The 115,343-nt window shown below is 49.6% G+C and carries 113 protein-coding genes, 2 tRNA genes, 3 pseudogenes and 1 riboswitch (2 of these 119 running past the window's edge); of the genes and pseudogenes, 69 read left to right on the top strand and 49 right to left on the bottom strand.

Annotation, left to right across the window (positions count from 1 at the left end; genetic code table 11):
• On the top strand, nt 1-182 hold the final stretch of the coding sequence (locus DPQ25_RS01410; protein WP_112331391.1) for a histidinol-phosphatase HisJ family protein. It extends 640 nt beyond the left edge of the window; 182 of the gene's 822 nt are visible here — the last part of the coding sequence; its start codon lies beyond the left edge, outside the window; the stop codon is at nt 180-182.
• Between the two features lie 133 nt (nt 183-315).
• Here DPQ25_RS01410 and DPQ25_RS01405 read toward each other — a convergent pair whose 3' ends face one another.
• The 4 genes from DPQ25_RS01405 to DPQ25_RS01390 form a co-directional block, all read right to left on the bottom strand.
• Nucleotides 316-2,157 carry an ABC transporter ATP-binding protein gene (locus DPQ25_RS01405; protein WP_112331390.1) on the bottom strand — a complete coding sequence of 614 codons (1,842 nt, stop codon included), beginning with the start codon at nt 2,155-2,157 and terminating at the stop codon, nt 316-318.
• Nucleotides 2,147-3,967 (bottom strand): ABC transporter ATP-binding protein, encoded by a 1,821-nt coding sequence (locus tag DPQ25_RS01400; protein WP_112331389.1) that lies wholly within the window; start codon nt 3,965-3,967, stop codon nt 2,147-2,149. The genes DPQ25_RS01405 and DPQ25_RS01400 overlap by 11 nt, the downstream gene beginning before the upstream one ends.
• A gap of 103 nt (nt 3,968-4,070) precedes the next feature.
• Nucleotides 4,071-4,745 carry a sensor histidine kinase gene (locus DPQ25_RS01395; protein ID WP_112331388.1) on the bottom strand — a complete coding sequence of 225 codons (675 nt, stop codon included), beginning with the start codon at nt 4,743-4,745 and terminating at the stop codon, nt 4,071-4,073.
• Nucleotides 4,745-5,458: a LytR/AlgR family response regulator transcription factor gene (locus tag DPQ25_RS01390; RefSeq protein WP_112331387.1), complete on the bottom strand. Its 714-nt coding sequence runs from the start codon at nt 5,456-5,458 to the stop codon at nt 4,745-4,747. Before DPQ25_RS01390 ends, DPQ25_RS01395 begins: the two co-directional genes overlap by 1 nt.
• A 320-nt stretch (nt 5,459-5,778) precedes the next feature.
• Here DPQ25_RS01390 and DPQ25_RS01385 point away from each other — a divergent pair, with 320 nt between their 5' ends.
• Nucleotides 5,779-6,219: a PPC domain-containing DNA-binding protein gene (locus DPQ25_RS01385; RefSeq protein ID WP_112331386.1), complete on the top strand. Its 441-nt coding sequence runs from the start codon at nt 5,779-5,781 to the stop codon at nt 6,217-6,219.
• Nucleotides 6,212-6,508 carry a Dabb family protein gene (locus DPQ25_RS01380; RefSeq protein WP_112331385.1) on the top strand — a complete coding sequence of 99 codons (297 nt, stop codon included), beginning with the start codon at nt 6,212-6,214 and terminating at the stop codon, nt 6,506-6,508. The genes DPQ25_RS01385 and DPQ25_RS01380 overlap by 8 nt, the downstream gene beginning before the upstream one ends.
• 139 nt (nt 6,509-6,647) lie before the next feature.
• Here DPQ25_RS01380 and DPQ25_RS01375 read toward each other — a convergent pair whose 3' ends face one another.
• Both DPQ25_RS01375 and DPQ25_RS01370 read right to left on the bottom strand, forming a co-directional pair.
• Nucleotides 6,648-7,193: an NADH peroxidase gene (locus DPQ25_RS01375; RefSeq protein ID WP_112331384.1), complete on the bottom strand. Its 546-nt coding sequence runs from the start codon at nt 7,191-7,193 to the stop codon at nt 6,648-6,650.
• Between the two features lie 48 nt (nt 7,194-7,241).
• The gene (locus DPQ25_RS01370) at nt 7,242-7,634 is read right to left on the bottom strand and encodes a Fur family transcriptional regulator (protein ID WP_112331383.1); all 393 of its coding nucleotides are present in this window, start codon (nt 7,632-7,634) and stop codon (nt 7,242-7,244) included.
• Between the two features lie 587 nt (nt 7,635-8,221).
• On the opposite strand from DPQ25_RS01370, the gene DPQ25_RS01365 reads away from it, so the two are divergent.
• From DPQ25_RS01365 to DPQ25_RS01355, 3 genes are read left to right on the top strand one after another with little or no spacing between them, the layout of a single operon-like run.
• A complete protein-coding gene (locus tag DPQ25_RS01365) occupies nt 8,222-9,727 on the top strand; it encodes a 4Fe-4S dicluster domain-containing protein (protein ID WP_112331382.1) in 1,506 nt (501 codons plus the stop codon).
• Between the two features lie 60 nt (nt 9,728-9,787).
• Nucleotides 9,788-10,903, top strand: coding sequence for an MGDG synthase family glycosyltransferase (locus DPQ25_RS01360; protein ID WP_112331381.1), 1,116 nt, complete (start codon nt 9,788-9,790; stop codon nt 10,901-10,903).
• Between the two features lie 19 nt (nt 10,904-10,922).
• Nucleotides 10,923-11,534 carry a glycerol-3-phosphate acyltransferase gene (locus DPQ25_RS01355; protein ID WP_177576783.1) on the top strand — a complete coding sequence of 204 codons (612 nt, stop codon included), beginning with the start codon at nt 10,923-10,925 and terminating at the stop codon, nt 11,532-11,534.
• A gap of 233 nt (nt 11,535-11,767) precedes the next feature.
• Here DPQ25_RS01355 and DPQ25_RS01350 read toward each other — a convergent pair whose 3' ends face one another.
• The 4 genes and pseudogenes from DPQ25_RS01350 to DPQ25_RS01335 all read right to left on the bottom strand — a co-directional run bounded on the left by DPQ25_RS01350 (nt 11,768) and on the right by DPQ25_RS01335 (nt 16,623).
• A complete protein-coding gene (locus DPQ25_RS01350; RefSeq protein ID WP_112331379.1) occupies nt 11,768-13,129 on the bottom strand; it encodes a UDP-N-acetylmuramoyl-tripeptide--D-alanyl-D-alanine ligase in 1,362 nt (453 codons plus the stop codon).
• Nucleotides 13,130-13,152: 23 nt separating this feature from the next.
• Entirely contained in the window at nt 13,153-14,604 is a 1,452-nt protein-coding gene (locus tag DPQ25_RS01345; protein ID WP_112331378.1) for a UDP-N-acetylmuramoyl-L-alanyl-D-glutamate--2,6-diaminopimelate ligase, read from the bottom strand.
• Between the two features lie 24 nt (nt 14,605-14,628).
• Nucleotides 14,629-14,973 (bottom strand): annotated as a pseudogene (locus tag DPQ25_RS01340) (lysoplasmalogenase family protein); the annotation flags it as partial.
• 330 nt (nt 14,974-15,303) lie between these two features.
• Nucleotides 15,304-16,623: a replication-associated recombination protein A gene (locus DPQ25_RS01335; protein WP_112331376.1), complete on the bottom strand. Its 1,320-nt coding sequence runs from the start codon at nt 16,621-16,623 to the stop codon at nt 15,304-15,306.
• Nucleotides 16,624-16,778: 155 nt separating this feature from the next.
• Between DPQ25_RS01335 and DPQ25_RS01330 the strand changes: the two genes are divergently transcribed.
• The 3 genes from DPQ25_RS01330 to DPQ25_RS14505 all read left to right on the top strand — a co-directional run bounded on the left by DPQ25_RS01330 (nt 16,779) and on the right by DPQ25_RS14505 (nt 17,752).
• Nucleotides 16,779-16,961 (top strand): hypothetical protein, encoded by a 183-nt coding sequence (locus tag DPQ25_RS01330; protein ID WP_146740508.1) that lies wholly within the window; start codon nt 16,779-16,781, stop codon nt 16,959-16,961.
• Between the two features lie 89 nt (nt 16,962-17,050).
• Nucleotides 17,051-17,137, top strand: a tRNA-Leu gene (locus DPQ25_RS01325).
• Between the two features lie 369 nt (nt 17,138-17,506).
• A complete protein-coding gene (locus DPQ25_RS14505) occupies nt 17,507-17,752 on the top strand; it encodes a hypothetical protein (protein ID WP_207657286.1) in 246 nt (81 codons plus the stop codon).
• Between the two features lie 475 nt (nt 17,753-18,227).
• On the opposite strand, the gene DPQ25_RS01320 is transcribed toward DPQ25_RS14505, so the two are convergent.
• From DPQ25_RS01320 to asd, 4 genes are read right to left on the bottom strand one after another with little or no spacing between them, the layout of a single operon-like run.
• On the bottom strand, nt 18,228-18,683 hold the full coding sequence (locus tag DPQ25_RS01320; protein WP_112331374.1) for an ACT domain-containing protein: 456 nt from the start codon (nt 18,681-18,683) through the stop codon (nt 18,228-18,230).
• A gap of 14 nt (nt 18,684-18,697) precedes the next feature.
• On the bottom strand, nt 18,698-19,453 hold the full coding sequence (gene dapB, locus DPQ25_RS01315) for a 4-hydroxy-tetrahydrodipicolinate reductase (RefSeq protein ID WP_112331373.1): 756 nt from the start codon (nt 19,451-19,453) through the stop codon (nt 18,698-18,700).
• Nucleotides 19,454-19,506: 53 nt separating this feature from the next.
• The gene (dapA, locus tag DPQ25_RS01310) at nt 19,507-20,394 is read right to left on the bottom strand and encodes a 4-hydroxy-tetrahydrodipicolinate synthase (protein WP_112331372.1); all 888 of its coding nucleotides are present in this window, start codon (nt 20,392-20,394) and stop codon (nt 19,507-19,509) included.
• A 53-nt stretch (nt 20,395-20,447) separates the two neighbouring features.
• The gene (gene asd / locus DPQ25_RS01305; protein WP_112331371.1) at nt 20,448-21,527 is read right to left on the bottom strand and encodes an aspartate-semialdehyde dehydrogenase; all 1,080 of its coding nucleotides are present in this window, start codon (nt 21,525-21,527) and stop codon (nt 20,448-20,450) included.
• A 143-nt stretch (nt 21,528-21,670) separates the two neighbouring features.
• Nucleotides 21,671-21,844: riboswitch (Lysine riboswitch) on the bottom strand.
• 100 nt (nt 21,845-21,944) lie between these two features.
• Between asd and queA the strand changes: the two genes are divergently transcribed.
• A complete protein-coding gene (queA, locus tag DPQ25_RS01300; protein ID WP_112331997.1) occupies nt 21,945-22,973 on the top strand; it encodes a tRNA preQ1(34) S-adenosylmethionine ribosyltransferase-isomerase QueA in 1,029 nt (342 codons plus the stop codon).
• A 118-nt stretch (nt 22,974-23,091) separates the two neighbouring features.
• Here queA and DPQ25_RS01295 read toward each other — a convergent pair whose 3' ends face one another.
• From DPQ25_RS01295 to DPQ25_RS01285, 3 genes are read right to left on the bottom strand one after another with little or no spacing between them, the layout of a single operon-like run.
• Nucleotides 23,092-23,436 (bottom strand): phenylpyruvate tautomerase MIF-related protein, encoded by a 345-nt coding sequence (locus tag DPQ25_RS01295; RefSeq protein ID WP_112331370.1) that lies wholly within the window; start codon nt 23,434-23,436, stop codon nt 23,092-23,094.
• Between the two features lie 54 nt (nt 23,437-23,490).
• Complete coding sequence (locus DPQ25_RS01290) at nt 23,491-24,555, bottom strand: uridine kinase family protein (protein ID WP_112331369.1); 1,065 nt, start codon at nt 24,553-24,555, stop codon at nt 23,491-23,493.
• A gap of 25 nt (nt 24,556-24,580) precedes the next feature.
• Nucleotides 24,581-25,864 carry a glycoside hydrolase family 125 protein gene (locus DPQ25_RS01285; RefSeq protein WP_112331368.1) on the bottom strand — a complete coding sequence of 428 codons (1,284 nt, stop codon included), beginning with the start codon at nt 25,862-25,864 and terminating at the stop codon, nt 24,581-24,583.
• Nucleotides 25,865-26,067: 203 nt separating this feature from the next.
• Here DPQ25_RS01285 and DPQ25_RS01280 point away from each other — a divergent pair.
• The 29 genes from DPQ25_RS01280 (at nt 26,068) to DPQ25_RS14975 (ending at nt 54,117) form a co-directional block, all read left to right on the top strand.
• Nucleotides 26,068-26,154: transfer RNA gene (locus tag DPQ25_RS01280), tRNA-Leu, on the top strand.
• A gap of 495 nt (nt 26,155-26,649) precedes the next feature.
• Complete coding sequence (locus tag DPQ25_RS01275; RefSeq protein ID WP_112331367.1) at nt 26,650-27,570, top strand: ParM/StbA family protein; 921 nt, start codon at nt 26,650-26,652, stop codon at nt 27,568-27,570.
• Complete coding sequence (locus DPQ25_RS01270) at nt 27,567-27,842, top strand: plasmid segregation centromere-binding protein ParR (RefSeq protein WP_112331366.1); 276 nt, start codon at nt 27,567-27,569, stop codon at nt 27,840-27,842. Before DPQ25_RS01275 ends, DPQ25_RS01270 begins: the two co-directional genes overlap by 4 nt.
• 28 nt (nt 27,843-27,870) lie before the next feature.
• The gene (locus DPQ25_RS01265) at nt 27,871-28,419 is read left to right on the top strand and encodes a hypothetical protein (RefSeq protein ID WP_112331365.1); all 549 of its coding nucleotides are present in this window, start codon (nt 27,871-27,873) and stop codon (nt 28,417-28,419) included.
• Nucleotides 28,420-28,568: 149 nt separating this feature from the next.
• Nucleotides 28,569-29,072, top strand: a complete 504-nt coding sequence (locus DPQ25_RS01260; protein ID WP_112331364.1) for a hypothetical protein — start codon at nt 28,569-28,571, stop codon at nt 29,070-29,072.
• Nucleotides 29,073-29,214: 142 nt separating this feature from the next.
• Nucleotides 29,215-30,168 carry an amidoligase family protein gene (locus DPQ25_RS01255; RefSeq protein WP_112331363.1) on the top strand — a complete coding sequence of 318 codons (954 nt, stop codon included), beginning with the start codon at nt 29,215-29,217 and terminating at the stop codon, nt 30,166-30,168.
• A gap of 5 nt (nt 30,169-30,173) precedes the next feature.
• On the top strand, nt 30,174-30,692 hold the full coding sequence (locus DPQ25_RS01250; protein WP_112331362.1) for a gamma-glutamylcyclotransferase family protein: 519 nt from the start codon (nt 30,174-30,176) through the stop codon (nt 30,690-30,692).
• A gap of 82 nt (nt 30,693-30,774) precedes the next feature.
• Nucleotides 30,775-35,055 (top strand): SpaA isopeptide-forming pilin-related protein, encoded by a 4,281-nt coding sequence (locus DPQ25_RS01245; RefSeq protein ID WP_112331361.1) that lies wholly within the window; start codon nt 30,775-30,777, stop codon nt 35,053-35,055.
• Nucleotides 35,052-35,801 carry a class B sortase gene (locus DPQ25_RS01240; protein ID WP_112331360.1) on the top strand — a complete coding sequence of 250 codons (750 nt, stop codon included), beginning with the start codon at nt 35,052-35,054 and terminating at the stop codon, nt 35,799-35,801. The genes DPQ25_RS01245 and DPQ25_RS01240 overlap by 4 nt, the downstream gene beginning before the upstream one ends.
• A gap of 174 nt (nt 35,802-35,975) precedes the next feature.
• Nucleotides 35,976-36,221, top strand: a complete 246-nt coding sequence (locus tag DPQ25_RS01235; RefSeq protein ID WP_112331359.1) for a hypothetical protein — start codon at nt 35,976-35,978, stop codon at nt 36,219-36,221.
• Between the two features lie 4 nt (nt 36,222-36,225).
• Nucleotides 36,226-37,389, top strand: a complete 1,164-nt coding sequence (metK, locus tag DPQ25_RS01230; RefSeq protein WP_112331358.1) for a methionine adenosyltransferase — start codon at nt 36,226-36,228, stop codon at nt 37,387-37,389.
• A gap of 18 nt (nt 37,390-37,407) precedes the next feature.
• Nucleotides 37,408-38,376: a DUF3991 and TOPRIM domain-containing protein gene (locus tag DPQ25_RS01225; RefSeq protein ID WP_112331357.1), complete on the top strand. Its 969-nt coding sequence runs from the start codon at nt 37,408-37,410 to the stop codon at nt 38,374-38,376.
• A 109-nt stretch (nt 38,377-38,485) separates the two neighbouring features.
• Complete coding sequence (locus tag DPQ25_RS01220) at nt 38,486-39,145, top strand: hypothetical protein (RefSeq protein ID WP_242978183.1); 660 nt, start codon at nt 38,486-38,488, stop codon at nt 39,143-39,145.
• Nucleotides 39,142-39,774 (top strand): hypothetical protein, encoded by a 633-nt coding sequence (locus tag DPQ25_RS01215; RefSeq protein ID WP_112331355.1) that lies wholly within the window; start codon nt 39,142-39,144, stop codon nt 39,772-39,774. Before DPQ25_RS01220 ends, DPQ25_RS01215 begins: the two co-directional genes overlap by 4 nt.
• Nucleotides 39,775-39,849: 75 nt before the next feature.
• Complete coding sequence (locus tag DPQ25_RS01210; RefSeq protein ID WP_407928148.1) at nt 39,850-40,632, top strand: DNA-methyltransferase; 783 nt, start codon at nt 39,850-39,852, stop codon at nt 40,630-40,632.
• Nucleotides 40,633-40,728: 96 nt separating this feature from the next.
• On the top strand, nt 40,729-41,067 hold the full coding sequence (locus tag DPQ25_RS01205) for a DUF7768 domain-containing protein (protein ID WP_112331353.1): 339 nt from the start codon (nt 40,729-40,731) through the stop codon (nt 41,065-41,067).
• 132 nt (nt 41,068-41,199) lie between these two features.
• On the top strand, nt 41,200-42,009 hold the full coding sequence (locus DPQ25_RS01200) for a DUF6329 domain-containing protein (RefSeq protein WP_242978182.1): 810 nt from the start codon (nt 41,200-41,202) through the stop codon (nt 42,007-42,009).
• Nucleotides 42,010-42,027: 18 nt separating this feature from the next.
• Entirely contained in the window at nt 42,028-42,336 is a 309-nt protein-coding gene (locus DPQ25_RS01195; protein ID WP_112331352.1) for a plasmid mobilization protein, read from the top strand.
• 79 nt (nt 42,337-42,415) lie between these two features.
• On the top strand, nt 42,416-43,756 hold the full coding sequence (locus tag DPQ25_RS01190) for a relaxase/mobilization nuclease domain-containing protein (RefSeq protein ID WP_112331351.1): 1,341 nt from the start codon (nt 42,416-42,418) through the stop codon (nt 43,754-43,756).
• Between the two features lie 4 nt (nt 43,757-43,760).
• On the top strand, nt 43,761-44,030 hold the full coding sequence (locus DPQ25_RS01185; protein WP_112331350.1) for a DUF4314 domain-containing protein: 270 nt from the start codon (nt 43,761-43,763) through the stop codon (nt 44,028-44,030).
• 74 nt (nt 44,031-44,104) lie between these two features.
• The gene (locus DPQ25_RS01180) at nt 44,105-44,854 is read left to right on the top strand and encodes a PcfB family protein (RefSeq protein ID WP_177576782.1); all 750 of its coding nucleotides are present in this window, start codon (nt 44,105-44,107) and stop codon (nt 44,852-44,854) included.
• A gap of 21 nt (nt 44,855-44,875) precedes the next feature.
• Nucleotides 44,876-45,808 carry an ArdC family protein gene (locus DPQ25_RS01175; protein WP_242978181.1) on the top strand — a complete coding sequence of 311 codons (933 nt, stop codon included), beginning with the start codon at nt 44,876-44,878 and terminating at the stop codon, nt 45,806-45,808.
• Nucleotides 45,809-45,905: 97 nt separating this feature from the next.
• Nucleotides 45,906-46,208: a hypothetical protein gene (locus tag DPQ25_RS01170; protein WP_112331347.1), complete on the top strand. Its 303-nt coding sequence runs from the start codon at nt 45,906-45,908 to the stop codon at nt 46,206-46,208.
• A gap of 249 nt (nt 46,209-46,457) precedes the next feature.
• Nucleotides 46,458-48,122 carry a VirD4-like conjugal transfer protein, CD1115 family gene (locus DPQ25_RS01165; RefSeq protein ID WP_242978223.1) on the top strand — a complete coding sequence of 555 codons (1,665 nt, stop codon included), beginning with the start codon at nt 46,458-46,460 and terminating at the stop codon, nt 48,120-48,122.
• Between the two features lie 22 nt (nt 48,123-48,144).
• Complete coding sequence (locus DPQ25_RS01160; protein ID WP_112331345.1) at nt 48,145-48,525, top strand: glutamyl-tRNA amidotransferase; 381 nt, start codon at nt 48,145-48,147, stop codon at nt 48,523-48,525.
• Between the two features lie 81 nt (nt 48,526-48,606).
• Nucleotides 48,607-49,428, top strand: coding sequence for a hypothetical protein (locus DPQ25_RS01155; protein ID WP_407928147.1), 822 nt, complete (start codon nt 48,607-48,609; stop codon nt 49,426-49,428).
• Between the two features lie 21 nt (nt 49,429-49,449).
• On the top strand, nt 49,450-49,848 hold the full coding sequence (locus tag DPQ25_RS01150; RefSeq protein WP_112331343.1) for a PrgI family protein: 399 nt from the start codon (nt 49,450-49,452) through the stop codon (nt 49,846-49,848).
• Nucleotides 49,849-49,875: 27 nt separating this feature from the next.
• Nucleotides 49,876-52,224, top strand: coding sequence for a VirB4-like conjugal transfer ATPase, CD1110 family (locus tag DPQ25_RS01145; RefSeq protein WP_112331342.1), 2,349 nt, complete (start codon nt 49,876-49,878; stop codon nt 52,222-52,224).
• A 132-nt stretch (nt 52,225-52,356) separates the two neighbouring features.
• Nucleotides 52,357-54,117 (top strand): M23 family metallopeptidase, encoded by a 1,761-nt coding sequence (locus DPQ25_RS14975; RefSeq protein ID WP_242978180.1) that lies wholly within the window; start codon nt 52,357-52,359, stop codon nt 54,115-54,117.
• A 27-nt stretch (nt 54,118-54,144) separates the two neighbouring features.
• Here DPQ25_RS14975 and DPQ25_RS01135 read toward each other — a convergent pair whose 3' ends face one another.
• The 25 genes from DPQ25_RS01135 to DPQ25_RS01015 all read right to left on the bottom strand — a co-directional run bounded on the left by DPQ25_RS01135 (nt 54,145) and on the right by DPQ25_RS01015 (nt 73,941).
• Entirely contained in the window at nt 54,145-54,567 is a 423-nt protein-coding gene (locus tag DPQ25_RS01135) for a winged helix-turn-helix domain-containing protein (RefSeq protein ID WP_177576781.1), read from the bottom strand.
• A gap of 38 nt (nt 54,568-54,605) precedes the next feature.
• On the bottom strand, nt 54,606-55,106 hold the full coding sequence (locus tag DPQ25_RS01130) for a Gx transporter family protein (protein WP_112331340.1): 501 nt from the start codon (nt 55,104-55,106) through the stop codon (nt 54,606-54,608).
• 6 nt (nt 55,107-55,112) lie between these two features.
• On the bottom strand, nt 55,113-55,478 hold the full coding sequence (locus DPQ25_RS01125; RefSeq protein ID WP_112331339.1) for a NusG domain II-containing protein: 366 nt from the start codon (nt 55,476-55,478) through the stop codon (nt 55,113-55,115).
• The gene (locus tag DPQ25_RS01120; protein ID WP_242978179.1) at nt 55,475-56,506 is read right to left on the bottom strand and encodes an FAD:protein FMN transferase; all 1,032 of its coding nucleotides are present in this window, start codon (nt 56,504-56,506) and stop codon (nt 55,475-55,477) included. The genes DPQ25_RS01125 and DPQ25_RS01120 overlap by 4 nt, the downstream gene beginning before the upstream one ends.
• 169 nt (nt 56,507-56,675) lie before the next feature.
• Nucleotides 56,676-57,578 carry a permease gene (locus DPQ25_RS01115; RefSeq protein ID WP_112331338.1) on the bottom strand — a complete coding sequence of 301 codons (903 nt, stop codon included), beginning with the start codon at nt 57,576-57,578 and terminating at the stop codon, nt 56,676-56,678.
• 9 nt (nt 57,579-57,587) lie between these two features.
• Nucleotides 57,588-58,049: a uridine kinase family protein gene (locus tag DPQ25_RS01110; protein ID WP_146740506.1), complete on the bottom strand. Its 462-nt coding sequence runs from the start codon at nt 58,047-58,049 to the stop codon at nt 57,588-57,590.
• 123 nt (nt 58,050-58,172) lie between these two features.
• Entirely contained in the window at nt 58,173-58,739 is a 567-nt protein-coding gene (locus DPQ25_RS01105; protein ID WP_112331336.1) for an ECF transporter S component, read from the bottom strand.
• A 14-nt stretch (nt 58,740-58,753) separates the two neighbouring features.
• Nucleotides 58,754-59,818 (bottom strand): DUF362 domain-containing protein, encoded by a 1,065-nt coding sequence (locus tag DPQ25_RS01100; protein ID WP_112331335.1) that lies wholly within the window; start codon nt 59,816-59,818, stop codon nt 58,754-58,756.
• A gap of 64 nt (nt 59,819-59,882) precedes the next feature.
• Nucleotides 59,883-60,524 (bottom strand): flavodoxin, encoded by a 642-nt coding sequence (locus tag DPQ25_RS01095; RefSeq protein ID WP_112331334.1) that lies wholly within the window; start codon nt 60,522-60,524, stop codon nt 59,883-59,885.
• 13 nt (nt 60,525-60,537) lie between these two features.
• Nucleotides 60,538-60,948 (bottom strand): cupin domain-containing protein, encoded by a 411-nt coding sequence (locus tag DPQ25_RS01090; RefSeq protein WP_112331333.1) that lies wholly within the window; start codon nt 60,946-60,948, stop codon nt 60,538-60,540.
• Nucleotides 60,948-61,823 (bottom strand): DUF3737 family protein, encoded by an 876-nt coding sequence (locus tag DPQ25_RS01085; protein WP_112331332.1) that lies wholly within the window; start codon nt 61,821-61,823, stop codon nt 60,948-60,950. Before DPQ25_RS01085 ends, DPQ25_RS01090 begins: the two co-directional genes overlap by 1 nt.
• 25 nt (nt 61,824-61,848) lie before the next feature.
• A complete protein-coding gene (locus DPQ25_RS01080; RefSeq protein WP_112331331.1) occupies nt 61,849-63,021 on the bottom strand; it encodes an iron-containing alcohol dehydrogenase in 1,173 nt (390 codons plus the stop codon).
• A 27-nt stretch (nt 63,022-63,048) separates the two neighbouring features.
• Nucleotides 63,049-63,729, bottom strand: coding sequence for a carboxymuconolactone decarboxylase family protein (locus DPQ25_RS01075; RefSeq protein ID WP_112331330.1), 681 nt, complete (start codon nt 63,727-63,729; stop codon nt 63,049-63,051).
• A gap of 12 nt (nt 63,730-63,741) precedes the next feature.
• Complete coding sequence (locus DPQ25_RS01070) at nt 63,742-64,161, bottom strand: DUF1893 domain-containing protein (RefSeq protein WP_112331329.1); 420 nt, start codon at nt 64,159-64,161, stop codon at nt 63,742-63,744.
• The gene (locus DPQ25_RS01065; RefSeq protein WP_242978178.1) at nt 64,154-64,861 is read right to left on the bottom strand and encodes a DUF4405 domain-containing protein; all 708 of its coding nucleotides are present in this window, start codon (nt 64,859-64,861) and stop codon (nt 64,154-64,156) included. Before DPQ25_RS01065 ends, DPQ25_RS01070 begins: the two co-directional genes overlap by 8 nt.
• A gap of 178 nt (nt 64,862-65,039) precedes the next feature.
• Nucleotides 65,040-66,158, bottom strand: a complete 1,119-nt coding sequence (locus DPQ25_RS01060) for an aldo/keto reductase (RefSeq protein ID WP_112331327.1) — start codon at nt 66,156-66,158, stop codon at nt 65,040-65,042.
• A gap of 17 nt (nt 66,159-66,175) precedes the next feature.
• Nucleotides 66,176-67,501, bottom strand: a complete 1,326-nt coding sequence (locus DPQ25_RS01055) for an MATE family efflux transporter (RefSeq protein WP_112331326.1) — start codon at nt 67,499-67,501, stop codon at nt 66,176-66,178.
• 41 nt (nt 67,502-67,542) lie between these two features.
• Complete coding sequence (locus DPQ25_RS01050; RefSeq protein ID WP_112331325.1) at nt 67,543-68,079, bottom strand: flavodoxin family protein; 537 nt, start codon at nt 68,077-68,079, stop codon at nt 67,543-67,545.
• 14 nt (nt 68,080-68,093) lie between these two features.
• On the bottom strand, nt 68,094-68,831 hold the full coding sequence (locus tag DPQ25_RS01045; RefSeq protein WP_112331324.1) for a flavodoxin: 738 nt from the start codon (nt 68,829-68,831) through the stop codon (nt 68,094-68,096).
• Between the two features lie 160 nt (nt 68,832-68,991).
• Nucleotides 68,992-69,870 carry a DUF362 domain-containing protein gene (locus tag DPQ25_RS01040; protein ID WP_242978177.1) on the bottom strand — a complete coding sequence of 293 codons (879 nt, stop codon included), beginning with the start codon at nt 69,868-69,870 and terminating at the stop codon, nt 68,992-68,994.
• A gap of 205 nt (nt 69,871-70,075) precedes the next feature.
• Nucleotides 70,076-70,837, bottom strand: a complete 762-nt coding sequence (locus DPQ25_RS01035) for a flavodoxin (protein ID WP_112331322.1) — start codon at nt 70,835-70,837, stop codon at nt 70,076-70,078.
• Nucleotides 70,838-70,874: 37 nt separating this feature from the next.
• Nucleotides 70,875-71,990, bottom strand: a complete 1,116-nt coding sequence (locus tag DPQ25_RS01030) for a flavodoxin (protein ID WP_112331321.1) — start codon at nt 71,988-71,990, stop codon at nt 70,875-70,877.
• A gap of 4 nt (nt 71,991-71,994) precedes the next feature.
• Complete coding sequence (locus DPQ25_RS01025) at nt 71,995-72,354, bottom strand: helix-turn-helix domain-containing protein (RefSeq protein ID WP_112331320.1); 360 nt, start codon at nt 72,352-72,354, stop codon at nt 71,995-71,997.
• 173 nt (nt 72,355-72,527) lie between these two features.
• A complete protein-coding gene (locus DPQ25_RS01020; RefSeq protein WP_112331319.1) occupies nt 72,528-73,415 on the bottom strand; it encodes a LysR family transcriptional regulator in 888 nt (295 codons plus the stop codon).
• 166 nt (nt 73,416-73,581) lie between these two features.
• A complete protein-coding gene (locus DPQ25_RS01015) occupies nt 73,582-73,941 on the bottom strand; it encodes a helix-turn-helix domain-containing protein (protein WP_262510503.1) in 360 nt (119 codons plus the stop codon).
• A 334-nt stretch (nt 73,942-74,275) separates the two neighbouring features.
• Between DPQ25_RS01015 and DPQ25_RS01010 the strand changes: the two genes are divergently transcribed.
• The 12 genes from DPQ25_RS01010 to DPQ25_RS00955 all read left to right on the top strand — a co-directional run bounded on the left by DPQ25_RS01010 (nt 74,276) and on the right by DPQ25_RS00955 (nt 91,112).
• Entirely contained in the window at nt 74,276-74,626 is a 351-nt protein-coding gene (locus DPQ25_RS01010; RefSeq protein WP_112331317.1) for a winged helix-turn-helix domain-containing protein, read from the top strand.
• Nucleotides 74,627-74,986: 360 nt separating this feature from the next.
• A complete protein-coding gene (locus DPQ25_RS01005; RefSeq protein ID WP_112331316.1) occupies nt 74,987-75,412 on the top strand; it encodes a sigma-70 family RNA polymerase sigma factor in 426 nt (141 codons plus the stop codon).
• 535 nt (nt 75,413-75,947) lie between these two features.
• Nucleotides 75,948-77,903: an ATP-dependent DNA helicase gene (locus DPQ25_RS01000; protein WP_112331315.1), complete on the top strand. Its 1,956-nt coding sequence runs from the start codon at nt 75,948-75,950 to the stop codon at nt 77,901-77,903.
• A gap of 15 nt (nt 77,904-77,918) precedes the next feature.
• Nucleotides 77,919-78,353 carry a recombinase family protein gene (locus tag DPQ25_RS00995; protein ID WP_112331314.1) on the top strand — a complete coding sequence of 145 codons (435 nt, stop codon included), beginning with the start codon at nt 77,919-77,921 and terminating at the stop codon, nt 78,351-78,353.
• Complete coding sequence (locus DPQ25_RS00990) at nt 78,350-78,763, top strand: recombinase family protein (protein ID WP_112331313.1); 414 nt, start codon at nt 78,350-78,352, stop codon at nt 78,761-78,763. Before DPQ25_RS00995 ends, DPQ25_RS00990 begins: the two co-directional genes overlap by 4 nt.
• Nucleotides 78,764-78,770: 7 nt before the next feature.
• A complete protein-coding gene (locus DPQ25_RS00985) occupies nt 78,771-78,950 on the top strand; it encodes a hypothetical protein (RefSeq protein ID WP_112331312.1) in 180 nt (59 codons plus the stop codon).
• An 86-nt stretch (nt 78,951-79,036) separates the two neighbouring features.
• Nucleotides 79,037-80,575, top strand: coding sequence for a recombinase family protein (locus DPQ25_RS00980; RefSeq protein WP_112331311.1), 1,539 nt, complete (start codon nt 79,037-79,039; stop codon nt 80,573-80,575).
• Nucleotides 80,576-80,579: 4 nt separating this feature from the next.
• Nucleotides 80,580-81,410, top strand: coding sequence for a recombinase family protein (locus tag DPQ25_RS00975; RefSeq protein WP_112331310.1), 831 nt, complete (start codon nt 80,580-80,582; stop codon nt 81,408-81,410).
• 16 nt (nt 81,411-81,426) lie between these two features.
• Nucleotides 81,427-83,037 (top strand): recombinase family protein, encoded by a 1,611-nt coding sequence (locus tag DPQ25_RS00970; RefSeq protein ID WP_112331309.1) that lies wholly within the window; start codon nt 81,427-81,429, stop codon nt 83,035-83,037.
• Between the two features lie 134 nt (nt 83,038-83,171).
• Nucleotides 83,172-83,726, top strand: a complete 555-nt coding sequence (locus tag DPQ25_RS00965; protein WP_112331308.1) for a TetR-like C-terminal domain-containing protein — start codon at nt 83,172-83,174, stop codon at nt 83,724-83,726.
• A 146-nt stretch (nt 83,727-83,872) separates the two neighbouring features.
• Nucleotides 83,873-85,666 (top strand): oleate hydratase, encoded by a 1,794-nt coding sequence (locus tag DPQ25_RS00960; protein ID WP_112331307.1) that lies wholly within the window; start codon nt 83,873-83,875, stop codon nt 85,664-85,666.
• Nucleotides 85,667-86,684: 1,018 nt separating this feature from the next.
• A complete protein-coding gene (locus tag DPQ25_RS00955; protein WP_177576780.1) occupies nt 86,685-91,112 on the top strand; it encodes a DEAD/DEAH box helicase in 4,428 nt (1,475 codons plus the stop codon).
• Between the two features lie 120 nt (nt 91,113-91,232).
• Here DPQ25_RS00955 and DPQ25_RS15280 read toward each other — a convergent pair.
• Nucleotides 91,233-91,445: pseudogene (locus DPQ25_RS15280) on the bottom strand (cysteine-rich VLP protein); the annotation flags it as partial.
• Nucleotides 91,446-91,667: 222 nt separating this feature from the next.
• On the opposite strand from DPQ25_RS15280, the gene DPQ25_RS00945 reads away from it, so the two are divergent.
• A complete protein-coding gene (locus DPQ25_RS00945; protein WP_112331304.1) occupies nt 91,668-91,994 on the top strand; it encodes a dATP/dGTP pyrophosphohydrolase domain-containing protein in 327 nt (108 codons plus the stop codon).
• Between the two features lie 31 nt (nt 91,995-92,025).
• Nucleotides 92,026-92,196 (top strand): hypothetical protein, encoded by a 171-nt coding sequence (locus DPQ25_RS14560; RefSeq protein ID WP_177576779.1) that lies wholly within the window; start codon nt 92,026-92,028, stop codon nt 92,194-92,196.
• Nucleotides 92,197-92,820: 624 nt separating this feature from the next.
• Here the strand turns inward: DPQ25_RS14560 and DPQ25_RS00940 are convergent.
• Nucleotides 92,821-94,332: a collagen-like domain-containing protein gene (locus DPQ25_RS00940; RefSeq protein WP_242978176.1), complete on the bottom strand. Its 1,512-nt coding sequence runs from the start codon at nt 94,330-94,332 to the stop codon at nt 92,821-92,823.
• Between the two features lie 1,201 nt (nt 94,333-95,533).
• On the opposite strand from DPQ25_RS00940, the gene DPQ25_RS00925 reads away from it, so the two are divergent.
• Nucleotides 95,534-95,962 carry a GtrA family protein gene (locus DPQ25_RS00925; RefSeq protein ID WP_112331300.1) on the top strand — a complete coding sequence of 143 codons (429 nt, stop codon included), beginning with the start codon at nt 95,534-95,536 and terminating at the stop codon, nt 95,960-95,962.
• 75 nt (nt 95,963-96,037) lie between these two features.
• Here the strand turns inward: DPQ25_RS00925 and proS are convergent, their stop codons facing one another.
• The gene (proS, locus tag DPQ25_RS00920; RefSeq protein ID WP_407928123.1) at nt 96,038-97,450 is read right to left on the bottom strand and encodes a proline--tRNA ligase; all 1,413 of its coding nucleotides are present in this window, start codon (nt 97,448-97,450) and stop codon (nt 96,038-96,040) included.
• A 12-nt stretch (nt 97,451-97,462) separates the two neighbouring features.
• Between proS and DPQ25_RS00915 the strand changes: the two genes are divergently transcribed.
• Nucleotides 97,463-98,026 carry a sugar O-acetyltransferase gene (locus DPQ25_RS00915; protein ID WP_112331298.1) on the top strand — a complete coding sequence of 188 codons (564 nt, stop codon included), beginning with the start codon at nt 97,463-97,465 and terminating at the stop codon, nt 98,024-98,026.
• Between the two features lie 63 nt (nt 98,027-98,089).
• Nucleotides 98,090-98,227: pseudogene (locus DPQ25_RS14965) on the top strand (cysteine-rich KTR domain-containing protein); the annotation flags it as partial.
• A 187-nt stretch (nt 98,228-98,414) separates the two neighbouring features.
• On the opposite strand, the gene DPQ25_RS00905 reads toward DPQ25_RS14965, so the two are convergent.
• From DPQ25_RS00905 to DPQ25_RS00895, 3 genes are read right to left on the bottom strand one after another with little or no spacing between them, the layout of a single operon-like run.
• Nucleotides 98,415-100,154, bottom strand: a complete 1,740-nt coding sequence (locus DPQ25_RS00905) for an ABC transporter ATP-binding protein (RefSeq protein ID WP_112331296.1) — start codon at nt 100,152-100,154, stop codon at nt 98,415-98,417.
• Between the two features lies 1 nt (nt 100,155).
• The gene (locus tag DPQ25_RS00900; protein WP_112331295.1) at nt 100,156-101,880 is read right to left on the bottom strand and encodes an ABC transporter ATP-binding protein; all 1,725 of its coding nucleotides are present in this window, start codon (nt 101,878-101,880) and stop codon (nt 100,156-100,158) included.
• Nucleotides 101,881-101,896: 16 nt separating this feature from the next.
• Entirely contained in the window at nt 101,897-102,433 is a 537-nt protein-coding gene (locus DPQ25_RS00895) for a GNAT family N-acetyltransferase (protein ID WP_112331294.1), read from the bottom strand.
• 81 nt (nt 102,434-102,514) lie between these two features.
• Between DPQ25_RS00895 and DPQ25_RS00890 the strand changes: the two genes are divergently transcribed.
• The 8 genes from DPQ25_RS00890 (at nt 102,515) to DPQ25_RS00855 (ending at nt 109,601) form a co-directional block, all read left to right on the top strand.
• The gene (locus DPQ25_RS00890) at nt 102,515-103,333 is read left to right on the top strand and encodes a MerR family transcriptional regulator (RefSeq protein WP_112331293.1); all 819 of its coding nucleotides are present in this window, start codon (nt 102,515-102,517) and stop codon (nt 103,331-103,333) included.
• A gap of 413 nt (nt 103,334-103,746) precedes the next feature.
• Nucleotides 103,747-104,238, top strand: a complete 492-nt coding sequence (locus DPQ25_RS00885) for a hypothetical protein (protein ID WP_112331292.1) — start codon at nt 103,747-103,749, stop codon at nt 104,236-104,238.
• Nucleotides 104,239-104,455: 217 nt separating this feature from the next.
• On the top strand, nt 104,456-106,192 hold the full coding sequence (locus DPQ25_RS00880) for an ABC transporter ATP-binding protein/permease (protein ID WP_112331993.1): 1,737 nt from the start codon (nt 104,456-104,458) through the stop codon (nt 106,190-106,192).
• A complete protein-coding gene (gene cydC, locus DPQ25_RS00875; protein ID WP_112331291.1) occupies nt 106,189-107,847 on the top strand; it encodes a thiol reductant ABC exporter subunit CydC in 1,659 nt (552 codons plus the stop codon). Before DPQ25_RS00880 ends, cydC begins: the two co-directional genes overlap by 4 nt.
• Complete coding sequence (locus DPQ25_RS00870) at nt 107,847-108,200, top strand: nitrous oxide-stimulated promoter family protein (RefSeq protein ID WP_112331290.1); 354 nt, start codon at nt 107,847-107,849, stop codon at nt 108,198-108,200. Before cydC ends, DPQ25_RS00870 begins: the two co-directional genes overlap by 1 nt.
• Complete coding sequence (locus DPQ25_RS00865; protein WP_112331289.1) at nt 108,187-108,570, top strand: YbaN family protein; 384 nt, start codon at nt 108,187-108,189, stop codon at nt 108,568-108,570. Before DPQ25_RS00870 ends, DPQ25_RS00865 begins: the two co-directional genes overlap by 14 nt.
• 136 nt (nt 108,571-108,706) lie before the next feature.
• Entirely contained in the window at nt 108,707-109,330 is a 624-nt protein-coding gene (locus tag DPQ25_RS00860) for a class I SAM-dependent methyltransferase (protein WP_112331288.1), read from the top strand.
• 40 nt (nt 109,331-109,370) lie between these two features.
• Nucleotides 109,371-109,601 (top strand): hypothetical protein, encoded by a 231-nt coding sequence (locus DPQ25_RS00855; RefSeq protein WP_207657284.1) that lies wholly within the window; start codon nt 109,371-109,373, stop codon nt 109,599-109,601.
• Between the two features lie 75 nt (nt 109,602-109,676).
• Here the strand turns inward: DPQ25_RS00855 and DPQ25_RS00850 are convergent, their stop codons facing one another.
• Nucleotides 109,677-110,915 (bottom strand): ATP-binding protein, encoded by a 1,239-nt coding sequence (locus DPQ25_RS00850; RefSeq protein WP_112331286.1) that lies wholly within the window; start codon nt 110,913-110,915, stop codon nt 109,677-109,679.
• A gap of 213 nt (nt 110,916-111,128) precedes the next feature.
• On the opposite strand from DPQ25_RS00850, the gene DPQ25_RS00845 reads away from it, so the two are divergent.
• From DPQ25_RS00845 to DPQ25_RS00825, 5 genes are all read left to right on the top strand, one after another.
• Nucleotides 111,129-112,040 (top strand): ParM/StbA family protein, encoded by a 912-nt coding sequence (locus tag DPQ25_RS00845; RefSeq protein WP_112331285.1) that lies wholly within the window; start codon nt 111,129-111,131, stop codon nt 112,038-112,040.
• Nucleotides 112,041-112,045: 5 nt separating this feature from the next.
• The gene (locus DPQ25_RS00840) at nt 112,046-112,423 is read left to right on the top strand and encodes a hypothetical protein (RefSeq protein WP_112331284.1); all 378 of its coding nucleotides are present in this window, start codon (nt 112,046-112,048) and stop codon (nt 112,421-112,423) included.
• A 404-nt stretch (nt 112,424-112,827) separates the two neighbouring features.
• Nucleotides 112,828-113,037 (top strand): helix-turn-helix domain-containing protein, encoded by a 210-nt coding sequence (locus DPQ25_RS00835; protein WP_112331283.1) that lies wholly within the window; start codon nt 112,828-112,830, stop codon nt 113,035-113,037.
• A gap of 11 nt (nt 113,038-113,048) precedes the next feature.
• Entirely contained in the window at nt 113,049-114,488 is a 1,440-nt protein-coding gene (locus DPQ25_RS00830) for a LuxR family transcriptional regulator (RefSeq protein WP_112331282.1), read from the top strand.
• A 208-nt stretch (nt 114,489-114,696) separates the two neighbouring features.
• Nucleotides 114,697-115,343: the 5' portion of a hypothetical protein gene (locus DPQ25_RS00825; RefSeq protein WP_112331281.1), read on the top strand. 499 nt of this gene lie beyond the right edge of the window; the window shows 647 of its 1,146 coding nt (coding positions 1-647); its start codon is at nt 114,697-114,699; its stop codon lies beyond the right edge, outside the window.

Raw genomic sequence — 115,343 nt, 5'->3', positions numbered from 1 at the left:
ATCCTATTATTAAACGGTTCCGGGAGTTTGGCGGAAAATTTGTGACCCTAGGCTCAGACGCGCACCGCTGGGCGGATGTTGCCGGCGGTGTGGAGCATGGCTTGGAATTGCTGGAGCGCGCGGGTTTTTCCCACTTTACAGTTTTTGTGGAACGGGAGCCGCACCAAATGCCGATCAGATAAGGCTATTTACAAAAGGCCTTTTTATGAAAGGCGAGTTCAGTTTGTTAAAGAGGTTTAAGACCTTCTGGGCATTCCATATAAAAAAGACAGCGGAGATACTTTGCCGCTGTCTTTTTTATATGGAAGTTGTTTTTTATGTGTAATATTGAGCTTGTGCGTGCCAGAGCTCATAGTATTTCCCTTTTTCATCTGCCAACAGCACATCGTGGCTTCCGCGCTGAACGAGTTCGCCTTTGTTAAAAACAGCAATATCATCGCAGAAGCGGCAGGAGGAAAGCCGGTGAGAAATAAAAACGGCCGTTTTATCGCCGACAATTTCATTGAACCGGGTGTAAATTTCATATTCTGAGATGGGGTCTAGGGCAGCGGTGGGCTCGTCGAGCACAATGAAGGGCGCTTCTTTATAAAGAGCGCGGGCCAGTGCGATTTTTTGCGCCTCGCCGCCGGAAATCTCCACACCGTCCTCGTCAAAATCCTTATAAAGCGGGGTGTGAAGCCCTTTAGCCATAGCGGACATCCGTACCCCGAAGCCGGCTTCTTGCAGGGTGTGCTCCGCCTTGCCCTCGTCTACCTCGACGGAAGCGGCCACATTTTGTCCAAGCTCAAATGAAAACAGCTTGAAATCTTGGAAAACCACCCCAAAGATGGACAGGTATTCGCTGTAATCGTACTTCCGAATATCGATCCCGTTGAGTGTAATGCGGCCCTCGGTGGGGTCGTAGAGCCGGCAGAGCAGCTTAATCATCGTGGTTTTACCGCTGCCGTTCATGCCGACGACAGCCATTCGCTGGCCAACACGCAGCTTCAAGCTCAAATTTTTAAGCGCATAGGCATCGCTGCCGGGGTAGCGAAAGGAAACGTTGTGAAATTCAAGCTCGTATTCATTGTCATTGCGCTTTTCGACTGGCAGTGTACCCTGATATTTGACGCTGGGCATATCGGTAAACTCATAGAAGAGCCTGAGGGTGTCGGCGTTTGCGTTGAGCAGGGCCAAATTATTCATGAGGGAAGTAACGCCGGAGCCGAGTTTGGAAAGGCTGCCCACATATTGAACGATGTTGCCGACCGCGAAGCTGCCGAACAGGGCCTTGAGCGCAACAAAGGCATATATCAGGCCGGACAGTACAGTGCTGGAGACGGCGACGGCGCTGTCATACCGGGCCTGAAATTTACAGAGCTTTCCCATTGTTTTGTTGATGCCTAAAAAGGCGTTCTGGAACTCCTTCAACGAAATCTGATTGAGGGCATAGATGCGCATATCCTTGCCGGCGTTGTATTGAGAAAGGGATTGGAAATAGTACCCTGACAGGCGGCTTAAGGGGACAAACTCGGAGGAAAATGCCATGAATTTTTTAATGCTTTTTTTTGTTATGAAAGTATTCAGCATGATATTGAGGGCAATAAGCGCGATAATAAGCACGATGGACCAGGGGGAATATAGAAAGGACCAGCCGCCCGGGTCTGTCGAATAGGAAAGTGTAAAAGCGGTACTTAGGAGGGAAACCGAGAAAATAACGGATGCAGCCCCTTGAATGAGCCCCTCGGTACACCAGATTAGACGCGGCAAGCCGAGGCCGTTGGCATTGCGCAGAGTAATAATTTGCTGCTTCTTCAGGTGGATTTCAGGGTTTTCTACCAGCTCATAGTCCATTTGCTGTACCTTTTCGTTCAGCGGCTGTTCAGCAACCAGCCAGAACTTATAAAAGAAAAACGATTGGCGGCGGGATAGGCCGGAGGAGAGCAGGGAAGCGCCTACATTTAATAGAACGGTTAAAAAAATGAGAGACAGAATTTGTTGGAAGGATTGCCCCTGTGCGAGCGCGTTGATGATAAGCGCGGATAAGAAAATGTTGATGAACGGGGAGAAAGCAGCCAGCAGAGCCCTGCTGCAAATAGTAAGCATAAGACCGGGGACGAGCTCGTGAAGGGAACGATAGCCCCGCGCTGTAAGGCGGATTTTCTCTTTAAGCGTCATTTTCTGTTACTCCTTCCTTATAGTAGTGGCTTTGGACCTCGAACATTTCGCTGTATTTTCCCTTGGCGGCCATCAGCTCCTCATGGGTGCCGGATTCCGCAATCCGGCCGTTTTCGAAAAAGAAAATCCGGTCGCAGAAGCGTGTGCTGGCCAGCCGGTGGGAGATAAAGACAGCGGTGCGCCCGGCGGCCATTTTATTATATTCGGCATAAATGTTGCTTTCAGCAATGGGGTCCAGCGCAGCGGTGGGCTCATCCAGAATCAGCGCCTTACCGTTTTTGTATAAGGCGCGGGCCAGCGCCAGCTTTTGGATTTCGCCGCCGGAGAGGTCAATGGCATCCTCATATACGCTTTTGACCAGCAGGGTGTCCGCTCCCTTGGGCAGGGCGGCAATTTTATCTTCCAGGCCGGAAAGCTTCAGCGCACGCAGCACTTTTTCCCGGTCATCCAGTCCGTCGGCAGCGGCGGAGACATTGCAGGCAATGGAACGGGGGAGAAGAAAGATATCCTGAAAAACAGCGGAAAACAATGTGAAAAATTCTTCCCGATTATAGGCGTTGACCGGGTGGCCGTCGATCAGGATTTCTCCCGCAGCCGGTGTGTATAAGCCGCACATCAGCTTGACAAGCGTTGTTTTGCCGGCTCCGTTTAGGCCGACAATGGCCAGCTTCTCACCCTTATGGATGGTGAAGCTCAGGTTTTCAATTACATATTTGTCACTGCCGCTGTAACGGTAGCTGACATTTTTAAATTCAATGCGAAATGTATCCTGCGGCAAGGGAATGCCGGGGCCGTGGTTAGCCGTGTCGGGGTAGTCAAGAAATTCGCGCAGCTCGCAAAAGCCGAGGTGAAAGCGGCTTAGGCTATAGAAATCATTGATAAGCCCGTCAAGCCAGGCGGAAAATCCCCCGATGATGCCGAAATACAAAATGAACTCAGCAGCGCCCATATCTTCGGCAAACAGCAAATAGACAAGCAAACCATAGGAGACGGCATCCCGGATTAGGGACAGCAGCGCTCGCAGGCTGTCCATTTTAAAAGCGTAAAGGTTTTCCTTTTTAACCCATTTCATTCGCGAAAAAAGCGTGCTGTTGAATACATCGCGGAGCCAGCTGCCCATGCCGTATAGGCGGATATCCTTGGCCCGGGTAAAGTCTCCGGCACTGTTTCTCAGATAATCGAGCTTGCGGTCCAGGGCCTTCCAGTTATCCTTATTCCTGTAGCTCCATTTGGCGGAAAGCTGAAGCATGGCGGTGCCCAGGAGGGTGGTAACGGTCAGCGTCAGCAGAATCCAGGGGCTCAATGTGAACAATAGCGCTGCATAAGATACAATACCGAGGATATTGGAAGCGGCAGAGGATAGGGTTGAGGCAATCAGGCGTGCGCCGCTGTTGTCGCTGCCGGTATTTTCCATGGCCTTATGCGAGCGGTTGAGCCCGTCGGCGGATTCTATGTTTTCATAGTCGCAATAAACACATTTGTTCCAGATGGGGATCGTGGTGTCAATGTCGAAATCCATCATGAATTTTGACAGCGCGGCGGAGAGGTATTTTTCCGCAATCAATGCAGCCGACAGGGCCAGGCTAATAAGGCCGATGAGCAGCAGAAGCTGTTCCGGCGAGTAGCCCGCCGTTACGGCGGCGACAACCTCCTTGGAAAGATAAATTCCCAGATAAGAGGTAACCACCAGCAAAGGCGCCCTTATAAAAAGGGCGACCGTCAATTTGGGGTTGCAGGCCCAAAACCTGTGTAAAATAAATTTTAAATTGTTACCCATACTATAGGCCGGTTTTTTATTTTTTTCCTTCAATACAAAACGCCTCCTTTGCAGCTGCTTATAGAATAGCACAGGAGGCGTCGGATATGTTGATTTTTGCACGAATGGTTGAATAGATGGCACGAACGGTTTTTATTCATAGCGGCAGCATGATCTCCGTGGCAAAAACGCCCTCTTCATTCTGACGGTTGAGATAACCCGCGTATTTTTCGACAATCCGATCCACGCGCAGCAGCCCAAAGCCATGAGAGTCCGAATCCTTGGTGGAAAGGTAAAGCCTCCCGCTCTTTTTGACGGCGCCGCCGGCGGAATTAGAGATTGAAAGATAGAGCTGATCCTTTAAAAGACCGATATAAACGCGGATAAAGCGGTCCTCTGGACACTCCTGCTTCAGGCAAGCCTCCACGGCGTTGTCGAGCAGGTTGCCGATGATGACGCAAAGGTCAATTTCCGATATTTTCAACTGTGCGGGGACGGTTGCCTTGGCATTGACATGAATCCTGCGGGAAAGCGCGAGGGAGATTTTGCTGTTTAAAATCGCGTCGACCATCACGTTGCCGGTTTTCAGAACGGTATCGACGGTGGTTAAATCTTCATCTAGTTTCCCCAGGTATTCAGCCAGTTCATCGATTTGCCGGAGGGCAAGGTGGGCCTTCATGGCCTGGATGTGGTTGTGGTAGTCATGCCGCCAGCCGCGCATCTGCCTGTAGATATTTTCCACCTCATTGCAATGCTTGGTAATCAAATCATTTTGATAGGCGGAAATTCGTTTGTCAATCATCCGCCCAAAGAATAAATTGAATAATCCCATCACGATATCCCCTTAAAATAATTGATAAACGCTTGATGGACGGGGTCGTATAACCGTCTGGACAGCGGGAGTGCGGTTCCGCCATCCAAAATAACCTCATTTTTTGTAATACGGTGGATATGGCGCAGGCCCGCGATGTAAGAACGGTGGCAGCGGACAAAGGAGGGGCCAAGCTGCTGCTCCAGCTCGGTAAGGCTCTGCCGCACCTCATAGGATCCGTTTTTTGCGGTAATCGTCGTTGTGTGGCCGTAGCTTTCGCACACCAGAATATCCCCGATTGGAATACGAAGGTTTTCGCCTCCGGAGGAAATGAGTAGGGATTTTTCGGTTTTATTCAGGTTTTTCTGCGCTTTATCGAGTACGGACCATAGCTTTTCCGGCTGAATGGGTTTCATCAGATAATGAAGTGCGGATACCTCATATCCCTCTGCGATGAAATCCGGCAGCCCAGTAATAAAAACAATCTGTACATGTGTGTCTGTTTTACGGATCTCCTTTGCCAGTGTTACGCCGTCCAGACCTTTCATTTGAATATCGAGCAGAAGAATGTCGTAAGAAATATCCTCCCGATAGGCAAATAAAAACTGTTCAGCGCTTTCAAAGGCATCAATTTGGCTGTAAAGGCAGCGGCCGGCAGCCCACTGAGCGGCCAGCTGCGACAAATACTTTCTTTCAACCTGCTCGTCGTCACAGATAGCAATATGATATTGCATGAATTTCGCCTCTATCCCAAAATGATTACGCACGAATCAAATCAATTTTATCTCTATTATAGCCTAAAAGATTCTGGTTGACCAGTGAAAAATGATCCTTGTGATTTGTATTTTGGAGAAAGAAACGAGGAGGGTAATGCAATAAGCGGTGTCCTTCAATCGGCAGGCAGGTGAAGGTTATGCATGGCAAGATCTTTATTTTTGGGGATTCTTGTGCTATACTAAATCATAATTTCCTGGTAAAGCCTAAAAGGCACCAGGTAAAATGCGGCACGTAGAGAGAACGGCGAAAGCTCTATGCAGTTAAGAGGGGATTTTCAATGAAATACAAGTGTACGCAGAACATGATTGCCTGCCGGCTGGACCGTGGCGAAAGCCTACTGGCATCTATCGCTGCCGTCTGTGAGCAGGAAGGGGTCTCGGCTGCGGGACTGTCGGCTATTGGCGCGGTAAATTATGCGGAAATCGGTTTATATAAGGTAGCGCAGCAGGCGTTTCATGCAAACGTTTTAGAGGGGGAATATGAGCTGGTCTCTCTGACCGGTAACGTTTCCCGGATGGAGGGAAGGGTTTATTTGCATGTCCATGCAGCTTTTGCGGATGAATATGGGGAGCTGCGCGGCGGGCACCTTAAGGAGGCGGTTGTCAGCGCTACCTGCGAGGTTTTTATCACTCGTTTTGACATGGATTTGGACCGGCGCTTTGACCCGGAAACCGGGCTGAACATTTTGAATTTGGAAAGGAGCCGTAAACATGATTAGACACATCGTAATGTGGAAATTAACGGATGAAGCCAAAAACAGCAACTTGCAGGGCTTTGTTGCGGATCTGCAGAGCAAATTTAAGGCCCTGATCGGCTTGGTAGACGGCCTTATGGAGATAGAACTGGGCTTGACCTATGAGGCTAGCGATTACCCTTTGGTGTTATGCTGCAAATTTACTTCAAAAGAAGCTTTGGAGGGCTATCAGGTCCACCCGGCGCATCTGGCAATTAAGGATTGCATTAAAAAAAATACCAGTGCACGGATTGCTGCGGATTATGAGGCCTAAGGCCTTTGTGAGCTGCTTCTGTCAACAAAAGACGCCGGATTTTCTCTTGCTTTGAGAAAGCCCGGCGTCTTTTCAGGTCAAAAAGAGACACCTGCCAAAATGACAGGTGTCTCGAAAAGCTCAGTATTTAAGCCGTTTTTTATTTGCCGAAATATCTCTTCAGCAGGCCCTCGAACGCTCTGCCGTGGCGAGCCTCGTCGCGGGCCATTTCATGAACAGTGTCATGAATGGCGTCGAGATTAGCGGCCTTTGCACGCTTTGCCAGATCGAACTTGCCAGCGGTAGCACCATTTTCAGCCTCGACCCGCATTTCAAGGTTCTTCTTGGTGCTGTCGGTAACGACCTCGCCCAGAAGCTCTGCGAATTTAGCGGCATGCTCGGCCTCTTCGTAAGCGGCCTTTTCCCAATAGAGGCCAATTTCGGGATAACCCTCTCTATGAGCTACTCTGGCCATAGCCAGGTACATACCGACCTCGGAGCATTCGCCCTGGAAATTAGCGCGCAGGTCGGCCATGATGTCTTCGCTGGCGCCCTGAGCTACGCCGACAACATGCTCGGCAGCCCAAGACATTTCACCCTGCTGCTCAACAAATTTCTCTCTGGGGGCTTTGCACTGCGGGCAGAACTCGGGGGGCATTTCACCTTCATAAACATAACCGCAAACAGAACAAACAAATTTTTTCATGATTTTTACCTCCGATGTTTAATAAGTTTATGAAAAAGCCAAAGCTTTTTACTCGGGTTTACACTGGCGGCAAAGGCCGTAATAGGTAACCTCGCAGCGTTCCACGGTTAGAGCCGTGTGCTTTAAGGTGAAAAGAGCGTCAATGGCGGCCGTGCTTGGTCCGGGAATATCCAGAATACATCCGCATTTTTTGCAAATGAAATGGTGGTGAGGGGTAATGTCTCCATCAAAATGTTCCTGGCCATTTACGGTGCCTACGCTGACAATGATGCCGTCTTTTTTAAATTGTGCAAGGTTTCTGTAGACAGTCGCAAGACTCAAATCCGGGTAGAGCGGTTTCAATTGATGGTAAACCCATTCGGCGGACGGGTGTGTAGTAGTGTGCCGCACAGTGTTTAAAATCGCTTCCCTCTTTCGGCTGTAATTTTGTCTTTTTTCCATCGTTTGCACCTTGAAAAATAATAATGATAATAGTTATTGATTTGATGTTTTTATACTACCACCTTTTGCCTGTTTTGTAAAGAGTCTTTTTGAAATTTTTTTATTTAATATGGCATTACAATGGAGCTTTTGAGGGGAAATGGAAGAAGAGCTTCAGTGGCGGAGAACGTGCAAAAACAGGGGTAATTTTACGTTTTTGAGGGAAGAATATTTGTAGAAATTAAGAATCTGTGTTATAATGGCAACAAACACAAAGGTTTGTCGCAGGGAAGCCTCCTGGTGGCGCGGCGGGTATTTTCGAGACGGTAGTCTCCTGTGGAAATTATGTGCATGAAATAAAAGCTGGCTGTTAACCCGGGAAAAAGTGAAACTTTTGGAGCTGCGTTTTTGCCATTAACGCCGGCTACAGAGGGAAAACGGATGGTGGCTGCTTTATAAAGGGAATATGTATGGTGTAAAAGTGTAAAGTATGAGTAAAATGTATATTGGTTATGAGAATAGAGCTTGACAAAAAAGAAGAATTGTTAAATAATTATCAATAGAAAATAGATCAGATTATAACAGCATAAGCGGAAAGGATTTAGAACATGAGGGGAATTTATTCTTCTGTAACGGACATCAGACGAAAGGTTTTCACGGAGGTAGCCCGCCTGGCCTATGAGGGAGGAGATTATTCCCGGGTGGAGGAATTGCCCTATAAAATTGTACCTGGTGAAGTGGCTAAGTACCGTGATTCAATTTTTCTTGAAAGAGCCATTGTCGGCGAGCGGCTGCGTTTAGCAATGGGCCTGCCGCTCCGTCCTGTTGACGAGCACGCTCCGGTGTCCCAGGGCGTTAACGAGAGCGCTATTGCAGAAAAATACTATGATCCGCCGCTTGTCAACATCATTAAGTTTGCATGTAATGCCTGCCCGACGACACAGGTGCATGTGACGGATTGCTGCCAGGGCTGTTTGGCGCATCCTTGTAAAGAGGTGTGCCCTAAAAATGCGATTACCATTGAGCACGGGCGTTCGGTGATCGACCAGGAAAAATGTGTCAAATGCGGCAGATGTATGGATGTGTGCCCCTACGGCGCTATCATCAAGCTGGAACGGCCCTGCGCAAAGGCGTGTGGGATGGATGCCATCGGCAGCGATGATCAGGGGCGCGCTGCGATTGATTATGATAAATGCGTATCCTGCGGCATGTGCTTGGTAAATTGCCCGTTTGGCGCCATTGCGGATAAGGGGCAGATTTTCCAGCTGATTCATTCAATTAAAAAGGGTGACAAGGTCATCGCCATCGTAGCGCCGGCGTTTGTCGGGCAATTCGGCCCGGCCATGACTCCGGGAAAGCTGGAAACCGCGATGAAGGAGCTGGGGTTCCACAGTGTCGCGGAGGTTGCCATCGGCGCTGATTTGTGTACGATTGACGAGGCTAAAGACTTTATGCGGGCGGTGCCGAAGGAGCAGCCCTTTATGGCGACCTCCTGCTGCCCTTCTTGGTCGGTTATGGCAAAGAAGTTATTCCCGGATCTGGCGCCGTATATTTCAATGGCTTTAACCCCAATGGTTTTAACAGCACGCCTGATGAAGAAAAAGCATCCGGGCTGTAAGGTTGTATTTGTTGGTCCCTGCGCGGCTAAAAAGCTGGAAGCCAGCCGCAGAAGCGTCCGCAGTGACGTGGATTTTGTTTTGACTTTTGAAGAGCTGATGGGGATGTTTGAAGCTAAGAATATAGATATTGCCAAGCTGGCGGAGGGGCAGCCCTTTAGGGAGGGCACCGCGGCAGGACGCGGCTTTGCCGTCAGCGGTGGCGTTGCCCAGGCCGTTGTGGACGCTGTTAAGCGGATGGACCCGCAGCGCGAGGTCAAGGTGGTTTCGGCAGAGGGCCTGAAAGACTGCAAAAAACTGTTGCTGCTGGCCAGGGCCGGTAAATATGACGGCTACTTATTGGAGGGCATGGCCTGTCCGGGTGGCTGTGTAGCCGGTGCAGGAACCCTTCAGCCTGTTAAAAAGTCGGCGGCCCTGGTCTCAAAATACAAGAGCGAGGCAGAAAAGCAAAACGCGTTTGAATCCCAATATGAGGTTGACCTGGAGCATTTGGATTAATTGCGCAGGTCAGCCGGGTTGAATGTCGCGAAAGGACCCGTGAGTTGACGGGGGTGAAAGATGAAAGTCCTGATTTTATCCTGCAATACGGGGCAGGGGCATAACACGGCGGGGAAAGCGCTTGTTGAGTATTTTTCAGACAGAGGCTATACCTGCGAGATGCGGGATGCGCTGGAGTTTGCCAGCAAAAAAACCTCCAGGATTGTTTCCAATGCTTATATCAAGCTGGCCACTCATTCACCGGCTATTTTCGGCTTGGCTTATTATGCTGGTGGAAAAATTAGTTCAGACAAACACAAATCGGTCGTTTACGGTGCCAATATTCGCTATGCGAACCGATTGGGGCGATATATTGTCCAGCAGAAGTTTGATGCCGTAGTTATGCCGCATCTTTTTCCGGCTGAAGCAGTGACCTACCTGCGCAGAAAGCATAAATTGGAAGATGTAAGGCTATATGCGGTGGCGACGGATTATGCCTGTATCCCGTTTTGGGAGGAAACCGAACTGGACGGTTATTTTATTCCGCATGAGGATTTAACAGAGGAATTTATCCGGCGGGGTATTTCGAGAAATAAATTGATCCCGACCGGGATCCCGGTTTCAAAACGTTTTTCACTGCCGGCGGATAGGGCGCATGCCCGGACTATACTGAATTTTTCGGGGGTTCGCCGCATTTATTTGGTTATGACAGGAAGCATGGGGTTTGGAAACGTGCAGGTGCTGTCCGACGGCTTGCTCCCTTTATGCGGCGATGATGACCGGATTATTGTAATGGGCGGAAACAACACGAAATTGAAGGAAAAGCTTCGGCGCCGTTACGCAGATGAACCCCGAGTACTGGTGTTGGATTTTACCCGTGAGGTGGACCGCTATATGCAGGCCTGCGATGTGCTGTTCACTAAGCCGGGCGGGTTGACAAGCACAGAAGCGGCGGTGCGAAACGTACCGTTGATTCATACGTCCCCTATTCCCGGGTGCGAAACAATCAACGCCGATTTTTTCAGCAGCAGAGGCCTTTCTTTTTGCCTGAGGAATATGGGGGAGCTGGAAAGCCTGGTCAAAAGCCTGACGGAGGAAGAACCTGTCAGACAAAAGATGCTGGAGGCTCAGCGCAGAGAGATCAACGCATTTGCCGGCGATGGTATTTGCGATTACATCGAGGTGCACAAGCGATAAAGAAAGAAGGGAGTTTCTGTTGGATCGATATGTTTTTTTTATCATCATTGGCTTTTTGTCAGGGAGCATCCTATACAGCTGGCTCCTGCCTAAAATTTTTTGCCATGTGGATGTAACAAAGTACAGCAGGGACCATAATCCGGGAACGGCGAACGCAATGAAATATGCAGGTGTAGGCATGGGTAGCGTCTGTCTGCTGTGTGACGTTGGGAAAGGGTTTGTCCCAGTGTTTGTTGCGGCGCAGCAGCTTGAACGCACAGGGGTGCTGTTTTCTCTGCTGATTGCAGCCCCGGTGGCCGGACACGCTTTTTCGCCTTGGAAAAAGGGAAAAGGCGGAAAAGCGATTGCGACAGCTTTCGGCGTTTTGCTCGCCCTCCTGCCTTATAGCTATGTCGTGTTGATTTTAGCCGCTTCTTATTTGTTTTTCTCCTTGGTTTTAGTTATCAACCCACATCGTTTGCGAACAATCGTCTCCTTTTTTGTTTTATGTGCGGCGGCTTACCTGCTGAAAATCAATATTTTTATTGTTTATGCCTGTTTGCTGATTTCCGGCATAGTCATTATTAAAAATCTGACGCCGGAGGAGAATGAAGCAAAGCAGTGGCGGCTGTTGGGCAGAAAGCTGTTTTAAATGCCGGTATAATTACATGGATGTGAATCGAATTCTTTCATATAGTATTTGATGGTCTGTATGAATATGAGTATGCTCACCCTTTTTATACGCAAAAATTACTTGAAACAGGTAAATCCCTCTGAGCGCCGTAGGCGCTCAGAGGGATTTTATTGTAGTGCTATCAAGCTAAGTAGTAAAGCATACTAAAGGTTTTGTGCCCCTGTAAAAACTTAGCGGGAATATTTCCCGATTTATAAAAAAGCTTTCACAATCTCATCGGTTTTCATAGCGCGCGACCCCTTTACCAACATAACATCACCCGCGGTCAGGAAAGAGCGCAGAAATATGCAGGCCTCCTGATTGGACTCGAAATGCGCGACAGGCTGTTCTGGATTTGCCTGCTTAGCGCCCGCGGCATAGGCCTTGGCCCGCGGCCCGATGGCGATAAGGAGATCTATTTTTTTAGCAGCGGCATAGGCGCCGGTTTCCGTGTGAGCCTGCTGTTCCATAGCGCCTAATTCAAGCATGTCGGCGAGAACGGCGATGTGACGGCCGGGAAAGGAGGCCAGAAGGTCGAGGCTGCTTTTCATGGCGTCAGGGCTTGCATTATAAGAGTCGTCAATAATGGTAATCTGATTAGCACGATGGATTTGCTGCCGCATAGCGGGCGGCTGGTAATGAGTGAGAGCTTCCTGCGCCTTGTGCAGACTGCCGCCCAGTCCCTTGACAACGGCTAAGGCCGCTAGGGCGTTTAATACGTTGTGCGTACCGGGAACTGGGAGCTTAACATCATAACAGGTTCCACAGGCATAGAGTGTAAAGCTGGACCCGTTTTCGCCTGTTGTGATGTTTCGTGCACAAAAGTCGCACCATGGCTGGGTGCCAAAGTAGATCTTGCGTACCTGCGGCAGTTGCTCACGCAGCGCGGCAAGGTGGACGTCATCGCCATTCAGGTAAAGAATGGAGTCCTGGGTAAAGGCATCGGTAATATGTAACTTTTCCGCTAATATCCGTTCCTGGCTGCCCAGATTTTCGATATGAGAGAGCCCGATGTTTGTAATAACCGCGTGCATGGGCCGTGCAATTTTTGCTAAGTTAGCCATTTCTCCGGGGTAGCTCATACCCATTTCGATGACGGCGGCCTCGTGCTCGTGCTCCAGTTGAAATAAGGTTAGCGGAAGCCCGATCTGGCTGTTTTGGTTGCCGGAGGTTTTCATGGTGTTCCATTGTGAGGAGAGCGCAAGCGCGACCATTTCCTTAGTAGTGGTTTTTCCAACACTGCCGGTGATGCCGATAATTGGAATAGAGAAACGCTCCCGGTAATAGGAGGCGATTTCCTGTAGCGCTCTTTCGGTGCTTTCTACGGCGATCCGGGCTTGCTCATCGTCCGCAACGGCTGTGTGGTTTTGCGTCAGGGTGGCTGCGGCGCCCGCGGCAAAGACTGCGGGAATATACATGTGTGCATCGACTCGTTCCCCCCGGATTGGAACAAAAAGCGTGCCGGGTGAAATTTTCCGGCTGTCGGTGCTAACGGACGTAATCTCTGTTTGCGGGTCGCCGCTCAATAATTTACCGTTACAGGCTCGCACAATTTCTGCTATGGTTAACTTCATGCGCTTGTTTCTCCCATCTATTTTTATTCGGCAAGAATGTCCGCGACAATCTCACGTTCATCAAAATGATATTTGACCCCTTTGATTTCCTGATAGTCCTCATGGCCCTTTCCCGCCAAAACGATGATATCGCCTGGCAGAGCATGCTGAATACAGTAGCGGATGGCCTCCTTACGGTCGGGTATCACGGTATACTTACCATCGGTTTTCTTCATGCCAACCAAAATATCCTGAATAATATCCATTACATCCTCAAATCGGGAATTATCCGCGGTAATAACGGAAAGATCCGCGAGTCTTCCGCTAACCTCGCCCATTTCATAGCGCCGGGTACGGGAACGGTTTCCGCCCGCTCCGAACAGGCAGACAAGACGGGTAGGGTGATATTCCCGCAGGGTCCGCAAAATACTCTCCATGCTCACGGCGTTGTGGGCGTAATCAATCAGCAGGGTGTAGTCGCCGGGGACGGGAACGGGCTCGACCCGTCCCTTCACCTTCACATTTTTCAAGCCCTGTTGAATCGCCTCCTGGCTGCAGCCTAAAAGCCTGCACACGCTGATGGAGGCAAGCGCATTGTAAACGCTGAATTTCCCTGGAATGCCGACATCCACCCCATAGGCCTCATCCTCGCTTTCAAGGTCGAAATGAACGCCCAAATAACCCGGACGGCTGATAAGCGTTTCATTTTCGGCGCGGATCTTAGCCTCTCTGGCAAAACCGTAGGTCGTATAATTGCAGGTGTGCCCCTCCAGCACGCCTTTCCAGTTGGCATCGTCAAGGTTGACAACGCCGGTTTTGCATTGGCGGAATAAAAGGCTTTTACAGGCAAGATATTCCTTCATATCCTTATGCTCGGCCCCGCCAATATGATCTTCCGAAAAGTTGGTGAAAAGGCCAACATCAAAGGGGACTGAAGCCAGACGGTGATCGCGCAGGCCTATGGAGGAAGCCTCCAAAACAGCGGCCTTGCATCCCTGGTCAGCCATCCAACGGAGCGCCTTTTGAATTTCGTAGGATTCAGGCGTGGTATTGTTTGTTTGGAGCGTATTGTCCCCGGCGGTTATGCCGATGGTCCCGATGATGCCGGTCTTAATTCCGGCCGCTTCTAAAATGGAACGCACCATGTAGGCGCAGGTGGTTTTTCCTTTTGTACCGGTAATGCCAACCATTAGCAGCTCCCGGGTAGGGTGGCGAAACAGCGTCGCGCTCATGGCTGCCAGTGCAAGCCGGGTACTGGGGACGTAGACCACTGGAGCGCCGGCTGCCTCGATTTTATCCTCCGCAACAATCGCAGCGGCCCCCGCCTTTGCGGCTTGAGCAGCGAACGCATGGCCGTCGGTGTTGCTTCCCTTCAGGCAGACGAACACCCGCCCAGGACCTGTTTTTCGTGAGTCGTAGACAATATCGTCGATAGTGATATTCAAGCCTGCGGTGCAGGTGTAGTCAAGGCCCTTGAGCAATTCTGCCAGTTTCATAGATCAGACCTCCAATTCAAGCGTTTATGTTCCACTAATATGAAACTTATCGATAAAATACGCTAAGCGCGAGTAAGAAAATAACAGGTTCGTACCAGTTGCATAACCAGATGGCTTCGCCGTTGGGCGGTTCTTTGTAGTGAGATTGTGTGCAAGCAGCAGGCCGGAGCAGAAAAAAGGAGAGCTCCGGCGGCAAATAAGCCAGCTGCCGGTATTGTGCAGCATAAAGGGCAGCGCCAGTGAAAGCATGCCCAGCAGAATGGCCGGATAAACCATGAAGGGAAGAAATCTGTTTCCCAACTGTGGAATATATTTGCGGAAAAGGAGGATGGCGCTGCTATAGAGAACCACCCAAAGAAGCAAAATGGTCCACTGCGGCCGGGCAAGCTGAAGAAGCGCGGCTCAAAAAGGCGCCCGTAGAGAAATGCAAGCATTCCAACGACGAAGCGGCGTTCAAGAATGACATCTGCCGCTATGCATAAAAGAAGTGCGCAAAAGACGAGTCCAGCAAGGACATCCGCTTTTTGAAGACGGCCCAAAGTGAGCGCATAACGCCCACGGAGGTGCAGGCAGTCTTTAAAAATAAGGTGCTATATGAAGAAATAGTATTGTGACAGTACGGTCGTCAGGATGAAAAAGAGAGCGGCGGTAATCAGGGGCATAAAAGGAGCCTCTCTCACTTTATATCGGTTTGATGATTCAGCGGTGGCTTTTGCGCCAGGCTTCTATTTCCGCTACCCGCCTTTTCACCTTTGCCTCGGAGCCTTGTTCAGTGGGCTGGTAATACTTTCGGTCTACCAGGGCGTCAGGGAGGCATTGCATGGCCGTAATTTTATCCTCAAAATCATGTGCATATTGATAATGTTCTCCATAATGGAGCTCTTTCATCAGTTTGGTGGGCGCGTTGCGAATAACAAGAGGAACAGGCTCTGCCAGCATTTTCATGGCATCTTCCTTAGCCGCGAGATAGGCGCCCATCGCGGTGTTGGATTTTGGCGCTACAGAAAGATAGATCACCGCATGGGCAAGGTTGACATCGCATTCGGGCATGCCGTTAAAATGGCAGGCCTGGTAAGCGGCAACCGCAATTTCCAGCGCCCGGCTGTCCGCCATGCCGATGTCCTCGCTGGCAAAGCGGATCAACCGGCGGGCAACATAAAGCGGATCCTCCCCGGCCTCCAGCATCCGGGCAAGCCAGTAGACGGCGGCATCGGCATCGCTGTTGCGCATGGATTTGTGAAGGGCTGAAATCAGGTTATAATGTTCCTCGCCATGCTTATCATATAGAAGGGAACGCTTATTGATGCACTGCTCCAGCGTTTCTGCAGAGACAGAAATTCCATCCCTGCTGACATCGCCGTTGATAATCACCATTTCCAGCGTATTCAGCGCGACACGTGCATCGCCGTTGGAAAATTCGGCAATAGAAAAAAGAATATCCTCGCCGATCAGAATTTGCTGCGTACCAAAGCCCTGGGGGTTCTTTAAAGCATTATGCAGAAGCCGGACAATATCGTCGCTGGTCAGGGCCTGTAGCACGAAAACCTTACAACGTGAAAGTAGCGCCGAATTTACCTCAAAGGAAGGATTTTCTGTTGTAGCACCAATCAGAATAATGCTTCCTTTTTCGACGAAAGGAAGAAAGGCATCCTGCTGGGCCTTGTTGAAACGATGGATTTCATCGACAAAAACAATTGTTTTTTCGCCCATATAACGGCGCGCCTCGGCTTTGGCCATTACCTCCTTGATTTCTTTAATACCGCTGGTAACGGCACTGAAATTAATAAACTCCGCCTTTGTCCGTTTAGCAATAATACCGGCCAGTGTCGTTTTGCCGACACCGGGCGGGCCCCAGAAAATCATAGAAGATATTTGGTCCTTTTCAATCAGCTGGCGCAGGATCTTTCCATGGCCCAGCAGATGGTGCTGACCGCAAAAATCATCCAGAGTTTCCGGGCGAAGCCGGCTGGCAAGCGGATTGTTTTGCTTAAAATTACCGAAAAAAGATTGCTGCTCCATAAAGAATAACCCTCTTGTTCTGTTTAAAAGCTGAGCAATTACGATTGTTTCATTGTCATTATATCATTGGCAGAACCTGCTTACAAGTTCAATTTATTACCGATGATATTATGGCGGTAGGCGGGATATGCTATTAGTGAGAGGAGAGGATGATTTTGGCTGACAAGAAGGATTTTTCAAACAGGTCATCTCAGGCGCCAACGGAGAAAGCGCTGCAGGTTTCGGCAGCGCTTTCAGGGATGGACAGCTGGGAGGGAATTCTGTCCGATGTGTCAGGAAGCTACACGGGAACGCCGCTTGACGGCCTAGAGCCTGTTCAGGACGCTGACGATCTTTAAAAAGAGCTTGCATTTGCCGCCGTACCGTGCTATAATACTAACCGAATTATCTAACCGCTTCACTGCGGTTTTAAATTTAGTTGGTATTTGCTGGTGTGGCGAAATCGGCAGACGCAAGGGACTTAAAATCCCTCGGTGGAAACACCATACCGGTTCAAGTCCGGTCACCAGCACCACGTCGGAGCAAGCTGCATATCGCTTGCTCCGACTTTTTTCAAAAGTCAGAGCGTACTCATTCCGCTGCTCCTCCTTTTCCGCAAAAGGTCGCGTTCGCGTCGCCTGTTCGCTTGTAAACGCGCTCACGACGGCTTTGGCTCACTACCAACCTTTTGCGGGGACGCAGGGCAGCTGCATCTTTTTCGTAGTACCCTTCCAGTCCGAGTGTCTATATGGACACTCGGATTTTTATTTCTCCAGTTTCGTTATGAACATCGGTACCACGTCGCGGCGAATCCTTATGATAAGGTATGGTATACTCATGGGTGCCCCGAGTTTTCGTGTTGGAATATGCATGGAACATATCTTTGTATGCTAGGCACAAATGTTTGCGCAATCGATTTTTAAAAAAAGCATGGGATTTGAATCCAGAATTGACAGTTATCGAAAGACTAATTTCCTTATATGATTTACAGAATGGCAAAGGGTTTTCTACTTTGATTGACATGGAAGGCGGTTTTAGCTTATCCCCGGAAGTGATAAAAGACAAAGAAAGAATGAAGCCTATCTGCGATGAAATCGTAGCCGTGTGTAATTATTGTGATGATATACTTGAGGTATTCAAAACTATATAACAAGTTTTCAATGGGAACGTTCAAGTCTTTACTCTAATTTTTAAAGCCGATCTTTTTTATACCAGCTTTACATGTCGGAACGAGTTACGCTCGTTCCGATTTTCTATTGTTGCCTTTAAGCTTAACAAAACTCTTGGTACTACTAAGGGCAAGTAAAAAAGGCTTGGCAAATAAAACCTCCATGCTACAATCGAGACGGTTTGGCAGCCGCATTATGAAAGAGCAAGGAGGTTTTTGGCAGGATAAAAAATGAAGTAAAACACACAGCACATTTCAGTTACCGATGCGAATACCCGTGGTAGAGCCTGTACTTTCTAAGTCTTACAAGCCCTTGAATTGGTGGAAAAGTGATGATGTATTGTTAACACACTTTATATGAAGGGCATAACTGATAATTCAGTCAAAAAAGCTTCTGCGGCGGACTCCGTTTGACCGGATCCGGCAGAAGCTTTTTAAAGCTTATTTTATCTGAGTGTTAATGGTTCAGTGCGGCCTCAATTGCGGCCAAGGTCTCTTGAAAATCAGCTTGTGTAACTAAAATGGAAATATCCACATCAGAGGTGGTAATAACCCGAATATCCGTGTTCAATCCGGCTGCGGCTGTAAACACCTTTGCTGCCACACCGGGCGTATCCTTCATCTTGTCATCGTAAACATTGATCTTGCAATTTCCACTGCTGACGCTTGCCTTGATCTCGTTTTGCTCCTTCAGAGTGGAGATGATTGTCAGGATTTTTCCCATATCTTCGTCATCGATCGTAAATGATAGCTCAGACAGGTCCCCGTGCGAGGGCGCCTGTGATATCATATCGACGTTTACGCCGTTTTCGGCGATGCTGGAAAAAATTTTAGCTCCAAATACAATGGAGGAGGGACAATTTTGTAAAGTAATTAAGGTTATATCCTCAGACGATGTAACAATTGGATTCACATGGACATCCCCTTTCAGTCCTTTAATAAATCGGACATATCATAAAGCCCTGCCGGCTGAGCTGCCAGGAATACAGCGGCGTTTACGGCGCCGGAAGCAAAAACCTCCTTGGATTGCGCCGAATGCGACAGTGTAATCACCTCATGGCGCCCGGCAAAAATGACATCGTGCTCACCGACGATCGTTCCGCCGCGGATAGAATGAATACCAATTTCGTTAGGTTCGCGCTTTTTTCGTTGAGAATGACGGTCGTACATGTAGTGGTAAGGCTTGTTTGTGCCGGCATCGGCAATTTCGTCGGCCAGCATTAGGGCTGTACCGCTGGGCGCATCAATTTTTTGATTGTGGTGTTTTTCAATGATTTCAACATCAAAACTACCGCCCAATACCTGCTCGGCCTTTTTTGCTAACTCTATTAACAAATTGATGCCAAGGGACATGTTTCGGGAATAGAAAACAGGGATTTCTTTAGCGGAATCTGTTAGATCCTGCACCTGATTGGGGCTGTAGCCTGTTGTGCACAGAACCAATGGCATGCGGCGTTTTTTGCCTAGCTGAAGCAGGGGGGACAAGAGGCTGGGGTGCGAAAAATCAATCAAAACATCTGCCTCGGGCAAATCCTCGTCCGGCTTGGAAAACACCGGAAAATCCGCAGCGCCTCCTGTTATGTCAATACCGGCCACAACCTCACAATCATTACGGGCGGAAATGCATTCCGCCACAACCTTACCCATTTTACCATTGCAACCACTGATAATAACCCTTGTCATTGATACATCCAAACCTTTCGTCAGCTTCAATTTAGTTCAATATACGACTTAGATTAGAGTAATTTGTATTTTCTCAAAACGGCCGCCAGTTTATCTTTAGCAGCAGCAGACATCTCTGCCAGCGGAAGCCGGCAGGGGCCGGCCTGGTACCCCATCTGGTTCATGGCTTCCTTGATTGGAATGGGATTTACATCCATAAAAAACGCCTGCATCAATTCCAAATAATGCAGGAAGGAGGAAGAGGCTCTCGCGTAATCCCCCTTCAGGCAATCCGCACAGATGTTATGCATTTCCTGTGGAAGAACGTTGGCAAACACGGAAATAACACCCTTGCCACCCACGGACATGAATGGTACAATCTGGTCGTCGTTGCCGGAATAGACGTCAAGCGCATCCCCGCACAACGCAATGGTTTGGGCCACGGATGAAATATCCCCGTTTGCTTCCTTAACGGCAGCAATATTGGGATGCTTGGATAATTCAAGATAGGTTTCCGGCTTAATATTGCAACCCGTACGCGAGGGGACATTGTAAAGGATAATCGGAACCTGCACCCGGTCTGCGATATAAGTGAAGTGGCGGATAAGCCCTGCTTGAGAGGTTTTATTGTAATAGGGAGTTACCATAAGCAATGCATCGGCGCCCATTCGCTGTGCTTCTAAGGAGAGCTCCAGTGCATAGGCGGTGTCGTTGCTGCCGGAGCCCGCTATTACGGGCAGCCGGCCTGCGGCCTTATTAATGGTGAAACGCAGGACCTCCGTGTGCTCCTGATGATTCAGGGTAGGGGATTCGCCCGTTGTTCCGCAGGCGATAATTGCGTCGGTTCCGTTAGCAATATGAAATTCGATCAGCCTTTCAAGAACGTCATAGTTAACGGACCCGTCTTCGTGCATCGGGGTTACAATTGCCACACCCGAGCCTGTAAATATAGTCTTCTTCATTGTAAGCCTCCTAAAGAAGAAATCGAAAGGATCCTCTTAAAATTAAAATTTATTCAGTCTATATAACCCTTTGCGCAGAGAAGCTCTGCCATCAGGACGGCGCCGCCGGCAGCGCCACGCAGTGTATTGTGAGATAAACAGACAAATTTTATGTCGTATTGTGTATCTGGACGCAGACGGCCGATGGATACAGCCATTCCGTTTTCCAGATTCCTATCCAGCCTGGACTGCGGCCGGTCGTCCTCGCGGAAGTAGTGCAGGAATTGTTTGGGTGCGCTGGGTAGGCCAAGCTTCTGGGGTTCTCCTTTATAGTTTTCCCATCTTGCAATAATTTCTTCCATTTCAGCCTTCTTTTCAAACGAAGCAAAAACAGCCGCGGTGTGCCCGTCAGAAACCGGTACACGCAGGCACTGTGAAGTGATGGAGGGTGTGGAAGCGTTGACAATTTGGCCGTTTTCGATATGTCCCCAGATCTTCAGCGGTTCGTTTTCCGACTTTTCTTCTTCGCCGCCGATAAACGGGATAACGTTGTCCACCATCTCCGGCCAGGTTGCAAAAGTTTTCCCTGCGCCGGAAATCGCCTGATAGGTGCAGGCGAGCACTTTGGTAACGCCAAGCTCCATTAAGGGATGAATAGCAGGCACATAGCTTTGCAGGGAACAGTTGGACTTAACAGAAATAAAGCCCCTCTTAGTCCCCAGGCGCTTACGCTGAGCCTCAATGACCTGTGCGTGATCGCTATTGATTTCTGGGATAATCATCGGAACGTCCGGGGTGCCTCGGTTTGCGCTGTTGTTGCTCATAACCGGACATTCGGCCTTAGCATAGAGCTCCTCCAGGGCTTTTATTTCATCCTTTTTCATGTTAACGGCGCAAAAGACGAAGTCACAGCAATCCGCTACTTTTTTGACGTCTTCCTCGGCGTTTAACACTACCATATTCTCCATTTTTGCAGGCATAGGCACGGTCATCAGCCAATGGCTGCCCACGGCATCTTTATAGGTTTTACCCGCGGAACGCGCGCTGGCGGCCAAGGCGGCGACCTCAAACCAAGGGTGGTTTTCCAATATGGTGGCAAAACGTTGCCCAACCATGCCGGTTGCACCGATGATGCCTACACGATATTTTTTCATAATTCTATACCTCCGTTTAATAATTAGCTTATGCTCTAAAAGAAATATTGGTTCACAGGAGCTATTAAATAGCAAAAAACCGGTTGAAAACCGGCCGTCAATTTAATATAATAAAAGCGTTCGGTTTCCACCAACCGGTGAAGTTCCCCGATAGCGCCCCATCATAATAAAATGATGACAGTCACTGTGCTTTCGCGCCAGTGCCCAGAAAACAGCTGCCAACTGTCCTCTTCGGCGGCTTTCCCTTTTACCATGCTTCACCGGCTCCGGCAAGCCTCAACATGCTTACTCTTGAAATCCGCGCCTCTATCTATGCTATTGAATTTTCTATATTTTAGCATGTGTATATGGAAATGTCAATTGGATTATAGTACGGACATAAAACAGAAAGGCAGTAATGATACATTGAAAACATTCATGAAGAGAAGCGACTTTTTTTATCAGCTCCCGAAGGAGCTTATTGCACAAATACCGGTTGAACCCCGGGATGCTTCGCGTTTGCTCGTTCTCAATAAAAAGACTGGCAGCGTGGGCCACCGGCATTTTTATGATATTGTTGACTATCTTGAGCCGGGGGATTGTTTGGTATTGAATGATTCTCGTGTGCTGCCTGCCCGCCTTTACGGAACCCAAGAGGGTACCGGCGCGCGGGTAGAGTTTTTGCTGCTGACTCCGCGCGGGAACGATATTTGGGAAGTGCTGGCCGGCCCGGGTAAAAAAGCGCGCCCTGGCGCAACGTTTGTTTTTGGCGGCGGCCTGCTGAAGGCCGAGGTGCTTGAGGTTGTTGAAGACGGCAACCGCCTTGTTCAGTTCAGCTACAATGGAAATTTTTATGAGATTTTGGATCAGATTGGAAAAATGCCGCTTCCGCATTATATTACAGAGGAGCTCAAGGATAACGAGCGTTATCAGAATGTCTATGCACATGAGGTAGGGTCTGCGGCCGCGCCAACGGCAGGACTTCATTTTACTCCGGAGCTTTTGGAAAAAATAAAGAATAAAGGGGTACAGGTTGCCTTTGTAACGCTGCATGTCGGCTTAGGGACTTTCAGGCCTGTAAAGGTTGACAATATACAGGAGCATAAAATGCATTCCGAGCATTACGCGCTGCATCCGGATGCAGCCGAGGCGATCCGCGCGGCAAAAGCAGCTGGAAAGCGCGTAATAGCGGTAGGGACCACCAGCTGCCGTACATTAGAGTCCGTTGCTTCAGCAAATGGGGGAAAGATTCAGGCCTGCGAGGGCTGGACGGATATTTTTATTTACCCAGGATACGAGTTCAAGGTACTGGATGGATTGATCACAAACTTTCACCTTCCGGAGAGTACGCTGATCATGCTTGTTTCTGCCTTTGCTGGTTATGAGCATACGATGAACGCGTATCATGTTGCGGTAGAAGAAAAATACCGTTTTTTCAGTTTTGGCGACGCAATGCTTGTGGTGTGAGTAAAAATCCAGAACGGAAAAGAACCCGTAAAAGCCCAGATTTACCGAGCTTTTACGGGTTCGTGATCTGATTAAAAACAGCCCTTTGGGCGTTTTTGGGGGCTCCGGGGGAAAAAAGCTAGAAGTTGGCGCCGTTCCAACCCCAATGGCTGCATTCTTCGTATTTAATGTAGACATGGTCCAGTGAAATACCCAGAACCTCCTGATAAATTTTGCAGATCTCTTTTGTGAGCTGGTCATAGGAACGGTCTGTAGCTTTTCCGAAAATTTTTACCTCGACAAAGGCCATGGGTTCGTCGCTTTTTCCGCGAAAAAACATCGTACAATCTGTATGGAATGTGAGCATAAGCCATTGCTCGGATTTACCGGGGATAATAGCAATAGCTTTTCCGAGCTTTTCCCTCAGAAGCTGCTGCTGGTTTTTTTCCAAAGGAATATTCACGGTGGTTTGAATACAAGGCATAAAACGGCTCCTTTCTACGGTTTGTTCAGGAAGTCTGTAAACGGTAGAGTGAAATTAAGTAGACAAAATAATATTGCAGTGTTCCTTGATATGGTATGCATCGAAATAGCGGTTTTCCAGTGGAATCCACAGCTCTTGGAACCGCTTGGATAATTCCGGTCCGTTTCTTTCAATAATTCTCCGCGCCTGCTCCTCCGGCGAAATATCGACAAATACGCAGAGATCGTAACAAGTGTGAAGATGGGGATTCATAGCATAAACGCCTTCGATAATATTGAGAGCCTTGGGACTGACGGCCTTTTTTTCAGAATAAGCGGCAGAATGGCAGTCAAAAACGCGGTAGGTAAACGGAACGGAAGCCGCCAATGGAGCTAGAACCTCCTCCTGAAAGCGTTCGTAATGCACATTGCCCCCGGGTTCCTGGTAACGTGCCGCCGTACGCATGGAAGGAGGAAGGAAAAAATCGTCCATATGGATGACGTTGGCATCGTAGAGCTCGGCTAACCGCCCAGCAAGAGTACTTTTACCGGCGGCCGCATTACCCTCCAGTGCAATGGTAACCCGTTGCTTTTCTTTTAAGAGCCGGTTTACCTGAAAAAGTACGGGGAGCAAAATTGTATAATCTCGATGGAGAACACGGTATGCCGGATGATAGGCCTTTTTATAAACAGCACTGTGGCTAATTGCAGGAAAGCCGTCTGCTTGGTATTTTACCAAAAATTCGTCCAAAGCCCCAGGGGAAAAGGGGAGATATCCATCCGAAGCCGCCTGTCTTAAAATCTCAAGCTTTGTCGTGAGGCCCTCTTTTGTGCCGGTATGCACGGCTGAAGAGCGAATGAAAAGCTCGTTGAGGCATTCCATAGGAAGCTCGACTGGATCGGCGGCCGCCAGATAAAAGCGCTGGCGTTTGTTGCCGAGCTCCTCCAAAGCAGAAGTGGATATTTGAACGGAAGCCGCCCTTTGCTGCTCTTCCTTCAGGCGGAGCAGCGAGGCGTTAGGATTTTGAATAAAATGTCCGCCGCCAAATTCGTTTTGATAAACCAGCTTTACTGCGTCGTCAGGTTGCATGGCGGGATATTTCTTGCCGTGTTCAATAACAATTTGTAAAAGCTCATTCATAAGGCGTTCTCCTGTTCGTCTACCCCTAATTAAAAAAATGATTATCCATTAAGGTGTTGAGCAGCTGTGCAAAGAGGGTATTGGCCCAGGCGAACCACTCGCGGGTAAAGTTTTCCGGCCGGTTGGGGTCAAAGGATTCGTGCATAAAATTCGTACCTGCATGTGTTTTGGACAGCATATCCAGACAGGAAAGGATTTCTTCCCGGCTGTCGGAAGTTAGGGCCTGCATAACAATACCGATAGGCCAGACGTGGCCTGCGGGTGTATGCGGGCTGCCCACCCCCTTGGCAAGCTTGCCCTCGACATAATAGGGGTTATCAGCAGAAAGGATGAAACGGCGGGTGTTTTGATAGCGCATATCGTTTTTGCCGCAATAGCCAAGGTAAGGCATGGCCAGTAAGCTTGGCGAGTTGGCATCGTCCATGAGGTTGTAATTGCCAAAGCCGTCTGTCTCATAGGCATAAATATCGCCGTATTTTGGATGTCTGACAATTCCGTAGTCTTCAATCCCCCAATAAATTTCTTCCGCTAAATCAGCGTATTTTTGCGCCAGGTCATTGTCGCGGTAGACTATTTCTAAAATTTCACGGCCGTAACCCAATGCAACCTTAGCCATCATATTGGAGGGGATGAGGTAGCCGAATTTGCAGGTGTCGTCAGAAGGCCGGAAGCCGGACCAAGTCATGCCGGTGACATTGACGGGGCGCCCCATCCCCCGCCAGGGCAGGGTGTCTGAATGGGGGCAGCCAGTCCGGCGGAAATAATAAGAGGAGTGCTTGTGATTCTGCTCCAGCGTAAACAAGCTATGAATTTTTCGCAGCATATCATAAAAAGTCATTGAGAATATAGAGGTCTTACCGGTTGTTTTCCAGTATTCGTATGAGAGGTACAGGGGAGCGCAAAGAGAATCTACTTCATACTTGCGTTCCCAGACGCGGGTGTCTAGCAGCGTGTCGTCCTTTGCGCCAACACCGCTGGCAGATTCGTTAAAGGCGTTGGCATAGGGGTCAATACAAACACACGCTGCTTGTTTAGCAATGATGCCCTCTAAAATCTGCTGAAGCTCCGGTGAACCGTTTGCGTACTGTACATAGGGCTTTACCTGCGCGGCAGAGTCTCGCAGCCACATAGCCGGAATATCCCCTGTAATGACAAAATAGCTACCATCTTCAAGCTGCTTGACAGTCGTCTGTATGGTGTTAAGAAAACAAGGCTCCGCCAGAGAGGCGAGGGAAGGGTAATGTGCTTCATAGTAATGCTTCAGGTCGGCTGCCCGCTGTGTTAATATTTCAGGAATAGCGATGTTCATTCGCAATTGCTCCTTTCGGGGTTACATTTTGATTAAAATTGGTATTGTATATAATTTAAGTATGCCAAAAATAAAAGAATTTTACAAGGAGAATTTTGTGTCCTAAAATTATTGCGCGAATTTTACAAGAAAAATAAAAATATCTGCTTGACAATGATTCGGGCATATGCTATTATATAAAAGCTGTCACGGACAGTAAATAAGCGGGTATGGCGGAATTGGCAGACGCGTATGGTTCAGGTCCATATGAAAGCAATTTCATGGAGGTTCAAGTCCTCTTACCCGCACCATGATTGGGTGACAAAAAAGATGTCACCCAATTTTTTTCAGTATTCATGCGGGTTTGCGGGCTTTTTGGAGCAAAATCCGAAAAACGGTTTTACCGTAGATGTCCAAACAGCAAACCGCAGCAAAATCCGTCAAAGCGGGGCTTCCGCCTGAAAATTCAGGCCGGAGGCCCCGCTTTTTTGCGTTTTACACCTTTTTCCCGTTGCCAGAAGTGTAGAAGTTTCCGGCAGTTTCATAGACAGATTGACGAATCCCCAAAACGGGCCAATTTTAAGCCCTCAAGATACAAGGGGGTAGTGCGCCCTTTTTTAGAACCTCCCCGGCAGGCCGCCGGGGAGGTTTTTCGCAGCGACTCTTCGCTTTCCCCCTCTCCCACACCCTCACCCCCTAAATTACTTACCTGGCTGGGAAAGAACAGGATTCCCTCCAGCAAGCTTACTCCAAACCAGTAAACCTTCCAAGTTTTCAACAACCGTCAAGAAAGGATGCTAACAATCATGAACATCGGTATAGACCACGGCTATTACGCCATCAAAACCCGGCATTTTTCTTTCCCAGCCGGTATCTCGGAATATTCCCACGAACCCTACACCCTGCAGAACACATTGGAGTACGGCGGGAAGTTTTATGTCTGCGGAACCGGCAGACAGCCGATCCTGCGAAACAAAATGGAGAACGACAATTACTACCTGCTTACCCTTGCCGCCATCGCCAAGGAGATCAAGCAGCGGGGCGGAATGCCAGAGTGTTCCGTCAAGCTTGCCGCAGGGCTACCTCTGGCTGGCTTTGGCCGTGAGAAAAAGCCCTTCCGGGAATACCTTCTGCGTTCTTCCCAGCCGGTCAGTTATCGGTTCGAAGGAATCGCCTATAAAATCACCATCGAAGATGTGAAGCTGTTCCCGCAGGGGTATTCTGCCATCGCCATCCACCCGGAGCTCATCCAGAACGAACCTTCTGTCCTGCTTATGGACATTGGTGGCTGGACGGTGGATCTCATGCGGCTGGACAACGGCGTCCCAAACGCTTCGACCTGCCGCAGCTTGGAACTCGGCATGATCCGCTGCATTGACGAAACGAAGGAACAGATTCGCCGGGATACCGGACTGTCTGTGACCGACGCGCAGGTGGAACGAGTGCTGGCGGGAAAGCCCTGCAGCATGGACGAGGACGCCCGAAGCATCATCCAAAAGCAGGGCCGTCTCTACACCGAACGGCTTCTCTCGTCAGCCATGGAATCGGGGTTTGACCTCAAAGCCATCCCGGTAGTCATGCTGGGCGGCGGCGCGGCGGTGGTCAAGGGCAACGTGAGCGAACAGGACAGCCTGTGCCGGACTTTTGCCCTGATTGACGAACGTGTGAACGCCGAAGGATTCGAGAGGATTTTGGGGCATTTGTCGGGCAGTGTGAGCAAGGGATGAACAGGCCCCTATTCGGCTTCCGCCCCAACCTCCAGAATGAGCGCCACCGCAGGGCTTGGGAAATCCTGCAGGCTGTGCCGGACGGGCAGAAAAATGCCTTTCTGGTGCAGGCGATTCTGGAGAGCGAAGAAAAGGAAACCTTTGAAACTACCCTGCGGCGGGTGCTGCGGGAAGAACTGCAAGCTGTCCCTTCCCAGCCTGTGAAGCAGCCGGAGGAAGCCATCCCGCAGGAGATGATGGGCTTCCTCGGTTCCCTGCTGGGAGAAGATTAACTCTGTTTAAAACGAAAGGAACCGACTGATGAGAAAAGAAATCTACAAAATCAAAAACCCCAAGCACATTGTGTTTGGCGATCCCCTGTATTTCGAGGATTTCAAAGGGGCCGAGCTCAAACGCCTCACCGTGGATTACAAACCGCCCAAATCCTTCGACGCGGCCCGGCTTGTCCTGCTGGAGAAGCCGAATGAGAAATACCCCGAATACACAGACCGGACGATGACGCTTTACCTTGCCCCAAGGCAGACCATAGACGTCTATGCCGATGAGAAGATCTACGCCTCCAAAAAAATAGATGGAAAATCCATCGGCGTGGATACCGCCCGCTATTACCTCAGCATTGACGGGCGCGACGATATAATCAGGACCGGCGCGGATGGCTGGTGGGGCAGTTTTGAGGAATACTACCGGGAAAACGGAAAAAGCCGCATCTCAGACGCCGTTGTCCTGACGGTTGCAATACCGGAAGAACAGGATTTTAACCGGATGAAGCAGATGGCCGGATATTTCTTTGAGGATATGCAGCCAGTTACCCCAAAAAAGCAAAAGAAAATGGAAGGGCCAAGCCGCTGAAAACCCCCAACACGGCCTTTATTGGTTGTGACGTATGTTGCCCCTGCTTTGGCTGAAAGGTTGTTGCTCTTGGTGATAGCTTTATCCCAGCTTTTTCGATATGCTTGTGTTGCCCGAAAGGGAGAAAAATTGAAAGGGAGCGATGGAGCATGGAAACCAAGGGCGTAACCTGTAAAATCCCGCTGGATCTGCATAACCGAATTAGCGAGGAAATCCGGGAAACGGAAAGCACCATGAGCAAATTCATCGAAATGGTTATCCGGGAACATTATGAGAAAGGGGTTAACAAGACTATGGAAAAAGGAAGGACATTAGCATTTCAGGTAAGCGAGGAATTGTTCCAGAGGGTGAAGGAATACCTTGACCGCTACGAGAAAGCCTATCACCGCCGCCTCACCCAAAAGGAATTCGTCATCGGGCTGATCGAACAGGCGCTGGAGGAAGCCGAAGAAGAATTCGAAGCCGCCAGAGCCGCCGAGCATGAGGAACAGGCAGAGAACGGCTGGGAACCCGCAGAAAGCCCCGAAAACGGCGGGGACGATGAGGATGCCATGCCGGAAAGCTGGAATCAGGATGAGGATGAAGAAACCGAGCCGGATGACGATGCCATAGAAACCGACGAATCCTTTGAAACAGAAGAATCCTACGAATAAAAAGCCAACAACACCCCCGCAGGACTGAGGTACAGCCCCAGCCGCCTGCGGGGGTGTTTTCATATATATTTACATTTTAGCGAAGGAGCGTGATATTTAAAACCCATAACAATTCGAAAAAAACGGGAGGTGACCACCATCGATTGATTTAAAAGACCAATATTTTGGCTGTGAAATTGAGATGACGGGGCTGACCCGCCAGCAGGCGGCGGAAGCGGTGGCTTCCCTGTTCGGGACCACCGCTGTCCATTCCCGTTCTTCCCGCACCTATGACCCGTGGGAGGTAACCGACAATGAGGGGAAAACATGGCGGTTTGTCTACGACTCCAGCATCCATGGTTCCCACCGGATCGGGCGGCAGCTGCTTGCCATCGGTGACAGCGCCTACAAGGTGGAAATGAATTCCCCCAAACTGGAATACAGGGAAATGCCGAAGCTGCAGGAGGTTGTCCGCACCCTCCGCCATGCGGGGGCTGTGGTGAATGAAAGCTGCGGGATGCACGTCCATGTGAACGCCTCCAAACATACCCCGCAAAGTCTCAAAAACGCCCTTTCCATTATGTATTCCAAAGAGGATATCCTGTTTAAAGCCCTCAATGTCAATGAACACCGGGTGGAGCGCTGGTGCCAGAAGGTGCGGGAACCCATGCTGGAGAAAATCCGCAAGCTTCCCACCAATACCACCATGGACCGGTTAAGGCGGGAATGGTATGAGGGTTCTGACGGAAGCTATGAGCACTACAACTGGACAAGGTATTACGCCCTGAACCTTCATTCGGTGTTCTATCGCGGCACCTTGGAATGGCGCTGTTTTGAAAGCACCCTCCATGCCGGTAAGGTTCGGGCGAATATCACACTGGCGCTGGCGATTTCCGCACAGGCTATCAACCAGAGCAGGACCGTCATGCGAAAAACCGAGATCAGCGAAAACCCCGCCTTTACCTTCCGCACCTTTCTTTTGCGGCTGGGCCTCATCGGGCCGGAATACAAAAATGTGCGGGAGCACTTGCTCTCGAACCTTCCCGGCGATCGGGCGTGGCGGTATGACAAAGCCCAATACCCCAGCCTGCAGAACCGCCGAAACCAAGAACGATAGAGGTGATGAAAACCAACGAAAAACTCTATTTTGCTTATGGAAGCAATATGAACCTAAACCAGATGGCGTTTCGCTGCCCCGATGCGGAAGTGGTGGATACCGTCCGCTTGGAAGGATACCGCCTTGCCTTTTGCATGAACGGCGGCGGGAATGGCGTTGCCACCATTCTTCCGGCAGAAGGAAGCTGTGTGGATGGCGTCCTGTGGCGGATCTCCGAACAGGATGAACAGCATCTGGACCATTACGAGGGATTTCCCTATCTATATGGGAAGGAACCTGTCACCGTGACGGATCGGAATGGACGGCAGAGGGAAATCATGGCCTACACCATGAACAGCCCTTACAAGGATGTCCCTGCCATGCCCTCCAAAGCCTATCTGGAAGGAATCCTAAACGGCTGCCGACAGAATGGGATCGAAATCGCCCCTGTTTTGGAAGCAGTCTGGCTTACCCAAAGGGAATTGCCGAAGAAAGCAGTTCCGCAGAAAAAACACCATCGCCGGAAAAGCGGCGAAGAACGATAATCTGAACACTGGCCCCCGTGGACTGAGAGCTCTCTCCCAGCCTGCGGGGGCCTTTTTTTATTTTGTCTAAAAGGAGAATCGTATGAAAAAACATCTGAAACGGCTGCTGTCCATGATGATGGCGGTACTGCTCTGTTTTGGGATTTTCCCAAGCAGCGCTTTTGCCAAAGAATATGAGTATGACGGGTACATCTCCATGATCGACCACAAGAGCAGAGGATATTCCCTCAGTTCCAATCTTCCGGCCCCGTTCGGCGGGTACAACTCCGATAAGTTCACCGAACTGCGGATCAACGACCTGAAAGCCTTCCGCACCGCCTACTGCATCCAGTTCAGTGTAGGCGTACACACAGGGATCGGTTATGACCAGTCGGATGATTACGCCGCTTTTACCGCCGGGCAGAAATCCATGATTAACACCGCCCTGACCTTGGGATACAACGTGGAAACCGGAACCAAGTACGGCGGCAGTGCCATCGACGAGTACATCGCCACCCAAATTCTCATCTGGCTCATTGCCCATGGGCAGTTGGGGACCGGGTACGAAACGCAGATCGTCAATGAATTCACCGCAAACAGCCCCGCCGCGAAGCCTATCTTCTATCAGCTTCGGGAAAACGTCGTGAATTACCACACCATCCCGTCCTTTGCTACCGGCGATCCCAGCGCGGTCGGAGCATATACCCATGACCTCAAATACAACGAGAGCAATGGAAAAAACGAAACCACACTGGTGGATGAGAACAATGTGCTGGGAAATTTCGCGGTCAGCTATCCGGGCGTGGATTTTTCCGTCAGCGGGAACCAGCTTCGTATTTCCACCGATAAAAAGGAATTCGGTACCATTACCGCCGAAAAGCGGCTGCCCTCTTCTGTTCCCGGCGTGGTAACGGGCGGTACCAAATACTGGCTGCGGGACGAGTACCAGAACGTGGTCACCTTCGATGTGAAAGGTTCCGCAGAACCGGTGAAATGCTACTTCTCCCTTGAAATCAAAGCAGGTACCCTGCAGCTTGTGAAAACCTCTGAAGATGGAGAGGTTTCCGGCATTCCTTTCCACATCTCCGGCAACGGTGTTGAAAAGGATGTGGTGACGGGGCCGGATGGGACCATTCGCGTGGATAACCTCCAAGCTGGAAATTACACCGTAACCGAAAAGGCCCCGGACAAATACGTCCAGCCCGAATCCCAGCAGGTAACCATCTACCCCGGCCGGACCTCCAGCGTGAGCTTTTCCAATATCCTGAAGAAATTCACCGTGGAGATGGAGAAAGTGGACTCCGCCACCGGCGAAGCACAGGGCGATTCCACCTTGGATGGCGCTGTGTACGGGATGTTCAAGGGAGAAACCCTGCTGGATACCTACACCACGGCGAACGGGGGCAAGTTCACCACCAAGGAATACCCCTGCGGCCCGGATTACAGCATCCGTGAAATTTCCCCCAGCGAGGGGTACCTGCTGGACGAAACCGTCTACCCGGTAGGCGCGGAACCGGGCAATTTCACCTTGGAGAACAACAGCATCCCCATGACTGCCACAGAGGACGTCATCCTCGGCAGCATCGCCATCACCAAGCATACGGATCAGCCTGCCATCCCCGATCAGGAAGAACCCGCCCCACAGTCGGATGCGCCTGCTGAGGAAAGCAATCCCGCAGAGAGCGTCCCTGTTGAAGATGTCCCGGTGGAAGAACCGGCAGAAAGTAATTCTGTCGAGGAAGCGCCCACCTCCAGTTCTTCGGGGATCTCGGAATCCACCCCTGTGCCGGAAGATGCGGATGCTTCCTCCAGCCAGCCGGAAGAAAGCGCGGAATCCGGACCCACGGCAGAGTCTGCTGAAGAACCATCCCCTGAAAGCAGCCCCGCGCCGGAAAGCGAGCCGCAGCCTGCCCCAAGCGTATCATCTGTGCCGGAAATCATTCCTGCAGCTGCCAGCCTTGCCTCCAAAGCCCCTGTTCTTCCTTTGTCCGCCGCAGCCTCCAGCGACGATGTGCAGATCGAACAGCCGGAAGAAGGAGCGCAGTTCCAGATTTATCTGGCCAGCGCAGGCAGCTATGAGAACGCAAAAGAAACCGAGCGTGACCTGTTGACCACCGATTCCTATGGATTTGCCCGTTCAAAGGATCTTCCGTATGGTCTGTACATCGTGCATCAGACCAAAGGTGCGGAAGGACAGAAATTTGTCCCGGACTTTTCTGTGTTCATTTCCGAGCACGGTAAAACCTATTATTTCATTCTCAATAACCCCACCTTTACCTCCCTTATCCGTTTCGAGAAGAAAGACGCCGAATCCGGCAAAATCATTCCTCTGGCGGGAACAGCAGTCAAAATCCGCAACGCTGATACCGGCGAGTGGGTGGTACAGCATATCAACTACCCCAGTCCCATCGATATCGACACTTTCGTGACGGACGCCACAGGAACCCTCATGCTGCCGGAACCGCTTCCGTTTGGAAATTACGAGTTGTATGAACAGCAGAGTCCATGGGGATATGTTCTTGACAAAGAGCCGGTTCCCTTTGTGGTGGACGGTTCACAGGACGTGGTTACAGTAGAGAAATACAATATCCCGCAAAAGGGAACGATTACGGTTTCCAAAGAGGGCGAAGTATTCAGCCATGTTGTAGAATCCGGCGGGATGTACCAGCCTCAGTATGAGGTGCAGGGCCAGCCGGGCGCTGTTTATGAAATCACTGCACTGGAAGATGTCGTTACCCCGGACGGAACCGTCCACATGAAAGCAGGCGAACTGGCGGCTACTTTGACCACCGGAAGTGATGGAACCGCCACCTCGGAACCTTTATATCTCGGCCGCTATCAGGTGAAGGAAATCACTGCGCCGGATGGCATGGTAATCGATCCTGAACCCAAGGAAGTCGTTTTGCCCTATGCCGGTCAGGAAGTAGAGATTACCTCTGCCAGCGTTGGCTTTGTCAATGAACGCCAGAAAGTGGAGATTTCCCTTAAGAAGCTGCTGGAACAGGACGAAACCTTCTCCCTCGGCATGAATGAGGAATGGAAAAACATTACTTTCGGACTGTTCGCTGCGGAACAACTGACCGCCTCCGATGGTACCTCCATCCCGGCAGACGGGCTGATGGAAACCATCGGCATTGACGAGAATGGAAACGCCGTATTTACAACCGACATCCCCTGCGGGGCTTCCCTGTATGTGCAGGAAATCGGAACCGACGATCACTACATTTTGAGCGACCAAAAATACCCTGTGGTGTTTGAGTATGCCGGACAGGATGTGGCGAAAGTGGAAATTGAAGTGAACGATGGAGAGGCCATTGAAAATACCTTAAAGCGCGGCAAAATATCCGGCTGGAAGGTGGATCAGGATGGATTTGAACTGGCAGGCGCGAAAATCGGCCTGTTCCGTTTCGACGAAACCGAATTCACCGAAGAAACCGCGTTTTTGGTTACCGAAAGCAATGAGATCGGGTGCTTTGAATTTGACAAGGTACCGGTTGGAAATTGGCTGGTTCGGGAAATCGCGTCTCCGGCAGCCTTCGTATTGACGGAGGAAACCTTCCCGGTTGAAATTACCGAGGACGGGCAGACCATTGAAATCCGTATCGAAAACCAGATCATCAAGGGTACCGCAGAAACCACCAAGGTGGACGCCGACTACCCGGACCACAAGCTGTCGGGGGCTGTTTTTGAAGTTTACGCCGATGTAGATAACAACGGAGAATTCAATGCGGATATCGATAAGCTGGCGGGAGAAATGGTCGAAACCGAGCCGGGCCTCTATCAGATGAAGGACCTCGTGTATGGAAATTACTTCCTGCATGAAAAGGAAAGCCCGGAATTTTTCCAGAAGGACGATGGGTATTACCCTTTCTCCATCACCGAAAATGAAGCGATTGTGCGGATCGAAACCGAAGCTGGCGTTGGCTTCCTCAACAAAGCGCAGACCGGTTCCCTGAAGGTGGTAAAGACAGCCGATGACGATAAGATTGAAGGGCGCACCTTCAAAATCAGCGGCACCGACTTCATGGGCAACCCCTATGAGCAGGAGTTCCAGACCGATGAAAAGGGCGAAATCCATGCGGAACTCCGTGTAGGCGAATACACCGTATCCGAAGTGGCTGGCGAGGACGCCGAAAAGTACATCCTGCCAGATGACCAGACCATAGAAATTAAGGCGGGAGAAACCACGACCGTCAAGATGCACAACAAGCTGGTGCCGGAGGTTCCCACTGTGCCGCAGACCGGCGACCACCCGTGGACGCCCGCTGTTTTAATTGGCCTTTCCGTGCTGGCGGTTTTGTCTGCTGGCGGGCTTCTTGTCCTGCGCTTTGCAGGCAAAAAGAAAAAGGCCACAGGCGATGAGGATCAGGGCGCAGAAGAATGAAAATCTTCCTGAAAGGATTTTGCATCGGCCTTTTGTGCCTGAGTCTTTTGGGGCTTCTCTGGTTCTTGGTGCTCCAACCGGGACTGACCAACAGAGAAGCACAGAATTTGAAAGAAGAATACGCACAGCCCCTCCCCGGAGAATCCTCCGGGGAGCTACCGGCTGGGAAAGAACAGCCGGAACCGGAATCCCTTGTGGCTCTCTCCGCCCTGCAGGCCGAATACCCGGATATTCAGGGTTGGATTTCTATCCCCGGCACCTGTGTGGATTACCCGGTTTTGCAGAGCAGCGCCGATGACCCCGAATACTATTTGCGGCGCACCTACAAGGGCGAGCATCGCACTGCCGGAAGCATTTTCTTTCAGTGGGATTGTTCCCCGGAAAGCAAAAACCTTGTAGTCTACGGGCACAACATGAACGATGGGACCATGTTCGCCGTGCTCCAGAAAATGGCGGATGAAGCCTTCCGAAAAGAGCATTCCAAAATCCTCCTGCAGACCAGCGATGGGCTGCGGGAATACCGCATTGCGGCTGTGCTGAAAACCGATATTCAAAAGTTCCCCTTTAACCGCACCGAATTTGCGGACGATGGGGATTTCCTGTCTTTTCAGAAGGAACTCTTCGCACAGTCGCTCTACAAACCCGAAACCATCCCCGGCGCGGACCATCGCCTGCTGACGCTCGTCACCTGTTCCTATGAGTGGGAAAGCGCCCGCACGGTAGTCGTCGCCACAGAAGTGAGGTGAGAATCGACCTATGGAACCAAAAGCCATTATTTTGATTGTCTTATGCGCTGTCATTTTAGGCGGCCTTGTGTTCCTGCATATCCGTAACAGCAGGAAAAAATAGCGGAAGCATGAAACCGGGCGGGATGCCACAGGGTACCCCGCCCATATTTTTTGTTACACTGGAGGGATTGATTGAAGAAAAACGGACTTTTAGATGTGATAGCCAAACAGCGCCGCACCTATATCTCCAACCTGCGCCTGCAGCCGGAGCTTAAATGGGCGGCGCTTGGGGATTTATACCGCCTGCCGGACAAGGAAAAATACCCCTTAAAGGAATGGGAAGAAGCCGTGTCCTACCTCTTAGGCTGCGAGGTGCATTTTGAAAACTATGAATCAATCGGGAAAAGCCTCAAGCCTTTTTCCTTGGAGGTGAAATGAGAAAATGAACCAATTTTATACCGCCGAATCTGTGACGGAAGGGCACCCGGATAAGCTGTGCGACATCATCGCAGACAGCGTGCTGGACGAATGCCTCGCCCACGACGCCCTTTCCCGTGTGGCCTGCGAAGTGCTGGCCACCAAGGGGCAGGTTATCGTGGCTGGAGAAATCACCAGCCTGTTTGAGCCGCAAATCCCCGCCATCGCCCGTTCTGTTCTTCAAAAGGTAGGGTATGATCCGGCACGATACGCCATCCAGTGCCTCGTCCATAAGCAAAGCCCGGATATCGCCGCAGGGGTGGACTGTTCGTTAGAGCGCAGAAGAAATCCCTCTGAAGATCAGCCCGCCCTGCAGCTGGGGGCCGGAGATCAGGGCGTGATGGTGGGCTACGCCTGTTCGGAAACCCCGCAGATGATGCCTCTGCCGGTTATGCTGGCCCACCGCCTCACCAGCGCCCTTGCTGCCGCCCGGAAAACCGGGGTGATGCAGGGCCTGCGCCCGGACGGGAAAGCACAGGTCACCGTGGAATACGGCGAGGATGGCAAGCCCCTGCGGCTGGATACGGTTGTCCTTTCGGCCCAGCACAGCCCGGAGAAACCCATGGACGAACTCTGCTGGGAACTCACCGACAAGGTGCTGGCCCCGGCGCTGCAGGCCCTGCCGCCGGATGAGGATACGAAAATCCTTTTGAACCCTTCCGGGCGGTTTGTTCTGGGCGGCCCGGAAGCCGATACCGGCCTCACCGGGCGAAAGCTTATGGTGGACAGCTACGGCGTGTTCGCTCCCCACGGCGGCGGCGCTTTTTCCGGGAAAGACCCCACAAAAATGGATCGTTCCGGCGCATACATGGCCAGATATATCGCCAAAAACCTTGTAGCGGCGGGCTTGTGCGAAAAATGCCAAGTCACCCTTGCCTATGCCATCGGGAAAGCCGAGCCGGTGATGGTGGAGGTGGATACCTTCGGTACCGGCACAGTCTGCGCCGACGATTGTCTGGCGGAGGCGGCGCGCTTCGTGTTCGGCTTAACGCCTGCGGAGATCATTTCCCAGCTCAACCTTTTAACGCCAAGATACACACAGACAGCCGCCTATGGGCATTTCGGCAAGCCGGAATTTCCGTGGGAACGCACCGATCAGGCGAAAATCCTGCGGGCGGCTGTCATTTAACAGGAAAGGAGTCTCTCCATGCCCGGAGTAAGCGAAGAACAAATTGCCGCCGCCAGACAAATGACCGCCATTGAATTTTTGCAGCGGTACCGCCCCGGAGAACTGGTCAAAGCCGAAAGCCGGGGCGAATTTCAGCTGAGAGCGCACGACAGCTTCAAAATCAACGAAGAAACCAGCTTCTGGCATTGGAAAAGCCGGGATGTCGGCGGCAAGACCGCCCTCGACTATCTCATTAAGGTGGAAGGGGTAAAGTTTGTAGACGCGGTGCTGGCCCTGTGCGAAGAAAGCCCCGGCTATATTCCGCCATCTTCCCAGCCGGAGCAGAAAAAGGAGTTTGCACTTCCTCCGGCAGCGGAGAATAACCGCAGGGTGTTTGCCTACCTGATGAAGCGCGGGATCAGCCGCAAGGTCATCGAAGCCTGCGTCCGGGCGGGGATACTCTATGAAAGCGCCGATTACCACAATGCCGTGTTCGTTGGAAAAGACGAAGCCGGTACTGCCCAGTATGCGTTCCTGCGGGGTACTTACACCAAAGGAAAGCCTTTCAAGGCGGAGGTATCCGGCAGCGAAAAAGCATACTGCTTCTGCCTCCCGCCCAAAGGAAAAACCAACCGGCTGGCAGTTTATGAAGCGGCCATCGAAGCCCTTGCCCATCTGACGCTGGAAGGGACTTCGGATAAATGGCGGCTGTCCCTTGGCGGGATCTATGCCCCCAAGGAAGGACAAGAAACGCAGCCCTTTTCCTTCAAAAAGCCGCCCGCGCTGGAAGCATTCCTCAATCGGCACCCGGAAATTAAGGAAATCGAAATCTGCACCAATAGCGATTTTGCGGGACGATGGGCAGCCGGACATTTGGCAAAAGCCTATCAGGGCAAGTACCGCATCGTGGAGAACCTGCCGGGAAAAGATGGCTGCGATTATGCTGATTTAGCAAAAGAAAAACAGGAAGAACAGGCCGCCCGTCAAAGGGCGGCTTATTCTCTTTAGAAGGGAGAGATATCGAATCGGAGAAAATGAAATCACGCTGAAACTCTATTCCCCGCTGACCGGGGATTTCTACAAAAACGATGTAAACGAATATGGCTGGAACAACGGCGTGGCCGATTACCCCACGCTGTTTTCAGGCGTCGACATGGCCTACTACGAGGAAAGCATCCGGGAAGCCGTGGAACAGCGCGACAGCGATGACGGCGGGAATTTAATGCCCTACTTTGACGAGGATCGAAATCCCGGCGTCAAGAAAAAGGTACTGAGCGCCGTTCCCACGGTGGAAATCCGGGATGGGGAACTCATGGGCTGTACCACGGTAAAGCTGAAGGCGTCTCTCACAGAAGCAGAAATGCAGGATCTTCAGGATTATCTCAAGGGGCAGTTTTCCGATGGCTGGGGCGAGGGATTCGAGCAGCAGGAAATCCAGACCGGCGATGGCGTGCTGTATGTTCACTTTGCAGAAGAACCCTTTGACTTTACAGTAGAACAAGTGCAGGACACAGAAGCTTCCAAAGAACAGCCGATTCCCAAACGCCCGAAAATGAAGCTGGTGGGACAGGATGGAAATATCTTCGCTATTCTCGGCAGGGCATCCCGGCTGCTGAAAGAAAATGGACAGCCGCAACAGGCCAAAGAGATGAGCAGCCGTGTCTACCAGTCCGGGGATTATTACAAAGCGCTGAACATCATCAGCGAATATGTGGAAACGGAATTGTCGGAGAAAGTTCCTGCAAAAACCAAAAAGGAACGAGGTGAAGCAAGATGATTAGAAAGTATGAGATTACCAATATCGCCCATCCACAATACCCATGGCTGCATCGCATTCGAGCTCTTCGAGACGTCCGAGAGGACGTTCATGTTGGTGACCTTGGCGGTTTTGTGCAGTCAGAGGAGAATCTGAGTCAGGATGGGCAAAGCTGGGTTGCAGACAATGCGGTCGCAGCAGAAGAAGCATATATACATGGAGATGCCATCCTGTGGGATTATTCCTGTGCCCGTGGCTGCGCCTCCATCTCCGGCCCCAGCAGAATTGGTGGAAATGCCATTGTAGAGGACTACGCCATCATTGCTGCCGGTTATGTCCATGGCGACGTCCATATCTCGGGGAACGCCAAACTTTTTGCGAACGCTGTAACCGGCGGTATCCCCACTGTTATGGAGAAAGCTTCTGTTTATGGCGAACTTGGCGGGGAAATTGAAGTTCATGAAACTGCGGTTATCCTCCCCGGCGTTATGATTGACAACCCTACCAGCGATGTGATTCACATCGGGCCGGACAATATTGCTATTGAGCGCAAATTCAAGCGTGAATCATCCCTTCTCACTCCGCTGCCCGGTTTCCAACCCAAGCAGCGGAGTGCCATGAAAAAGCACCATCGCGGAGAAGAACGATAACCAAACAAGGAAAGGAAGATGCCTCTGAACGAAACGAAAGAACTGTCTCAAATTGTTGATGAAACCATTCTGCCCATGAAACACAGCGGCGGGGATGGCTGGAGCATCCTGCATGGGGACACCCTGCAGATCATCCGGGCATTCAAGCCGCAGGTGTTCGACGCCCTCATCACCGATCCGCCCTATGCTTCGGGCGGCTGGAAACCCTCGGAGAAAAACCGTACCACCAACCAGAAATACAGCAGCATGGACCCGAAGAACGCCCTGCCGGATTTTGACGGGGATAACCGGGATCAGAGAAGCTGGACGAGATGGATGGCGGAGTGGCTGGCCGATGCCCGGAAAGCCTGCAGGCCGGGAGCGCCGGTCTGCCTGTTCATCGACTGGCGGCAGTACCCTTCCATCACCGACGCTCTCCAATGGGCCGGATGGATCTGGCGCGGTTCGGTGGTTTGGGATAAGATGACTTCCCGCCCCCAGAAAGGCCGTTTCCGCCAGCAGAGCGAATATGTGGTGTGGGGCAGCAACGGCCCCATGCCGGTGAACCGCCCTGTGGGATGCCTTCCGGGAGTATTTCGCTATGCCAACCCGCAGAACCGTACCCATGTCACCGAGAAGCCCCTGCAGCTTATGCGGGATTTGGTGAAAATCTGCGTACCGGGCGGTCGCATCCTCGATCCCTTCTGCGGGGCCGGAACCACCGTCCTCGCCGCCAAGCTGGAGGGATACGAAGCCGTAGGCGTGGAAGTTACCGACGCCTACTACAAATTGGGTTCCGACCGGGTGCGCTTCGCTTTGGAAGCCCACACCGAAGCGGAAGAAACCGCCGAATCATCCTGTGGTTGTCCACGTGGATGACCAACAGAAAACCAAACGGCAGGCTGGACGTCCACATGGACAACCAGCCTGCCACTGCCAGTTTATCAGATATATATGAAGGAAAGGAAAATCATCATGGAAAAAGCATTCGCCTACATTTGCGCGGCTTCCGACGCCGCGCCCCGCCTATTAAAACGCTACTGCCGCAAGGTTTATGAGCTCGGATACGTCCCCATCTGCCCGAAGCTGAGTGAAGCGCAGTACCTCCAGCCGGATAATGCCGATGAAAAGAGGGATTTCCACAGCATCGCCCGTCAGAAGCTGGGCCGGTGCCGTATGCTGGTGGTGTGCGGGAATGAAATCAGCCACAGTATGTCTGCTGAAATTGGAGCCGCTGAAAAGCGAAATCTCATCTGCACCACCCTCGACGGCCTTGCCAAAATCAAGGAAGCGGATGAGAACGGCGGCCTCTAAATCAGCGGTTTCTTTCTTTTCCAGCCGGTGACTGGTTTTGCAAGCATAGCGTTTGGATATCCAAACGCATCTTGGGGAGCGCCCCAACCCCCCGCAGAACCGCACCGGCTGATTTCGTTCAAGAAATGAGAGGTGAAGATACTGAGAGAAAAGCAATACGCCGCGTTCGCGGCAAACGCCAAAACACTTAATAGCCTGCGCCGAAACGAGGTAAACTACGTCCCCGGCGTTTTTGAAGTGGCAAAGGTCATCGTCCTGAACAAAGAGGATTTTGAAAAGCTCTCGGAGGACGTCTCCCCGGAATACCCCTTCCTCAAGGATAACCGGGAAATCATGAGCGCCTCGCCGGGTGGGTTGTTTCGCTGCCTCATGGTACGGGCCGAGGGGGAAAAAGAAAATATGCTGATTGCCCAAAGGAAGGATACCCTGTATCTTGGCTACGGCAGGGATTACCGCAGCTTCGATCTGCAGGGGGTGCCGGTAGAACACATTGCCTTGGAGGAACCGAAAGCCTATCAGGAGCACGCTGTTTTTTACCACAGGCCCAGCCATATCAGCGACCTCAATGGGCAGAACCCACTGCGGCCTGTGCCGGAGCGACAAACCTGTTTTCAGGTGGAACAGGTAGTCGTTCTTTCCGACGAGCAGTTCCGGCAGTTTCAGGAAAACGGCCTCAAGGACGATCAGATTTTCCTGTTCGATTACAGCGACAAGATGTGGTTTGATCCGGGCAGCTTCTGCTGGCACTGCGTGCTGGTCAAAGGCGAAAACAGCAGAGATGGTATTCTCGTAGACGCGGAAGGATATTCCTACGCCCGGTATGCAGCCTTTGCCCCGGATTGCGACAAACTGCGCCTGCAGGATGTTCCTGTCCATTACGAATACCCTGCCAGAGCGCCGGAGCAGAAGAAAACCCGCAAAAGGAAAGAACCGGAGCGTTAAAAAGGAGCCAAAGCAGCTATGAGAAAACGAAACCACATCATCCCTCTTCATTTAAACAAAAAGGAACTGGCGCATCTGGAAGCGCAGGTGAAAACAAGCGGCCTACCCCGTGAGGAATTCCTCCGCACCCTCATCATGGGTGCGGAACTGCGGGCAAGGCCCTGCGACCACCATGCGGATCTGCTCCACAAGGTGGCTGGGCTCTGCAACAACGCAAACCAGCTTGCCAAGGTCGCCAATACCTATGGGGAAGCCAGCCAGCAGAGCGTCGAAGAAATGACCAATCTGGCCCGTCAGGTTTGGGAGGAGGTCAAAAATAATTGGTGAGAAATAAAATTGATTCGCGGGCGGCCAGCCTATTATTTTTCCGAAACAAAGGGCGCGAATTGCGTCCGGGTGCTACCCGGTGGCATATACCAGCGTGATCCCCGTGCACCGCCTCGACAACGCCATCGACTATACCCTCGATGAGAAAAAGTGTTCCCGCAGGGAAAATGAGGAATCACTGGAGGGGGAAATCGATAAAGCCCTGAACAAAGATAAAACCGAGCAGGATCTGTTCGCGTCCGCTCTCGGCTGCACCTGTGAAACGGCTTTTCAAGATATGTGCCGCGTCAAGGAAATGTGGCACAAGGAGAAAGGCGTGCAGGGTTTTCATCTGGTGCAAAGCTTTGCCGCCGGGGAGGTTTCCCCGGAACTGGCCCATCAAATCGGGCTGGAATTCTCCGAACGGCTTCTCGGCGGGCACTTTCAGGCGGTGGTCAGCACCCATCTCAATACCAAATGCATTCACAACCACATTGTATGGAATTCTGTGTCCATGAAAACCGGCAGGAAATACCACAGCAATGAAAGAACCTATGTCACTGGGGTGCGGAAAATTTCGGATGAACTGTGCGTAAAGCACCATCTTTCCGTCATCCGTACAGAGAAATCGGAACGGGTGGCCCGCCCCTATGCCCAGTGGCTGGCCGAGCAGAACGGAGCGCCTACATGGAAAACGCCCATCCAGCAGGACGTGGATGCAGCGATTGCTTCTTCTCTCACATGGAAGCAGTTCCTGCGCGCTTTGGAGCAGAAGGGCTATGCCTTTCGGTTTGACCGCAAATACCCCACGCTGATCCTGCCGGGCAGCGGGTGCACCGTCCGGTTTAAGACCTTGGGCAAGCAGTACACCCCGGAAGCCATCCAGCGCCGCATCCTCTATCCCAAGCCTCCTCACCGGGCTGGGAAAGAACAGCCTCCGGCCAACCGTTTTCTTCTCCTTCTTGGGGAAACACAGCCCCGCAGGCTTTCCGGCCTGCGGGCCCTCTACTTTTCCTATCTCTACAAGGTGGGGGCGCTGCCCAAGAAGCCCCGGTATATAAGCTGCGCTGTGCGGGAGGATATCCGCAGGCTGGACCAGCGGATCGAGCAGGCGGAATTCATCTTCCAGAACAAAATCGAGGACCGGGGCCAGCTGAATGCTATCCGTCAGAAAGCGGAAGATGAAATCGCTGTGCTGATAAAGCAGCGCTATAAGCTCTACCGCTACGAACCCGGTTCCCCGCAGATCGGCGTCCTCACAGAACAGCTCAAAAAGCTGCGCCATACCGCCAAGCTGTGCCGGAATATCGAAACCCACTCCATTGAGATGGAACAGCGCCTGCAGGCAGCACAGCGGGAAGAACAGCAGCGCAAGGAACAGCAAGCACAGGAACAAAAGAAAAAGCAATCCCGAAACCGGGAAAATCAGCAAAGGAGATGATCGATTGAACCGAATTCCTACCAAAGAACAGGTGGCATATATCCGCCAGCAATACCCTGCTGGAACCCGCATCACCCTGCGTTCCATGGACGATCCGCAGGCCCCACTGCCCGGTACAAAAGGAACGGTTTCCTATGTGGACGATATGGGGCAGATTGGAGTGAAATGGGATACCGGTTCCAGCCTGTCTCTCATTCCCGGCGAGGATTCCTTCTCTAAGGAACCTGCACTGGAAAAAACAAAACACAAACGCTCCCGTGATTTGGAGCGATGAAAGGAGAATGCTGACTGAACTACGGAAGCGATCCAGCCGACCAGATTGTCCGATTTACCCTTGAGGGCACGGAAATGGCCCTCAAGCTGTCGGGTATGGCGGCAAAAAACTTTGCGCTGTTTGTCTATGCCGTACTGAAGGATCAGAAAAAAACCCACGGCAAGACAAGGCTTGTGCGGATGCTCAAGGAACAGCGCCCATTCAAATTCTTTAATGTCCCCACCGAAAACATGAAGGAGTTTGCAAAGGAAGCCAAGGTACACGGCCTTTTGTATGTTCCCATCCGAAACAAGAAAAAGGCTGACCGCATCGAAGTGGTGGTGTTTGCGGACGACGCCTCTAAAATCCAGCGTATTTTCGACAACCTCGGCCTTGACGCGGTCAAAGCGCAGGCTGGCGAAGCCACAATTGAGAAAGTGCAGGAACAGGAAAAGCAAGCTCCCACAGGCCCCAGCAAGACGGAAACCGTCAAAACCGAGCAGGGCGAAGTGGAATTTGAAGTGGGCGGCTTTGAGGACGATTTCAATATCGGCCCCGCCCAGCAGGACGCCGCCGCAAATTTTACTTCTGGCCGGAAGAAGGAAGCCGAGGAACCAACAGCGGAAAAGAGTCCGTCCGCGCCTTCCTCGCCCAGCAAAAGCTCTTCGCCAGACTTAACAGGCCATAAAGAGCCGGAACAAAAGCCCTCGGTGAAAAAGCAGCTGCAGGAGATCCGGCAGGAACAGGCGGACAAGAAAGCAGAGAAATCCAAGCAGCAGGAGCGCCAGCACCCCACTCCCGGCCATTCCAGACAGAAGAAAAAGAAAAAACAGAAAGGCAGGTAATGCAATATCGATTTATCCAGTTTGATCGGAAAGAAACAGGAACCGCAGCCCCAGCAGGAACAGCCCCAGCTTTCCAAGGAAGAATACGCCGCCATGAAGCAGGCTGAGCGTGAGGAAGTCTGGTCGAGAGTCAATGCGCAGGCTGATTCCGTGTTCAAGGATGACGAATCCATGAAAGGCTTTCTCAACTTCATGGCGAACTGTACCCCGCAGAGCACCCGAAACCTTCTCATTCTTTACGAACAGAACCCTGAAATTACCCACCCCCGCACCTTTGACAAATGGAAGGAAGCCGGACGCTCCATCCGTTCCGGCGAGAAAGGATACACCTTCTTTGCTGAACAGGAGTATGAAAAAGACGGCATCAAGGCGAACGGCTATACCATTACCAAAGCCTATGACATCTCCCAAACCAGAGGACCCCAGCCTCTGCCCCCGCAGAAGCATCTGCCGGAGGAAATCATTGCCGCCATGGTGGAGCAAAGCCCGGTACAGCTTGCCATTTCCGACCAGCTTCCCCAAGGGGTGCAGGCGCAGTATGTTCCCAAGCAGCGCACTATTTTTGTCCGCAACGGGATGGATGAAACCGCCACCATCTGCGCCATTGCCAGAGAGCAGGCCCACGCCAGCTTCGATGCGGTGGGCAGCGGCTATTACCGGCAGGCGTATGCGGCCCAAGCCTACTGCGCGGCCTATGTAGCGGCGCAGAAATTCGGGCTTGATACCTCGGTGTTTCAGTTTGATAAGGTGTGTCACAGCTGCGCCCAGCTGACGCCGGAAGAAAAGCGCGGCTTTATAGGCGACGTCAAACGGGCGGCCTATTCCATTAACCGGGACGTCCAGAGAAGCTTCCGGGATTTGGAGCAGGCCATCCAGCCGGATGAATTCTCCGTCGCAGCGCCCAAGCCCGCCAAGGCTGCCAAAGCCAAGGCGGAGAAAGAGCCGGAACGATGAGCGCTGAGAGTTTTCCGTTTGTTTTCTTTTGTCCGGTAGCTTTCCGCCATCTGTTGTGGTATGGTGTGAATGATAACAGAGAAAGGATGGGGTTGCTATGACAAAGCAGCGGATGGTGAAGATGACCGGCGGGGACCAAAACATACTGGCCAAGGCGCTTCGCAGCGCACAGGAAGAAGCAGGGCCGGAGCTATCCGGCCAGCTGCAGCCGTTTCTTGATAGAGTCCTCCGTATGCCAAAGCACAAACTGTACCTGAACGATGAAGAATACCAGTATGCCACGCTGTCCCTAAATGGGATGCGAAACGCTTATCTGGAAGAAAACCGCAGCTGCGGCGGGATTGACCGCCTCCTCATCAAACTGATGCAGGCAAAATACAGGTGTGCGCCTGCCCGATAAATATAGCTGATCCCCCGGAACCTGTGGGAATGTTCTCCGATGGGTTCCGGGGGATTTTTTGTTTTTATGGAAAGGAAGGATCACTGAGAAAATTATAAAATATGTTGTTTCATTATCCGGCGGTAAAGAAGGGGCGGGTGTCTCTTCGACGGAATAACGGCAAGAAAAAATCCATGGTGGGTATGGCTTCTGCCATTGCCCATCGTCTGGTGGGCGGCGCTGCTGACTGCCGGGTGCTGGAACGAGGGGATGAACCTCATAGACCTGCTGGGGAAGCTTCCGGCAGCTATGAACGTCCCTTTTTCCATTCACTGGACGGAATACTCCGCCCGGTGCCTGCTGTTTTTTACTCTTGCGTATGGAATCGCCGCCCTTGTGGTAGTTTCCAGCCGGAAGAATACCCGCAGGGGCGCGGAGCATGGTTCCGCCAAATGGGGCGACGTGTTCCAGATCGCCAAGAAATACCGAGATAAGAAGCACCCCAAGGAAAACCTCATCTTAACCCAGCATTTCCAGATGGGGATGGACGGCCACAAGCACAAGCGCAACACCAATGTGCTGGTCATCGGCGGTTCCGGCGCTGGCAAAAGCCGGTCCTATGCCATTCCCAACGCTTTAAACTGCGGGGACTGTTCGCTGGTCATCTGCGATCCGAAATCTGAAATCCTGCGAAAAACAGGCGGGGCATTGAAATCCAATGGTTTTGAAGTGCGGGTATTCGATTTATTAAATCCCGACGCCTCCTTCTGTTACAATCCATTGGCTTACGTGCGGGACGACAAGGATGTGCTTCGCCTCATCGAAACTTTGATTCAGAGTACTACCCCGCCCGGAGCGCAGAGCAGCGACCCCTTCTGGCAGAAATCCGAAACCGCGCTTTTACAGGCCCTCGTCCTATACCTCAAGCATGAAGCGCCGCCGGAAGAACAGAACTTCGCCATGGTGATGGAGATGCTGTCCGCAGCGGAGGTGCGGGAAGAAGATGAGGAATACGAGTCGCCTCTGGACATCCTGTTTGCAAGGCTTGAAATGCGTGACCCGGAGAGCATTGCCGTAAAGCAGTACCATGTCTTTAAGATGGGGGCTGGAAAAACTTTAAAATCCATTTTGATTAGTGTTGGCGTCCGGCTTTCCGCTTTTAATCTGCCGCAGATTGCAAGGCTGACCTATGCCGACGATCTCCATCTGGAGGAAATGGGTGAGAAAAAGGTGGCCCTGTTCTGCTGCATCCCGGACTCCGATAAATCCCTCAATTACCTTGTGGGGATGATTTACGGGCAGCTCATCCAAACCTTGTACTTTGTAGCTGACCGGAAATACAAGGGCAGGCTGCCGGTGCCGGTCCATCTGCTCATCGACGAGGCCCCCAACATCGCCCTGCCTACGGATAACTTTTTGCCCTGGCTTTCCACCATGCGAAGCCGCAACATCTTCTGCAGCTATATCGCCCAGAACATGGCGCAGATCAAGGCGCTGTTTAAAGAGCAGTGGGAATCGCTGGTGGGCTTGTGCGACGAGTTCCTCTACCTCGGCGGCAATGAAAAGGAAACCCACAAATACGTTTCCGAGCTCATGGGCAAGGAAACGTTGGATACCAACACCTATGGCCGGAGCCGGGGACGAAGCGGCAGCTTCAGCGTAAACGACCAGCAGACGGGCCGGGAACTCTTAACCCCGGATGAAGTGCGGATGCTGGATAACCACAAGGCTATCCTTTTTGTCCGTGGGGAACGCCCCATGATGGATGACAAGTACGACCTGATGCGCCATCCCAATATCCGGCTGACCGAAGATGGCGGCGCTGCGCCCTACGATTATACGCAGGCAAAGGACGCCGCTGACGATATCGACTATTCCCCGGACCAGTACGACGATTTCGAACTGCTGGAACCGGAGGATTTTCTAAAACCATAACAATACACATTGAACTGGAGGAATGCTTCTGAAGAAAACTCTGAATCCTTTTATCTTGAAGAAAAATCCCAAAAAGAACGATAAGCCCACCACTGCCCTGCCTCTTGGCAGAAAGGGGCGCTTCGGTTTTTCCGGCTATGTCGCTGTGGTGCTGTGCGCCTGCTGCTTTTCCACCACAGCCTTTGCCGCCAGCGATCCGCTGGGTGTGGTCAACAACCTCTCCACCTTCATCTTTTCCCTGATCCGCGCCATCGGCCTGATCCTTTTGGGCTGGGGTGTGGTGCAGGTTGGTCTCTCCTTCCAGAGCCACGATCCTTCCCAGCGCTCGCAGGGGTTCCTCACCTTGGCGGGCGGCCTCGTGGTGACCTTTGCCAAGGAAATCCTTGACCTCATCACCACCTGATTCCTGTTTTCCAGTCAAGGGAGCGCCCGATGGCGGGCGCTCCCACATTTTTTAGATGGGAGGTGACCAGCCGGAAACTGGATTATCGATAACTTAAATTCGGCGCTGGGAACATGGAACGACAAGCTGGCTGAAATCTGGACTTTGCTTACACAGGACCCCGCAACCTTTAAGGGCGGCGGGATCTGGCAGGTCATGCTGGACATCAACGGGGCCTTGAAAGCCATTGGGTACGGCCTGCTGGTTTTGTTTTTCGCAGTTGGCGTCGTCAAGACCTGTTCGAGCTTTACCGACCTGAAGCGACCGGAAGCGGCCTTCAAGATGTTCATTCGTTTTGCGCTGGCAAAGGCGGCAGTAGGATACGGCCTCGACCTGATGCTGGCTGTTTTCAAAATTATTCAAGGGATGGTTTCCACCATTATTACCCAATCGGGTTTGTCAGGAAGCAGCGGCACCACGCTCCCGCAGGAGATTATCGACAAGATCAACAACGTGGGATTCTGGGACAGCATCCCTTTGTGGGCGGTCACCCTGCTGGGCGGCCTGTTCATTACGGTGCTGGCGTTTATTATGATCCTGACGGTGTATAGCCGGATGTTTAAGCTCTACATGTATACCGCTATCGCACCAATCCCCATGTCTACATTCGCCGGGGAAACCACCAGCAATGTGGGCAAAAACTTCCTGCGCTCCTATGCCGGGGTGTGCCTCGAAGGGGCCATTATTGCGCTGGCCTGCATTATCTTTTCTGTCATGGCGGCTTCTCCGCCTGCGGTTGACCCCAATGTTTCAGCGGTAACCGCCGTTTGGAGTTATGTGGGCGAGTTAATCTTTAACTTGCTTGTCTTGGTTGGAGCCGTGCGGATGAGCGACCGGATCGTCAAGGAATTATTGGGGCTGTAGGCCCAAAAGGAGTGAAGCGATATCGAAGTAAAAGTGCCAAAGGAAATCCGGGATTATCAGGAGTCCATCTTTTTTGGGCTTTCCACCCGGCAGTTTATCTGTTCCCTGCTGGCTGTAGGGGTAGCAGTCGGTCTGTATTTCGGCCTGCGCCCGCTGATTGGCAGCGAAGAAGTAGGCTGGATGTGCATTCTCGGGGCCGCGCCCTTTGCGGCCTGTGGCTTTTTCAAATACCACGGCATGACTGCCGAACAGGCAGCATGGGCGTGGTTTAAGTCGGAATTTTTGTACCCCAAAAAACTGGTGTTCAAATCCGACAGCCTCTACTTTGACGCCATGAAGGACGCCATCGCAGAGGGGGAAAAGCCTCCCCGCAAGAGGAAAAACCACAAACCCCAGCCACCAACTGGGAAAGAACGGTAACATTCAAAATCTCTCAGAAAAGGAAGGATGCCTATAATCAAAACGCTCAGTAAAGCAGCGAAAGCAGAAAAAGAGAAATTCACCATACCAAAGTCCGTTCAGGATGCCATCCCCATCCAGCGTATCTGGCCGGATGGGATTTTTCAGGTAGGAAGCAGGTTCTCCAAAACCTTCTCTTTTACCGACATCAATTATCAAATCGCCAGCAAGGAAGATAAGACGGCGATGTTTTTAGATTATTCGGAACTATTAAACGCGCTGGATTCCGGCGCTTCCGCCAAGATCACCATCAACAACCGCCGCATTGACAAAGCCGAATTCGAGAAATCCCTGCTACTGCCCATGAAAGAGGACGGGCTGGACCATTACCGGAAAGAGTACAACGAAATGCTGCTCTCCAAGGTGACCGGCACCAATAACAGCGTGGTGCAGGACCGGTACATCACCATCACGGTGGCGAAGAAAACCATCGACGAGGCCCGCACCTATTTCTCCCGTGTGGGCACCGAACTCATTACCCACCTGTCCCAGCTTTCCTCCATAGGCCGGGAACTGGACGCGCAGGCCCGCCTGCAGCTGTTCCGGGATTTCTTCAAGGGCGGAGAACCCGCCGCCTTTGCCTTCGACCTGAAGGAGCACATGAAAAAGGGGCACAGCTTCAAGGATTGGCTGTGCCCCGACAGTATGGAATTCCAGAAGGACCATTTCCGCTTAAACGACCGCTGGGGCAGGGTTCTTTACCTGCAGGATTATGCCAGCTACATCAAGGATTCCATGATTGCCGAGCTCTGCGACATGGACCGCAGCCTCATGCTTTCCATTGATATTTTAGCGGTTCCCACCGACGAAGCAGTGCGGGAAATCCAGAACAAGCTTCTGGGTGTGGAAACGAATGCCGCGAACTGGCAGCGGAAACAGAATGCCGCCAATAACTTCTCGGCTGTGCTGCCCTACGATATGGAGCAGCAGCGCAAGGAAACCAAGGAGATGCTGGAGGATCTCACCAGCAGGGACCAGAGGATGATGTTCGGCCTTGTGACCTTGGTACATTTAGCCGACACCAAGGAGCAGCTGGACAGCGACACGGAAACCCTGCTCACCACAGCGCGGAAGCATCTCTGTCAGATGAGCGTCCTGCGTTGGCAGCAGAAGGATGGGCTGGACACCGTTCTCCCTTACGGCCTGCGAAAAATTCAGACGTTGAGAACCCTCACCACCGAATCCACCGCTGTGCTGATTCCCTTCCGGGCGCAGGAAATCCTCCAGAACGGCGGCATCTACTATGGGCAGAACGCTGTTTCCAAGAACATGATTGTGGCAGACCGAAGGAAGCTCTTAAACGGCAACAGCTTTCGCTTGGGTGTTTCCGGTTCCGGTAAATCCTTTAGCGCTAAAGAAGAAATCGTCAGCATTGCGCTTTCCACCAATGACGATATTCTCATTCTGGACCCGGAATCCGAATTTGGCTTTCTGGTGGAAGCCCTTGGCGGCGAGGTCATCCGGGTATCCGCTTCCTCGGATACCCACTTAAACGCCATGGACATGGATAAAGCCTATGGGGATGAGCGCAACCCGCTGATTGAGAAATCCGAATTCATCCTCTCCCTGTTCGAACAGCTGGTGGGGGCGGGCAATGTGAGCGCCAAGGAGAAATCCATCCTCGACCGCTGCACCTATGATGTGTACCGGGAATATGTCGCCAACAACTACGAGGGCGAAGCGCCCACACTGAAGGATCTGTACCATTCCCTCTTAAAACAGCCGGAGCCGGAAGCCAGAGGGTTGGCGCTCTCCTCCGAACTGTTCATCACCGGCAGCCTCAACACCTTTGCCCAGCGCACCAACGTGGACACCAAGGCAAGGATTATCGCCTATGACATCCGGGAGTTGGGCGAGCAGCTGATGCCTATCGGGATGCTGGTCACCTTGGACGCCATCTTCAACCGTGTCATTCAAAACTGGAAGAAAGGCAAGACCACATGGGTATTCGCGGACGAGTTTTACCTGCTGTTCCGCTATGAGTACAGCGCCGATTTCTTCTACAAGCTGTGGAAGCGCATCCGCAAATACAACGGGCTGGTGACAGGGTTAACCCAGAACGTCGAGGAACTCCTCCGTTCCGACACCGCCCGCCTCATGCTGGCCAACAGCGAATTTTTAATTCTCCTGAACCAATCCGCCACCGACCGGGATGAGCTGGCGGGGCTTCTGCACATTTCCGAGAACCAGCTCTCGTACATCACCAATGTGGCGGCTGGCTGCGGCCTCATCCGCTGCGCCGGAAACATTGTCCCATTCGAAAACAGCTTCCCTCGAAACACCCGTCTGTATCAGCTCATGACCACCAAACCGGACGAGGCTCTGAGAGGGGTGTAACCATACATGAAACTATATTGTAGCAGAGGGCCGCCTTGGGCTCCCTGTTTACTATTTGTGCAGCAAACTGTTGCACAAATTTCGTGACAGGACGCGATAGGTTCTTAATCTCCAAACACAGGAGGTGCATTTTTGAAAGAAATCAAGCAAAAACCTGACAGCAAGAAACCCAAGCTGCTGGAGAGTGCAGCCAAGGCACCCAAAACAGCTATGAAGGATCTGTGGTTAAAATCCAAGGACAAATCCATTGTAGAATTAAAGGAAACCCCCTTCGCCAGCCAGCGTGGGGAATCTTCCAACGCCCCTGCCAACAGCGCCGGGGACCAGATGCTGTCCGGCATGGAAACTACCGCCAAGAAAGGTGCGAACCTGACCTATCGGGGCGGGAAAAAACTGGCCCAGACCACAGCCCGGAAGGTGAAAGAAAAAAGAGAGCTTTCCCATACCCTGTCGGAAGCGAAAAATACAGGCGGCAAAACAGTGGAAGCCGCAAAGGATACCGTTTCCAAAATACGGACAAAGAATACCGTAGCCAAAGCTGTCAAGGGGAAATCCCAAAAGGCAGTAAAAACCGCCAGCCGGTCTGTGAAGGGTGTGCAGCAGAGCGCCAAGGGAATCAAAACTGCCCAGCATTCAGCAAAGACAGCGCAGCAGGCGGCAAAGGCAGCACAGAAAGCAGCGCAGGCTACCGCAAAAGCGGCAAGGGCGGCGGCCCAAACAGCCAAAACAGCAGCGAAAGCGGCAGTGACAGGGGCAAAGGCAGCGGTGAAAGCGACCGCCACCGCCATCAAAGCAGCAGCGGCAGCGATAAAGGGATTGGTTGCCGCTATTGCAGCTGGGGGCTGGGTGGCTGTGGTCATTATCTTGTTGATTTGTTTAATCGCCCTGATTGTCGGTTCCTGCTTCGGCCTGTTTTTTGGTTCGAATTCCACAGGGACCGGCACCAGCGTAACACAGGCGGTGTCTGCCCTCAATGGGGAATATCTATCTCACATTCAGGAAATAGAGGATTCCAATCCCCATGACCGGCAGGAGATCACCTCCAACGACGGGGTGCTCTCCATCAACTGGGAAGATGTTCTTGTTGTATTTTCCGCAAAGGTTACCGGCGCGAAGGATGGGGCGCAGGTGGCCTCGCTGGATGATGCCCAAGTTCAGCAGCTGCGGGATATTATGTGGGAGATGAATGCCGTAGCTTCCAGCACCCGCACCGAAAGTCATGAGGTGGAAGTCACCGAAGTGGATGAGGATGGAAACGAAACCACCCATACCGAAACGGTGACGGAAACCATTCTGGAGATTACCATCACCCACAAAACCCCGGAGGAAATGGCCCGGCAGTACAGTTTTAACCCAAGGCAGAACGAATATCTCGCCTTAATGTCGGAGCCGGAGAACCAGAATCTTTGGGCGGAGTTGCTGGGTGGCTATGTTGGCGGCGGCGGGGAAATTTTAGACCCCAATACCGACTGGGAAGGAACCGGTATCTTCCAGTGGCCGCTTCCGGAAAGTTTTACGATTACCTCATGGTTTGGATACCGTGAGGACCCCTTTACTGGAGAAATTGCCTATCACAGCGGAACCGACATCGCCGCGCCGGAAGGAACGCCCATCCTTGCGGCAGCGGATGGGACCGTCACCATAGCCAACGCCATTGACTCCTGGGGCGGCGGGTATGGGTACCACATCAAGGTGAAGCACAACGATACCCATGACACCCTGTATGCCCATTGTTCCTCCATCTGCGTGACTGTAGGGCAGGAAGTGAAACAGGGCGAAGTGATTGGCTATGTCGGCACCACCGGCAATTCTACCGGAAACCACCTGCACTTCGAAGTCTGGCAGAATGGGGAGCGCACCGACGCCCTCGGCTTCTTCAAAGCTGGGGAATAGGAAAATCCCACAGGGAAACCTGTGGGATCAACTCTTTTCAAACCGGTAACCGATACCCCGAACAGAGCATATCCGGCAGCTGGATCTATTGTCTAACTGCAATTTCCTCCGAAGACTCCGAACGTGATGGCTGACAACCTCCTGGCCGGTTCCGTAGTCCGGTTCTTGCCATAGATGCTCATAGATTTGGGTAAAAGTAAGGACTTGATTAGCGTTTTGAATGAAGTACAGAAAGATATCGTATTCTTTCCTTGTAAGGATAATTTCAGAATCACTCGAAAATACCCGTCGTTCTGATTGATGAATTGTCAATTCCGGGGCAACACTGATTTTTGTACCATCTCCTGTTATGATTTTAACGTCTGCACCATGGGACGAAAACAAGGAAAGAATAGAGTTGTAAAAGAAATCATCGGGATCGTCCAACTTTATAACGATAATTTTTTTCACATCAATCCCCTCCTTGAATTGCAAATGTTAAAAAGTATTCATAGCATATTCTTCTCAAGCTTACTGCGTCGGATTACTAGTTGTGCGCAGCCACCGGTAAATGCTCCAGCCAGGCAACCAGAAAGCAACAAAAACGGAAGATAGACCAGCATTCCCCAACCGGCAATTAGGCAAGCTGCGGCAACCTGTCCTATATTGTGGAACACAGCCCCAAATACACTGCACAACCAAATGTGCTTTTGGGAAAGGATACGCTTAAAAAGTAACATCCCCACAAGACATAACAGACCGCCTGCCAGACTATAGAACAGTGCCATCATATTGCCTCCGAAAATGGAGCCGAGAATGGTACGGCAGAGTACAACTGAAAGGACTTCCCGCACCCTATAACGATAAATGGCATAGACCGTGATGATATTGGCCAGCCCCAGTTTAACTCCCGGAATTGGTATCGGATTTGGAATTTGAAGTTCTACAACAAAAATGATCAATGCCACCGCTGTTAGCATTGCAAGCTCTGTCAGCTTTTTTGCTTTCACTGGCTTTCACCTCGCAATCCCGTCTAAAGCCTCATGATTTTCTGCAAACTGTATCACCAAATGATTGGGCAGGCAGACGATGGGGGCAGCTGAATCCAGCCATCCCATATGAACACAGGTATTGTCCGGACATTCCGCCGCCTGCATATGGATTTGATGGTCTTTGATTTCTATGGTGTTGACTCGGCCTTCGTACTCAATTTCCAGCACTCGGTCGGCCTCCTGCGCCAGATCGAATTGGTACAGCACTTGTCCATCCCGGACAACCTCCACCATGCTGGTGTCGGGCCGCTGAAGTACCAGAACACTCCCAAGAATACCTGCCGCCAGAAGGAGTACCAGCAGGAAAAAGGGCCATTTTTTCTGTTTCATCGCGTTATCTCCCGTACAGTTTCTGTGCGTCCATCATTCAAAGAAAACTGCTGTGCAATTCCTTCTGTCACAAGAATCTCGTTCTGCTCGGTGATAAGCAGCATCTCAAAGCCGCCGTTTTCCCGCCAGTAGGCTTCTGCCTTTTCAGCCCCCATGACAAACAATGCGGTGGACAGGGCGTCGCTCAATTTACCTTCGGGGCTGATGATGGTGACGGCCTGCAACCCACTGTGGGCCGGATAGCCGGTGGCGGGGTCAAGGATGTGCCAGTAGACATTGCCATCTGCATCTTCAAAATAGTTTTCGTACCCGCCGGAAGTGACCACTGCCGCATCGCTGATTTCCAGCACCCCTAAATTTCCATCTCCCTGGGGATTGCGGATACCAATGCGCCAATTGCTTCCATCCGGTCGGGAGCCAATGGCTTGGATATTCCCGCCCAAACTAAATAATGCAGATTCCACACCTTGCGATTTCAGCAGTTCTGTGACCAAATCGGCAGTATAACCTTTGCCTACTGCCCCCAAATCCAATTCCATCCCAACAGGAACGGTGAGAGTGCTGCCCGCTAAGGAGATTTGCGTATAATCCACCAATGGGAGCAGCCTGTCAATCTCCGTTTGAGAGGGAACTTGTTTGGCATCCGTGGTAAAGCCCCATGCGGTGAGCACTGAGTAGATGGTGGGGTCTAATGCACCATTCGTCTTTTGGGCCATATCCAGTGCAAAGGAAATGAGATCGGCTGTTTCAGTGCTGACTTCCACACTTTGCCCGTCGCTGTGGTTTGCACGGTAAATTTCGCTTGCCTCGTCTGTTACCGACCACAGAGATTCCAGTTCCTGCACCCGCTCCTTCGCATCGGCAAGGGCCGGTTCTGCATTTTCCCCATAGGCAGTAAAGGTCATGTAAGTATTCATGGCAAAAAGGGATGCTTCCGCTTTCGGCTGCTCTGTTGGCTTTTGAGAATTGCATCCCGCAGAAAGAACCGCCAACAGGATTGTAACGATAAAAAGTATTGTTTTTTTCACAAATGGCGCTCCTCTCCCAAATAAAAAGGCCGCAGATGGACACCAATCCAACTACCGCCTTTCCAATCCTTTGGTTGTAATATCCTTATCAATAGAATACTACAGCTTTTTTCATATGTCTAATACTTGCTTTCAATCAATTTATATGCCTTTTGAGCATTGGTTTGAATTAGAAAGCCAAGTTTACAATGATGCCTGTCAGAAATGCAAAGAGCATAGTGAATGCGATGTAGAGCAAAAAACGCTTTGCCCCTAATACAATTTTCAATGCGCCCAAGTTGGTGATTTTGGTTGCCGGCCCTGTTATCATAAAAGCCGCTGCACTGCCCATACTCATTCCATCCATAAGCCATTGCTGCAAAAGCGGAATCGTACCTCCTCCGCAGGCATAGAGCGGCACACCGATGGTAGCCGCCATAAGCACGCCAAACGCCTCATTCCCGCCAAATAACCCGGTCATGACCTCTGTGGGAACATACCTCTGGAAAAGTGCGGAAAGTAAAATGCCGAATAAGAAATACAGACCGGTGGCCTTTACATTTCTGCCAAGGTTCTTGAAAAATCGAACCAGAATATTGGGGTCGGTGTCCCTGTTGGTGGGGCCGCTGAAGCCAGAAAAATTGAAGAATGTTTTTTCCTTATAGAAGAAGCGTACCAATAGCCCTGCGGCAATCCCGCAGAGAAAACAGGAAATGATACGAACTGCCAGCGCTCCTCCACCCAATGCAGCGCTATAGATAATCAACTGTGGATTCAGAAGGATAGAACTCATCATAAACGCTGCCAGCAAATCATCTTTCATCCCAAATTTGGAAAACGATGCGGCGAGAGGGATTGTTCCATACATACATAAGGGAGATGCGATTCCTAAAGCGCTGGCCAGAATTACCCCCAGCACACCCAATTTCTTTGTTTGGAGTTTGCCGAACAGTGCGTGGATTGTGCCCTTGGCAAAAACAGAAATAGCGGAACCAAGAACCATGCCCAAAACCCAATAGGGAAAAATCTGATCCAGCTGTACGGTAAAGTAATACCACAGATAAACAAACTCTCTATGTAAAATTTCCGCCATTTTCTCACCTCACAATCCTTCGGCGGTTTGAAAGAGCAGCTCGCAGCGCGTTTGAATTTGAAAAGCAGTAAAGTACTGTTCCTCCATAGGAATCCATTTCTCTCGAAATACGGAAAGACGATCCAACCCATTTCTGCTTTCAATCCGCCGCAGCTGCTCTTCAAAGGGAACAGTCAAAAATATGCGCAAATCATAGGCGTCCCATAGTTTTGGATGACAGCTGTAGGAACCCTCAATAATCGAAATCGGCTTTGGGTCAATAGAAATTGGCGCTGCTAATTTCTGCTGCTGGCAATCATAGGAACGATAGGCAATCGGAATTCCTTGCTTCAACGGAAGCAAGACTTCTTCATAAAACCGTTCGTAGTCCACATTTCCTCCCGGCTGCTGCAATCGTTCTTTTGTCCGCTGTTCAGGCCGGAGAAAAAAGTGATCCATATGGAATACATTACTGTCAATGTTTTTTTGCAAATACTCCGCCAGCGTTGTTTTCCTGCGGCACATCTGCCGTCAATGGCGATGAGAAATGAATTTTGCGCACAATATCGCAATTGAATTTCTTTTAGAATAGCATCCGCGATTTGTCCCATCTTTTTAACTCTCGCTTTGTGAGAAAGCGGTCTGCTGCTTCTGATAGGGGATAAGCCCGGTGCGATTCAAGGCGACCATAATACCCGGAATCAACAACAGCTGGACAATAATCCCAGGAATTGCGTTGAGGAATGCGCCAGCCATAAACATTTGCCAGGTAAATCCGTTCCCGGACACGCCCAGCTGAATCATCTGAACGAGGCCCCAAATCGCCCGACCTGCCAACATGGCAGAGATCAGCGAACCATAAAGAGAAAGGACATTCTGGCGGCGAAAAACTTTATAGAGCAGGCCGATTACAAGACCATAGGTCATCAATTCAAAAGCCATAGCGGTAGCCGTGGGGAAAAAGCCAGGTGCGCCGAATGTCACTGAACGCAGTAAGGGCAGAATAAATCCAACGATCCCACCGTACTGCCAGCCGCAAATCAATCCGCATAAAAGCACTGGAATGTGCATGGGCAAGAGCATATTCCCGATCTGAGGAATTTGTCCGGTTAAAAACGGCAGCACCATACCGATAGCCAGAAACATGGCTGCCAATGTTATGTTTTTTATCTTTGCATTCATTTTCTCATATCTCCTTATCCATCAATCGACACCAACGTATAGGTACGGCTGCCAAGGCCAATTTCCTCTGCGTGTTCCAAGGTATGCAGGCCATTTCTGGATTCGATTCGTTCCACCAAAGAAGCGCCGTCTCCATTTTTCTGTTTATAAATCAGATCAATACAAGCCTGATCCAATGCAACGGGATCGGTGGAAGCCAAAATGCCAATATCATGCATATCCGGCTCCGCCGGGTTCCCGTCGCAATCGCAGTCTACCGAAAGACGGTTCATCACGTTGACATATACAATGCGCTCTCCGTTTTCAAGATAATCCGAAACCGATTTTCCTGCCTCGGCCATACTTTCCCAAAAAGCGTCCTGTTCTCCGCCCCAGGCATTGGTACGGCTGGTGCCGCCACTGTGAATCCACGCTTTACCTTCGCTGGAGCCAAGCCCGATGGAAATATTCTTAATTGCTCCGCCAAAACCTGCCATTGTATGACCTTTAAAATGAGAGAGCACCAAATAGGAATCATAGTCGGCAAAGCTGGCTCCGACATAGTTTTCTGTAAGTCGGGCACCCCCTGTGACGGGAATGGTCATGGAACCATGCTCGTCTTGGATGTCCACATCGGCAATCGCAGTAAACCCATGATCTTCTGCCACTTGATAGTGCATTGCCGTGCTGGAGCGGGAGCCGCCGTAAGCGGTATTGCACTCCACAATGGTTCCATTTACTGACTGCACCAAATCTTGGATCAACTCTGGGCGAAGATAATTGCTGGCGGGCGGCTCACCGGTACTGAGCTTAACGGCTACATTCCCGGTAGGCGTCCAGTTCAGCGACTCATATACCGCTGCAAGCCCTGCCGGGCTGATGTCTGTTGTCATGTAAACAACGGGGGATTCTTCCACAGGGTGTACCTCCTCGCTTTCCGGCGTTTCGCTCTGCGGTTCATTTTCGGTCTTGCTCTGCTCGCTGTCTATGGTTTGGCTGCTGTCATCGGTTTCCGGCAGCTGCTGCCCATTCCCGCAGGCCGCCAAGGACAGCAGCAGGAGGGCCGAAAGAATGGTTGCCCAAAATCGCTTCAAATTCATCACCCCTATCCATGAATTTTTGTCAGCACATCATTTCCTATAAAGAGTGTCAAAGTGCCAATTCTTATTCAATGATCCCCAAACCTTGGAGCCACGGTTCAATTTTAGCCTCATTATTTGCTCTAATGCCTTCTGCAATCGTAGCGTTAGGGCACAGCTCGTTGAAAATATGTAGGCTGTTTTCAATATCATCGCTGGCGCTGGTGCAGAATGGGACAATCGTTTTTCCCGCAAAGTCATTGTTCGCAAGGAAAGTAGAAATCATCGCCGGGGCCTCATCCCACCAGATAGGGTAGCCCACAAAGACTATGTCATAATCTGAAATATTATCTGTATCGACAGTAATTTCAGGACGGTCGCCGTTCAGAATTTCCGCCTCGGCTTCTGCCTCTAAATCCCCATATTCCTCCACACGCTCAATTTCCGCCAAAGTGCCTCCGGTCAATGCGGCAATCTGCTCAGCGGCCGCTTTGGTGTTCCCGGAATGGGAAAAATAAGCAATCAGAATATTGCTTTCCTCGGCAGGCTCCGAAGATTCTTCTTCCGGCTCTTCAGAAACGCTTGATGTTCCCGTCTCCGATTCAGCAGCACTTTCCTGCTTAGAGGAAGAAAGGCTGCTTGTATCCGAGGGTGTTCCACTGCTGCAAGCCGTAAAACACAGCGCAAACATCAGCAGCAGAACAACGGATAAAAATGTTCTTTTCATCTTATTTCGCTCCTTATTTTAGGTTGTTGTATTCGTCATCCGCAACGGCCTCACACCATTCGTTGGCGGTTTCCACACCGGGAACTTCAACAGCCAGGTGTACAAACCAGCTGTCTGCCGCCGCACCATGCCAGTGCTTGACCTCCGGCGGGATCATTACCACATCTCCGGCATGAAGTTCTCTCGCAGGCTGCCCCCATTCTTGATACCAGCCACGCCCTGCGGTGCAGAGCAGAAGCTGCCCACCTCCGCTTTTTGCGTGGTGGATATGCCAGTTGTTGCGGCAGCCGGGCTCAAAGGTCACGTTGGCAATCGGAACCCCTTCGGTGGTGAGCATTTTCAGATAGCTTTTCCCAACAAAAAACTGTCCAAATGGATTCTTTTCTCCCATACCGAAAATGTTATCAATTACAGATTCGTTCATCATGCGCTCTCCTTTTCTATTTTTGTATCATTGCTGCTTTTTCGCAGTTCCACTTTGCACTCAGTCTCTATCACAGAATCCTCGTTTATGATTTCTCCGATGCTGTCGGCCACAATATGGCCAGAATGGGGGTTTTTCACCGAAAGAATTTCTCCGATCACATCTGCCTCTACGTCGGAATACTCAAAAGCCAGATCCGCCTGCTCCATCGTGCAGTTCACCAGCTTTAGATTTTTGCAGTAACAAAGCGGCTGTGTTCCGATGATATGGCAGTTGATGAGGGTCAGCCCTTCGGAATACCAGCCGAGGTATTCGCCCTGCACTACGCTGTCCACCACGGTAACATTTTTGCTGTGCCAAAAGGCGTCTTTTGTATGAAGGCGGCAGTGGCGCAGCATAGCGCTCTGCACATATTGAAAAGAATATTTTCCCTGCATGGTCAGCTCGTCGATTTCCAGATTGTCGCTGTGCAAAAACGCATATTCGCTGTTCAGCGTGCAGCGATCCATTTCTATCACATTGCATTGCCAGCCAAACTCGGCAGAATCAATTTGGCAATCCCTCAGAAAAATGTCAGAGCATTCCCGCAGGGCTTTGATCCCTTTAAGATCGCAGTGAGTCAGTTCCAAGCGCCGGTCATACCACAGCGCAGCCCGGCAGGTTTCCGTCATGCGGCAGTTTTTTATGGTGCCGGTATCCACGTGCCAGAAAGGGTAGCGCAGGGCAAATTCACAATCAAGCACCGTGATATTTCGGGCTTCCTTCAGTGCAGATTCCCCATCAGCAGGGCCTGCAAAGGTACAATTCTGAATGGTGCTGTCCTGCTGATGGTATAAAGCCCGTTCTTCATCAAAAGTTTTTCCGATAATTTTCATTTTTTCGCGCCTTTCTATTGGAGAATCAGCAATATGCTTTTTTAAAAATTGCGGCACAGTCTTCGTCAGAAAGAGGAGCCCGGTCGCAGGCAAACAGGCCGCCCATGGTTGCACGGGCATTCTGTGCCAGAGTCATAAACTCCTCCGGCTGAATACCGTAATCCGACATTTTCAAGCCATCCACGCCGCATTGCTCTTGCAGCTCAGACAGCGCTGCAATAAAATCCATGGGGTCTTTGGTGTCTTTCTTGCCCAGCGCCTGTGCCATGCGAACAAACCGTTCGTCGCAGGCGTGTTTCTCAATGAAATAAGTGAAATACGCTTTTGAGATCATAATCAGCCCTGCACCGTGGGGCAGCTCATGGTGATAGGCACTCATAGCGTGCTCCATGGAATGCTCGCTGGTGCAGGCGCTGACGGTCATAACGACACCGGAAAGGGTGTTGGCAAACGCCACGTGCTCCCTGGCCTCCAAATCTTCTCCGCTCTGAACGGCACGGGGCAGATATGCACCAATGTTTTCAATCGCAGTCAACGCATACATATCACCCATAAGGTTCGCCGCAGCGGAGATGTAGCACTCCACGCTGTGGAACAGTGCATCAAAGCCCTGGTAAGCCGTAAACTTCGGCGGTACTGACTTCATCAGCGCCGGATCAACCACAGCGATCTTGGGAAACAGCGAATCATATCCGCCAAATCCAATTTTTTCGTTGGTTTCCTCGTTGGAAATAACGCCCCACTGATCCACTTCGCTGCCGGTTCCCGCTGTGGTGGTAATCGCGATGATGGAAAGCAGCTCGTTTACAAGGGGGCTTCCTTTCCCAGTGCCACCGGAAATATAATCCCATAAATCGCCGTCGTTGGTCGCCATGGCAGCAATCGCCTTGGAAGCATCCATCACACTGCCGCCGCCAAGGGCCACAATGAAATCACAGCCGTTTTCTTTTGCACAGGCGGCTCCTTCCATCACAGTGGATTTGAGGGGATTGGCCATGATCTTATCGAAAAGAACCGTTTCCACCCCAGCTTTTTTCAGCTGCTCCTCCGTCGCTGCCAGGGAACCGTTTTCTTTGGTGGATTTGCCATTGGAAATGACAACCAATGCCTTTTTACCGGGAAGCTGCTGGGTGTGTAAATTCTCAAGCTGGCCTTCGCCAAACAAAATTTTGGTGGGTACATACATCTGAAAACTCATTTTAAAAACCTCCTAAGAAAAACATCTTTATTTGCCTGCCACTTCATTGATACAGGAAATGGCATTTAGGGTTCGCGGAAAACCGATATAGGGAATACACCATGTAACCGCAGAAAGCAGCGTTTGACGGTCGTTTCCCACTTGAAGATTGCCGCCAATATGTGCTTTCAGCTGAGGCTCACACCCGCCCAGCGTACAGAGAATGCAGAAAGTCAGCAGCTCTCTGGTTTGCAGGTCAAGCCCGCTCCTTGTATAAAAATCGCCAAAGCAATAAGCGGATAAATACTCTTGAATATGCCGCAGCTCCGGCGGGGCATTTTGCCAATTGCGGTCAATGTTTTCTTTCCCAAACAAAGCATACTGAGCGGCAAGTCCCTGCTTCAGCCTGGTATCCTTCGTTACCGTCTCCCGGCTTTTCAGCGGCAGCTGAATGCCCTGGTCGCTCATGGTGCGCTCTGCTTCATCCAGGGCTTCCAATGCTCTGGCGCTACCGGCATATGGCGTACACTGGACAATAGCCTCTGCAATCTCTTCCGGCGTTACCCCAACTCGCAGCGCCCGCTTCACTTCTTCGGGGATTCTGTTTTGTGTACCCAATGCAGTCACTACTGCCAGGGAGATCAGCCGTTTTATTTTTTGCGGAAGGTTCCCATAGAGATTCACTTCCTCCGCTTGAAAAGCAGATATGATCTGTCTTAGCTCATCCATGTCAATTCCTCCTTACGAAACGGTTTTCAAAGCCTTTTGCAAAATTCGATAAGCTTCCTCTGGGTCTTTGGTATGAGAGATAATTGCCTCCAAAGGGCAAACCTCTTTTCTCTCATAATCCAATATTTCCGGTACAACTTGTGTATAGGTGCAAAGAACGCCATAATAGGAAAGAGTATAAAGTGCCGGTTCGCTCATTACCTGCGCATATACTTCTTTGACCCCTGCCATAACAAGTAGGAGTGCAGCAGCTTTTCCCACCACTTTATCTGCGGCTGAAAAATTTGTAAGTTCAACGCCCTGTGCTAAAAATTGAACCAGTGCATAAATACCGCGGTAGGCGCTGGTATGCGTGCAATCCCCTCTGCAAAATGCACAGGTACAGTTTTCCTGCGCCAATAAAATGCTCCTGGCGCGTTCTGCGTCACTCATGGCCACCAGTTCTCCTTACATTTTTCTGTGCACGCAGCTTTTGGAACACTCTGCCTGCATAGTAGGCAATACAGGCCCATAGCGCCATCATCGCTATGTATTCGCTGAAAAACAAAATCAGCGGCTGCTCCATGTCAAAGAACACAAACTGGTTTTTTAGGAACATATAAGACGCTAAGTCATTTTTGAGAAAAGCATAAACGCCAACTCCACACAGCAGCAAAGCCAGTGTCCGCAAAACCCAGGTGCGTAAGTTTGACGTCTCTGTTTGTTTTGATGCCTTTCGCACCATTCCCATAACCATGCTCCAGTGCAAACCGAGGTGAGCACTCATCAAGATGAACCCCCAATAGGCCGCCAGCATATGGAGGAGGCGGGCAAAACCCATTCCACCGTCAATGCTCAAAAAGGCAAATACTGTTCTGGACATAATGATGCCGCTGACCATCAGGCCGATCATGGAAAAGAGAAGCAGAAAATTTACAATCGTCTGTACCATGCGAAGCACCGTGTATTTTCCTTTGATAAGGTTCCGATACCACCTTACATTCAAAATATGGTGCAGAACGAACAGTACAAGCATAACAGTGCCAATCCACTCGTGCGCGGCTTCTCCAACAAGCATATACGCCATCTGGCACAGCAGCAAAACTGTCATTATAAAATCTATGGACATTTTGAATATCATTTTGGGTTTCAATGGAACCGTCCTCCTTCCAACACAGGTCGTCCACATTCGTTTACAAGAACAGTATATGCCCTTTTTCTTTTCATGTCTAATACTTATATTGGATTAAATTAAATGCTTTAAAGGCATGAAATAACAAAATCGGATACCGCCCATTTATGAGCAGTACCCGCTTTGTCAGTGGTCTTTATTATTCGCCAAAATAGTCATGAATCACCTGCATCCGTTTGACCTGTCCCACATGGAACGGGCAGCGGGAATCGCAGTGGCCACAGCCAACGCAGTCTCCAGCTTTCTTTTCCAGATTCGCATAATGGCTTTTCGCCAATTCATCACCGGCCTGTGCCAGATCGTAATACTTGTTGATTAGGCCCACATCCAGTCCCATCGGGCAGGGCTGGCAATGGTTGCAGTACACACAAACGCCTGTGGCCTCCTGGGGCGCAAAGGTTCCCAAAATGGAATAGTCTTTTTCTTGGGGAGTTGCCTGGACAAAGCCTAAAATACGTTTCAAATCTTCCCTGTCCCGCACACCCGGCAAAACAGTGACAACCCCCGGCTTATCCAGCGCATATTGGATACACTGGTATTCCGTCAGCGCCTGCCCAAAGGGAGAGGTTTTGGCGCTTAACAGCTGCCCGCCGCTGAAAGCTTTCATCACAGAGATCGCTACGCCGCTGGCTTCACAGCGCCGGTATAGATTCATCCGTTCTGCCGCACTGCCCACTGCATAGCTTTCCGCTTCATAATTCGGCTCAGAACCGCCAGCATAATCATAAGCCGGATTGATACTGAACATCAACATATCCAGAATCCCGGCGTCCAGCGCCTGGTGCACAATGCTTGGCGTATGGGAGGAAAGACCCACATGACGCACTACTCCGGACTTTTTCAGCTGTAAAATGTAGTCCAGAATGCCGCCGGTCAGTGCATTTTCAAAATCGGCTTTTTCGTCAATACAATGCATAAATCCAAAGTCGATGTAGTCGGTTCGCAGCGCACCCAGCTGCCAGTCGATGGAGCGTTTGATGGTATCCAGGTCGGTTGTCCATCCATATTTACCGTCCTGGTAGTTTGCACCGAAATGAACTTGAAAATAGACATTCTTTCGGTTCCCTGCAAGGGCGCGCCCAAATGCAGGGAAGGGCGCTGCGTCGGCAGACGCCATATCAAAATAGTTGATGCCGTTTTCCAGCGCCATGGTCATGGCAGCTTCAATTTCCCGCTCCCCAGCCATGCCGATGGAGCTGGTGCCAAAACCAAGAACGCTGATTTGTTCATTGCCATGCGGCAGTTTGCGATATTCCATAATGATAGGTCTCCTTTTTATATACTTCTCATCAGCCGCCATTTTCCGCTTCTGTATCGCAGCAGAAACGCCGCCGATCTGGCCAGCCAGTCCATGCCCATGGCAATCCATACGCCGATGATCCCTAAATCCAGCACAATCCCAAAGAGAACAGCGGAACCCAGCCGGAACAGCAGCATAGAGCAAATTCCCACAAACATGGTAAAATTCACGTCCCCAGCGGCCCGTAGGCTGTTGGCTAGGTTGAAAGATGTGGGGTGAAGGGCAAATGCCAATATATTGTGCATCACAACCAAAATGGCAGCATACCGCAAGGTTTCATCCGAAAGGTTATAGAAGTTCAAAATAACCGGCAATAGGGCACATACGCAGACTCCCAATATTCCGGTGGACAGATAGGAAATCTTCATCAGCTTTTTGGTATAGCTCTGCGCCTGCTCCGGCAGCCCTGCGCCAACACACTGCCCTACCACCGTAATGACCGCTAAATTGACGGCGTTCACTACGATGATTGCAATCTGGTCGATGCTGTTCGCTACTCCGTTTGCCGCAATTTGGGCGGTGCCAAATGACGAAACAATGCTGGTGACAATGACCCGCCCCAATGCAAACAGCCCGTTTTCAATCCCATTGGGAACGGCGATACGGAGAATTTTTCCCAGCAGTTCCTGCTTCCAGGCGAAAATGTTCCGTGCGCGAAGGATGATCAAATTACTTTGCTTCAGCGCCAGTAAAGTCATCAAAACTGCCGCTACCGCACGGGAAATCAGAGTAGGAACCGCTACCCCGGCCACCCCTGCGTGCAAAAGCTGTACGCCGATAAAGTCTCCGACAATATTGATCGCATTCATCAACAGGGAAACAACCATCGTCATATTGGTTTTGCTCATCGACCGGAACAATGCTGCCGATGCGTTATATATCCCAAGAAAAGGGAAAGAACATGCGGTAATTGTAAAATAGGTGATGGAAGCGTCCATCACATCCTCCTCCACTGTTCCAAACAGCAGCCGGAGCAGATGATGCCGAAACAGCAGGCAAAGCGCCATAATCGCCAATGAAATCAAGGCAGAAATAAGCAGCAGCTGACCTGCGGATTTTTCCGCATTTTCTTTCTGACTGCCTCCCAGGTATTGAGAAACAATGACCGCTCCACCGGTGGCTACAGCGGTTAAAACGGTAATGACCAGATAGTTTACCATATCCACCAGTGCGACGCCGGAAACAGCGGCTTCACCGGCAGCGGAAACCATTAAGGTATCCGTCATTCCCACCAGCATGGCCAAAATCTGCTCGATGACCAGTGGAATGAGTAATTTTTTGAGTGCCTGACTGGAAAACAAAAGTGTGCGCCTCGCTTTGCCTGTATGATTCAGTTTCTACGTTACACCAAGTTCTTTCCCATTTCGTAAGCCTTTATGGGATAGGAACTGGCTTGGGCCGCCCTGCGGTCGCCGCAGCCGCCAGCCAGCAAAACACCGATGTTGTTCCAGCCTAAATAGGCTACAACCGTCTGGTAGTGGCCTTCCAGGGCTTTGAATGTCCAATCTTGATCGTCATATGCCGTTGCCAGCAGGATCGATTTTTTACTGCTTCCCATCAAGTCGGAATTGACGGCATAAAAGCGGTCGATCACCATTTTCAGCTGGGCGGACATCCCAAAATAGTAAAGCGGCGTCACGAATACAACCACATCGGCTTCTTTTAAATGGGGGAGCAGCGTCTCCATGGAGTCTTGATGAACGCAGCGGCCTGTACTACCGCAGCGGCCGCAGCCAAGGCAGGGGTGAAGCGTCTCAAACGCTGCATCAAACCGAAAAACCTTGTGACCGCTTTCTTTTGCGCCGCGGATAAATTCATCCGCAAGCAGTGCCGATGTACCTTTCCGATGGGGGCTGCCGGTGATAACTGTGATTTTCATATCGTACCTCTCCTTTAATAGCCGACTTCTTCCAGCCAGCCTAAAATATCATTTTCGGAGGAAGCTGCGTCCTCCTCGTAAACATCAAATACGTTCTCGGAAAGTACCGCACTTTCCGGCAAGGCCGATTCAATCTCATCCACACTATTGGCAAGCCCGCCAGTTCCATGAGAGCAAAACAGATAGATCTGTTTTCCGGAAAGGTCATTCTGCTCGATAAAAGACAGCAGGGCCATTGGTGCGCCATACCACCAGTTTGGATACCCCAGAAACACCACATCGTAACCGCTCATTGATTCAACCGTTTCCGTCAATGCCGGACGTGCATTGCGGGATCGTTCCTCATTGGCACGGGCCAGACATTCGTCCCAATCGCTGGGATAGGGATCTGTTACTTGAATCGAAAACAGATCGCCGCCGGTTTGTTCCTGTACCCAGCCTGCAAGCTGCTGGACATTGCCGGGAGCCACCACGCTGGGAGAAGCGACTGCATCCACCGCTCCCTCAATTACAGCGTTATCCGCCCAAGAAAAGTAAGCCACCAAGACACGGCTCTGCTGCCCGGATTCCTGTGGTGGCACAGATTCTTCTGCACCCGAACTTACCTCATCGGAAACCGCAGGCTCTGAAATTGCAGACTGCTCATTTTGCGATGTTCCGCTCGACGATGCCGTTTCTTCATCGCTGGCGCCACAGGCAGCTAAGGAGAATACCAGTGAAAGTATCAAAAGAACTGCCATTATTTTTTTCATAAGTGATCCCTTCTTTCTTCCTTTGGTTCTATTATAAGTCGAGAGATTTTTAATGTCTAATACCTATAATAAATCAAACCAAATGCTTGAAAAGCATAAATGTGAAGTGCGCCTTCCGTATCACAAGAAAGCGCACTTTGTCAAATCCTATGTTTCGGCTTTACTGCTCATCAATACGCACAAGCTCATATTCGCGGCTGCCAAACCCAATGGCCTCTGCGTGTTCCAGTGCGTGGATCGCATGGCGGCTTTCCATCCGTTCAATCAAATCGGCCCCATCCGGCGCAGCATACACCAAATCGACACAGGCCTGATCCAATGCCACCGGGTCAAGGGATGCCAGGATTCCAATGTCCTCCATACTTGGTTCTGCACCATAGGCGATACAGTCGCAGTCTACCGAGAGATGGTTCATTACATTGATGTACAGGATATTTTCTCCCTTATCATCTGCCACGGATTTTGCGGCTTCCGCCATTGCTTCCAAAAAGTCATCCTGCGGCGTGGTGCTCAGCATCCGGTCGGTGGTACTTGCCCCGGCGCTGTGAATGAGGCACTTGCCAGAGGATGAAGCAATCCCTATGGACATATTTTTAATTGCTCCGCCAAAGCCTCCCATTCGGTGTCCCTTAAAGTGAGAAAGAATGATGAAGAAATCGTAATCTTCATAGCTTTCGCCCACCAGATTTTCTGTTAGACGGGTTCCACCTGCAACCGGCAGGCTCACCGAGCCATCCGCATCCATAATGTCCACATCGGCAATCGCCGTATAGCCATGATCCGCTGCCAGCTGGAGATGATACGCAGTGCTGGCCCGGCTGCCGCCATAGGCGGTATTGCACTCGACAATCGTGCCGTCAACCTCCTGCACCAAATCCTTGATGAGATTCGCGTCCAGATAGTGGCTTCCCGGTTCGCCTGTGGAAATCTTCACTGCCACATTGCCGGTGGCCTCCCGGTTCAGCGCCTCATAGATTTGGATCAAACTCTCCGGGCTGATGTCCGTTGTCATATAAACCGCCGGAGCCTTGTTTTCCATGCTTGACTCCGAAGAAGCTTCCGGCTGTTCACTGCTTATGGGTTGGGATTCCTCTGCGTCGGAAGTCACAGAGGAAGATGCAGGCGGTACAGAAGAAGGTTCATTTTGAACTTCCGAGTTGCAGGCAGTCAGCGAAAAGACAAGCAGAGCTGCACTTATCAATGCAAGACATTTTTTCTTCCATTTCATGGCCGCTTACTCCTTCTTATCCGGCATAGCCCAAACCGGACAGCCACTCGTTCACTTGCTGCTGTGCGCCGGTCGCGCTGGAATCACGCAGATGCAAACCCTCTTGAACGGTCGCGCCGGATTCTAAGCCTTCAATGGTGCTTACAGTGCTGGAAAATCCGCTGCCTCCGGAGGTGACAAAGGGAACAATGGTTTTGCCGGAGAGATCGACCTGCTCCAAGAAGCTATACAGCGCCATAGGCATATCGCCCCACCAATTGGGGAAGCCCAGAAAAATCACATCATAGGCGTCCAGATTTTCCGGGAGCGCGGTAAGTTCGGGGCGGGCGTCTGCATTGCGCTCCTGCTGCCCCTGGTCAATGGTTTCATCATAGGAAGCCGGGTACTTTTCCACCGTCTGGATGGAGAACAGTTCAGCCCCAGTGGATTCAGCGATCATATTGGCTACAACGCCGGTGTTCCCGGTAATCGTATCGTTCCAAGTCTGAATACTTGCCGTTGCGGAAGCGTCAACACCATCCGGCAGATCCGCATTTTCAGCATAGCTGAAATACGCAACCAGCATATTGCTTTCGCCGCCGTCAGCTTCCGGCGTTTCCTCCGCAGAGGAAGATGAGGACTGCGGCTGTTCAGAGGAAGGAGATTCCTCCGGTTCAGAAACCTGCGAACTGCTGGGAGCTTGACTCGGCTGAGAACTTTCCTGGGATTCTGTTTCGCTGCACGCTGCCAGCGAAACCACCATCATCCCCGCTAATAAGAATGCCAAAATTCGTTTCATTGTAAATTACCTCCAATTATTTGATGGAACATGAAGATTACTCCGCCAGAGCAAAGGTAATATCCACATTGCCGGAAAGCTCGTTAAAAATGCTCAAATCGGACGTGACCTTACCAATGGGGATAACATCCACCGAAAGCACGGGGTCATCCGTCTGCGCATAGAAAATCGCCATGTTGTGGTGGGCTTCGCAATAGGTGATATCGCCATTTTCAAATGTTTTTTGCCCGCCTTCCAGATTTTCCGGGTAGAAATCTACTCCGCCGTAATACTCACGACTACCAAAGCCAACCATGGAAATGGTCAAAGGAAAATACTCCTCAATTTCCTTGGCCAGGGCAGTGTCATAAATCACACCGTCTAAAACGGTGTCTCCAACCGTAATGGTAATGGCTGTTCCTTCGGCCTGTACATTTTCTTCCGCTTTTTTGTCCATACCGATCTCTTGCAGCCACTGCGCTACGGGTTCGGCCCCTCCCGCTACATCGGAGGCTTCAATCGCAAGGCCGTCCAGAACCTGTGCCGCTCCGGGAACAGCCGCAGCAATATCTGTGTAGCTGCTGCCGGCGCCATAACCGTCATGGGTACAGAAGGGAATGACCGTCTTACCGGATAAGTCGTATTCCGACAGGAAGGAGAAAATGGCCTGCGGCGCATTGGTAGCCCAAATCGGGTAGCCAATGAATACTGTATCATACTGAGAAATGTCCAAATCGCTTTCCACCAGTTCGGGCAATGTTCCCGCATCCATTTCTGCGTGATTTTGGTCTACCACAGCATCAAAGTCGGTGGGATAAGGGGTGACGGTCTGAATCATATGGACATCGCCGCCCACGTTCTGCTGAATCAAATTTGCCATATACTCTGTGGTTCCGTACTGTTGTCCGTTATCCAGCACCAGACTGGCAGAGGTGCTGGCGTCCACATCGTCAGGATATTCTGCATTGCGCCCAAGTGAAAAATACGCAATTAGAATTCGGTTTCCTGCCGTGCTTTCTTCCGGGGCGGCGATACTGCTTTCCGGTTGTGTGTTGGTTTGGCTCTGCGGCATGGATGACTCGCTGCTTTCTGGCTGCGACTGTTCCTGCGATTGACAGGCTGCCATAGAAATCATCATCACCACTGCCAGCAAAGCAGATGCAATTTTTTTCATACATTTATCCTCCTTTGACTTTTCGACCTTTTATCTCGTGAATCAGATAATCCACCTGATCCAGCGACTGCTGTTTTCCATGAATTTCTTCAAGCAGCTGATACCGGCACTTACGCAGAATTCGCACCTGTTCAGCGTCTGTATTGCCTTTTGCATTCATCAGGGCAATTAGACGCTTTAAGGCATCCAAGTCCATTCCCGCGCTTAGCAGAAAGTGAAGCTGAACAGCACGCCTCAGCTCTGCTTCTTGATAATCCGTATCGCCAGCATCGGTTTTTGTTCCTTTTAGCAGGCCGTTCGCTTTGTAGAAATCCAGGGTTTCCATTTTAATGTGGAAACGTCTGCTTGCTTCCTGTAACGTCATTTCGAGCCTCCAATTTGGCAAAAAAATAATGTAGGCGTGGTCATAAAAGAGTGGCTCACTCGATTTGACTACACCTACATTATAGGTCAAGGGTTTTCCTATGTCTAATACTTAATTTTTATGAAAGTAAATGCCTGTAAGGCATGAGTTCTGAATGCGTCTTGGTCTTTTCCTTATTCCAAATGGGCAAAAGTACGTTTCAAATGTTCGATAAACTTAGATGCTGCTAAACCAAAGGGCTGCTGCCTTTTCCATGCAAGTACACTGCTGGCCGATAATTCGGGATTCAGCGGGCGAAAAGTAATTTTTTCTTGATCCCACAAAGAGATACTTCCTTTAACCACGATTGCATATGCAAGTTTATGACATACCATCACCGAACCATTTGAAGGAAGGTTGCTGGTAAACAGAACATTCAGTTGGTCAAAATCGTCTCCGAACCAGCTGGCCAGCTCACTTTGAACGCTCAACCGCCGAGGCAGGATTAACGGCAGGTCTTTCAAATCCGCAGGCGTGACAGAATCGTGGCTGGCCAGAGGATCATCTGCTGGCATTACAACAACCCATTGCTCTTTTTGATTTAAGCGAATAAAATCATATTTCTCCATGTTGATGGGTTCCAGCAAAAGGCCCACATCAATCAGCCCGCGCTCCATCTGATCTCTTACATGATCGGCTGTGGCGGTATATAAATCAAAGGTAACGGCTGGATAGCGATCATGAAACGACCGAAACAGTTCCGGAAGCATTTGCATGGCTCCCAGATCGCCGCAGCCAATAGTTACTGTACCCTCGACAGCCTCCTCCTGCTCCGTGAGTTCCCGTTCAGTCTTATCCACCAACTCCAGAATTTCTTCTGCCCGGCGGCGCAGCAACAATCCCTCATTTGTCAGTACAATTTTTCGCGTACCACGGTCAAACAGTTTCACGCCCATCTCATCTTCCATCTGCGCCAGCTGTCGGCTTAAAGTGGGCTGTGTGATATGCAGCACATCTGCCGCTTTGGTAATACTCTCTTCCCGTGCTACGGTGAGGAAATAACGAAGCACCCGAATTTCCATCATGACACCTCCAGATCGTGTTGGTATCATTTTAACACGACCATGCCTAAAAAGCAATATTATTAAAAATCATTCTCAAAAGGCATTCGCATATTGCCATCTTTCAAGCCCCTTAAATTATAAAACCGTGAGATGGCCAAAAGGCTCTCCCACGATTTTAGGAAAACTATTTAGAAAACTCCTGCATAAGCAGATTTAAAATTTCCTGCTGATCTGCAGATAAACCTCCGCTTTTTGGCTTTGTGCTCTCTTTTAGTTCCTTCACCAGCCGGTGGATGAGATCACGCTGCCGATCTGTCATATCGTTTAGGAGCACCTGGTCTTTTTTATCAAAGCCTACCAAGTAGTCCAGCGAAACATTATAAATCGCCGCCATGGTGGTGAGGACGTCCAGCGTGGGAACTTTAAGATTGTTCTCATAGTTGCTGATAACCGAACCGGCCCGGCCTACCCGATGCCCAAGTTCCTCCTGAGAAATCCCGTACTTTTCCCGCAGCATCCGCAAATGGCTCCCAAAATCAAATATCCCATCACCCCGTTTCTTTTTTGACTTCGTGTATAGCTATATTTTAACCTGTTGACCTTCGCATATCGGCAAGTATATAATAAAAGTATTTAGCGATTTGCTAAACGCTTTCGCGCTAAATTTGCTGTTTTACGAATAAAAGACCCGATTTGAAGCAAAAAGACGTGGTTTGACCGGCAGCAGAGCCTCAAAAACTGTTCTTATAAGCTCTGTTGGAGTATACTGCAGTATTTTATAGAATCCAGATATTTCCGCTTACCCCGTCGCTCTCCATACGGTAAAATAAATTCTGTATAAAACGGGATGAGATAAAAAAGAAAGGGAGTCCTTACATATGGCAAAAACAAAACATCCGGACATGGTTTTTGAATTCGGTTCGCTCCGAATTGATCGTCCTAAACGAGAAGCCAGTATAAGCGGAAATACCATTCCTTTGAGCCAAAGAGAATTTGATATCCTGTGGCTGCTTGCCTCTCATGCAGAAGAAGCGCTGCCCCGCGATTTTTTGCACAATGCCCTCTGGCCTCATCCGGATTCGGAACACGGCGAAGAAGAAGTGATCGCCTGTGTGCTGGGCTTGCAGGAAAAAATCCATGTAAAGTCAAACCCTGCTGTGTCCTGCCAAATCGTCAGCATAGATACGCCCAGAGGAAAGGGGTATATTTTGAAAAACAATGTCGAATGACTTCCGGATTTCTTCCGGAAAATTTCTGCTAAAATAGCCGCTTCATTTTCTATACTTTCTCCATCTGAACAAATGGGGAGGAAGAAGGAATAAACAGGCACGCATCCCCCAACTGAGGGGATGGCGGAATGCGGCAGTGTTCACCGCATACAAAAAGGGCTGCAACATCAAATGAAGTTGCAGCCCTTTCTTGCTGGGATAATCCTCATGAAATAGCCTTACTATGCGCGGTCGCCTTTGGGCGGGTGCGCTTTTTTTATTTCTGCAAAAGGAGGTCATGGCTAAGAACTCATAGCGGCAGGCCGCCGCCCCCGGCAATCTGAATTTTTCAAAATTTCAGATTGATCGGAGGAAACAGCCGTGGCTTACAACAAAGCCAAAGCGGAGAGAGAATGGCTTCGCTGGAAAGAAACAGAAGAAAAGAAACTCAGAGAACTTGGCGTGGATGAGGAAACCATCCAACGCCTTCATACATACGATTGGGCGCAGTTCAACAAAGAGCGCCAGTACCTGCAGCGACAGGTGGAATGGTCTCCCTATATAGACCTCATTTCCGCGCAGGATCTGGAGCTGCCCGTAGAAGATACGGAATCCCTGCTGGACAGCATCGAGGATATAGAGCTTTTTTCGTTATTACATAATGTGGACAAGCTCACCCTCGAAATTCTCTTCATGAAGATGGACGGATATGGCAGCAAGGAAATCTCAGAGAAAACTGGCCTTTCTGTAAACGCCATTGATCTGCGAATTTTCAAGCTCAAGAAAAAATTAAAAAAATTTTTATAAGCGGAAAGATTCCGGCCTTTTTCCTGGGCTATAGGGCGAACGGGGAAAAAGAAACGTTCGCCTTGTAGCTTGAAAAATGAATACCAGCCATGCGGGTACGTTCCTGCCTGAGCGAGCGACACAGGAAAAAGCGCCATGACGAACCAAAGCAAGAGCTGCCTCCCTTTTATGGGACGGCGGCTGTTGCTCTTGGTTTCGAGCGATGCATTTTGACCGGAAAGAGGGGGTAGTTGCCCTTTTCGCCATGACCTTGGGCGGGGGATTATGATACGCGCTATCGTTTTGCCCACACGTCAGATGGGTTGGCCGACCTTGGGTTGTAATCAGCAAGACCTTTGGAGAGCCAGTGAACGGCTTGTAGGCTGCAAGCCTGCCCGCATGGTTCCCAAGGTTGCCGGGGGGCGAGCTGCAAATACGGCACATCAAAATCAACCTTTTTATTTTATTCAGATTGCCGTTGACGGCGAATCCGTGCGGCGCAGGTTTTCTGCGCCGCATCAGTTTGCCGCCAACGCACCAAGGAGAATGTGCCGAAATGAACAAGCTACCTTTAAAGGAGCAGGCCCATGGGGAGATTGAACGGATTTTCCGAATCCTCCTGCCTCAAAACGGGCTGGCAGTGCGTGAAGAACAGATTACCCTCTGCCACGCCATGCTGGATACCCTGCTCCAAAACAATATCGCTTTATGCGACGCGGGTGTCGGGATTGGCAAAACCTACGCCTACCTGACCGCCTGCATTTTACTGAAAAAGTTTGCGCCCCATGGGCCTGCCGGTTCCCAGCCGGTGGTGGTTTCCACCTCCAGCGTTGCCCTGCAGGACGCCATCATCGGGGAATACATCCCATTCCTATCCCGGATTTTTCTGGAAAACCGCATTATTCCCAAGCCCATCCGGGCAATGGTGCGAAAGGGCAAGGAACGCTTTGTCTGCGACGCCCGCCTTTCCCAGCGATTGGAAGCCGTGAAAGATAAGAAAAAGAATGCGGAGCAGATGAAAGCCCTGCTCTCCCTTCGCAGCTATTATGATTTAGACGCTGTCACCGGCCTCAGCGAGTTTGACAGGCGGCAGGTGTGCGTCCCCAAGGTTTGCGAGAAAACCTGCCCTTTGCGGAATGCCTGCCGGTACCATCAATACCTGAAGGAAGCCAGAAGCGCGGAGATTTTCGTCCAGATCTGCAATCACAACTATCTGCTGGCCGACGCCGCCCACCGTTTGCAGGAAATGCGGCCCCTTCTCAATGATTACCGGGCTTTGGTGATCGACGAGGCCCACAAGCTGCCGGACGCAGCCCGCCAAATGTACGGGCAGAGTTTGTCGGCGGAGGATTTCCGTGAACTCTGCGACCTGCTGGCAAAAGAAAAATATATCCTTTCTTCCCAGCGTCTGAAAGAAAAGTTTACTGCCCTATTGGGTGCCATGTGCCGGGGCGAACTGTTGGAAGAAGCCCAGCGTACCGCCTTTATTTTAACGCCGGATCGGGAAGCGGCCCTTCGGGATTGCCTTTCCCTCCTTCGGCAGCTTCAAAAACAGCTTGCCCCACACCTCCCACGATGGCTTCTTTACCGGCTGGGAACAACAGAGCAGGCACTGGGCCTCTTTTTTACCGGAGACCGCAGGTATATCCTCTACATCCAGTACGACAGAGACGGAAGCCCCAGCCTCTGCGCCGCCAGCCGGGAAATGCCGGAGCAGCTGCGCCGGGCGCTGTGGCTGAAGGACATCCCCGCCATCCTGACCTCCGGCACCCTTATGGCCGGGGGTAGCTTTGACAGGACCCGCCAGCTCATGGGGCTGTCCGTGAACCAACGGCTGGAGGATTTTATTGCGGTTTCGCCCTTTAACTATGAAGAAAACTGCCTTCTTTACATCCCCGACAACCTGCCGAGAGCGCAGATGGGCAGCGAAAAGGAAGCTAAGTGTTTGGCAGAGCAGATCTGCCGGTTGGTGGAAGCCACTCATGGCCACACTCTGGTGCTCTTTACCTCCTATTCCCTCATGGGTGCTGTTTACAATCAGGTAAAGGACCGGCTGTCTTTTCCCTTGATGGAAGTATGGCGGCACTCGCAGGACGTCATCCATAGGTTCAAGCAGGCGCAGAATGCTGTGCTGTTCGCGGCGGGCTCCTGTTGGGAAGGTGTGGATTTTCCCGGCGATATGGTGTCGTCGCTCATCATTGTGCGGCTGCCTTTTCCTGTCCCTGATCCTATCAGCGAAGCGGAACGGGAGCAGTACCCAACCCTGCAGGATTACATCAAGACGGTAGTTATACCGGATATGCAGGTAAAGCTGCGGCAGGGCTTCGGGCGGGCCATCCGCACCGAAACTGACACCTGCGTGGTGAGCATTTTGGACCACCGGGCAGCCCCCGGTCAGCGGTATCACCAAGCTGTGCTGGAAACCCTGCCGAACCTTCGGCTCACCAGAAAAATCGAAGATATAGAAGATTTCATCCGGGCAAAGAAAGGCCCGGATTATTTTATGTCATAAAGGAGATTACCATAGATGGAGAAGAACAGAAAGATGGTACCCTATTTCCGAGTTGCTACCACGTCAATAGAACAAAAAGTATGGCTCTACACCAGCTCCAAAAGGCAGGATCAGGCCGAGCTAAGAGATTTAAATATAGAGACCATGAAAAAAATAGCACAAGAAAAAGGGCTTGTCGTTGCCGGAATTTCAACTGACTCCAACAGGCAACTGCCTCCCATAGAACGGCCCGGCGTTCAGGAAATGCTGACGGCTGTCCGTGAAGGAAAAGCAGGGGTGGTGATGATGCCCGGCCTTCATCACCTTAGTCGAGAAATGGGCACATTTCTCCCCATTATATCGGAGCTCTACAAGCTGAAAGTGCAGATTCACACCAAAGATAACTACGTCCATTCTCTTCCGTTGCTTCTAAAGTATCCCCAAAAGAAGAAAGGTGGCGACGCAAGATGAGTTTTCCCTATATAGACCGCCCCATGTGGTTATACAGCCGCAGCAGCGATAAAAGGATGTTCGTCCTGATTCAGCAGATGCGGAATCTCTTAGAGGAAGCCAATCATCGGGAATATACCGTTGTAGGTACTTCTCAGGATATGGGCACCGGCAGAAGCATGGCCCGTATGGGCCTGAAGCAGATGATGCGGAGTGTGCAGTGCGGCTTCGTCCGCGCTGTGCTTGTGCGGGATCTATCCCGCCTGAGCCACGATCCCGCCATCCTGATTCAAATACTGGAATTTTTGCAGGATCACGACGCGGTACTGATCACCACCGAGAGCGACCTGCGGTATGAGCTTTACATCAAGGGACTGGAAAACCGCTTTTTCCAGAGGGCAGCTCAAAAGGGCCTCCCTTTGCCATGGTGAAATTATCATGGACATACCCTATACCTTACAAACCCCAAGCGAAAAGGTGATCAATGAAATCAAATACTTTGCAGCATTCTCCGCATTAAAACGGCTGTTAGAACAGAAAAAAATCACATTGGAAAACTGCCGGCTGGCGAATGTTGCTATTGCCGAAAAGTACGGCGTTTCACAACTCCATATTTAGTGGTTGTCGTGATAGCTATCCGGGACGGGTTGTGGTAATGTTGGGTGTGACAAAAAAGATGTCCAGCCGGAAAGGGGGCGGAGAAGGTGCCGCAGGTCAAAGTCATTCAGCCCATCGCGGAACAGGCGAAAAAGCTGCGGGTGGCGGCATACGCCCGCGTGAGCAGCGACTCAGCCGACCAGCTGAACTCCTTCGCCACCCAGGTGGACTATTACACCGGCTACATCCAATCTAAGGACGAATGGGAATTCGCGGGCCTTTACGCCGACGAAGCGGTCTCCGGCACCACAGCCGACAAGCGGGATGATTTTCAGCGCCTGCTTGCCGACTGCCGGGCCGGGAAAATCGACCGCATCCTTGTCAAATCCATTTCCCGGTTTGCGAGAAACACCATCGACTGCCTGCAAACGGTTCGGGAATTGAAGCAGCTCGGCGTGGCCGTGGAATTTGAAAAAGAGGGCCTCGACACTGGGAACATGGGCAGCGAAATGCTGCTGAGTATTCTGGGAGCCGCCGCACAGGAGGAATCCCTTTCCATCTCAAAAAACCTCAAATGGAGCTACCGCCGCCGGATGAAATCCGGCGATTTTATTACCTGCAGTGCCCCTATTGGATATATTCTGAAAAACAAAACTTTAATCCCCAACCCACAGGAAGTTCCCATAGTCGAGTACATTTTTAATAGTTACCTTGCAGGAAAAGGAATTGTTGAGATTGCGTCGGAACTCACTGAAATGGAGATGAGAAATAAAGATGGGGACACCAAACGCTGGAGATCTGTCACAATACTCAACATTCTTAAAAACGAAAAGTATATCGGAGATTCATTAGTCCAAAAGAGATTTACAACAGAGGAACTACCATTTCAGCGAAAGCAAAACAATGGGGAACTACCTCAATATTACATTAAAAATTCCCATCAAGGTATAATCCCTATTGAAGTTTTTGAAGCAGTACAAAGACTTCTCAAACAAAGGAGTCTCTCATATGCTCCTAAAAGCGAAATTCAGCAGTTTCCATTAAGCAAAGCTGTCAAATGCGGTTTGTGTGGTTCGACCTTCTACCGAAAACCGAAAAATCAGTTTATAAAATGGATTTGCTATCAGCACTTAAAAGATAAAGAACTCTGCCCTAACAAAGCAATTTCCCAAGACGAAATCTATCAGGCATTTTTAAGAGTATATAACAAGCTGTTGGACAACAAGGATTCCATTTTGAAAGCCATGCTGAACCAACTTTTGGAACTGCAAGCAAAGACCGCATTTGAAAGGCCGGATCTCATAGCGATAAACGAAAAAATATCTGAATTAGTCAAGCAGAATCATTCGCTCACAAGGTTACAGACCAAGGGGTGCATTGATTCTGCTATTTTTATAGAGCGAAGCAACCGCAACAACCAAAAAATTGAGGAACTACGGCGGGAAGTGCGGCAGCTTCAAGGACCGGACGAGGTTAGCCGTATCGTTGACAACACCAAACTGCTGCTGGAACTGTTGGAAGAAGCCCAGCCTATGCTGGAGTTTGAACCTTCCGTATTCAAAAGCATAGTGCAAAAAATCGTCGTTTATCCCGAAAGGTTTTGTTTTTACCTTACTAACGGGCTGGTACTCGATGAAGGGAGGTGAAGCGATGAAGAAAATACGGTATTTCCTTTTCGGCTATCAGATTGTGCAAGGGAAGATTGTAGCAAAAACTTCTGAAAAAGAACTTGTCGCAGAAATATATCAAAAGTATCTGCAGGGCTGGTCTATCAAACAATTGGCGCTATATGCAGAACAAAGCGGAATCCCATATCGGGAAAACTCAAATGGCTGGAACAAGAATATGATTACCCGGATACTGGAGGATGAACGCTACTGGAACGGAAAACAATATCCGCCCATCATAAGCAAGGAACTTGCAGAGAAAGTCATTCAATTAAAAAAGAGCAAAGCCACACCATACTCAAATCTCCGATTTGTTCAGAAGAAGATGATTTGTCCAGTCTGCGGGAAACGATTGAACCGAAACAGCCAGAAGCACCCTGTTATATTTTGGGATTGCAAAGGTTGCCAAAACCGCTTCGGCCCCATTTCCGACAACGAGCTGCAACAGGCAGTTACAGAAAAGCTGCTGGTCGTTTGCCGGAGCCCACAAATAGCGGAACCAGATCAACAGCCCACCAACAGCCTATCCATACAGACGGCCCGATTGACCAACGAAATCAATCAACTGCTCGATCAGCGTGAAGTAGATACAGACAGGCTGCTTCCTCTGATTTTGGAATGCGCTGCCGAAAAGTATAAGACCTGCAGCATCAAGGAATCCGACCACCTCACCATCAAAATAAAGGCTCTTTTTCAGGAGCATAGCAACGACGAGGAACTGAACCGGGAACTTTTCGAGCAGACCGTGAAGCAGGTTATCCTGCAGCCGGATGACTCCATAAAGTTTCAGCTGCTGAATGGAAAAATAGTTTGAAAGGAGCGAACTTCCCATGCCACAAAAGGTAGTCATGGAAATCCCGGCAAACCCCATGCTGGGAGATTTGCGAAAGCGAAAACGAAAGCTGAGAGTTGCGGCCTACTGCCGGGTAAGCACCGAGGAAGAAGAACAGCAAAACAGCTTTGAGGTACAGGTGGACTATTACACCGAAAAGATCACCCATCACGATGGCTGGCAACTTGCCGGAATTTTTGCAGACGATGGGATCTCCGGGGTGCGAACCAAAAAGAGGGATCAATTCAATGAAATGATAGAGCTCTGCAGGAAAAAGAAAATAGACCTCATCCTGACAAAATCCATTTCCCGATTTGCAAGGAATACCCTCGACTGCATCAAGCACGTCCGAATCCTCAAAAGCTGGGGTATCCCCGTTATATTTGAGAAAGAAAACATCGATACCTCGAATATGAACAGCGAAATGATCCTGACTTGCCTGAGTTCCTTTGCACAGGCCGAAAGCGAATCCATCAGCGGCAACGTCACCAAAGGAATTCGCATGGGGTACAAGCAAGGACGGTTTGCCTTCCGCTACACCGGCTTCGCCTTTCAAAAGGGACCGGACGGAGAACCTGAAATCATCCCCAAGGACGCCCAAACCATTCGCATGATTGCGCAGGAATTCCTGAACGGCGACAGCCTGAAAGGGATCAAGGAAAAACTGGAGAAAGCAAGCATCCCAAGCCCTGCAGGAGAGCCGAAATGGACAACACAGACGATCCAGCGAATCCTCCAGAATGAGAAATACGCAGGCGACGTTCTGCTGCAGAAAACCTACACCGCCGATTTTTTAGAAGGAAGGGTAAAGAAAAATAACGGCGAGCTCCCGCAATACTACATCAAAGACAACCATCAGGCTATCATCCCAAGAGAAATGTTTTTTCAAATTCAGGAAGAACTCGCCCGGAGAAGAAGCAAAAAGCCTGCCAACACCAAGAAAGCAAAAACCAACCGTGGCAGGTTTACCAGCAAATATGCCCTATCCGAAAGGCTGGTCTGTGGGGACTGCGGCTGTTACTTCCGCAGGGTAACATGGAACATCCACGGAAGAAAGCAAATCGTCTGGCGGTGCATCAACCGGCTGGAATTCGGACCGAAATCCTGTGGGAATTCGCCCAGCCTTGAAGAAGCTGCCCTTCACACCGCCATACTGGAAGCCATCTGTTCGCTGGTTCAGGGGCAGCAGGAAGAAATGGCAGCGGCGCTGCAGGATACCCTGATACACTGTCTTGCCGGAGAAAAGGAAGAAGCCAGCCCCATTGTAATAGAGAACAAAATCAAGGAACTGGAAACCGAATTTGACCGGCTGCTGGTTCTGGCGATTGACGAAAACGACATCATCGACCATAAGCTGAAACAAATCAGCGAAACCATCCTCAAATTGAAGCAGCAGAAAAAGCGGATCGAATACACCGCAGAGCGTTCCAAGGTAATGGAATCCAAGGCCAAAGAAGTCATGGGACTGATTTCCGCAGAGGACCTCGACCTGACAGAATACTCCGATGCCTTAGTGTACCGCATCATTGAGAGAATCACCGTACTTTCCAAAGAAGAAATCCGCATCCGTTTCATAGGCGGATTTGAAATCACACAACCACTTCACTAAGAAGCAGGTACAGAGAAACGCTGACAGATCACATGCTGTCGGTGTTTCTCTGTACCTGCTTTTTTCGTTGAGAAATTGATGGATTTGTGATATAATATAAAAAGAGAATAACTTTTTAGAAGGTGTAGATTGCAATGTCCCAGGTAACAAAACGGGCGTTGGAGCAGTCCCTTAAAAACCTGCTGCTGAAAAAGCCGCTTACAAAAATCACGGTAGGCGATATTACAGATGATTGCGGAATCAATCGTATGACTTTTTACTATCACTTTAAAGATATATACGATTTAGTGGAATGGTCGTGCCTTGAAGATGCCAAAAGGGCATTAGATGAGAAGAAAACCTACGATACATGGCAGCAGGGGCTCTTACAAATTTTTAAAGCGGTGCAGGAAAACAAGCCGTTTATTCTGAATGTTTACCGTTGCGTTCACCGAGAGCAGGTTGAAAAATACCTACAGCCGCTGGTGGATCAGCTGCTTTTGAATGTTATTAACGAGGAGGCAGCCGGGATAACGGTTCGAGACGAAGATAAGCAGTTTATTGCACAGGTCTATTCTTATATGTTTATCGGGTTGATGCTCGACTGGATCAAGGACGATATGCACGAAGATCCGCAGCAGATTGTAGAAAAGCTTTCCAAGCTGATAAAAGGCTCTGTATCGGTGGCTCTTTCCAGATTCAAACTCTGATTTTATCATTTTAACGGTTTTGATAAAACTTTTTACATCTTCTGGTCCCGTGATAAGAATTTTGGCACGGGGCTTTTTTTGTTTATTGTGCGCCTGACGGAAGTAGGTATAATGAAAACAGAAAGAAAAAACAGGAGGTTTTCGTTATGTATTATTCCGCAGGAACTTATGAATCATTTGCCCATCCAGAAAAACCGAAGGATGTAGATAAAAAATCCGCTTACATTATTGGCACGGGGCTGGCCGGGCTGACCGCCGCTTTCTATCTTGTCCGTGACGGGCAGATGAAGGGGGAGCATATCCATCTTCTTGAAAAGCTGGAGCTTGCCGGCGGCAGCTGCGACGGACGCAAGGATGTGACAAAAGGCTTCTTCATGCGCGGAGGCCGTGAAATGGATAACCACTTCGAGGTCATGTGGGATACCTTCCGGGATGTGCCTTCCATTGAAACGCCGGGAGTTTCGGTGCTGGACGAGTATTACTGGCTCAATAAGCACGACCCGAACTATTCTCTCTGCCGTGCCACGGTAAACTGTGGCGAGGACGCCCACACGGACAAGAAATTTTTGCTGGATAAAGACTCGGCAATGGCTTTATCCAAGCTGTTCTTAACACAGGAAAAGGATTTGGAAGACAAAAAGATCTCCGATGTGCTTCCCGAATCCTTCTGGAGCACAAATTTCTGGCTCTATTGGCAGACGATGTTCGCTTTCCAACGCTGGTCGAGCGCTTTGGAAATGAAGCGTTATCTTTGCCGCTATGTGCATCATATTGACGGCTTGCCGGATTTCAGCGCCCTGCGTTTCACCAAATACAACCAATACGAGAGCATGATCCTGCCGTTGGTAAAATATCTTGAGAATCATGGCGTGCAAATCGAGTACGGTATGGATGTAAAAAATGTCATTATACAAACCGAAGGTGATAAGAAGATCGCAAAGCAGATCGTCTATGTAAAAGACGGTAAGGAGCAGACCATCGACCTGATCGAGGATGATCTCGTCTTCATTACCAACGGCTGCTGCACCGATACTTCCTGTTACGGCGACCAGACTCACGCCCCGGACCTGTCTGTCATTCACAACGGCTGCGGCGAATCGTGGGACATGTGGAAGGCCATCGCCACTCAGGCCGAGCATGGAGAGTTTGGGAATCCGGATGTCTTCTGCAGCAATATCGATGCCACCAACTGGATGAGCGCAACCGTAGCGACGTCCAACGAGGAGATTATCCGGCATATTATGAATGTCTGCAAACGCGACCCACGCTCCGGCAAGGTAACGACCGGCGGTATTGTAACCGTTAAGGACAGCACCGACAACTGGTATCTTTCCTGGACAATCAACCGTCAGCCGCAGTTCAAGTCCCAGGATAAGAACATGGTTTTGGTATGGCTTTATTCCCTCAATACGAATAAAGAGGGCAACTATGTAAAAAAGGCGATGCGCAACTGCACCGGCGAAGAGGTTTGCCGTGAATGGCTGTACCATATTGGTGTTCCGACCGAAAAAATTGACGCTCTTGCCAAGGATGCCTGCAATACCACAACCTGCTTTATGCCGTATATCAACGCCTTTTTCCAGCCGAGAAAAGAATCCGACCGCCCGAAGGTAGTGCCGCAGGGCGCTGTGAACTTCGCTTTCATCGGTCAATTTGCCGAGACACCGCGGGATACCATTTTCACTACTGAGTATTCCATGCGCACAGGTATGGAGTCTGTCTATACCCTGCTGGATATTGACCGCGGTGTACCGGAGGTTTGGGGCAGCAAATACGACGTGCGTGAGATCCTGCGAGCCTGTTATTATGCCATTGACAAAAAGCCGTTATTGGAGGCGGAATTGCCCTTTGCGGAAAAAGAGCTGCTGAAGCTCGTTATAAAAAAAGTGAAAGGCACCGATTTGGAGCTTTTGCTGAAGGATAGCGGTTTGATCCAATAAATGCATGAGAATAGAGGCCGAAATTTGGAACCCAAAAATGAGACATCCAAATTCCAGCCTCTTTTTCTACGATGAAACCCCGAGATTCAAGCTGGCTTTTCCGTGTTGCCCGCTCTTGCAGAAATAGGACATCCAAAAAGCAAAAATTAGAAAATCACGCTATATATAGAAACGAATCTTTTCCGGATCAGAAGTTCTCATTTTCATTGGGTATCTTTTTTGTAGCGCAAACCCACATCGGAACGAGTTATGCTCGTTCCGATTTTTTATTTCATAGAAAGTCAGTCACCGCTTCATTGCTCCTCCTACTCCACAAAAAGTCACGCTGCGCCTGCGCGGTTCGCTTGTAAGTACGCTCGTTTGCAGTCTCGTTTCACTGCCAACCTTTTGCGGGTTGGTACTATGGCCCCTTACTGGCATCTTTTTTGTAGCGTAAACCCAGGCTGAGTCTGGACGCACTTCGCGTTCCGGGCTCAGCTTTTTATTTTGCCTGTTCACTCGCGTTTATGGCAGGGGATCTATTTTGTAGCGTAAATCCATTTTAAAAAGATCGTTAGCTTTTGCCGGCGGTCTTCTGCTATACCCAAATATATGTAGGTTTACATGGCAACGGATAGTAAGGGAAACCCTATATTACTCTGGAAAACAAAATTGGCTGACAGGCTTTGTTGGACATAAGAGAATGAAAAGATATGTAAGGAGTCATTCTCGTTATTTTTCTGTCTCTGATAGCTAACTTTAGCAATGACAGCCACCAAGGGTTCCTTTAAAGGCTTATATAGAACGGCCACATGAATATGTAGATAAGAAGAGTTCTAAAGATAAATAATAATGGCTTCATGCTTGGAATCAGTTCAGATGTCAAGTGAAAACATTATTTTTACCTTCAAATGATGGTTCTAATGGAATAATATGGTAGAGATATGTGGAAAAATATGATATAATGCCCAATATTAGGTGCTGCTTATAAATCCATATATAATTTTGCAAATATGGAAAACAGCAAGGGATGGTAGAAATGGATAAACGAAATTTTGCTTCCATGATTGTAAAGTATTGGTATCTAATAGAATTTTTGGGGCAATCCGATTTTCCTGTACAAAGTCGGGAAGGCCGAGAGCTTTGTAAAAAAGCGGCTAATGGAGAAGCGCGTTTGAAACAGCTCACGGTGTATCATATTCTTTCTGCTCAAGCGGACACGAACGCCAAAGATAAAGGCTCGATTCCTATAGGACCGTATACAGCGTTGCAAAATGATGCACATGTTTATTCTTCCTATGGAGTGCTGTCAGATGAAATCCATATTTGTTTGGGAAAGATGGAACGTTATCTTTTTGCCGAACGCTTACAGCAAGCCTTTCATCAGGATTTGGAGTTGCCGGAGAAAAATTACAAACCCGTATGCCTCATAGGCCTGAAGTGTGATGAACAAGGCAAGTATATACCGGACAGTATTCAGGTGTCTCCTTTGGCTTGGGGGATTCATCAGCTTCTAAATCATGCCGGTGAATTGACAAAAGAGAATATGGCGGACTTTATATCTATGGATGCCTATGAGTCCGATATGCAATTTTTTGACAATCAAATGGTGGAGGTGACAGAGGAAGGACGCGTTGGACTACTGCTCACCTCAGATCTGCTGAATTCTATTAGGAAGCAAGTAGAAAGGAGATACTTGGTAAATATTATCCCACCGGAACAGGAAATAAACTGGGACGGCGTCATGATTTACCGCCGCTATCGAACGGAAGACAGCAAGGTGCGGGATATCGATGTCTTTCACGATAGCGACTTGGCCAACAGCTTTTTTGCAGATGACCTGCACATGGTGGAAAAAGTAATTAGTAGTGGAGAGTTCGGCAAAAATCCGCTGGAAGAGGCAGTGTTGGATTACATAACTGGGGCATATGCGGAAGAAAATCCGGTGTTGCATTGGTTGAATTTTCAAAATCGCATCGATGTACACAGTACTTGGAAAAACGGACGGAAAGATGAGCGTGCGGACTTTTTCCATCGTCATTTGGACATTGCCAAAGCGCCTCTCGGTAAATGGCCGTCGAAATTTATGCCCTGTTTGATGCAGCAGCTGGCGGTCAACTTGAGCTGGTGCCCATCTCCGGATAACATGCCAATTTTCTCTGTCAATGGTCCTCCCGGTACAGGGAAAACCACCCTGCTGAAGGAAATCATAGCCGGTAATGTCGTGGAGCGTGCGGATTTGCTTGCCCAATATCAAGATCCGGATAACGCCTTTATTCTGCGGCATTTCCAGGATGGAGACAAGATGCACAGAGGGTATTCTCAATACTGTTGGGGTTATTATGATTTTGCCGATGAACGGCTGAAGGATTATGGAATGCTGGTGGCTTCATGCAATAATGCCGCGGTAGAGAATATCACGAAGGAACTGCCGGACGGGGGAGCCTTGCTGAAAGGAATGGAACCCAGTAAGAATGAAAATGAGGCCGTTCGTCAAGGCCTTTTGGAAGTGCAGGAATTATTTCAAATAGATGCTGCGGACAAAGAGACCTATAAGGTATGGAATCAGGAAAGATATGAATCCAAAATCTACCCGGATATCTATTTTACAAAGTTAGCCAACGATTTGGCGAAAAGAAAAGATGAAGAATGGGATCGTTGGGGCTTGATTTCTGCTCCGTTCGGGAAGATGAGCAATCTGAAAGAGTATATGTATGCTGTTTTAAAGACCTATATCAGAAGTTTTGGCTCCAATGACAGCATTCAGCAGCACAAAGAGGATTATGTAAGTGCCGTTCAGCGTTTCAAGAGGCAGTATGAAAAAGTCAGGCAAATGGAGAAAGAACTCCAGCAAATCAGTGGCGCCAGGAAACGTTTTACAGAGCAAAGAGCGTCGTTGAACAATCAAGCCCAAAGGACAAGAAAACATCAATCCCAACGAGAACGGGATGCAGAAGAAATGCAGAAGGAGCTGCAAAAACTGGCCCAGCAGTTGAGGCTGGCAGAACAGACCTTGAAAGATTATGAGATAGCACTGGCCGGCTTACGGCAGCGGAAGTCTTTGCAGGATGGAAATCAGGCCAATGCTGAAAATCAGATTCAAAAACTCCGTCAGCAAATTATGGAGCTGGAAAACAGCCGCCGGTTCCGAGACGTTATTCTTGAAATTTTTCACCGTCCTACCATGCTGGCTCGTACCATCCAGGAACAGTATCAGGCCTTAGCCAAGGCAGAACAGAACCTTCAGGATGAGGCGGCGAAAACGGGACAGCTGCAACAGGAATTGGAACGGCAAAGCCGGAAATGTGATGTACAAGGCGAGGCAATAAGCGGTCTTGAAAACGAACAAAACCAGCTTTTGAAAAAACGACAAACCTGTCTTGAACAGGTAAACCAGTTGCGGCTGCAAATGAAGAAATGTACAAAGAAAATTGCAGCGGCTCGCAAATCCTATTTATTGCTTTTGAAGGCAGCTTCCGAGCGACAGGCCGATCAGGCGATGACGGTGTTGAACGATGAGTTTTTCCGCCAGTATGACAGTGGCGAGGACAAAGAATCGACCGCGGCGCAGGTGGCTAATCCCTGGTATACAGCGGCTTACAACCGGGAACGGGAGAAGCTGTTTTATGAGGCGCTCAAGCTTCATAAGGCATTTTTGCTAGGATCCAAAGCTTGTTTATGGAATTTCAAGAACCTGTTGCTGTTGTGGAAAGAGCCTAGAGATGACGATGATAAAAAAGCAGTGACATTTTCACTGCGCGACCGGGAAGCGGCGTTCGGTTCTTTACTGAACACGGTGTTTTTGCTGACCCCTGTGCTTTCTACTACGTTTGCATCGGCGGGGAACATGCTGTCTTCTATTCGACAGCCAGGGGAAATCGGTTGCCTGATCATCGACGAGGCGGGGCAAACCGCTCCGCAGATGGCGTTGGGCTCTCTTTTTCGCTGCCGCCGTGCTGTCGTGGTTGGCGATCCCAAGCAGGTGGAACCAGTTGTCACGGATGAGCTGGATTTGATTAAACGAGTAATTCAAAACGATTATACCGGCTATTATCAATCCAAAACCCACTCGGTTCAAGGATTCGCCGATCGGCTAAATACAGTGGGGACAACCTATGCTGATGGGGAACAGAAGACTTGGGTGGGCTGCCCCTTAGCCGTGCATCGGCGTTGTATCAGTCCCATGTTTGAGTTGTCCAACGCGTTATCCTATAATCACATGATGAAACAGCAGACTGCTCTGCCAGAGCCTGAAAAAGAAGCCGCATTCTGTCGAAGAAGCTCCGGCTGGATCAATGTCAGCGGAAGTGAGAACAGCAGAGCAGGCAAAGATCATTTCGTGGAAACACAGGGAAGAAAAGCATGGGAACTTATCCGTGAAGCATTTCGATTAACCGAAGAAATACCGAGCCTTTTCGTCATTAGCCCGTTTACTACTGTGCGGGATGGCATGAAAAAGATGATTCGTTCTCAGCCGGAGTACCGTGAGGATAATCGATTGTCTGAGTGGGTAGATCATAACATCGGAACCGTACACACTTTCCAGGGCAAAGAGGCGGATCAGGTTATTTTTCTGCTTGGATGCGATAAAAATGCATTGCCGGCAGTTCGATGGGTAAACACCAATATTGTCAATGTGGCAGCCACCAGAGCGAAGTACCGTCTCTATGTAATCGGCGACTATACTGTTTGGCAGCATTCTGCGCTGTTTCGAAAGGTAAAGGGAGTTCTGGATAGCTATGCTCTTCGTGCCTTGCAAAAAGCGGCGGACAATCCTGATGCGCCACGAAATGAAAAACAGATAGCGCGCTTGTTTCAAGAAGTACCAGGATCTGATTCCTTAACCATGGATGGAGAATTTGATGACAGCCTAGTCGCTCCCCTTTTTCAAGAGTTGGACGGTTTGTGGAAAAACAGTTCTCTTACGCCAGCTCAGTTAGCGGCGTTTGGCCTTTCTGCTTCGGATATAAAAAGTTTACCGCCGATGATTCAGCAAAGGCTCACCAGCAGCATTTTGCTGCATGAGCTGTTTGCCATGATGAGAGAACGATATGGCCTGGAGGAGATAGATGCCTCCTGCACCGGTATTCTGTTCTGCAAGACCATGGAGTCCATGCTGAAAGAAATGCTCTTAGGAAAACTGAAAACGTTGTTTCCGGGTGAGAAAACAAATAAAGGAAAACTTTGTGACATAAAGGAACAACAGGTAACCACCGGTACCTTTACATCGCTTCTTAACAAAGAAGAGCTGCGTTCCCGGTTAGCTTCCCGCAGAGCTATCTTGTTTGAACAGGTTTGTGATAAACAGTGGTGGAAAACATATGCAGGGGAACTGGAGAAATTCCGAGAGCTACGCAATACCTGCTGCCATTCCGAACCGCTGAGCTGGCAGCAGGAGGACGAGTTAATACAAATTCTTTTTGAGCGCCGGGAGTTCATGAAAACGCTGATTGGCAAAGCCTTATAATGACGGTTGGATAGTAGCATATATTTCCGTGGCTGCAATCCATTTATGACGAACCCGGAACATGAGGAATGTCTGAAACCGATTTTGTGAAAACGGAGGGGAAGAATAGCGCATGGAAAGTTATATTTGGAAGTTCCGTATTCCGATAACAGCAAAAGAACATGCGGATTTTTTGTTTGTACTTTCGGTAGGACCCGCCCACCGAAACCATTTATAGCAGACCAAGAAAGAAACCGTCTGGGGGTAGGTACGGTTGTCCCCGTTGTCAAGGGCGATCCAAGCCCCGTTTCCGCCATTACAGCATTCCCGCCGGATAAGGACGTTGGCCTGTTTCCTCTGTGCCGGCTTCTTGCGGTGTTTCCCCCGCCGGTATTCCTTTTCGGACGGTCATTTGGTTTTCAAGGTGCGGATCGTCGATGAACTAATGATAAGCCTACACCTAAAAGAACGTTTGTCCCGTATATCCATAAATCCGGAAACCAGCCCGGAAAGCTACCTATTGCCACGCTCTCGGAGATGTGGTAGAATGAAAAAAATACATTTGAGGAGGAAATTATGAGCGACTTTAGCATTAGAGAAATGCTTGTTATGCAACAGACATTACAAGAAAAATATAAAGATAAGTGGGAAACAATTCGTCCTGAAGCAGGTAAGCATCATTTGTTGTGGATGATTGGCGAAATAGGCGAAGTCGTAGATATTATTAAAAAAAATGGAGATATCAAATCGCTTGAAGATAGTGATTTGCGAAAACATCTCGTTGAAGAAATGGCAGATGTTCTGATGTATTACAACGATGTTTTACTTTGCTATGGAATTAGTGATGAGGAACTTAAAGAAGCATATACAACCAAATTTAAAAAGAATATGAAACGTTGGTAAACTCATATTTATCGAGCAGGCGAGGGGGAGTATGGAACTATCTATACAAGAACGATTAAAAGGCCTGCGTATGGAGCGCGTCTGTATCGAGCATTCCTGCGTTTTCGTCGCTGCCCGGCTGGATGACGCTGTGGGAATATGCAGCGATTACCCTTGTATTAAAATTGATTGCTGTGATCAGCAAGTACATTTATTATTTTGATGGTTTCATCAAAACACAAAAATAGCCTGATTGCCATGCTGCTTTCATTATTTCTTTATGGCAGCTCCCGCTGCACTTTTCTGTATGGACATGGACTATATGCAATATCTGAGCTTTCTTCCCCTTACTATACCCAATATGATGTTGACGGTTAATGGAAGAATTACTTGCGTGGCACATTTAGCTGTCGCAGCTATAAGCGCAGTTTTTCAATGTTTGTATCAAGCAGAAATTCGGCTAGATGAATTGAATAGATGATATTTTTAGAAAGCAGGTGGTAGTATGAAAAAGTCGCTCACATTCTTAGAAATATTATCCGATTGCAAGTTCTTTCATACTGCTGTAACTATAGTATGAAAGAAAAGTAGGCACCCACAGTTTGGTGAGTGTCTACTTCCATTTTATTAGTTTTAGATGGGTGTTTTCCGGTTCCTTATATAATAATGTTGCATATAGAGAACTTTCGTCATAGCCTAAAACTTGGTATTCCGTGTGGAAGGCATGTGTCCTTCTAAGCTAGATTTTAGAGCTTTGCCGGAAATCCAGCATCGCTGTTATTTATACTGTTAAAAGGCGGTCGGGAATGGGTGGGGAGTCTGTTTACATGATTAGGGCCGATTATATTTATGAGGGAGTGGTGAATGATACCCCCGTATAAAACCATTCCACACAGATGGAGGATCGCGCGCCGCCCTGAGAAGCGAAAGTCTTTACCTCACACATAGACCAAAGCTTACTGGTAGGATCTTGTAACCGAATGCGCATCCAGTGCATTTCTTGTGATTGCGTATATACAATATCGTCTAGTACTAAATTTACGGAAATGGTTGTATTGTTATTGGTCTGGACATCTATCGCGCCGTCGTAGATGCTGACACGCCGGATATCGGCTAAAACGGGGGTGTTGGCAGTAGTAGGCTGGATGGAAAGACGAAGGCTTGTAGTAGATGTGGACTGTGCAAGCAGGGTCAGTCCACCCAATGGGACGCGCAAGGTGCTGCCTACAGTGGAGAGGTTTGCATTATACGTTTCCATGTTGGATTTCAGATTTGGACTAATGATACTTTGTTCAGGGGTAGTAAAGCTGAGAATATACCTTGTTTTTGTGTTCTCCACTTCGGCAATTTTAGGCGTCTCCCCAGAAAGTCCTTGTGGACCGGTGTCTCCCGTATCTCCTTTTTCACCGGTGTCGCCCTTTTCACCGGCAATGCCTTGCGCTCCTTGGGGACCCGTAGGGCCGACGGGAACAACGAAGTCAAGGCGGACGCCGGAGTCGGTTGGATTAGCGGTCACAGCCGCGGTATCTCCGGAAGAGACAGAGCCGATCTCCATTGTGGGAGTAGCGCCGGTAGGTCCCTGAGGCCCGGCAGGCCCCTGCTCTCCCGTATCTCCTTTTTCACCGGTGTCGCCCTTTTCACCGGCAATGCCTTGCGCTCCTTGGGGACCCGTAGGGCCGACGGGAACAACGAAATCAAGGCGGACGCCGGAGTCGGTTGGATTAGCGGTCACAGCCGCGGTATCTCCGGAAGAGACAGAGCCGATCTCCATTGTGGGAGTAGCGCCGGTAGGTCCCTGAGGCCCGGCAGGTCCTTGGCTGCCCGTATCTCCTTTTTCACCGGTGTCGCCCTTTTCACCGGCAATGCCTTGCGCTCCTTGGGGACCCGTAGGGCCGACGGGAACAACGAAATCAAGGCGGACGCCGGAGTCGGTTGGATTAGCGGTCACAGCCGCGGCATCCCCGGAAGAGACAGAGCCGATCTCCATTGTGGGAGTAGCGCCGGTAGGTCCCTGAGGTCCGGCAGGCCCTTGGCTGCCCGTATCTCCTTTTTCACCGGTGTCGCCCTTTTCACCGGCAATGCCTTGCGCTCCTTGGGGACCCGTAGGGCCGACGGGAACAACGAAATCAAGGCGGACGCCGGAGTCGGTTGGGTTAGCGGTCACAGCCGCGGTATCCCCGGAAGAGACAGAGCCGATCTCCATTGTGGGAGTAGCGCCGGTAGGCCCCTGAGGCCCGGCAGGCCCTTGCTCTCCCGGATCTCCTTTTATACCGGCGGGGCCCATGGGGCCTTGTTCGCCCTGCGGGCCCTGACAGCCGGAGTCTCCCTGAAGACCTTGGGGACCTGTTACGCCCTGCACCCCCTGTTCTCCCTGAGGCCCTTGTTCTCCTTGCAGACCACGGTCTCCTTTTTCTCCTTTATCACCTTTCGGGCCAGTTGGACCTGCGGGCCCTCGATCACCTTGCGGCCCTACGGGCCCAGTATCGCCCTTGGGCCCCATGGGACCGGGGTTTCCCTGAACCCCCTGGGGTCCGATAAAACCTTGATCACCCTTGGGACCCATATCACCTCGGACCCCTTGAGGACCTTGCGGCCCTTGAATGCCAGCCATTCCGCGAGGCCCGGCTGGACCGGGGCACCCCGGATCTCCTTTTGGCCCTTGCGGGCCCTGTAATCCTCGCTCACCCCTGGGGCCTTGGGAGCCCTGAGGCCCGGGTATTCCTTGAGGTCCTTGAGGCCCGGTAGCGCCTTGGATGAACAAATAGTTCTCTCCGGATGAAGGACAGGGGGTGCATCTATTCATACCAGGGGCGTATCTATTATAGTAATCCATATAAGCGTAGGCTCCTTTCTCAATTTGCCACAAATCAAGTGGAAGATGGCTCCCTTTTTATTTGTTTAAGCCAGTCCTTTCGCTTATTTTTTCGTTTAAACGCTGGCTTTGTGTCCCGAAATAGAAAGCGATCACAACCGAAAAGACTGTAAGGAAGTCTTGCTCCGAGACTTTTCCAGTGATTGCAAGGCATGCGAATACGATAGTTAAAATGATGGTCACAATGCTTTTTACGCACAATAGGTTACTTAGTCTTTGAAGCCATATCGAATGCATAAAGTCCCTCCCTTGTGTTTCTGTCTGTTTATCAGAATATGCGGTTTCTGTTACAGGGGTGAACGAAAATTACAATTTTGAGGCCGAAATATAAAAAACTGCGGTGTAAAAATAAGAATATCCCTGTTTTACGTAGGAATGTCCGTTTTTGCGGGGATCTTTTGTCGGTATATCCCGGTTTGCTCTTCTTTGTTTTATCAAGCGCTGCTGCGTGAAATATCCGCTGAGGCCGGGCCACTTTAGTTTTGAGCATCCGTGTCCGCTTTTTAGCTTGGAATTGCGATACGGCAATGTTCGCCTATCATTAAATTGTATTTCGGCTCTTTCCGTGATATAATAAAAACAAATAGATTTTGATAAAAAAACTGCCGCTCCTGAATAGAGCGATAGGTCTCCATTTAAGCTGCGGCGCGCGGCGTGGTTCATCATAAAAATATAATAGGTGGTTGGTATGAGAAAAATCTTTGATATAATGACGCTGAAATTTATTTTAGTCGGTATTGTAAACACATTGGTTGGCACTGGCGTAATGTTTTTGCTTTACAATGTGTTTCACACAGGTTATTGGATTGCATCGGCCTCGAATTATATCGTTGGGAGTGTAGTAAGTTATTTCTTAAATAAATATTTTACCTTTCAAAATAAAGAGAAATCCGTTCGGATGGTCATCCTTTTTATCCTGAATATCTCTATTTGTTACCTTTTAGCATATGGGCTTGCAAAGCCGTGCGCGATGGCTCTGTTGAGCGGAGTTTCACAGGGAATCCAGGAAAATGTCGCTATGCTTATTGGTATGGGCCTTTTTATCATCCTCAATTATTTTGGACAGCGTTTTCTGGTGTTTAAGAAAAAAGAGGCGGGGAGCTCTGCCGATAAATAAAGTCAGCTATTTATTTAAAATACAGGAGGAGCAGGTTGCCTGCTCCTCCTGTATTTTAAAAATGATAGTGGGCGCTTACTCGTAGGCTTTAAAGCTTAGCATATCATAAACTATTTGCGCGATTTTATCAGCCGCTTCTGCCAATGGAACCTTATCGGAAAAGGATTTATCCCGGGCTATAATTTCACAGCAGTTTTCTTTTAGATTTCGGGGGCTGACAATGACACGCAGTGGAATGCCAAGCAGGTCGGCATCAGAAAACATATTGCCTGCACTGATTACCCGGTCGTCGTATAAAACCTCGAGCTGCTGCCCTTGAAGGGCCGCATAAAGTTCATCGGCGTGTGTTCTAACGCTGCCGTCATCTGCGCGAACAGCGCAAAGATGGACTTGCCAAGGGGCGATTGACATGGGCCAGATTGGGCCGTATTGGTCGTGATGCGCTTCACAGACGGAAGCGGCAAGGCGGCCGATGCCTATGCCGTAGCAGCCCATCACGGGGTATTGTTTATTTCCTTCACTGTCGAGATAGGTCATTCCCATGGACGCTGTGTATTTGGTGCCAAGCTGAAAGATGTTGCCAACCTCAATGCCGCGTGAGATATGTATTGTCGCTTTTCCGCAGTCTGGGCAGATGCCGCCCTCGGTAATTTTAGCAAAATCATGGTATTCCGCCGGTTTTACATCGCGGGTCAGGTCCAGGCCTGTATAATGGTATGCCTCTCGATTAGCGCCACAGGACAGGTTGTTGGTGCCGCGCAGGGATTGATCGTACAGAACGGTATGCTTCCTGGAAACCTGAAGCCCGACCGGGCCGATATAACCGGGATGAAGACCGCTTGATTCCGTAATCACGGCAGGATGAACATCACAGCCCAGGTAGTTGGTTAGCTTGGTTTCGTTGATGTCTAGGTCCCCGCGAATAAATAGTACAACAAATTCATCGTTATGATTCTTTTGGTAGATAACGGCCTTGCAGGACTTATTCTTAGGGGTATGTAAAAAATCACAGATATCTTCAATGGTATGAATATCGGGTGTGTGGACCGGGGTCAGAGGCTGAGAAACAGAATCCCGCATGTTTGCCACAACGCTTGGGGCAGCCTCCATATTAGCCCGGTAGCCGCACGCAGGGCACAGCGCGATGGAATCCTCGCCAACCGGGGTAAGCAGCATAAATTCATGGGACAGGTTCCCGCCCATCATGCCGGAGTCCGAGGCGACCGAGAGAACTTCGGGAATTCCTGTACGTGCAAATATACGCTCATAAGCCTTGAAGCAACGCGCATAATATTGCTCTAGATCCTGCTGTGAGGTGTGAAAGGAATAGGCATCCTTCATGGTAAATTCCCGTACACGGATGAGGCCGCCCCGGGGCCTGGCCTCATCGCGGAATTTGGTTTGAATTTGGTAAATCATAAAGGGGTAACGGGAGTAGCTTTGCCCGTACTCCCGTACCAGCTGGACAGCGGCTTCCTCGTGTGTCATACCCAGCACCATATGCTCTACGATGCTAATTACGACAAAGAATTAGAAACAGAACGGATAAGGTGTAAGACATTATGTCAGGAATATAATAATCTGCCAATTCAAGATTTAGACAGCAGGCGAAAGCTGATAAAGAGGATATTCGGAAAAACAGGTAAAACCATTCATATTGAACCTGCGTTCTGGTGTGATTATGGCTCGAAAATTGAAGTGGGTGAAAATTTCTACGCAAATCACGGCTTGATTATTCTCGATGCAGGTACAGTGGTTTTCGGAGATAATGTATTTATAGCGCCATCGTGCGGTTTCCATACATCGGGACATCCGCTTGATTTTGTGAGAAGAAATCAAGGATTAGAGTACGCATATCCCATCATTGTTGGAAATAATGTTTGGTTCGGTGCAGGCGTTCAGGTTATGCCGGGTGTTACGATAGGTGATAATACAATTATTGGGGCAGGAAGTATTGTAACAAAAGATATTCCATCAGATGTTATCGCCGTGGGAAATCCATGTCGGGTTATGCGAAAAATAACGGCGGAGGACAAAAACAATTTATATCAACGAAGATATTGAAACGACGCTGTTTTATGTTCTAACATAAGGAGAAATTTGAAAATGCAAAATCATATATAATGGATACTATGTCCTGTTTGCGGCAACAAAACCCGTAACAGAATAAGAGAAGATACGGTCTTGAAAAACTATCCTCTTTACTGCCCGAAATGCAAGCAGGAAACGCTGATAGAAGCGGAGAATTTGAAAGTAACTGTTCTTTGCCGGCATCCGGAAGGCTGGCGGCTACGGCCTTTCCAGTATGGAGCACACTGCGCAGGCGATATAGCGGTAACGCCAATTTTCGTTAGGATAAAAAATCCCCGTAGGTGAATCGGCCACCTACGGGAAGTTGATTCTATATATTATCTTCTCTTTGAATTCGACAGTTGTTTTATGAAAATCATGCTTATGCAAATTGGCTGTTGTAAAGGGCAGCATATTTCCCGTCCCTTGCCATCAGTTCCTCGTGATTTCCGACTTCTTTGATATCGCCATTCTCCATATACAAAATCATATCGGCGTCACGGATGGTGGAAAGCCTGTGAGCAATGACAAAACTGGTGCGCCCTTTCATCAGCTGCGCCATAGCGCGCTGGATTAAAGCCTCTGTATGGGTATCCACATTGCTTGTCGCTTCGTCCAGAATCATAATTTCCGGGTCGGAGGCGATGGCCCGGGCGATGGTGAGAAGCTGGCGCTCTCCCTGTGAAATGTTTTCCGCTCCTTTGGAAAGCTCCATGTCATATCCACCGGGCAGCGTTTTGATGAAATTATGCGCACAGGCCGATTTTGCCGCAGCAATAATCTTGTTTCTGTCCATATGCTCTTGTGCATATCCCAGGTTGTCGGCAATCGTCCCCTCAAAAAGCCAGGTGTCCTGCAGCACCATGCCGAAACGATCCCGCAGCTCTTCTCTGGGCATATCCTGTATATTGACGCCGTCCACCATGATAGCGCCGCCGTTAATCTCATAAAAGCGCATGAGCAGGTTGATCAGGGTGGTTTTGCCTGCGCCGGTCGGTCCCACAATCGCCACCTTCTGACCGGGTTTGACGGTTAGATTTACACCGTTCATCAGCAAACGGTCAGGCGTATACCCGAACTGAACGTTTTGGAACGTCACGCTGCCGGAACGGTCTTTGGGAATGATGCCGTGTTCTGCGTCCGGCAATTCTTCCTCTGCGTCCAGCAAAGCGAAAATCCGGTCTCCTGCGGCTTTGGATGCGCCGAAGCTTCCCGCCATACCAGCCAGCGAGGAAAACGGCTCGGCAAACCGGCGGGTGTACTCGAGCATAGCCTGTACATTCCCCACTGTGATAAGGCCGCCGATGGCGCTCAGACAGCCGATGACAGCGCAAACTACATATCCCATATCGTTGACCAAGGTGGTAATCGGGCTGACGGCTCCCGCGGTTGTTTCCGCCTTATAGGAACTATGTTTCAGTTCATCATTCAAAGCAGAAAAACGCTGCTTTGCTCTGTCCTGATAACTAAAGGACTGGACGACCTGCTGGCCGTTGTACATTTCCTCAATGTATCCGTTGAGCTGGCCCAGTAACTGCTGCTGCTTTTCATAATGCCTGCCGCTGGACTTCATCACGCCCGCCGCGCTGAGCAACGACAGCGGCACCATAATGATCGGAATGATGGTCAGCTTCGGGCTGATTGCCAGCATCATCAAAAGGATGCCGATTGCCGTGATTACCTGCGTAACAATGGAGGTCAGGTTCTGGCTGACGGTATTATTGATGGTATCGACGTCGTTGGTGATCACGCTGAGAATGTCGCCGTGGGTATGGGTATCGTAGTAGTTCAGCTTCAGGCGGTGCATTTTCCCGTCAATGTCGCTTCGGATTTCGCGCATAACATTGGCAGTGACCTTCGCCATGTGAAATCCCTGCAAAAACGAAAAGAACTGGGAAATCAGATAGAGGCAGACCAACGCCGCCAGCAGCCAGAGAATGGTTTCCCAATAAAACACACCGTCCCGGATGCTGTCAAACAGGGTTGTTGTGACCTTGCCGATCACAAACGGGGCCATCACGGTGAAAATGGTGCTGACGGAAGCAAACAGCAGGACGAAAAACAACCGCAGCCTGTGGGGCTTCAGATACCCTAAAAGCCGTTTGAAGGTATGGGTTTTCATGTCAGACGGCCTCCTTTCCCAACTGGATCTCCGCAATTTCACGATAGAGCGGGCAGTTTTTCAAAAGCTCCTGATGTGTTCCCTGGCCGACGATCATTCCATCGTCAACAACCAGAATGCGGTCGGCGTCCAAAATCGTGCTGACCCGCTGCGCCACCATTATTATGGTGGCGTCTCCCATGGCCGCTTTCAGGTTTTTGCGGAGCGTCTGGTCGGTTTTCATGTCCAAGGCGGAAAAGCTGTCGTCAAACACATAGATCTCGGGCTGTTTCATAATCGCCCTTGCAATCGCCATCCGCTGGCGCTGCCCGCCGGAAAGGTTTGTCCCCCCTTGGGCGATCCGGTCATGATACCCGTTTTCCTTTTTCAGGATAAATTCCTCGGCGCACGCAACTTTCGCCGCCGCCTGCCAGTCCTGCTGCGTGCCATCCTCTTTTCCGAAATTGAGGTTGGAGGCGATATCGCCGGAAAATAAAACATTTTTTTGCGGGACATAGCCGATCAGGGAACGGAGGTCGTCCACAGCATATTCCTTGGCGTTCACGCCGTCGATCAGTACTTCGCCGAACAGAGGATCGTACAGGCGCGGGATCAGTTTCAGGATACTGGATTTGCCCCGTCCCGTTCCGCCGATAATGGCGGTGATTTCTCCGGGATGCGCTTCAAAGCTGATATCTTTTAAAATCGGCTCCGGCGCTCCGGGGTAGGCAAAGGTCACATGGCGAAATTCTACCGTAGAACGGAGAGGGCGCTCCTGCAAGGAAAACGAGCCGTCCCGAATCGTGGTTTCTGTCTCCAACACCTCTGCAATACGCCCTGCACAGGCATATGCCGTGGGGAACATCATGATGACAAGGGCCAACATCATCACCGACATCAGCACCATGCTGATATACTGGCTGTTCGCAACCAGAGAGCCGACCTCCATGGCGCCTGTTTCAACATAATAGGCGCCAAGCCCCAAAACCGCCGCCGTGGTCACGCCGAAAATCACGTTGATGACTGGCAGCAAAAGGCTGGTGATTCGGCCAGACAGCATGGCGGTTGCAGCATAGTCGGTATTCGCCTCGCCGAAACGGCGGCTTTCCGCCTGCTGCTTATTGAAAGCGCGGATGACCCGGACCCCTTCCAGCGATTCCAGAAACAGCTGATTGAGACGGTCCAGTTTTTTTCTAAGTTTTACAGAATAGCGGGAAGCAAACAGAATGACAATGCCACACCCCACCAATAATACCGGAATCGCAACCGTAAGGACAGAGCTGACCTGTCCGCCGGTAGCAGCGGAGAAAATCAAGCCCGCCACCGCCATCATCGGCGCAAGGATGCCGATCCGCAAAAGCAGGGTAAGAAAGTTTTGCACATTTGTAATATCCGATGTGCTTCGTGTGACGAGACTAGCTGTACCAAACTTATCCAGTTCGGCAGCTGAAAAGCTCTGCACCTTTTCAAAAACCTGTCCACGAAGCGTTGCGGAAAAGTCCGTGGAAATGCGGGAAGCGATTTTCACCGACCAAAAATTGACAACACACGCCAACACCGTAACCCCCGCCATGACAGCGGCAAGGATGAAAATGGTGCTGCGGGAAGAATCGGCCACCCCGCTGTTAATCATTTGGGCGAGCAGCGAGGGGAGCATCATTTCTGCAACCGCTGCAAACAAAACCAGTACGGAAAGCAGCCAAATTTGTTTCCCTTTTAATTTCACTCTTGAAAAAATGGCTCTCATAAAAAATACCCCTTCCTCATAGTGTCGGCCTGATTCCGGACAGCCGGAACATCAGCTTCCCCAACGCATACTGCTGCAAACCCATGTATTCCTGCACAGACACTGTACCGCCAAAGTTTAAAACCTCCATATTTCCGCTGCGCCCGGTGATATAAATACCGGATGAGGTAAAACCGTTTTTGAAATAAAATTTTTTGCGGGCAATCCGCTGTTCTTTGTTTTCGGCGGTATCATCCAGCCGCTCAATCAGCAAAACAATTTTTTGATCGGGAAAACGCCTGCATATCTCCTGTAGGATCTTGCTTCCGGTACCCCGGCTACGGATTTTTGAGGAAACGGCCAGGTAATCCACCATTACCATATTTTTGTAGGGAATCACCACCACAAACCCCAGTACCCTCCCGTTTTCCATCGCTGTCAGTATCTGTGCCTTTCCTTTATTTACAGAATGTCGAACCGCAGAAAAGGGTTTTCGTTCCGCTTTGGGAAAAGCCTCCATGTAAATCTCCTTGATTTCTTTCCACGGTTTTTGATTCGCATTTAAAACATCCATCTTCATACGCCGCCCTTGCAATTTTCTCCACTATACAGTATGATAATCTATACAGTAACTGTAATGTCAAGGGGTTTTACGATGACAAAGAAAAAATATTTATATACCACAGGGCAATTTGCCAGGCTCAACGGCATTAACAAGCGCACGCTGCATTATTACGATGAGATCGGGCTGTTTTCCCCCGAATTTAAAGGGGAAAACGGTTACCGCTACTACACCTGTTTTCAGACGGTGCAGCTGGAGCTGATTCTAATGTTGAGAAAAGTCGATTTATCAATCGAAGAAATCATTCGTTATCAGCAAAGCCCCTCGGGAACTTCCTTTTCGGAGTTGATCACAGAGAAGAAGAAACTAATTGACAAATCCATTCAAGAGCTTTTAAATGCTAAAAGCTTCTTAGAACAAAAATCCCAAAAGCTTTCCCTGAGTCTTACAGCCAAGGAGGGGGAGATAGAACTGCTTACACTTCCCGAACAGCGTATTTTGCTCAGCGACCCAATTACAGGCGCTTATGACGACGATGACTTTGCGGTTGCGGGAGAGTTTTCTTTGCGGCTGAAATCCATATATGGTCTTTATGATAATTTCGGGAGCCGGATTCTAGCAGAGAAAATCGTAACCGGAAACTATCATGATTACGATTGCTTTTTTGCTTACGGCAGAGAGGATATCAAAATCTATGACGCCGTACGCCCAGAAGGTACCTATCTGCGGGTCTTTTGTCTGGGGGGATGGAAAAATCTGGAGAATGTTTACCAGAACATCTGCACTTTTGCAGAGGAAAACCAAATGGAGTTGGTCGGATATTCCTATGAGGAGGGCCTAAACGAAATGTCCCTGCAAAGCCGTGACGATTATATTACTATGATCACAGTCGGCTGTAAAAAGAGCGGATAATGGTATATAAAAAAATAGTATTTGATTTTGTGTTGTCAAAAAGCCTATACCTATGAAAAGCATTGCAAATACTGACTTTTTCGCAGATTAAGATACTCAAAACAATAATAATTTTTGCTACTTTGGTGTCCAAATGGTGCCCAGATTTCCTATGGTGGTATAAAACGATACGAGCAGATATAAGAAAAAACATACTATGTGAAGGCGAAAGCACTCGTTGCTTTCGCTCTCTTATCTGTCACATAAGCAGGGGCGAACGCACTTTTCAACAGCGGGCGAGGCCCGTTCATCTTGACCGTTGACGAGGGTGGCTGGCCCTGCTATCTATCATCAATAAAAATAGAAAAATTCATATATGGGCGCTATAATAAAAACATACAAAGTGGCAAACCGGAAGTTGACGGGGTGATATTATGAAAAAGATAATGGCAGTTATGTTATCGTTGCTTGCTTGTACGGTTCTATTTACGGGGTGCAGCACTTTCCCCGAAAGCAATGAAGAACAGTCCTTAAAGGTATATTCGTTTAGCGGAGAAAATGAATATATTTCTGTATCGAATGGCGTAATTATTTTAGATGGCAAAGATGAAATTTGCTATGGTGGTGATTTGAAAGTGATGTCAGACGATTTTGCTGATATTACCGCATATTCAACTACCATTTATATTAACGGAAGTGAAAAAGAAATTTTGCTTTCTAATGGTGTTGATGATCAAACAGGTGGGAAAATAGATGTTTCTGGTAATGTTGGGGAAATTTCTTGTGACTTTCTAAGAGATGGCGACGCTGATAAATTGGCTGATAATTTGTGGTTTAAATTAAAAACAACCAATTTGAATGGAGAAGAAAACACTTATCAGGTGCAATTAGAAACAACTGAAATCACAAAGGCAGCCGACAACTAATTTCCAGAGTTTTACTGTTATGGACAACCCTGTCCATAAACAGTCTGCTCGCTAAGTTAACTAAGTTAATGCAGAAAAACCGGAGAAAGCAGCTCGCTCTCTCCGGTTCGTTCTATTTTAACTGAGAACGGCAATTGACAAGCGCAGATAAGTGTGTTATCATAGTTAGTATATGCTAACTTTGCGGATTGGTGAATGGAGATGAAGGATAGGAATGATGATAAATAAAAGGCTGATTGGAACGGTCAGCGAAAGTAAAAAGTATGTGGCGGGCAATGTTCTTCTGCAGTGGTGTTCGCTTGCGGCGAATATTATCATGATGATCAGCATTACCAGGCTTCTTGCAGGATTATACCTGAAGGCTGCGGATATGAAGGCTTTGCTGACTGCTTTAGGAATCGCGGCGGCGGCGCTTCTTATTCGTTTTTTCTGTACTATCGGCGCTAACCGGATGGGGTATCTTTCTTCCAGGGCAGTCAAAAAGACATTGCGGGAGTTAATTTACCGCAAACTCCTGAGGTTAGGCGCCTCTTATAATGATCAGGTGAAAACCAGCGAAGTTGTGCAGGTAGCGGTAGAGGGTGTAGATCAGTTGGAAACTTACTTTGGAGCCTATCTGCCTCAGTTTTTTTATGCTATGCTGGCACCGCTGACCCTATTTGCAGTGCTTTGCTTTGTAAATATTCCATCGGCTGTTGTACTGTTGGTCTGCGTCCCACTGATTCCAGCTGCAATAGCGGCAGTACAGACATGGGCGAAAAAGCTTCTGTCGAAATATTGGGGGCAGTATACTGCGCTGGGGGATACTTTTCTGGAGAATTTGCAGGGGCTTACTACCCTGAAAATTTATCAGGCAGACGAGTTCAAAAGCAAAGAGATGAACATGGAATCCGAGAAATTTCGCAGGATAACAATGAAAGTGCTTACAATGCAATTGAACTCCATTACGATTATGGATTTGATCGCTTACGGAGGGGCGGCTCTCGGTGTAATCATGGCAGTGACGCAATATACGGCGGCTCAAGTGTCGCTTGCCGGATGCCTGCTGATTATTCTGCTGGCGGCGGATTTTTTCCTCCCTATGCGGCAATTGGGAAGCTTCTTTCATGTCTCCATGAATGGCATGGCTGCCAGCGACAAAATTTTTCGTTTGCTGGATTTGGAAGAAAATCCGTCTAAAGAGGAGAAGGTGCCGGAAGACTGTTCGATTGTCTGCTGCAATCTGCGCTTTTCTTATGAGTTGGATCGGGAAATCCTCCACGGTGTGGATATGCGGTTTCCAGAGGGGAGCTTTACGGCATTAGTTGGTGAGAGTGGCAGCGGAAAATCTACAGTTTCCGCTATTCTGACGGGACGCAGCAAGGGATATGGCGGTTCGGTTGCCATCGGCGGCACAGAGCTGAAGGATATCAATGAAGGATCCCTTCTGCAAAATATTACCTATATCAGCCATCAGAGTTATCTGTTTAAGGGGACAGTACGGGATAATCTGCTTATGGGAAAGCCGCTTGCGGCGGACAGCGATCTGTGGGAGAAACTGGAACAGGTGAATTTGACTGCATTTTTGCAGTCTGAAAAAGGGCTGGATACGCCTTTAACAGAAAGAGCTTCTAACCTTTCAGGCGGCCAGCGTCAGCGGCTGGCGCTGGCGAGGGCGCTGCTCCATGACAGCCCGGTCTATATCTTTGATGAGGCAACCTCCAATATTGATGTGGAGAGCGAAAACGATATCATGTCGGAGGTTCATAAGCTGGCGGAGACAAAGACGGTGATTCTCATTTCCCACCGTTTAGCGAATGTAGTAAAGGCGGATAACATCTATGTAATGGACGGCGGAAAGATTGCCGAAAACGGAAGCCATGAACAATTGTTGAAAAAGCATGGGTTATATGAAAAGCTGTGGACTACCCAACAAGCCTTGGAAAATTACGGAAAGGACGGTGCAGAAAGATGAAGAAGAGAAATGGATTTCAAGTAATGGCCCGGTTAATCGGGCTGGTAAAGCCCTTAACGGGTTTTATGCTTCTTGCTGTTTTGATGGGGTTTATCGGGCATCTTTGCGCCGCTTTCATCACTATTTTTGGAGGCTATGCGGTGCTGGAAGCCTTGCGGTTCGATACATCTTTGAACCTCACGGTACTGTTTGTTTGTGTGGTGGTATTCGCTGTGGCGCGTGGTTTTCTCCGTTATGCAGAGCAGGCGTGCAATCACTTTATCGCCTTTAAACTACTGGCTCTTTTGCGGGATAAGGTGTTTCAGGCGTTACGGCGGCTATGTCCCGCTAAATTGGAAGGACGGGATAAAGGGGACTTAATCTCTGTTATTACCTCTGATATTGAACTGCTGGAAGTGTTTTATGCGCATACCATCTCGCCGGCAGTCATTGCCTTTCTTTTTACGGTTGTAATGTGCTTGTTTATTGGTTCCTTCCACTGGCTGCTGGGGATTGTTGCCCTGCTGGCATACCTGGTTATAGGAGTGGTGATCCCTCTGGTTACCTCTAAGCTGAGCGGCGACAATGGGATGAGGTTCCGCGCCAAATCCGGCGAATTGTCCAGCTTTGTGTTGGACAGCCTGCGCGGGCTTTCTGAAACCCAGCAGTATGGCCAAGGCCTAAAACGTCTGACCGACATGAACCGGCAGACTGACGGCCTTGCCAAAGATGAAGAAAAGATGAAACGCGCCGCCGGTAGGAACGCGGCGGTGACGAATGTAGCGGTGTTGGCTTTTGATCTGCTGATGCTGTTTACTTCTGTTTTGCTTTACCAAGGCGGTATGGTCGATTTCACCGGCGTGTTAATTCCGACGCTCTCCCTTTTTTCCTCTTTTGGTCCGGTTATCGCTTTGGCGGCTTTGGGAAGCACCTTACAAAACACCTTTGCAGCCGGCAACCGGGTGCTGGACATTTTAGATGAAACGCCAATGGTGGAGGAAGTAACGGGAAAACCGGAAATTACCTTTGCCGGAGCGGCAGCGGAACAGGTCACCTTTTCCTATGGGACGGAAATTATTCTTTCCAATGTCTCGGTAGAAGTACCGGAACATTCTGTTGTTGGCATTGTGGGACGCAGCGGCAGCGGAAAATCCACCCTCTTAAAGCTGCTGATGCGTTTTTGGGACGTGCGGCAGGGCAAGGTGATGATCTCCGATATGCCCATTGACCAAATCAACACCGCAAACCTGCGGGAACTGGAGAGCTTTGTGACCCAAGAAACCCATTTGTTCCATGACAGTATCAAAAACAACCTGCGGATTGCCAAGCTGGACGCGGCAGATGAAGAAATAGAGTCCGCCTGCAAGAAGGCGTCTGTCCATGAGTTTATCATGAGCCTGCCCCAAGGCTATGATACGCCGATAGGGGAATTGGGGGATACCCTTTCCGGCGGGGAGCGGCAGCGTCTGGGGCTTGCCCGTGCATTTTTGCATGACGCGCCTCTCCTGCTGTTGGATGAACCGACCAGTAATCTGGACAGCCTAAATGAGGCTGTAATTTTAAAATCGTTGCACGAGGAGCGAAAAGGCAAAACCGTGGTGCTTGTATCTCACCGCCAGTCTACCATGCGGATGGCCGACAAGGTGTATTCCGTGGAACATGGGAGGATAAGCTGATGGGCAGAAGCGTGGAGAAAAAACGACAGAGGGAAAAGGAACTGGTCTCTCAAATGATTGCGATTTACTGTCACAAAAAGCACCGCATACGCAATGGGTTGTGTGCGGAATGCCGGAAGCTGGACGAATATGCCAAAACGCGGAGTGACAAATGCCCATTTATGGAAACAAAAACATTTTGCTCAAACTGCAGCGTACATTGCTATAAGCCGGAAATGAGGATAAGGATCCGGGAGGTTATGCGATTTTCAGGACCGAGGATGATATTTCATCATCCGATTTCCGCCGTCCGTCATGTAATCGAAAGCAAACGGGAAAAAAAGAAACTGGAGGGACAAAATGGGGATTCGTAAAGTCTTATATATTGCGGTCGGCTGTATCGGTGTGGGAATAGGCGCCGTAGGCGCGGTATTGCCGCTCCTTCCGGCGTTTCCATTCTTACTGCTGGCGGCGTTCTGCTTTGCCAAAAGCTCGGAAAAACTGCATCGCTGGTTTACCGGAACAAAGCTCTACAAAAATAATTTGGAAAGCTATGTCAATGGGAAGGGCATGACCTGGAAGACAAAAATACGTATTATGATTACCGTAACGCTTCTTATGACGGTTGGGTTTCTCATGATGCGCCAAGTATTAATCGGAAGAATTGTTTTGACCTGTGTGTGGGTATTCCATATTGTTTATTTTGTGTTCGGGGTAAAGACTTATAAGCAACCGGAAGTGTAATCATTAAGGTGATAGACGGCGCCCGCTGCCAGCGCAGACGGGATTGCTGTTTCCAAACGTGTGAAGGCTGCACGCGGTACCAGTATATCATGGGAATGAAGCTGGCGATAGCTGTTTCGACTTGGGGGTAAGCAGGATGAGGCTGATTAAAAAATATTTCGGTAATACCCGGAAGCCGGATGGAGTGCTTGGAAAGCTGATGGTAAGCGGTATGAATAAAGCCCATGCGGCAGTATCAGACTGGGGCATGGAGCATTTATCGTCCATCCATCCCACGGAGATTGTAGAATTGGGCTGCGGGGGCGGACGCAATGCTGCTCAGCTGCTCAGCCGTTTTCCAAAAGCAAAGCTAACGGCATTGGACTATTCTGAGGTATCCGTAGAAAAAACCATGCGGATCAATTGGGGGAATATTCAGAACGGAAGGTGCCGGGTGCTGCAAGGGGATGTGTCCGCTCTGCCTTTTGCGGAAAGCAGCTTTGACCTGGCCACAGCATTTGAAACCGTGTATTTCTGGCCGGGGCCGACAGAAAGCTTCCGGGAGGTATGGCGCGTCTTACGGCCGGGCGGTATATTCTTGATTGTAAATGAGTCGGATGGCACAAACAAAGACGATGAAAAATGGCTGGGTATAATAGACGGCCTTCACATTTTTAATAAAGCGCAGCTTTCGGCTTTTTTGAAAGACGCCGGTTTTCCCAAAATGACCGTGGACCATGATAAATCAAAACACAGGCTTTGTATCATAGCGGTAAAATAAAAATACTATCCCCAGGTAAATCATACGGCCCTTTCCGTATTTGAAGAAAACAGTTCCCTTTGATAATAGCCGGCCTACTTACCTTATGGATAAGGACGGCAATGTGTATGCCGGTATTCCGGAATTAGATGCCGCAGTGCTTTCGGAAAATGCCATTGCCTGCGATGAGAACGGAGAACTCATTGCTTTTTCGGTCTTTGATGCGAAAAGAGTGAAGGTGCTTTCTATGGAGTCAGCGATGGAACAGTTATCAATGAATGTGGGCTGGTAGATTTATCGGTTCATAGTAAACTGAAAGGGACGCCGCTTCAAATACGGCGTCCCTTTTCTCTTTTTAGCAATGCTATCAGTTTCTTGTGTTTTCAGGATCCATAAGCAGCCAGTCTATCGCGTTGACAACCTTGATCCCTTCGTAGTTACCGATTGTAAATTTATCTAAGGTCAGTACGGTTTTTTCATAGTTGTCTTTGATTAGGCGAAGCGGTTTCAGTTCACGTTCAAAGGTTTCTTCTGCGGTCATATCCGCCGTTACCTGATAATAGATGATATCGTCGTCTTTTCTGGCAACAAAGTCTACCTCAGCATTTCCAACCTTACCGATATTCACCTGGTATCCTCTGCGCAGCAGTTCAAAGAACACAATATTTTCCAAAGAGAAGCCTAAGTCATAGCGTTTCTTAGGAAGAATATGGCTGCGAAGTCCTAAGTCAACCATATAGAACTTACGGTTGGATTTCAAGAGCTCCTTGCCTGCAATGTCAAAACGCTCTGCATCGTAGAAGATGAATGCTTCGATCAATGCTTCCACGTAATCATCCACAGTATTGGCAGAAACCTTACGGCCGTTTGAGGCCAGATAATCGGTTATGCCTCTGATGGAAACAGGGCTGCCTATCACACTCGCAAGATATTTGGAGATTGCTTTAAGCAGTGCTATATCTGTTATCTTACGCTTATTCGGATCCTTTTCCCTGCGCCTTTGCCGTTCCTCAATATCCTTTATGATGACCGTATTGTAGATACCCTCTAAATAGGTGTTGACCTTTTCTTTCTTACGGTCCATTCGGGCAACATAAGGCAATCCGCCGATTTTCATAAACTCAGCAAAGGCTGCGTCTTTCTCCATACCGGTCATTTGCCAGAATTCACGGAAAGAAAGCGGCAGCATCTTTATCTCAATATAGCGGCCTGTGAGCAGTGTGGCAAGATCGCTTGACAGCATATATGAGTTGGAACCTGTGATATACATATCCACATAGTCTTTCACATAGAAGCTGTCAACGACTTTCTCATAAGAATCCACCATTTGAACCTCATCCAAGAAGATGTAGTTCTTTTTGCTTTCGTCTATATGCTCTTTCAGATATTGGTACAGTCTTTTATAGTCTGTCAGTTCTTCGTTTTCCAATTCCTCAAAGTTTATATAGATGATTTGTGATTCTTCTGTGCCTTCGCTTAAAAGCATTTCCATATACTGTTTGAGCAGTGTGGATTTTCCGCAGCGGCGAATGCCGGTAACAACCTTTATTACCTCTTCCTCTTTCCAGGAGCGTAATTGCTCTAAGTATTCCGTTCTCTGTACCATAGAAACACCTCCGCTTAAAGTATTCCCATTATAGCACACAATATTCAAAAAGTCAACAGATATGCCGAAATCGGCACATAACAGAAAAATCGACAAGGATATTCCGAAATCAAAGAGGCTTTTGAAATACAATTCCCTGTATTTGTTGAAATAACACGCATTAAAGTCGTAATAAATAAGTATAAAACCAAACCGAAAAGGAGTTTTTAATCTATGTTAATTGCAATCGATCACGGAAACAAACAAATCAAGTGCAGCCGCAGAACCTTTGTATCGGGACTGCGGGAAAGCGACACAAAACCGCCCTTTGGTAAGGAAATCCTGTTCTACAAGGGTAAATATTACACCCTGACCGACCAGCGTATTCCATATATGCGGGACAAGACGGTGGACGAGCGCTATTTCATCCTTACGCTGTTTGCCGTTGCCTTTGAGCTTGCCGGAACCGATTACCGTCAGGACGAGATTGCCGACGTGCAGCTCGCTATCGGATTGCCCCCGGCTCATTACGGAGCACAGTATGAGCGATTTGAAAAATACTTTTTGGATCGTGATATTATTGATTTCCAGTTGGACGGCAAACCGTACTCTATTTACATCAGCAAGGCCATCTGCTTCCCGCAAGCCTACGCCGCAATTATGCCTATCTATCAGAAAATACGCCAGTACCCAAAGGTGGCAGTGTTGGATATCGGTGGATTTACGGCAGATTATCTGCTTGTTAAGAACGGCGAAGCGGATCTGTCGACCTGCGACTCTCTGGATAACGGTGTTATCACTCTTTATAATAGCGTTAAGTCCAAGGTGAATGCGGACTTCGATATGCTGCTTGACGAGTCCGACATTGACGCTATTCTGCAGGACAAGGAAACAGACTATGACGACGCCATTATTCGTATTGTAAAGGAACAGGCACAGTTCTTTGTGGATGATCTTTTCGGCAAGCTGCGTGAGCGTATGATTGATCTTCGTTCCGGGAAGGCCGTCTTTGTCGGCGGCGGCTCTATTTTGCTCAGAAGGCAGATTGAAGCCTCCGGAAAGGTTGGAACACCCATCTTTGTTGACGAGATTTCTGCCAATACAAAGGGATATGAGTTGTTGTTCAAAGCATCGTGTATGGGGTGATGCGAATGGCAAAGAAGGATTTATATAAATTTACCATCCAATTTAACAGCGGTGATCCGCAGCATCAACAGACGTCAGAGATATTGAACCGGCAGGGACGGCGCAAGGCACAGTTTCTTGTAAATGCCGTCATGCACTATCTGCACTGCTCTGAAACGCCCAACATACCGCAACCTGCGCCGGTGGATACGGCTGTTATTGAAACGATTGTGCGCCGTATTATGAGCGAGCAGCACAGTGAAGAACCAACCATGCCAAAGCCGGCAGAGCGTAAGATTCCAAAATCAAAGGACATTACTTTCGACCAGGATGAAGCGGATATGCTGGGCGAGGACGGTATGGCTGCTATCGCAAATACAATGGCAATGTTCAGACGAGGATAAGCCTATGAAGAAAGTGATTGATTATTTGCTTTGGAAAATGTGACCTGACTCACAAGGGGAAATTCTGTCCAAATTGATGGTGGACTGAGGGGCGGTTCACTGTGAACCGCCTTGAACTTCCCACTTTAAGAGAGAATACAGCAGAAAGAAAAACAAGAGGATATATGCGGTTTGTAAGAGCCTGTTATCCGGCAGATATTCGGCAAGGCGAATCGAACCTAAACCGACTGCGCTTTTTCTTTCTGCTGTAGTGAAAGCTTGAAAAACCACAAAAAATAAATTTATCGCTTTATAAACTATTGTGTTTTTCGAGAAACATGCTATACTGTTTCTGTTAGTCACTTCTGCTGTTCCCGGATCTAAGTTCGGCGGGAATAAATCTTGATTCGATTTGGGTTGAAGGTATGGATATAAGCTATAAAAAACTATGGAAATTGCTGATTGACAGAGATATGAAAAAGAAAGACCTTGAAAAGGCCGCGGGTATCAGCAACTATGTCATTTCCAAAATGACCAGGAATGAAAATATCACGGTTGAAACCGTGGGAAAGATCTGCAAAGCACTGAATTGTACGCCGAATGACATGTTGGAATTCGTGTCCGACAGTGAGTAAGAGGTTTGAGTATGAACAGCATTTTGAAAAAAATCAGGCAAAGTGATGCCTTTAATAAAGAAAATCGAATCCCCTACACAAAGGTGATCGTGTTGATGAGCTTATTTACCTTTGTGTTTCTGGGCGCGGAATTTCTGTTTGTCAATATGATCTCACGCACGGTTTTGGGAAATCAATCGGTAAATGCCCAAAACTATGCGCTTGGTATCAGCGTCATCGGTTTTGTTCTGTATCCTGTTTTCTCTCGATTTTGTAAAGGAAAATGGCAAACCGCACTTGCAATGTGTGCAGCGATTTTGTCGGTTATTTGTCTTTTTATGATATGCCGCCATGCCTCTTATGCACTTACACTCGGCATGGGACTCTTGCTGTTTCTGATTCTCGGCGCGTTTGGAAGTGCCGTATTCTACAAAACACTATGTCTGTTAGAGGACAACACCTATATTGCGCGACTGACAGGCGTTTCCTATATGCTTGGAATCTTGCTTCAAATCGCAAACAACAATTTGGTTCATATAGATTACATAGAAGCCGGCATACTTTCTGCATTTATAATATTGCTGGCATTTATGCTGATAAAAGCAGAGAAAAACAGCGTTGTCCCTGCCTTCTCCAAAAGCAAAACCGAAGAGGAAAACGATGGAAGCGGAAAGGATAGCCTGAAAATCATTTTGCTCCTCGTCCTTTTCGTCGCACTGATGACCTGTATTTTCAGCACCATGGACAATGCGGTCACCGTATACCACGCAAACGGAACGGTGAATATTGGTCAGTGGCCGAGAATACTTCTCGCACTCAGCGGTCTTATGGCAGGTTTTTTGTTTGATATTGCAGGCAGAAAATATGTGAGTGTGATCATGTACTGCGTAATGCTTCTGTCTACGACCTGCCTTGTCATTATTCAGTTTGCCGGGCCGTTCACGGTGGGTCTGGTCATATTCTATCTGTCCGCCGGCTTCTTTGCTGTTTTCTTTACCTCTTCCTTTATGGAGATCGCCCGATACACGGATACCCCCGAGTTGTGGTCAGGGTTTGGCAGAACCGTCAATAATCTTGTTGCCGCTGCAATCTCGGGAGGCTCCCTTGCACTTTTGCATTCCGAAAACAATATTGTCATGATCACCATAGAGCTGATTTTATTCGTGGCCACCAGCATTGTCGCGCTTTTCTATACCAACAAAAGAAAAGCGTTTTTTGACAGGCTTGCCGAAGCGGACAGCAGCGAACTAAGCGGCGGTGAAAAACTGCAAAGGCTGGCAGAGCAGTTTTCGCTGACACAGAGAGAAACCGAGGTTTTCGGACTGCTTGTCAATACCGAAGACGGATTGCAGACGATAGCCGACGGTTTGTATGTCTCCAGACGAACCTTAGAGAGATATGTCTCCGCCATATATGAAAAAACAGGTGCAAAATCCCGGATCGGGCTTGTTACTCTTTATAACAATGCATAATAAAACATAACAAAAAGCATTTTATCCTCCCGCCGATGTGGGAGGATATTTTTTGCGGTTTTTTCAGGGAAAATCGATATTTTGCCTCGATTTTAAGAATGGCGGAGTTCCGCCACCCCATTTTCGGCAGATTGGCGGACTTCCCTTATATCAAAATCGGCACTCTGTAAGTATAATTATATGCAAAGACGGTCGGGAGGAATACGAATTGCAACACAAACTCTTATATTTTATCGAAAGGTATAATAAGAAGTATTTGCCCAAAATTTTAACTGTCCTTTTGCTTGCAAGTTTGGCTCTGAGTGCCTGTGCCAAAAAGCCTTCGGAAACATACAGTTCTACATCAATCCCAGAGCCTTCACAAAACACATCTACGCAGGCGGAGCCGGTAACGCTGGAACAGGCGCTTCTCAAGGAACGCGGCAAGCCGTATGACCAATCGGACTACAAAAAATTTCTCGGCGGCGAGGGCATTATATACGAGTATGCCGAATTCGACTGTAATCTGGATCACAGCTACAGTAAAACCATTAACGATCTCGTGGTGGCTGACGGAAAGCTGTACCAGGCAAATTTCAACTCCGTTTTGGCAAACGGCAAGAACATACAAGAGGTCGGCACTCTGCCCGAAAAAAACATCCGGTACTGGCGTCTGACCCATGACGGTGAAATGGGAGAGATTTACTTAAATGACGGCTCCGGTTATAAGATCAGCAACCCGCCGTTTGCGGCCTCACCTATGGATAAAGCACAGCATCCGCTGTTCCGAAAGGTTTACCGCTATGCTTCCGACGGAAAGACATTGGAGGATCATACGGCAGAATACTTAAATGCCGATAAGGTCTACTCCGGCGA

Origin of the sequence: Hydrogeniiclostridium mannosilyticum, assembly GCF_003268275.1 — a bacterium.
In the GTDB taxonomy this organism is placed as follows: domain Bacteria; phylum Bacillota; class Clostridia; order Oscillospirales; family Acutalibacteraceae; genus Hydrogeniiclostridium; species Hydrogeniiclostridium mannosilyticum.
Note: the sequence above shows the minus strand (reverse complement) of the source record. Positions and strands in the feature narration are given on the sequence as shown.

Excerpts from the sequence above, each read along its gene's own strand:
- DPQ25_RS01405 (WP_112331390.1), bottom strand. The coding sequence starts at position 2,157 with ATGACGCTTAAAGAGAAAATCCGCCTTACAGCGCGGGGCTATCGTTCC.
- DPQ25_RS01395 (WP_112331388.1), bottom strand. The coding sequence starts at position 4,745 with ATGGGATTATTCAATTTATTCTTTGGGCGGATGATTGACAAACGAATT.
- DPQ25_RS01390 (WP_112331387.1), bottom strand. The coding sequence starts at position 5,458 with ATGCAATATCATATTGCTATCTGTGACGACGAGCAGGTTGAAAGAAAG.
- DPQ25_RS01385 (WP_112331386.1), top strand. The coding sequence starts at position 5,779 with ATGAAATACAAGTGTACGCAGAACATGATTGCCTGCCGGCTGGACCGT.
- DPQ25_RS01380 (WP_112331385.1), top strand. The coding sequence starts at position 6,212 with ATGATTAGACACATCGTAATGTGGAAATTAACGGATGAAGCCAAAAAC.
- DPQ25_RS01375 (WP_112331384.1), bottom strand. The coding sequence starts at position 7,193 with ATGAAAAAATTTGTTTGTTCTGTTTGCGGTTATGTTTATGAAGGTGAA.
- DPQ25_RS01370 (WP_112331383.1), bottom strand. The coding sequence starts at position 7,634 with ATGGAAAAAAGACAAAATTACAGCCGAAAGAGGGAAGCGATTTTAAAC.
- DPQ25_RS01365 (WP_112331382.1), top strand. The coding sequence starts at position 8,222 with ATGAGGGGAATTTATTCTTCTGTAACGGACATCAGACGAAAGGTTTTC.
- DPQ25_RS01360 (WP_112331381.1), top strand. The coding sequence starts at position 9,788 with ATGAAAGTCCTGATTTTATCCTGCAATACGGGGCAGGGGCATAACACG.
- DPQ25_RS01350 (WP_112331379.1), bottom strand. The coding sequence starts at position 13,129 with ATGAAGTTAACCATAGCAGAAATTGTGCGAGCCTGTAACGGTAAATTA.
- DPQ25_RS01345 (WP_112331378.1), bottom strand. The coding sequence starts at position 14,604 with ATGAAACTGGCAGAATTGCTCAAGGGCCTTGACTACACCTGCACCGCA.
- DPQ25_RS01335 (WP_112331376.1), bottom strand. The coding sequence starts at position 16,623 with ATGGAGCAGCAATCTTTTTTCGGTAATTTTAAGCAAAACAATCCGCTT.
- dapB (WP_112331373.1), bottom strand. The coding sequence starts at position 19,453 with ATGACAAGGGTTATTATCAGTGGTTGCAATGGTAAAATGGGTAAGGTT.
- dapA (WP_112331372.1), bottom strand. The coding sequence starts at position 20,394 with ATGAAGAAGACTATATTTACAGGCTCGGGTGTGGCAATTGTAACCCCG.
- asd (WP_112331371.1), bottom strand. The coding sequence starts at position 21,527 with ATGAAAAAATATCGTGTAGGCATCATCGGTGCAACCGGCATGGTTGGG.
- queA (WP_112331997.1), top strand. The coding sequence starts at position 21,945 with ATGAAGAGAAGCGACTTTTTTTATCAGCTCCCGAAGGAGCTTATTGCA.
- DPQ25_RS01295 (WP_112331370.1), bottom strand. The coding sequence starts at position 23,436 with ATGCCTTGTATTCAAACCACCGTGAATATTCCTTTGGAAAAAAACCAG.
- DPQ25_RS01290 (WP_112331369.1), bottom strand. The coding sequence starts at position 24,555 with ATGAATGAGCTTTTACAAATTGTTATTGAACACGGCAAGAAATATCCC.
- DPQ25_RS01285 (WP_112331368.1), bottom strand. The coding sequence starts at position 25,864 with ATGAACATCGCTATTCCTGAAATATTAACACAGCGGGCAGCCGACCTG.
- DPQ25_RS01275 (WP_112331367.1), top strand. The coding sequence starts at position 26,650 with ATGAACATCGGTATAGACCACGGCTATTACGCCATCAAAACCCGGCAT.
- DPQ25_RS01270 (WP_112331366.1), top strand. The coding sequence starts at position 27,567 with ATGAACAGGCCCCTATTCGGCTTCCGCCCCAACCTCCAGAATGAGCGC.
- DPQ25_RS01265 (WP_112331365.1), top strand. The coding sequence starts at position 27,871 with ATGAGAAAAGAAATCTACAAAATCAAAAACCCCAAGCACATTGTGTTT.
- DPQ25_RS01260 (WP_112331364.1), top strand. The coding sequence starts at position 28,569 with ATGGAAACCAAGGGCGTAACCTGTAAAATCCCGCTGGATCTGCATAAC.
- DPQ25_RS01250 (WP_112331362.1), top strand. The coding sequence starts at position 30,174 with ATGAAAACCAACGAAAAACTCTATTTTGCTTATGGAAGCAATATGAAC.
- DPQ25_RS01245 (WP_112331361.1), top strand. The coding sequence starts at position 30,775 with ATGAAAAAACATCTGAAACGGCTGCTGTCCATGATGATGGCGGTACTG.
- DPQ25_RS01240 (WP_112331360.1), top strand. The coding sequence starts at position 35,052 with ATGAAAATCTTCCTGAAAGGATTTTGCATCGGCCTTTTGTGCCTGAGT.
- metK (WP_112331358.1), top strand. The coding sequence starts at position 36,226 with ATGAACCAATTTTATACCGCCGAATCTGTGACGGAAGGGCACCCGGAT.
- DPQ25_RS01225 (WP_112331357.1), top strand. The coding sequence starts at position 37,408 with ATGCCCGGAGTAAGCGAAGAACAAATTGCCGCCGCCAGACAAATGACC.
- DPQ25_RS01215 (WP_112331355.1), top strand. The coding sequence starts at position 39,142 with ATGATTAGAAAGTATGAGATTACCAATATCGCCCATCCACAATACCCA.
- DPQ25_RS01210 (WP_407928148.1), top strand. The coding sequence starts at position 39,850 with ATGAAACACAGCGGCGGGGATGGCTGGAGCATCCTGCATGGGGACACC.
- DPQ25_RS01205 (WP_112331353.1), top strand. The coding sequence starts at position 40,729 with ATGGAAAAAGCATTCGCCTACATTTGCGCGGCTTCCGACGCCGCGCCC.
- DPQ25_RS01195 (WP_112331352.1), top strand. The coding sequence starts at position 42,028 with ATGAGAAAACGAAACCACATCATCCCTCTTCATTTAAACAAAAAGGAA.
- DPQ25_RS01180 (WP_177576782.1), top strand. The coding sequence starts at position 44,105 with ATGGCCCTCAAGCTGTCGGGTATGGCGGCAAAAAACTTTGCGCTGTTT.
- DPQ25_RS01170 (WP_112331347.1), top strand. The coding sequence starts at position 45,906 with ATGACAAAGCAGCGGATGGTGAAGATGACCGGCGGGGACCAAAACATA.
- DPQ25_RS01165 (WP_242978223.1), top strand. The coding sequence starts at position 46,458 with ATGAACCTCATAGACCTGCTGGGGAAGCTTCCGGCAGCTATGAACGTC.
- DPQ25_RS01160 (WP_112331345.1), top strand. The coding sequence starts at position 48,145 with ATGCTTCTGAAGAAAACTCTGAATCCTTTTATCTTGAAGAAAAATCCC.
- DPQ25_RS01145 (WP_112331342.1), top strand. The coding sequence starts at position 49,876 with ATGCCTATAATCAAAACGCTCAGTAAAGCAGCGAAAGCAGAAAAAGAG.
- DPQ25_RS01125 (WP_112331339.1), bottom strand. The coding sequence starts at position 55,478 with ATGAAACAGAAAAAATGGCCCTTTTTCCTGCTGGTACTCCTTCTGGCG.
- DPQ25_RS01115 (WP_112331338.1), bottom strand. The coding sequence starts at position 57,578 with ATGGCGGAAATTTTACATAGAGAGTTTGTTTATCTGTGGTATTACTTT.
- DPQ25_RS01105 (WP_112331336.1), bottom strand. The coding sequence starts at position 58,739 with ATGAATGCAAAGATAAAAAACATAACATTGGCAGCCATGTTTCTGGCT.
- DPQ25_RS01100 (WP_112331335.1), bottom strand. The coding sequence starts at position 59,818 with ATGAATTTGAAGCGATTTTGGGCAACCATTCTTTCGGCCCTCCTGCTG.
- DPQ25_RS01095 (WP_112331334.1), bottom strand. The coding sequence starts at position 60,524 with ATGAAAAGAACATTTTTATCCGTTGTTCTGCTGCTGATGTTTGCGCTG.
- DPQ25_RS01090 (WP_112331333.1), bottom strand. The coding sequence starts at position 60,948 with ATGAACGAATCTGTAATTGATAACATTTTCGGTATGGGAGAAAAGAAT.
- DPQ25_RS01085 (WP_112331332.1), bottom strand. The coding sequence starts at position 61,823 with ATGAAAATTATCGGAAAAACTTTTGATGAAGAACGGGCTTTATACCAT.
- DPQ25_RS01080 (WP_112331331.1), bottom strand. The coding sequence starts at position 63,021 with ATGAGTTTTCAGATGTATGTACCCACCAAAATTTTGTTTGGCGAAGGC.
- DPQ25_RS01075 (WP_112331330.1), bottom strand. The coding sequence starts at position 63,729 with ATGGATGAGCTAAGACAGATCATATCTGCTTTTCAAGCGGAGGAAGTG.
- DPQ25_RS01070 (WP_112331329.1), bottom strand. The coding sequence starts at position 64,161 with ATGAGTGACGCAGAACGCGCCAGGAGCATTTTATTGGCGCAGGAAAAC.
- DPQ25_RS01060 (WP_112331327.1), bottom strand. The coding sequence starts at position 66,158 with ATGGAATATCGCAAACTGCCGCATGGCAATGAACAAATCAGCGTTCTT.
- DPQ25_RS01050 (WP_112331325.1), bottom strand. The coding sequence starts at position 68,079 with ATGAAAATCACAGTTATCACCGGCAGCCCCCATCGGAAAGGTACATCG.
- DPQ25_RS01045 (WP_112331324.1), bottom strand. The coding sequence starts at position 68,831 with ATGAAAAAAATAATGGCAGTTCTTTTGATACTTTCACTGGTATTCTCC.
- DPQ25_RS01040 (WP_242978177.1), bottom strand. The coding sequence starts at position 69,870 with ATGGAAAACAAGGCTCCGGCGGTTTATATGACAACGGACATCAGCCCG.
- DPQ25_RS01035 (WP_112331322.1), bottom strand. The coding sequence starts at position 70,837 with ATGAAACGAATTTTGGCATTCTTATTAGCGGGGATGATGGTGGTTTCG.
- DPQ25_RS01030 (WP_112331321.1), bottom strand. The coding sequence starts at position 71,990 with ATGAAAAAAATTGCATCTGCTTTGCTGGCAGTGGTGATGATGATTTCT.
- DPQ25_RS01025 (WP_112331320.1), bottom strand. The coding sequence starts at position 72,354 with ATGACGTTACAGGAAGCAAGCAGACGTTTCCACATTAAAATGGAAACC.
- DPQ25_RS01020 (WP_112331319.1), bottom strand. The coding sequence starts at position 73,415 with ATGGAAATTCGGGTGCTTCGTTATTTCCTCACCGTAGCACGGGAAGAG.
- DPQ25_RS01010 (WP_112331317.1), top strand. The coding sequence starts at position 74,276 with ATGGCAAAAACAAAACATCCGGACATGGTTTTTGAATTCGGTTCGCTC.
- DPQ25_RS01000 (WP_112331315.1), top strand. The coding sequence starts at position 75,948 with ATGAACAAGCTACCTTTAAAGGAGCAGGCCCATGGGGAGATTGAACGG.
- DPQ25_RS00995 (WP_112331314.1), top strand. The coding sequence starts at position 77,919 with ATGGAGAAGAACAGAAAGATGGTACCCTATTTCCGAGTTGCTACCACG.
- DPQ25_RS00990 (WP_112331313.1), top strand. The coding sequence starts at position 78,350 with ATGAGTTTTCCCTATATAGACCGCCCCATGTGGTTATACAGCCGCAGC.
- DPQ25_RS00985 (WP_112331312.1), top strand. The coding sequence starts at position 78,771 with ATGGACATACCCTATACCTTACAAACCCCAAGCGAAAAGGTGATCAAT.
- DPQ25_RS00975 (WP_112331310.1), top strand. The coding sequence starts at position 80,580 with ATGAAGAAAATACGGTATTTCCTTTTCGGCTATCAGATTGTGCAAGGG.
- DPQ25_RS00970 (WP_112331309.1), top strand. The coding sequence starts at position 81,427 with ATGCCACAAAAGGTAGTCATGGAAATCCCGGCAAACCCCATGCTGGGA.
- DPQ25_RS00965 (WP_112331308.1), top strand. The coding sequence starts at position 83,172 with ATGTCCCAGGTAACAAAACGGGCGTTGGAGCAGTCCCTTAAAAACCTG.
- DPQ25_RS00960 (WP_112331307.1), top strand. The coding sequence starts at position 83,873 with ATGTATTATTCCGCAGGAACTTATGAATCATTTGCCCATCCAGAAAAA.
- DPQ25_RS00955 (WP_177576780.1), top strand. The coding sequence starts at position 86,685 with ATGGATAAACGAAATTTTGCTTCCATGATTGTAAAGTATTGGTATCTA.
- DPQ25_RS00945 (WP_112331304.1), top strand. The coding sequence starts at position 91,668 with ATGAGCGACTTTAGCATTAGAGAAATGCTTGTTATGCAACAGACATTA.
- DPQ25_RS14560 (WP_177576779.1), top strand. The coding sequence starts at position 92,026 with ATGGAACTATCTATACAAGAACGATTAAAAGGCCTGCGTATGGAGCGC.
- DPQ25_RS00925 (WP_112331300.1), top strand. The coding sequence starts at position 95,534 with ATGAGAAAAATCTTTGATATAATGACGCTGAAATTTATTTTAGTCGGT.
- proS (WP_407928123.1), bottom strand. The coding sequence starts at position 97,450 with ATGACACACGAGGAAGCCGCTGTCCAGCTGGTACGGGAGTACGGGCAA.
- DPQ25_RS00915 (WP_112331298.1), top strand. The coding sequence starts at position 97,463 with ATGCTCTACGATGCTAATTACGACAAAGAATTAGAAACAGAACGGATA.
- DPQ25_RS00905 (WP_112331296.1), bottom strand. The coding sequence starts at position 100,154 with ATGAAAACCCATACCTTCAAACGGCTTTTAGGGTATCTGAAGCCCCAC.
- DPQ25_RS00900 (WP_112331295.1), bottom strand. The coding sequence starts at position 101,880 with ATGAGAGCCATTTTTTCAAGAGTGAAATTAAAAGGGAAACAAATTTGG.
- DPQ25_RS00895 (WP_112331294.1), bottom strand. The coding sequence starts at position 102,433 with ATGGATGTTTTAAATGCGAATCAAAAACCGTGGAAAGAAATCAAGGAG.
- DPQ25_RS00890 (WP_112331293.1), top strand. The coding sequence starts at position 102,515 with ATGACAAAGAAAAAATATTTATATACCACAGGGCAATTTGCCAGGCTC.
- DPQ25_RS00885 (WP_112331292.1), top strand. The coding sequence starts at position 103,747 with ATGAAAAAGATAATGGCAGTTATGTTATCGTTGCTTGCTTGTACGGTT.
- DPQ25_RS00880 (WP_112331993.1), top strand. The coding sequence starts at position 104,456 with ATGATAAATAAAAGGCTGATTGGAACGGTCAGCGAAAGTAAAAAGTAT.
- cydC (WP_112331291.1), top strand. The coding sequence starts at position 106,189 with ATGAAGAAGAGAAATGGATTTCAAGTAATGGCCCGGTTAATCGGGCTG.
- DPQ25_RS00870 (WP_112331290.1), top strand. The coding sequence starts at position 107,847 with ATGGGCAGAAGCGTGGAGAAAAAACGACAGAGGGAAAAGGAACTGGTC.
- DPQ25_RS00865 (WP_112331289.1), top strand. The coding sequence starts at position 108,187 with ATGGGGATTCGTAAAGTCTTATATATTGCGGTCGGCTGTATCGGTGTG.
- DPQ25_RS00860 (WP_112331288.1), top strand. The coding sequence starts at position 108,707 with ATGAGGCTGATTAAAAAATATTTCGGTAATACCCGGAAGCCGGATGGA.
- DPQ25_RS00850 (WP_112331286.1), bottom strand. The coding sequence starts at position 110,915 with ATGGTACAGAGAACGGAATACTTAGAGCAATTACGCTCCTGGAAAGAG.
- DPQ25_RS00845 (WP_112331285.1), top strand. The coding sequence starts at position 111,129 with ATGTTAATTGCAATCGATCACGGAAACAAACAAATCAAGTGCAGCCGC.
- DPQ25_RS00840 (WP_112331284.1), top strand. The coding sequence starts at position 112,046 with ATGGCAAAGAAGGATTTATATAAATTTACCATCCAATTTAACAGCGGT.
- DPQ25_RS00835 (WP_112331283.1), top strand. The coding sequence starts at position 112,828 with ATGGATATAAGCTATAAAAAACTATGGAAATTGCTGATTGACAGAGAT.
- DPQ25_RS00830 (WP_112331282.1), top strand. The coding sequence starts at position 113,049 with ATGAACAGCATTTTGAAAAAAATCAGGCAAAGTGATGCCTTTAATAAA.